The 113,059-nt window shown below is 65.1% G+C and carries 117 protein-coding genes (2 of these 117 cut by a window edge); 51 read left to right on the top strand and 66 right to left on the bottom strand.

All coding sequences use genetic code 11. The annotated features are described in order from the left end of the window. Positions 1-292: the 5' portion of a VanZ family protein gene (locus IWX81_RS00860; protein ID WP_334592533.1), read on the bottom strand. The gene continues 116 nt to the left of window position 1, outside the view; the window shows 292 of its 408 coding nt (coding positions 1-292); its start codon is at positions 290-292; its stop codon lies off the left edge, out of view. A 134-nt stretch (positions 293-426) separates the two neighbouring features. Here IWX81_RS00860 and IWX81_RS00855 point away from each other — a divergent pair, with 134 nt between their 5' ends. Then, the gene (locus IWX81_RS00855) at positions 427-984 is read left to right on the top strand and encodes a TIGR03086 family metal-binding protein (RefSeq protein ID WP_199279403.1); all 558 of its coding nucleotides are present in this window, start codon (positions 427-429) and stop codon (positions 982-984) included. Between the two features lie 58 nt (positions 985-1,042). Here IWX81_RS00855 and IWX81_RS00850 read toward each other — a convergent pair whose 3' ends face one another. Further along, on the bottom strand, positions 1,043-2,518 hold the full coding sequence (locus IWX81_RS00850) for a DUF7059 domain-containing protein (RefSeq protein ID WP_334592531.1): 1,476 nt from the start codon (positions 2,516-2,518) through the stop codon (positions 1,043-1,045). Positions 2,519-2,557: 39 nt separating this feature from the next. Next, the gene (locus IWX81_RS00845) at positions 2,558-2,938 is read right to left on the bottom strand and encodes a VOC family protein (protein WP_199279401.1); all 381 of its coding nucleotides are present in this window, start codon (positions 2,936-2,938) and stop codon (positions 2,558-2,560) included. 33 nt (positions 2,939-2,971) lie between these two features. Between IWX81_RS00845 and IWX81_RS00840 the strand changes: the two genes are divergently transcribed. The 3 genes from IWX81_RS00840 (at position 2,972) to IWX81_RS00830 (ending at position 4,750) form a co-directional block, all read left to right on the top strand. Further along, positions 2,972-3,670, top strand: coding sequence for a TetR/AcrR family transcriptional regulator (locus tag IWX81_RS00840; RefSeq protein ID WP_334592530.1), 699 nt, complete (start codon positions 2,972-2,974; stop codon positions 3,668-3,670). A 30-nt stretch (positions 3,671-3,700) separates the two neighbouring features. Further along, complete coding sequence (locus IWX81_RS00835) at positions 3,701-4,195, top strand: FBP domain-containing protein (protein WP_199279400.1); 495 nt, start codon at positions 3,701-3,703, stop codon at positions 4,193-4,195. 75 nt (positions 4,196-4,270) lie between these two features. Continuing rightward, positions 4,271-4,750, top strand: coding sequence for a pyridoxamine 5'-phosphate oxidase family protein (locus IWX81_RS00830; RefSeq protein WP_199279399.1), 480 nt, complete (start codon positions 4,271-4,273; stop codon positions 4,748-4,750). A gap of 23 nt (positions 4,751-4,773) precedes the next feature. Here IWX81_RS00830 and IWX81_RS00825 read toward each other — a convergent pair whose 3' ends face one another. Next, complete coding sequence (locus IWX81_RS00825; RefSeq protein ID WP_199279398.1) at positions 4,774-5,262, bottom strand: SRPBCC family protein; 489 nt, start codon at positions 5,260-5,262, stop codon at positions 4,774-4,776. Between the two features lie 74 nt (positions 5,263-5,336). Continuing rightward, positions 5,337-6,695 carry a glucose-6-phosphate dehydrogenase gene (locus IWX81_RS00820; RefSeq protein WP_334592524.1) on the bottom strand — a complete coding sequence of 453 codons (1,359 nt, stop codon included), beginning with the start codon at positions 6,693-6,695 and terminating at the stop codon, positions 5,337-5,339. 44 nt (positions 6,696-6,739) lie between these two features. On the opposite strand from IWX81_RS00820, the gene IWX81_RS00815 reads away from it, so the two are divergent. From IWX81_RS00815 to IWX81_RS00800, 4 genes are all read left to right on the top strand, one after another. After that, complete coding sequence (locus IWX81_RS00815; protein WP_334592522.1) at positions 6,740-7,498, top strand: alpha/beta hydrolase; 759 nt, start codon at positions 6,740-6,742, stop codon at positions 7,496-7,498. A gap of 64 nt (positions 7,499-7,562) precedes the next feature. Beyond that, the gene (locus tag IWX81_RS00810; protein WP_199279396.1) at positions 7,563-8,003 is read left to right on the top strand and encodes a hypothetical protein; all 441 of its coding nucleotides are present in this window, start codon (positions 7,563-7,565) and stop codon (positions 8,001-8,003) included. Positions 8,004-8,025: 22 nt separating this feature from the next. After that, positions 8,026-9,348, top strand: coding sequence for an acyltransferase family protein (locus IWX81_RS00805; RefSeq protein WP_199279395.1), 1,323 nt, complete (start codon positions 8,026-8,028; stop codon positions 9,346-9,348). Beyond that, complete coding sequence (locus IWX81_RS00800) at positions 9,318-9,833, top strand: DUF427 domain-containing protein (protein ID WP_199279394.1); 516 nt, start codon at positions 9,318-9,320, stop codon at positions 9,831-9,833. Before IWX81_RS00805 ends, IWX81_RS00800 begins: the two co-directional genes overlap by 31 nt. A gap of 5 nt (positions 9,834-9,838) precedes the next feature. Here IWX81_RS00800 and IWX81_RS00795 read toward each other — a convergent pair whose 3' ends face one another. Beyond that, on the bottom strand, positions 9,839-10,255 hold the full coding sequence (locus tag IWX81_RS00795) for a DUF1801 domain-containing protein (RefSeq protein ID WP_199279393.1): 417 nt from the start codon (positions 10,253-10,255) through the stop codon (positions 9,839-9,841). Positions 10,256-10,279: 24 nt separating this feature from the next. Then, the gene (locus IWX81_RS00790) at positions 10,280-11,971 is read right to left on the bottom strand and encodes a long-chain-fatty-acid--CoA ligase (protein WP_199279392.1); all 1,692 of its coding nucleotides are present in this window, start codon (positions 11,969-11,971) and stop codon (positions 10,280-10,282) included. A gap of 140 nt (positions 11,972-12,111) precedes the next feature. Between IWX81_RS00790 and IWX81_RS00785 the strand changes: the two genes are divergently transcribed. The 3 genes from IWX81_RS00785 to IWX81_RS00775 all read left to right on the top strand — a co-directional run bounded on the left by IWX81_RS00785 (position 12,112) and on the right by IWX81_RS00775 (position 16,693). Further along, on the top strand, positions 12,112-14,460 hold the full coding sequence (locus tag IWX81_RS00785) for an ATP-binding cassette domain-containing protein (RefSeq protein ID WP_199279391.1): 2,349 nt from the start codon (positions 12,112-12,114) through the stop codon (positions 14,458-14,460). A gap of 274 nt (positions 14,461-14,734) precedes the next feature. After that, complete coding sequence (locus IWX81_RS00780; RefSeq protein ID WP_199279390.1) at positions 14,735-15,550, top strand: alpha/beta fold hydrolase; 816 nt, start codon at positions 14,735-14,737, stop codon at positions 15,548-15,550. A 9-nt stretch (positions 15,551-15,559) separates the two neighbouring features. Then, positions 15,560-16,693, top strand: coding sequence for an AI-2E family transporter (locus IWX81_RS00775; protein WP_334592517.1), 1,134 nt, complete (start codon positions 15,560-15,562; stop codon positions 16,691-16,693). A 719-nt stretch (positions 16,694-17,412) separates the two neighbouring features. On the opposite strand, the gene IWX81_RS00770 is transcribed toward IWX81_RS00775, so the two are convergent. Then, on the bottom strand, positions 17,413-18,216 hold the full coding sequence (locus tag IWX81_RS00770; RefSeq protein ID WP_199279389.1) for a FadR/GntR family transcriptional regulator: 804 nt from the start codon (positions 18,214-18,216) through the stop codon (positions 17,413-17,415). 130 nt (positions 18,217-18,346) lie between these two features. On the opposite strand from IWX81_RS00770, the gene IWX81_RS00765 reads away from it, so the two are divergent. From IWX81_RS00765 to IWX81_RS00745, 5 genes are read left to right on the top strand one after another with little or no spacing between them, the layout of a single operon-like run. Further along, positions 18,347-19,432, top strand: coding sequence for a sugar ABC transporter substrate-binding protein (locus tag IWX81_RS00765; RefSeq protein WP_199279388.1), 1,086 nt, complete (start codon positions 18,347-18,349; stop codon positions 19,430-19,432). A gap of 5 nt (positions 19,433-19,437) precedes the next feature. Continuing rightward, on the top strand, positions 19,438-20,991 hold the full coding sequence (locus IWX81_RS00760; protein WP_199279387.1) for a sugar ABC transporter ATP-binding protein: 1,554 nt from the start codon (positions 19,438-19,440) through the stop codon (positions 20,989-20,991). Beyond that, on the top strand, positions 20,988-21,971 hold the full coding sequence (locus IWX81_RS00755) for an ABC transporter permease (RefSeq protein WP_199279386.1): 984 nt from the start codon (positions 20,988-20,990) through the stop codon (positions 21,969-21,971). The genes IWX81_RS00760 and IWX81_RS00755 overlap by 4 nt, the downstream gene beginning before the upstream one ends. A 10-nt stretch (positions 21,972-21,981) precedes the next feature. Continuing rightward, positions 21,982-23,475, top strand: coding sequence for an amidase (locus tag IWX81_RS00750; RefSeq protein WP_199279385.1), 1,494 nt, complete (start codon positions 21,982-21,984; stop codon positions 23,473-23,475). Between the two features lie 30 nt (positions 23,476-23,505). Further along, positions 23,506-24,252 (top strand): 5-oxoprolinase subunit PxpA, encoded by a 747-nt coding sequence (locus IWX81_RS00745; protein ID WP_199279384.1) that lies wholly within the window; start codon positions 23,506-23,508, stop codon positions 24,250-24,252. 187 nt (positions 24,253-24,439) lie between these two features. Here the strand turns inward: IWX81_RS00745 and IWX81_RS00740 are convergent, their stop codons facing one another. Beyond that, positions 24,440-25,102, bottom strand: a complete 663-nt coding sequence (locus IWX81_RS00740) for an SDR family NAD(P)-dependent oxidoreductase (protein ID WP_199279383.1) — start codon at positions 25,100-25,102, stop codon at positions 24,440-24,442. 102 nt (positions 25,103-25,204) lie between these two features. Between IWX81_RS00740 and IWX81_RS00735 the strand changes: the two genes are divergently transcribed. Beyond that, complete coding sequence (locus IWX81_RS00735) at positions 25,205-26,071, top strand: NYN domain-containing protein (RefSeq protein WP_199279382.1); 867 nt, start codon at positions 25,205-25,207, stop codon at positions 26,069-26,071. Positions 26,072-26,112: 41 nt separating this feature from the next. After that, the gene (locus tag IWX81_RS00730; protein WP_199279381.1) at positions 26,113-26,532 is read left to right on the top strand and encodes a DUF1761 domain-containing protein; all 420 of its coding nucleotides are present in this window, start codon (positions 26,113-26,115) and stop codon (positions 26,530-26,532) included. Here IWX81_RS00730 and IWX81_RS00725 read toward each other — a convergent pair. The 3 genes from IWX81_RS00725 to IWX81_RS00715 all read right to left on the bottom strand — a co-directional run bounded on the left by IWX81_RS00725 (position 26,529) and on the right by IWX81_RS00715 (position 28,000). Continuing rightward, complete coding sequence (locus IWX81_RS00725) at positions 26,529-27,269, bottom strand: YidC/Oxa1 family membrane protein insertase (protein WP_199279380.1); 741 nt, start codon at positions 27,267-27,269, stop codon at positions 26,529-26,531. The genes IWX81_RS00730 and IWX81_RS00725 overlap by 4 nt on opposite strands. Before the next feature lie 81 nt (positions 27,270-27,350). Beyond that, a complete protein-coding gene (locus tag IWX81_RS00720) occupies positions 27,351-27,638 on the bottom strand; it encodes a hypothetical protein (protein WP_199279379.1) in 288 nt (95 codons plus the stop codon). Between the two features lie 29 nt (positions 27,639-27,667). Next, positions 27,668-28,000, bottom strand: a complete 333-nt coding sequence (locus tag IWX81_RS00715; RefSeq protein ID WP_199279378.1) for a hypothetical protein — start codon at positions 27,998-28,000, stop codon at positions 27,668-27,670. Between the two features lie 56 nt (positions 28,001-28,056). On the opposite strand from IWX81_RS00715, the gene IWX81_RS00710 reads away from it, so the two are divergent. The 5 genes from IWX81_RS00710 (at position 28,057) to IWX81_RS00690 (ending at position 30,391) form a co-directional block, all read left to right on the top strand. Continuing rightward, positions 28,057-28,464, top strand: a complete 408-nt coding sequence (locus IWX81_RS00710; protein WP_199279377.1) for a VOC family protein — start codon at positions 28,057-28,059, stop codon at positions 28,462-28,464. A 28-nt stretch (positions 28,465-28,492) separates the two neighbouring features. Continuing rightward, positions 28,493-28,672, top strand: coding sequence for a PspC domain-containing protein (locus IWX81_RS00705; protein WP_199279376.1), 180 nt, complete (start codon positions 28,493-28,495; stop codon positions 28,670-28,672). A 117-nt stretch (positions 28,673-28,789) separates the two neighbouring features. Continuing rightward, positions 28,790-29,713 (top strand): SDR family oxidoreductase, encoded by a 924-nt coding sequence (locus IWX81_RS00700; protein WP_199279375.1) that lies wholly within the window; start codon positions 28,790-28,792, stop codon positions 29,711-29,713. 71 nt (positions 29,714-29,784) lie between these two features. Beyond that, complete coding sequence (locus tag IWX81_RS00695; protein ID WP_199279374.1) at positions 29,785-29,997, top strand: DUF2945 domain-containing protein; 213 nt, start codon at positions 29,785-29,787, stop codon at positions 29,995-29,997. Between the two features lie 70 nt (positions 29,998-30,067). Then, positions 30,068-30,391 carry a hypothetical protein gene (locus tag IWX81_RS00690; RefSeq protein ID WP_199279373.1) on the top strand — a complete coding sequence of 108 codons (324 nt, stop codon included), beginning with the start codon at positions 30,068-30,070 and terminating at the stop codon, positions 30,389-30,391. 51 nt (positions 30,392-30,442) lie between these two features. Here IWX81_RS00690 and IWX81_RS00685 read toward each other — a convergent pair whose 3' ends face one another. Continuing rightward, the gene (locus IWX81_RS00685; protein ID WP_334592499.1) at positions 30,443-30,751 is read right to left on the bottom strand and encodes a DUF1905 domain-containing protein; all 309 of its coding nucleotides are present in this window, start codon (positions 30,749-30,751) and stop codon (positions 30,443-30,445) included. A 65-nt stretch (positions 30,752-30,816) separates the two neighbouring features. Between IWX81_RS00685 and IWX81_RS00680 the strand changes: the two genes are divergently transcribed. Further along, positions 30,817-32,220 (top strand): pyridoxal phosphate-dependent decarboxylase family protein, encoded by a 1,404-nt coding sequence (locus tag IWX81_RS00680; protein ID WP_199279372.1) that lies wholly within the window; start codon positions 30,817-30,819, stop codon positions 32,218-32,220. On the opposite strand, the gene IWX81_RS00675 is transcribed toward IWX81_RS00680, so the two are convergent. From IWX81_RS00675 to IWX81_RS00665, 3 genes are all read right to left on the bottom strand, one after another. After that, complete coding sequence (locus IWX81_RS00675; protein WP_199279371.1) at positions 32,217-32,999, bottom strand: hypothetical protein; 783 nt, start codon at positions 32,997-32,999, stop codon at positions 32,217-32,219. The two genes, IWX81_RS00680 and IWX81_RS00675, sit on opposite strands and share 4 nt — an antisense overlap. A 1-nt stretch (position 33,000) precedes the next feature. Beyond that, positions 33,001-33,600, bottom strand: coding sequence for an RNA polymerase sigma factor (locus IWX81_RS00670; RefSeq protein WP_199279370.1), 600 nt, complete (start codon positions 33,598-33,600; stop codon positions 33,001-33,003). A gap of 81 nt (positions 33,601-33,681) precedes the next feature. Beyond that, positions 33,682-34,656 (bottom strand): NAD(P)-dependent alcohol dehydrogenase, encoded by a 975-nt coding sequence (locus tag IWX81_RS00665; RefSeq protein ID WP_199279369.1) that lies wholly within the window; start codon positions 34,654-34,656, stop codon positions 33,682-33,684. A 79-nt stretch (positions 34,657-34,735) separates the two neighbouring features. Here IWX81_RS00665 and IWX81_RS00660 point away from each other — a divergent pair, with 79 nt between their 5' ends. The 5 genes from IWX81_RS00660 (at position 34,736) to IWX81_RS00640 (ending at position 39,495) form a co-directional block, all read left to right on the top strand. Then, the gene (locus IWX81_RS00660; RefSeq protein WP_334592494.1) at positions 34,736-35,815 is read left to right on the top strand and encodes a DNA glycosylase AlkZ-like family protein; all 1,080 of its coding nucleotides are present in this window, start codon (positions 34,736-34,738) and stop codon (positions 35,813-35,815) included. Positions 35,816-35,859: 44 nt separating this feature from the next. After that, the gene (locus IWX81_RS00655; RefSeq protein ID WP_199279368.1) at positions 35,860-36,657 is read left to right on the top strand and encodes a nucleotidyltransferase domain-containing protein; all 798 of its coding nucleotides are present in this window, start codon (positions 35,860-35,862) and stop codon (positions 36,655-36,657) included. 108 nt (positions 36,658-36,765) lie between these two features. Then, complete coding sequence (locus IWX81_RS00650) at positions 36,766-37,383, top strand: DUF1294 domain-containing protein (protein WP_199279367.1); 618 nt, start codon at positions 36,766-36,768, stop codon at positions 37,381-37,383. A gap of 52 nt (positions 37,384-37,435) precedes the next feature. Next, complete coding sequence (locus IWX81_RS00645; RefSeq protein WP_199279366.1) at positions 37,436-38,380, top strand: ABC transporter ATP-binding protein; 945 nt, start codon at positions 37,436-37,438, stop codon at positions 38,378-38,380. Continuing rightward, on the top strand, positions 38,377-39,495 hold the full coding sequence (locus tag IWX81_RS00640; protein WP_334592490.1) for an ABC transporter permease: 1,119 nt from the start codon (positions 38,377-38,379) through the stop codon (positions 39,493-39,495). The genes IWX81_RS00645 and IWX81_RS00640 overlap by 4 nt, the downstream gene beginning before the upstream one ends. Before the next feature lie 16 nt (positions 39,496-39,511). On the opposite strand, the gene IWX81_RS00635 is transcribed toward IWX81_RS00640, so the two are convergent. Further along, positions 39,512-39,721: a hypothetical protein gene (locus IWX81_RS00635; protein ID WP_199279365.1), complete on the bottom strand. Its 210-nt coding sequence runs from the start codon at positions 39,719-39,721 to the stop codon at positions 39,512-39,514. 89 nt (positions 39,722-39,810) lie between these two features. Here IWX81_RS00635 and IWX81_RS00630 point away from each other — a divergent pair, with 89 nt between their 5' ends. Beyond that, positions 39,811-41,280, top strand: coding sequence for an HNH endonuclease signature motif containing protein (locus IWX81_RS00630; RefSeq protein ID WP_199279364.1), 1,470 nt, complete (start codon positions 39,811-39,813; stop codon positions 41,278-41,280). A gap of 163 nt (positions 41,281-41,443) precedes the next feature. Next, the gene (locus IWX81_RS00625; RefSeq protein WP_199279363.1) at positions 41,444-42,322 is read left to right on the top strand and encodes a CAP domain-containing protein; all 879 of its coding nucleotides are present in this window, start codon (positions 41,444-41,446) and stop codon (positions 42,320-42,322) included. Between the two features lie 7 nt (positions 42,323-42,329). On the opposite strand, the gene gatB is transcribed toward IWX81_RS00625, so the two are convergent. Together gatB and IWX81_RS00615 are read right to left on the bottom strand one after the other, a co-directional pair. Further along, entirely contained in the window at positions 42,330-43,844 is a 1,515-nt protein-coding gene (gene gatB / locus IWX81_RS00620; RefSeq protein ID WP_199279362.1) for an Asp-tRNA(Asn)/Glu-tRNA(Gln) amidotransferase subunit GatB, read from the bottom strand. A gap of 9 nt (positions 43,845-43,853) precedes the next feature. After that, positions 43,854-44,798, bottom strand: a complete 945-nt coding sequence (locus tag IWX81_RS00615; RefSeq protein ID WP_199279361.1) for an EamA family transporter — start codon at positions 44,796-44,798, stop codon at positions 43,854-43,856. A 68-nt stretch (positions 44,799-44,866) separates the two neighbouring features. Here IWX81_RS00615 and IWX81_RS00610 point away from each other — a divergent pair, with 68 nt between their 5' ends. Further along, on the top strand, positions 44,867-45,409 hold the full coding sequence (locus IWX81_RS00610; protein ID WP_199279360.1) for a CGNR zinc finger domain-containing protein: 543 nt from the start codon (positions 44,867-44,869) through the stop codon (positions 45,407-45,409). 35 nt (positions 45,410-45,444) lie between these two features. Here the strand turns inward: IWX81_RS00610 and gatA are convergent, their stop codons facing one another. The 6 genes from gatA to IWX81_RS00580 form a co-directional block, all read right to left on the bottom strand. After that, a complete protein-coding gene (gatA, locus tag IWX81_RS00605) occupies positions 45,445-46,941 on the bottom strand; it encodes an Asp-tRNA(Asn)/Glu-tRNA(Gln) amidotransferase subunit GatA (protein WP_199279359.1) in 1,497 nt (498 codons plus the stop codon). Then, complete coding sequence (gatC, locus tag IWX81_RS00600) at positions 46,938-47,264, bottom strand: Asp-tRNA(Asn)/Glu-tRNA(Gln) amidotransferase subunit GatC (RefSeq protein ID WP_199279358.1); 327 nt, start codon at positions 47,262-47,264, stop codon at positions 46,938-46,940. The genes gatA and gatC overlap by 4 nt, the downstream gene beginning before the upstream one ends. 49 nt (positions 47,265-47,313) lie before the next feature. After that, positions 47,314-48,921 carry an alpha/beta hydrolase gene (locus IWX81_RS00595; RefSeq protein WP_334592483.1) on the bottom strand — a complete coding sequence of 536 codons (1,608 nt, stop codon included), beginning with the start codon at positions 48,919-48,921 and terminating at the stop codon, positions 47,314-47,316. Between the two features lie 318 nt (positions 48,922-49,239). Beyond that, the gene (gene ligA, locus IWX81_RS00590; RefSeq protein ID WP_442977616.1) at positions 49,240-51,594 is read right to left on the bottom strand and encodes an NAD-dependent DNA ligase LigA; all 2,355 of its coding nucleotides are present in this window, start codon (positions 51,592-51,594) and stop codon (positions 49,240-49,242) included. A 142-nt stretch (positions 51,595-51,736) separates the two neighbouring features. Further along, the gene (gene mnmA, locus IWX81_RS00585; protein ID WP_199279357.1) at positions 51,737-52,876 is read right to left on the bottom strand and encodes a tRNA 2-thiouridine(34) synthase MnmA; all 1,140 of its coding nucleotides are present in this window, start codon (positions 52,874-52,876) and stop codon (positions 51,737-51,739) included. Between the two features lie 156 nt (positions 52,877-53,032). Beyond that, positions 53,033-54,190, bottom strand: coding sequence for a cysteine desulfurase family protein (locus IWX81_RS00580; RefSeq protein ID WP_199279356.1), 1,158 nt, complete (start codon positions 54,188-54,190; stop codon positions 53,033-53,035). A gap of 57 nt (positions 54,191-54,247) precedes the next feature. On the opposite strand from IWX81_RS00580, the gene glgX reads away from it, so the two are divergent. Continuing rightward, a complete protein-coding gene (gene glgX, locus IWX81_RS00575; RefSeq protein WP_199279355.1) occupies positions 54,248-56,296 on the top strand; it encodes a glycogen debranching protein GlgX in 2,049 nt (682 codons plus the stop codon). A 3-nt stretch (positions 56,297-56,299) separates the two neighbouring features. Next, positions 56,300-56,773: a Cys-tRNA(Pro) deacylase gene (ybaK, locus tag IWX81_RS00570; RefSeq protein WP_199279354.1), complete on the top strand. Its 474-nt coding sequence runs from the start codon at positions 56,300-56,302 to the stop codon at positions 56,771-56,773. Between the two features lie 41 nt (positions 56,774-56,814). Here ybaK and glgP read toward each other — a convergent pair whose 3' ends face one another. The 7 genes from glgP to IWX81_RS00535 form a co-directional block, all read right to left on the bottom strand. Continuing rightward, positions 56,815-59,370, bottom strand: a complete 2,556-nt coding sequence (gene glgP / locus IWX81_RS00565) for an alpha-glucan family phosphorylase (protein ID WP_199279353.1) — start codon at positions 59,368-59,370, stop codon at positions 56,815-56,817. Between the two features lie 75 nt (positions 59,371-59,445). Continuing rightward, the gene (locus IWX81_RS00560) at positions 59,446-60,186 is read right to left on the bottom strand and encodes a signal peptidase I (RefSeq protein ID WP_199279352.1); all 741 of its coding nucleotides are present in this window, start codon (positions 60,184-60,186) and stop codon (positions 59,446-59,448) included. A gap of 90 nt (positions 60,187-60,276) precedes the next feature. Further along, the gene (locus tag IWX81_RS00555; RefSeq protein ID WP_199279351.1) at positions 60,277-61,380 is read right to left on the bottom strand and encodes an RICIN domain-containing protein; all 1,104 of its coding nucleotides are present in this window, start codon (positions 61,378-61,380) and stop codon (positions 60,277-60,279) included. After that, positions 61,377-62,114: a hypothetical protein gene (locus tag IWX81_RS00550; RefSeq protein WP_199279350.1), complete on the bottom strand. Its 738-nt coding sequence runs from the start codon at positions 62,112-62,114 to the stop codon at positions 61,377-61,379. Before IWX81_RS00550 ends, IWX81_RS00555 begins: the two co-directional genes overlap by 4 nt. After that, positions 62,111-63,055 (bottom strand): hypothetical protein, encoded by a 945-nt coding sequence (locus tag IWX81_RS00545; protein ID WP_199279349.1) that lies wholly within the window; start codon positions 63,053-63,055, stop codon positions 62,111-62,113. The genes IWX81_RS00550 and IWX81_RS00545 overlap by 4 nt, the downstream gene beginning before the upstream one ends. Continuing rightward, positions 63,052-63,639 carry a hypothetical protein gene (locus IWX81_RS00540; RefSeq protein WP_199279348.1) on the bottom strand — a complete coding sequence of 196 codons (588 nt, stop codon included), beginning with the start codon at positions 63,637-63,639 and terminating at the stop codon, positions 63,052-63,054. Before IWX81_RS00540 ends, IWX81_RS00545 begins: the two co-directional genes overlap by 4 nt. Positions 63,640-63,773: 134 nt before the next feature. Further along, positions 63,774-64,376 carry an alternate-type signal peptide domain-containing protein gene (locus IWX81_RS00535; protein WP_199279347.1) on the bottom strand — a complete coding sequence of 201 codons (603 nt, stop codon included), beginning with the start codon at positions 64,374-64,376 and terminating at the stop codon, positions 63,774-63,776. 350 nt (positions 64,377-64,726) lie between these two features. On the opposite strand from IWX81_RS00535, the gene IWX81_RS00530 reads away from it, so the two are divergent. Both IWX81_RS00530 and glgB read left to right on the top strand, forming a co-directional pair. Then, a complete protein-coding gene (locus IWX81_RS00530; protein ID WP_442977615.1) occupies positions 64,727-66,751 on the top strand; it encodes an alpha-1,4-glucan--maltose-1-phosphate maltosyltransferase in 2,025 nt (674 codons plus the stop codon). Next, positions 66,751-68,928 carry a 1,4-alpha-glucan branching protein GlgB gene (gene glgB, locus IWX81_RS00525; protein ID WP_199279346.1) on the top strand — a complete coding sequence of 726 codons (2,178 nt, stop codon included), beginning with the start codon at positions 66,751-66,753 and terminating at the stop codon, positions 68,926-68,928. The genes IWX81_RS00530 and glgB overlap by 1 nt, the downstream gene beginning before the upstream one ends. On the opposite strand, the gene IWX81_RS00520 is transcribed toward glgB, so the two are convergent. The 3 genes from IWX81_RS00520 to IWX81_RS00510 are packed head-to-tail and all read right to left on the bottom strand — an operon-like array spanning position 68,925 to position 72,029. After that, the gene (locus tag IWX81_RS00520) at positions 68,925-69,353 is read right to left on the bottom strand and encodes a hypothetical protein (protein WP_199279345.1); all 429 of its coding nucleotides are present in this window, start codon (positions 69,351-69,353) and stop codon (positions 68,925-68,927) included. The genes glgB and IWX81_RS00520 overlap by 4 nt on opposite strands. Before the next feature lie 4 nt (positions 69,354-69,357). After that, a complete protein-coding gene (locus IWX81_RS00515; protein ID WP_199279344.1) occupies positions 69,358-70,275 on the bottom strand; it encodes a co-chaperone YbbN in 918 nt (305 codons plus the stop codon). Beyond that, a complete protein-coding gene (locus tag IWX81_RS00510) occupies positions 70,272-72,029 on the bottom strand; it encodes a hypothetical protein (RefSeq protein ID WP_199279343.1) in 1,758 nt (585 codons plus the stop codon). The genes IWX81_RS00515 and IWX81_RS00510 overlap by 4 nt, the downstream gene beginning before the upstream one ends. 301 nt (positions 72,030-72,330) lie before the next feature. Between IWX81_RS00510 and IWX81_RS00505 the strand changes: the two genes are divergently transcribed. After that, positions 72,331-74,247, top strand: coding sequence for a DivIVA domain-containing protein (locus tag IWX81_RS00505; protein ID WP_199279342.1), 1,917 nt, complete (start codon positions 72,331-72,333; stop codon positions 74,245-74,247). 47 nt (positions 74,248-74,294) lie between these two features. Beyond that, positions 74,295-75,356, top strand: coding sequence for an AI-2E family transporter (locus IWX81_RS00500; RefSeq protein ID WP_199279341.1), 1,062 nt, complete (start codon positions 74,295-74,297; stop codon positions 75,354-75,356). A 7-nt stretch (positions 75,357-75,363) separates the two neighbouring features. On the opposite strand, the gene IWX81_RS00495 is transcribed toward IWX81_RS00500, so the two are convergent. The 9 genes from IWX81_RS00495 to rpsB all read right to left on the bottom strand — a co-directional run bounded on the left by IWX81_RS00495 (position 75,364) and on the right by rpsB (position 82,142). Beyond that, a complete protein-coding gene (locus tag IWX81_RS00495; RefSeq protein WP_334592474.1) occupies positions 75,364-76,098 on the bottom strand; it encodes an alpha/beta hydrolase in 735 nt (244 codons plus the stop codon). Beyond that, positions 76,095-76,397 (bottom strand): hypothetical protein, encoded by a 303-nt coding sequence (locus IWX81_RS00490; RefSeq protein ID WP_199279340.1) that lies wholly within the window; start codon positions 76,395-76,397, stop codon positions 76,095-76,097. Before IWX81_RS00490 ends, IWX81_RS00495 begins: the two co-directional genes overlap by 4 nt. 78 nt (positions 76,398-76,475) lie before the next feature. Further along, positions 76,476-77,171 (bottom strand): lytic transglycosylase domain-containing protein, encoded by a 696-nt coding sequence (locus IWX81_RS00485; protein WP_334592471.1) that lies wholly within the window; start codon positions 77,169-77,171, stop codon positions 76,476-76,478. Between the two features lie 46 nt (positions 77,172-77,217). Next, entirely contained in the window at positions 77,218-77,769 is a 552-nt protein-coding gene (locus tag IWX81_RS00480) for a DivIVA domain-containing protein (RefSeq protein WP_199279339.1), read from the bottom strand. A gap of 45 nt (positions 77,770-77,814) precedes the next feature. After that, positions 77,815-78,690 carry a phosphatidate cytidylyltransferase gene (locus IWX81_RS00475; protein WP_199279338.1) on the bottom strand — a complete coding sequence of 292 codons (876 nt, stop codon included), beginning with the start codon at positions 78,688-78,690 and terminating at the stop codon, positions 77,815-77,817. Continuing rightward, entirely contained in the window at positions 78,690-79,241 is a 552-nt protein-coding gene (gene frr, locus IWX81_RS00470; RefSeq protein ID WP_199279337.1) for a ribosome recycling factor, read from the bottom strand. Before frr ends, IWX81_RS00475 begins: the two co-directional genes overlap by 1 nt. An 81-nt stretch (positions 79,242-79,322) precedes the next feature. Beyond that, complete coding sequence (gene pyrH / locus IWX81_RS00465; RefSeq protein WP_199279336.1) at positions 79,323-80,036, bottom strand: UMP kinase; 714 nt, start codon at positions 80,034-80,036, stop codon at positions 79,323-79,325. A gap of 148 nt (positions 80,037-80,184) precedes the next feature. Next, the gene (tsf, locus tag IWX81_RS00460; RefSeq protein WP_199279335.1) at positions 80,185-81,012 is read right to left on the bottom strand and encodes a translation elongation factor Ts; all 828 of its coding nucleotides are present in this window, start codon (positions 81,010-81,012) and stop codon (positions 80,185-80,187) included. Positions 81,013-81,077: 65 nt separating this feature from the next. Further along, entirely contained in the window at positions 81,078-82,142 is a 1,065-nt protein-coding gene (gene rpsB / locus IWX81_RS00455) for a 30S ribosomal protein S2 (protein ID WP_199279334.1), read from the bottom strand. Positions 82,143-82,352: 210 nt separating this feature from the next. Between rpsB and IWX81_RS00450 the strand changes: the two genes are divergently transcribed. Continuing rightward, positions 82,353-82,928, top strand: coding sequence for a M23 family metallopeptidase (locus IWX81_RS00450; protein ID WP_334592465.1), 576 nt, complete (start codon positions 82,353-82,355; stop codon positions 82,926-82,928). On the opposite strand, the gene IWX81_RS00445 is transcribed toward IWX81_RS00450, so the two are convergent. After that, positions 82,880-84,946 carry an MMPL family transporter gene (locus IWX81_RS00445; protein ID WP_334592463.1) on the bottom strand — a complete coding sequence of 689 codons (2,067 nt, stop codon included), beginning with the start codon at positions 84,944-84,946 and terminating at the stop codon, positions 82,880-82,882. The genes IWX81_RS00450 and IWX81_RS00445 overlap by 49 nt on opposite strands. A 114-nt stretch (positions 84,947-85,060) precedes the next feature. Here IWX81_RS00445 and IWX81_RS00440 point away from each other — a divergent pair, with 114 nt between their 5' ends. Beyond that, on the top strand, positions 85,061-85,534 hold the full coding sequence (locus tag IWX81_RS00440; protein WP_334592461.1) for a MarR family winged helix-turn-helix transcriptional regulator: 474 nt from the start codon (positions 85,061-85,063) through the stop codon (positions 85,532-85,534). Positions 85,535-85,545: 11 nt separating this feature from the next. On the opposite strand, the gene IWX81_RS00435 is transcribed toward IWX81_RS00440, so the two are convergent. The 11 genes from IWX81_RS00435 to rplS all read right to left on the bottom strand — a co-directional run bounded on the left by IWX81_RS00435 (position 85,546) and on the right by rplS (position 94,521). Beyond that, positions 85,546-86,478, bottom strand: coding sequence for a tyrosine recombinase XerC (locus tag IWX81_RS00435; RefSeq protein ID WP_199279332.1), 933 nt, complete (start codon positions 86,476-86,478; stop codon positions 85,546-85,548). After that, positions 86,475-87,410: a phosphodiesterase gene (locus tag IWX81_RS00430; RefSeq protein WP_199279331.1), complete on the bottom strand. Its 936-nt coding sequence runs from the start codon at positions 87,408-87,410 to the stop codon at positions 86,475-86,477. Before IWX81_RS00430 ends, IWX81_RS00435 begins: the two co-directional genes overlap by 4 nt. 53 nt (positions 87,411-87,463) lie before the next feature. Continuing rightward, a complete protein-coding gene (dprA, locus tag IWX81_RS00425; RefSeq protein WP_199280353.1) occupies positions 87,464-88,720 on the bottom strand; it encodes a DNA-processing protein DprA in 1,257 nt (418 codons plus the stop codon). 2 nt (positions 88,721-88,722) lie between these two features. After that, positions 88,723-90,258 (bottom strand): YifB family Mg chelatase-like AAA ATPase, encoded by a 1,536-nt coding sequence (locus IWX81_RS00420; protein ID WP_199279330.1) that lies wholly within the window; start codon positions 90,256-90,258, stop codon positions 88,723-88,725. Next, entirely contained in the window at positions 90,258-90,614 is a 357-nt protein-coding gene (locus IWX81_RS00415) for a YraN family protein (protein WP_199279329.1), read from the bottom strand. The genes IWX81_RS00420 and IWX81_RS00415 overlap by 1 nt, the downstream gene beginning before the upstream one ends. Positions 90,615-90,699: 85 nt before the next feature. After that, complete coding sequence (locus tag IWX81_RS00410) at positions 90,700-91,680, bottom strand: squalene cyclase (RefSeq protein ID WP_199279328.1); 981 nt, start codon at positions 91,678-91,680, stop codon at positions 90,700-90,702. Positions 91,681-91,743: 63 nt separating this feature from the next. Continuing rightward, positions 91,744-92,247 (bottom strand): AAA family ATPase, encoded by a 504-nt coding sequence (locus IWX81_RS00405; RefSeq protein WP_199279327.1) that lies wholly within the window; start codon positions 92,245-92,247, stop codon positions 91,744-91,746. 16 nt (positions 92,248-92,263) lie between these two features. Then, positions 92,264-92,587, bottom strand: coding sequence for a DUF2469 family protein (locus IWX81_RS00400; RefSeq protein ID WP_097061390.1), 324 nt, complete (start codon positions 92,585-92,587; stop codon positions 92,264-92,266). A gap of 44 nt (positions 92,588-92,631) precedes the next feature. Further along, a complete protein-coding gene (locus IWX81_RS00395) occupies positions 92,632-93,327 on the bottom strand; it encodes a ribonuclease HII (RefSeq protein WP_199279326.1) in 696 nt (231 codons plus the stop codon). Next, a complete protein-coding gene (lepB, locus tag IWX81_RS00390) occupies positions 93,327-94,079 on the bottom strand; it encodes a signal peptidase I (RefSeq protein ID WP_199279325.1) in 753 nt (250 codons plus the stop codon). The genes IWX81_RS00395 and lepB overlap by 1 nt, the downstream gene beginning before the upstream one ends. 94 nt (positions 94,080-94,173) lie before the next feature. Then, positions 94,174-94,521 carry a 50S ribosomal protein L19 gene (rplS, locus tag IWX81_RS00385; RefSeq protein ID WP_097061393.1) on the bottom strand — a complete coding sequence of 116 codons (348 nt, stop codon included), beginning with the start codon at positions 94,519-94,521 and terminating at the stop codon, positions 94,174-94,176. 217 nt (positions 94,522-94,738) lie between these two features. On the opposite strand from rplS, the gene map reads away from it, so the two are divergent. Next, the gene (gene map / locus IWX81_RS00380) at positions 94,739-95,506 is read left to right on the top strand and encodes a type I methionyl aminopeptidase (RefSeq protein ID WP_199279324.1); all 768 of its coding nucleotides are present in this window, start codon (positions 94,739-94,741) and stop codon (positions 95,504-95,506) included. A 14-nt stretch (positions 95,507-95,520) separates the two neighbouring features. Here the strand turns inward: map and trmD are convergent, their stop codons facing one another. The 5 genes from trmD to IWX81_RS00355 form a co-directional block, all read right to left on the bottom strand. Beyond that, a complete protein-coding gene (gene trmD, locus IWX81_RS00375; protein WP_199279323.1) occupies positions 95,521-96,198 on the bottom strand; it encodes a tRNA (guanosine(37)-N1)-methyltransferase TrmD in 678 nt (225 codons plus the stop codon). 2 nt (positions 96,199-96,200) lie between these two features. Then, on the bottom strand, positions 96,201-96,752 hold the full coding sequence (gene rimM / locus IWX81_RS00370) for a ribosome maturation factor RimM (RefSeq protein WP_199280352.1): 552 nt from the start codon (positions 96,750-96,752) through the stop codon (positions 96,201-96,203). A 120-nt stretch (positions 96,753-96,872) separates the two neighbouring features. Continuing rightward, positions 96,873-97,109: an RNA-binding protein gene (locus IWX81_RS00365; protein ID WP_199279322.1), complete on the bottom strand. Its 237-nt coding sequence runs from the start codon at positions 97,107-97,109 to the stop codon at positions 96,873-96,875. A 3-nt stretch (positions 97,110-97,112) separates the two neighbouring features. After that, complete coding sequence (gene rpsP, locus IWX81_RS00360; protein ID WP_199279321.1) at positions 97,113-97,568, bottom strand: 30S ribosomal protein S16; 456 nt, start codon at positions 97,566-97,568, stop codon at positions 97,113-97,115. 148 nt (positions 97,569-97,716) lie between these two features. Continuing rightward, entirely contained in the window at positions 97,717-98,658 is a 942-nt protein-coding gene (locus IWX81_RS00355; RefSeq protein ID WP_334592449.1) for a DMT family transporter, read from the bottom strand. 168 nt (positions 98,659-98,826) lie between these two features. Here IWX81_RS00355 and IWX81_RS00350 point away from each other — a divergent pair, with 168 nt between their 5' ends. Next, the gene (locus tag IWX81_RS00350; RefSeq protein WP_199279320.1) at positions 98,827-99,510 is read left to right on the top strand and encodes a peroxiredoxin-like family protein; all 684 of its coding nucleotides are present in this window, start codon (positions 98,827-98,829) and stop codon (positions 99,508-99,510) included. A 25-nt stretch (positions 99,511-99,535) separates the two neighbouring features. Here the strand turns inward: IWX81_RS00350 and IWX81_RS00345 are convergent, their stop codons facing one another. After that, positions 99,536-100,330, bottom strand: a complete 795-nt coding sequence (locus tag IWX81_RS00345; RefSeq protein WP_199279319.1) for an LLM class F420-dependent oxidoreductase — start codon at positions 100,328-100,330, stop codon at positions 99,536-99,538. Positions 100,331-100,365: 35 nt separating this feature from the next. Then, positions 100,366-101,925, bottom strand: a complete 1,560-nt coding sequence (gene ffh, locus IWX81_RS00340) for a signal recognition particle protein (protein WP_199279318.1) — start codon at positions 101,923-101,925, stop codon at positions 100,366-100,368. A gap of 160 nt (positions 101,926-102,085) precedes the next feature. On the opposite strand from ffh, the gene IWX81_RS00335 reads away from it, so the two are divergent. Further along, entirely contained in the window at positions 102,086-102,625 is a 540-nt protein-coding gene (locus IWX81_RS00335; protein WP_199279317.1) for a gamma carbonic anhydrase family protein, read from the top strand. Then, on the top strand, positions 102,622-102,798 hold the full coding sequence (locus IWX81_RS00330) for a hypothetical protein (RefSeq protein ID WP_199279316.1): 177 nt from the start codon (positions 102,622-102,624) through the stop codon (positions 102,796-102,798). Before IWX81_RS00335 ends, IWX81_RS00330 begins: the two co-directional genes overlap by 4 nt. A gap of 8 nt (positions 102,799-102,806) precedes the next feature. On the opposite strand, the gene ftsY is transcribed toward IWX81_RS00330, so the two are convergent. Further along, positions 102,807-103,676, bottom strand: coding sequence for a signal recognition particle-docking protein FtsY (gene ftsY, locus IWX81_RS00325; protein WP_199279315.1), 870 nt, complete (start codon positions 103,674-103,676; stop codon positions 102,807-102,809). A gap of 84 nt (positions 103,677-103,760) precedes the next feature. Between ftsY and IWX81_RS00320 the strand changes: the two genes are divergently transcribed. Beyond that, positions 103,761-104,576, top strand: a complete 816-nt coding sequence (locus IWX81_RS00320) for an META domain-containing protein (protein WP_199279314.1) — start codon at positions 103,761-103,763, stop codon at positions 104,574-104,576. Positions 104,577-104,622: 46 nt separating this feature from the next. Next, positions 104,623-105,195, top strand: a complete 573-nt coding sequence (locus IWX81_RS00315) for a histidine phosphatase family protein (RefSeq protein WP_199279313.1) — start codon at positions 104,623-104,625, stop codon at positions 105,193-105,195. On the opposite strand, the gene smc is transcribed toward IWX81_RS00315, so the two are convergent. Beyond that, positions 105,192-108,761: a chromosome segregation protein SMC gene (smc, locus tag IWX81_RS00310; RefSeq protein WP_199279312.1), complete on the bottom strand. Its 3,570-nt coding sequence runs from the start codon at positions 108,759-108,761 to the stop codon at positions 105,192-105,194. The genes IWX81_RS00315 and smc overlap by 4 nt on opposite strands. Positions 108,762-108,930: 169 nt before the next feature. Between smc and IWX81_RS00305 the strand changes: the two genes are divergently transcribed. From IWX81_RS00305 to IWX81_RS00295, 3 genes are all read left to right on the top strand, one after another. Continuing rightward, positions 108,931-109,608 carry a hypothetical protein gene (locus IWX81_RS00305; RefSeq protein WP_199279311.1) on the top strand — a complete coding sequence of 226 codons (678 nt, stop codon included), beginning with the start codon at positions 108,931-108,933 and terminating at the stop codon, positions 109,606-109,608. 1 nt (position 109,609) lies between these two features. Beyond that, positions 109,610-110,338: a hypothetical protein gene (locus IWX81_RS00300; protein WP_199279310.1), complete on the top strand. Its 729-nt coding sequence runs from the start codon at positions 109,610-109,612 to the stop codon at positions 110,336-110,338. 96 nt (positions 110,339-110,434) lie between these two features. Continuing rightward, positions 110,435-111,505: a GNAT family N-acetyltransferase gene (locus IWX81_RS00295; protein WP_199279309.1), complete on the top strand. Its 1,071-nt coding sequence runs from the start codon at positions 110,435-110,437 to the stop codon at positions 111,503-111,505. On the opposite strand, the gene IWX81_RS00290 is transcribed toward IWX81_RS00295, so the two are convergent. Next, a complete protein-coding gene (locus tag IWX81_RS00290) occupies positions 111,502-112,014 on the bottom strand; it encodes a hypothetical protein (protein WP_199279308.1) in 513 nt (170 codons plus the stop codon). The genes IWX81_RS00295 and IWX81_RS00290 overlap by 4 nt on opposite strands. 136 nt (positions 112,015-112,150) lie before the next feature. Between IWX81_RS00290 and IWX81_RS00285 the strand changes: the two genes are divergently transcribed. Together IWX81_RS00285 and IWX81_RS00280 are read left to right on the top strand one after the other, a co-directional pair. Continuing rightward, complete coding sequence (locus IWX81_RS00285) at positions 112,151-112,825, top strand: response regulator transcription factor (protein ID WP_199279307.1); 675 nt, start codon at positions 112,151-112,153, stop codon at positions 112,823-112,825. Further along, positions 112,822-113,059, top strand: the start of a protein-coding gene (locus IWX81_RS00280; protein WP_199279306.1) for a sensor histidine kinase. The gene runs 1,112 nt beyond the window's last position; the window shows 238 of its 1,350 coding nt (coding positions 1-238); its start codon is at positions 112,822-112,824; the stop codon falls past the right edge of the window. The genes IWX81_RS00285 and IWX81_RS00280 overlap by 4 nt, the downstream gene beginning before the upstream one ends.

The following is a 113,059-nucleotide window of genomic DNA, read 5'->3' as shown; positions in this document are numbered from 1 at the left end:
TGGCGCCAGCCGTCGCCCAGGCGACGTCGCTGAGCCGCGCATAGCCGGCCGGCATCCATGCTGATTGTGCCGTCTCGATCCACACCGCCGCCAGCACGCTGAACGCGAAGGCTGCCCACCATCGGCGCCGCCCGAGCGACAGCAGCAGCAACACTCCCACCGGCACGAAAGCCACCACCGGCCAGTACCACTGGTCGCGAGCAGTCGCGGGGCTCGTCATGAAGGTCGCACAGACGAGCAGGGTGAGATACACGAGAGTGACGCCCAACAGCATCATCCTTCTCGCACTCATTGCTCCAGTATCACCCCGCGTCCTTCGCGAAAGGTGTGAGTACCGTGAACGGCAGGTGGGAGCATCCGTCCGGCAGGGAATCATGGCCGGGCGGTGGCGGTTGCTACTCTCGAATCGACACCGGAAGGCGCACCATGGCACACGACTGGCTTGAACTTCAGAAACAGGCTCACCGCGAGTTCGACCAGCGACTTGCGGCCGTCAGCGACTGGGACGTCTCGACTCCCGCGACCGAATGGACGGTGCGGGATCTCGTCAGCCACGTCATCGAGGAGCAGCAATGGGTCCCCTACCTGCTGGCCGGTTCATCGATCGAGGCGGCCCGCACAGAACTCGAACCGCTGAGGGATGACCTCCGCGCAGAGTGGCAGTTGTACTCATTCGCTGCCACCACGGCCTGGGAGGCGACGTCGCCTGACACCGTGGTGCAGTTGTCGTATGACACGGTCACCATGGAGGAGTTCCTGCGCGAGCAGGTCGCCGATGTGACGATCCACACCTGGGACCTGTCACGGGCCATCGGCGCAGTCGAGACTCTCGACCCGAGCCTGGTCGAGGCGGTCTGGACCGTCTTCGAACCCCAGAAAGAAACCCTTGCAGCGAGTGGCCTGTTCGCCTCACCCGTGCCGATTCCGGATGATGCGCCGCTGCAGCAGCGCCTGCTCGCCGTTACCGGCCGCGACCCGCGCTGACCCCACTCGCCTTGATCCGCCTCGCGCGATCGGGGCGAATCACCCGGAGGGCTGTGCGCTATCCCCGCAACAGTCCGGTTAGAACCAGTTCGCGCAGCTGGGGCAGCAGTTCGCTCGTCAGCTCGTCGTCGTCCACCTCGAGGAGTTGTGCCACCGCGGCGCAGATCACCCCCACGGGCAGTGTTCCGTCGCAGGCGCCCACGACGGCGGCCAGCGCCGTGCCGAGGGGAACTGTGCGAGAGAAACCCGCGCCCTGCCGGAGGTCCATCACGGTGGGATGCTCGTCGCCCGGCCAGTAGTGCCGCTGCTCTGTGACGTCGGGGGTCACGGTGAACGTGGCGCGAGCGAAGGCCGCGTCATCCATCGAGTGCAGCCAGTCTGCGGCGGAGAAGAACGCCGCGATGCTCGTGCCCAAGGAATCGGCGAGGGGCGCGTCGAGTCTTTCGAAACGGCGGATGACCGGCCCCCCTGTCAGTGGCCGGCGAAGTGTGACGTATCCGAACCCGACCTCGGTGACTCCCCGTGACTCGAAGTCGTCGAGCCACGCGTTATACAGTCGGTCGAATTCAGGCCCTGGGAGCGTTCCGCCATCGCGGATCCAGGTCTCCGCATAGCGTTCGACCGTCTGCCGCTCGCGTTCGATCACCCACGCGTCGAGGCCGGTGAAACGCACCCACTGCTCTACCCGAACGAGCCCGTCCGAGGCGCCGTACTCCCAGTTGCCGAGCAGCTGCGCGATTCCTCCCGGAACGAGCCGCGACTCGACATCCTTGATGACGGAGGCCACGATCCCATCACCGACCATTCCACCGTCACGGTATTCGTAGGCGGGCACCCCATCCTGCCCGCGGGGGGTGATCACGAACGGCGGATTGGAGACGACGTGGCCGAACGACTCCTCGAGCACGGGCTCGAACAGGCTGCCGAGGCGCAACTCGATGTTGATGATGCCGTTGAGCTCGGCGTTGAACGCTGCGAGTTCGAGCGCCCGGGCTGAGATATCCGTCGCGATCACCCTGGTGGCGTGGCGGGCGGCATGGAGCGCCTGGATTCCGCAGCCCGTTCCGAGGTCGAGAGCGAGCTCGACGGGCTCCGAGATCATCAGGCCGCTCAGAGTCGTGGATGCCCCACCGACGCCCAGCACGTGATTCTCGGGAATCGGCGTGCCGAGGGCGAGCTCACCGAGGTCTGACGCGATCCACCAGCTGACCAGGCCACGGTCGTCGGCAAAGGAATAAGGGCGCAGGTCGAGCCGCGGAGCTCCCTGGGCCGTCACGAGACCGAGTTCGACGGCTCCGGCGAGGCCGAGCGTCGGAAGTGCTGCGTCCACATCGGCGGGCTCGGCGGCAAGACCGAGAACGAACACCCGTGCCAGCGTGGAGAGCGGTGTCGTGGTCGTGATCCGCCTGAGCGCGGGCACCCGCTGGCCGCGATGGAGGGCTGCCGAGGCATCCTGCCCCCAAAGTTCGGCGAGGGCATCGACCGTGAAGTTCGCACTCGACAGATCCGCGGCGAGGTCGGCCAGTGCTGTCACGACTCCATTCAACCACCGACAGCCGGAGGGTCAGCCCGGTCAGTCGACGAGCACGGCCAGCACGTTTCCGGCGGGGTCCCTGAACCAGCAGATCGGTGGCCCGAACGTCGGGTCGTTCGGGCGGGAGATCCCTCGTTCGTCGGTGAACCCGTCGTAGATCTTCGTCACAACGCCGCGCGCGTTCAGGGCGTCGACGGCAGCGTCGATGTCGGCGACCGGAAAATTCAGGATAGTGAAGGTCGCCGGCACGTGGTCGGGCTTGGGATAGACCAGAATCACCCCGCCGGTCGGCAGGTGGATGGTGAGGAAGCCCATCGAGTTGTCGCTCACATCCAACTCGAGGATGTCGCGATAGAAGATTCTGGCTGCATCGATGTCGTCGACCGAAAAGCCACTGAAAGCCGCTGAATCTGTGAACACGCTGTTTCTCCCTCTCGTGCGCCCGGTGAAGATGTGTACGCCGTAAACACTGGCATAGGATGGGACGACCGTCTACAGAAGAGGACAACCATCTCCACCGCGATCTATGGCCGACCGAACTATCACCACGGGGACCTCAGGCAGGCGCTGCTCACCGCAGGCATCGAACTGGCGAGCCAGGGTGGACCGGATGCCGTTGTGCTCAGGGAAGCGACCCGCCAGGTCGGCGTTTCGCCCAACGCCGCCTACCGACACTTCGCCGATCGCGATGCCCTGTTGGCGGCCGTCAGCGATGCGGCCCTGGCCATGCTCGCGACGACGATCGATGAGATCTTCGCAGACATTCCGCACGGGGAACCCGACACCGTGGGTCGCGCCCAGCTTCGCGCCGTGGGCACAGGATATGTCAGGTTCGCACTCGACAATCCCGGTCTCTTCCACGCCGCGTTCTTTGTGCCGTCTGACCTCGAATCATCGTCGGCCCCCACCAAGGCCGGACCCAGCGGCCGCTCGCCCCTCGAGTTGTTGACGTCAGCGCTCGACCAATTGGTGGCCTCGGGCGCGATGCCCGCCGAGCGTCGACCACAGGCCGAATTCCTTGCCTGGTCGGCGGTGCACGGATTCGCCCTGTTGCTCATCGATGGACCACTTCGGGCACTCCCCCGCGAGCAGGCCGATGCTGTGACCCAGCGATTGATCGACATGGTAGAGGCCGGCTTCACCTGCCCCTGACGATCGGTGCGGCCTAGGTAGGGTGGAAGGGTGAAGCCGCTCACCCCCGCCGACATCCGCGAGAGTTTCGTCAACGCCACCCGGGGCGAGGCCGAACGGGTTCCGATGCCGGGACTGCACGACGTGATCTGGGCCGACCGCGAGTACCTGGGGTGGCGCGACCAGCAGGCACACCAGCGCGCGTATCTCGTGCATTGGGCTGACGACAGGCCCGTCGGGATCCTGCTGCGGTCATCCGAATTCTCACTCCAGCCCGGCATCTCCGCTATGTGCTCGCTGTGTCGGATCACCCGCCGCTCCGACGAGATCAGCCTGTTTTCCGCGCCACGGTCAGGGCAGGCCGGTCGCGACGGCAACACCATCGGAACGTATCTCTGCAACGACCTGGCGTGTTCGCACCTGATCAGGATGCTGCCGCCAGCGCATCCCATGCAGCCCTCCCCCGAGGAGATACTCGCCACCCGCACCGCCGGGCTTATCTCGCGCGTGCAGGCTTTCACGGCGAGCGTGATGAAGTCGGCCTGACCGACTCCGGGTACCCCTGACCCTCGGGCCGGTCAACCCCTGTTGTCCCTGCGGTCGAGGTCGCAGAGTGGAACCATGACACACGACGACCTGACGACGATCAACGACATCATCAAGAGCACGAGGTTCGCCACGGTGACCACGCGCACCTCGAACGGCGACCTCGTGAGCCGGCCGCTCGCGGTGCTGAGCCACGAGTTCGATGGGACTGTCTGGTTCTTCACGCAGGACCCCAGCCCGAAGACCGCCGATATCTCGTTCGACGAGCACGTCAACGTAACCTACATCGACGGCCAGAACACCGTCTCCCTCGCCGGCACCGCCACGGTGAGCCGCGACCAGGCCCGCATCGACGAGTTCTGGAATCCCTTCGCCGAATCGTGGTTCGAGGGCGGTCGAGAGGACCCCTCGGTCGCACTCCTCCAGGTAGCTGCGACGAGCATCGAGTACTGGGATATCGACAAGCCCGCCATCGCGCGTGCGTTCGAGATCGTGAAAGGGCTCATAACCCGCTCGGCCCCTGACGTCGGAGAGAACCGCACGATCCAGCTGTAAGGCTGGGAACTGCCTGATCAGAGTCAGATAGTGGTGCCTGCCGCTCGTCGCGATACCTCGCGAGCAATGGGCGGCAGGACCTTGTTCATGTATGGAGCCCACAGCACCCTGACGATCAGCGCCACGATCCAGTTCCTGCCGGGTTTGCCGAAAAACGTGTAGGTCCAGCTGATCTGAGTCCCCGTCTCGATACGCTCGAACCGCCACTCGGCCCTCGCGCCGGAGACCAGCAGGCCGAACAGCTTCTGGAAGTCACTGAGTTCGTACGCGAAGTAGGTGGGTGAATCCGTGTCGGTGATGGTCTCGATCACGTGTCCGCCACCCGAGAGGATGAGCCTGCGGGTGCGACCGATCGTGTCCCAGGTTCCGGACTGCTCGCGCACGGCCGTGACCGCGGGAAGCGGGCCCGAGCGCGGATAGAACGTCGCCGGGTCGAGGGGGCCCGAGATCTCGTAGGCCTGCTTCGGTGTGGCGAGCGCCACAGCGACACTCGTTGCGCTCGTCCCCGACATGTGAACCCTTCCGTCTGACTGCTCTTCGGAGCGCCCCACAAATCGGATAGGCACGGGGTCCGTCAGGGAGAAGACTAGCGCCAGTCGGCCGGACCGCTCGATCCCGCGGGATACTCGTCGAGGGGCACCGTGTTCTTTCGCCAGGCCGCGAGGGCGGGCGCGACGATCCTCCAGCACTCCTCAGCCACGTCCCCGCGCACCGACAGGGTCGGGTCGCTTTCCAGCAGCCCCGCGAGAACTTCGCCGTACGCACTCAGCTCTCCGGCTCCGAGGTCGGAGTGCAGGATGCTCGGCTCCAGGGTGAACGGGTCTCCTTCGCCGTTCACCATGAGGTCGAGGTCGAGCGTCGCCGGCTTCATCGACATGGTGAGCCTGGACGGCACCGCCGCCCGGGTCAGCCCGACGGGCAGGTGAGGCACTTCCTTGAAGGTGACGACCACCTCCTGCTTCGCGTCGCCGAGCGCTTTGCCGGAGCGGAGAGTGAATGGCACGCCGGCCCAGCGCCAGTTCGCGATCTCGAGCGTCAACTCAGCGAGAGTCTCGGTTCCGAGCTCCGGATCCACGCCGCCCTCATCTACGTATGCCGGAAGTTCGCGGCCGGCAACGGTGCCAGCGGCATACCGTGCACGACGACTGGATGACCCGTTCTTCGACTTCATGCTCGTCGCCCTCAGAACCTGCGCCATCGCGCCACGCAGATCGTCCGCATCGAGGCTCGCCGGCGGCTCCATCGTCGAGAGTGCGAGCACGAGCAGCAGGTGACTCTGGATCATGTCGACGAGTGCACCGGCTTTGTCGTAGTAGCCGGCGCGGTTCTCGAGCGCGAGAGATTCGTCGAAGACGATCTCCACCTTCTCGACGTTCTCCGCAGAGAAGAGGGGCTCGAATATGCGATTCGCAAATCTCACACCGAGCATATTGAGCACGGTCGATTTGCCGAGGAAATGGTCGACCCTGAAAATCTGCTCCTCCGGGAGCATCTTCTGCAGCAAACGGTTGAGAGCCTTCGCCGTCCGCAGGTCGGTGCCGAAGGGCTTCTCGAGCGCGAAAACGATTCCGGCTGGCAGCGACATGTCCGCCAGGGCCGTGCACGCTGCGATGGTGATCGCCGGCGGCAGCGCGAAGTAGAGGGCGACCCGACCGGGGGCAGCCGCCAGCACGGCGGCGAGGTCATCCTCACTCGTCACGTCTGCCCTGATGTAACGGGTCGAGCCGGCGACCGTCGTCGCGAGCGTCGACGGAGCCGTGGCAAAAGCCTCAGACACCGCGGCGCGCCAGTCGGACTCAGAAACTTCACCCCGGTCGACGCCGATCAGGGTCAACGGCGTGCCCCTGGACGATTCCAGAAGGGATGCCAGCCCCGGAAGCAGCAGCCGCGAGGTGAGGTCACCACGGGCGCCGAGGATGACGAGGGTATCGATGCGTTCAGTCACCCTTCCGACGATACCGGGTGGGACTGAACGGGGAGAATGATGATGTGAACCCCATCCTGCGCCGAGTGCGCCGTGTCTCTGTCGTGATCGTCGTCGTGCTTTTGCTGCTGGTGCTGGCATTCCTGTTCTATTCGAGCATGGTGATGATGGGCGACAGGACGGCGGCCATCAAGGCATGGTCGAACCCGGCGGTCTCCATCACCTCCACGGAACACTCCATCGTGCTCGAGCCCTCTGGCGAGGCATCCGGCAGCGGACTGGTCTTCATTCCCGGAGCCAAGGTCGATCCATACGCCTACATGTTCAAGCTCTCCGGCATCGTCGAGTTGAGCGGCGTGACGGTGGTGATCACGAAACCCACCCTCAATCTCGCCTTCTTCGACCAGCGACCGCTCTCCCTCTTCGAGGACGATGCGCCGGAGGTCACCCGCTGGTTCGTCGGCGGGCATTCGCTCGGAGGGGTGCGCGCCTGCCAGCTCGCCGAGTCTCCCGGCGATGGCGCCGAGGTCGCCGGACTCGTGCTGTTCGGAAGCTATTGCGCGAACGACCTCTCCGATTCGACCCTCGACGTGCTGTCGATCGGCGGAAGCAACGATGGCCTGAGCACGCCGGCGAAGATCGATGACGCCTCGAACCTGCTGCCGGCAGAGGCGGATCTCGTGCAGGTCGACGGCCTCAATCACGCGGGATTCGGCGACTACGGCAGGCAGCCCGGCGATGGCACGGCGACCCTCAGCGCCGACCAGGAGCGCGACGCGATCACCGGGTTGCTGCAGTCGGTCCTCGGCACGAACGTGCGGTGACCCCCGCTGATGGCACCCGTAGTGGCGGCAGCGATCGGCCCGGTGGTGTGGATATGGTGTGCTCATGCCATCGCCGCGAGTCGTTCTGAGCGCCAGTGCGCAGTCAGATGTCGACCGCATCCTCGATGCCGCCATCAGGGCCGCTCAACAGCACCTAGCCGAGTCCAGTGAATTCGATCCGTTCGCACTGGTTGCGGGCCTCGACGGTCGCCTTCTGGCTGCTGACGTCGATAACTCGGGCCTCGGCCGGCATCCTGAATCCGACCTCATCGCGGATGCGACGACCATCCAGCTCCGTGCCATTGCGAGCACGATCCGCTGTGCGGCGCTCACCGTCAACACCAGGCTGAGCGAGTTGAAGACCGATGCCGTGGAGGTTCGGATCGACCATCGCGAGGGTGCAGGCCTGCTCGTGTTCCTGCCGTATAAACGACCGCGATTCGGCGGAGCGGTCGAATACGGCGACCTGCGGGCGTATCCGACCGTGCCGACCATTTGGAGATGACGATCTCTCGTAGAGTGTCGCCATGACCAACGTGGCTCCCCGAGCCGTCCAGACCAAATCACCGTCCACGGTCCGATCGCGGAATTCGTCGATCGACCTCTCCCAGCGAGACCTGACCCTCGATATCGCACGAGTGTTCTGTGTGTTGTTGGTGGTGGCGATCCACCTCATGATGGTGGGGGTCGGATTCGACGCCGACGGGCAGCTCGTGGCCCAGAGCCCGAGCGAGAGTCCGCTGGGAACCCAACCGTGGTTCGCCGGTGTCACGTGGGCCGGCCAGATCATGCCGCTGTTCTTCGTCGTCGGAGGATTCGCGTCGATCACCGCCTGGCGCAGCACAGTGCGCCGCGGAGGCACCGCCGCCGACTACGTGCGGAACCGGGTCCTGAGGCTCGCGCAGCCCGCGCTTCCGCTCTACATCTTCTACGCGGTCGTCATCGGCGCCGCGACCATCGCCGCGATAGCGCCGGAACTCCTCAACCTCGCCGTACAGGGCGCGGCATCACCGCTCTGGTTCCTCGCCGCGTATACCCTCTGCCAGTCGATGGTTCCGACCATGGTGAGGCTGCACACCCGGGCTCCGCGACTCATCCTCGCGGCGCTCCTGCTCGGAGCCGTGATCGTGGATTACATCAGGCACGCCACAGCGATCGACGAGATCGGGCTCGTCAACCTGTTCTTCGTGTGGCTCTTCGCCCAGCAACTCGGATTCTGGTACGCGGACGGCTGGTTCGCCGCTCGCCGATGGTGGCAGCTCGTGCTCATCGCCGCGGTCGCCTATGCGACCCTGCTTCCGCTGACCTTCGGCGGGCTGTATCCCTTCGACATGCTCACCAACCTCAACCCGCCCACTGTGCCGCTGATAGCGCTCGCCGTCGCGCAGGCCTGCGTGCTCCGACTGCTGCGCCCCGCACTCGCCCGACTGATGAACACCCATGCCGCCAGGGCAGTGGTCTTCATCGTCGGTTCCCGGCTGATGACCGTGTACCTGTGGCACCTGCCCATCATCCTGATCATCACGGGAGCGTCGCTGCTCATCCCCGGGGCAGCGCCCATACCCGGAAGCGCCGCCTGGTGGTGGTCGCGGCCCGTGCTCTACATCGTCGTGCTGCTGGCCGTCTTCGCCCTGTCATTCCTCGTCGGCCGGTGGGAAGCTCCCCGCGAGGTCACGGCGACTCCCCCGACCGGCATCGTCGCGCTTGCCGCCGTGCTGTCGTTCATCCCGTCATTCCTCGTGCTCGAGTTCTTCATGAACCTCACCCTCGCCGTCGCCGGAAGCGTGCTTCTCACAGTGTCGGTGCTTATGCTCGGACGATGGAGAACTCGCGCAACCGCCCTGGCCTGAGCCGCATCGAACCTGGCCCCGGGCAGGAGTCTGTCTGGGATTATCCTCGGCCGCCCCGCGTCGAACCCAGCTCTGAGCGCATCGTCGTCACCCTCGGCGGCCGGGTGATCGCCGACACGACGGAGTCGGTGCGCGTGCTCGAGACGAGTCATCCACCCGTCTACTACCTGCCCCGCTCGGCGTTCGCCGAGGGCAGCCTCGTCCCCGCTGCCGGCAGCAGTTTCTGCGAGTTCAAGGGCACAGCGAAGTACCTCTCGGTCGTGTCCCCGGATGCCACGGCCGAGCGATCGGCCTGGTACTACCCGACCCCGACCCGGGGTTTCGAAGCTCTCGTCGATAAGGTCGCCGTCTACCCCTCGGCCATGGACTCCTGCGTTGTCGCCGGAGAAACAGTCCAGGCGCAGGCGGGCGACTTCTACGGCGGCTGGATCACCAGCAGGGTGGTCGGACCGTTCAAGGGGGGAGCGGGTACCGCGGGGTGGTAGTGGGGTCAGGCCTCGCGGTGCTCGGCCACTGCCTGCTGGACCATCGTTTCGAGAACTCCGAGTTCTATGTCTGAGAGCCGCTTCACGTACAGGCAACCCTTGCCGGTCGTATGGGTACCGAGCTTGCCCACGAGCGGATATTTCTCCGGCTCGTACTCGCTCCAGATCCCGTAAAGGACGAGCGCTGGCTTTCGCGGCGAAAAACCCACAACGAAGGTGTCGCCCTCCCTGCCGCTGGCGTACCGGTAGTGATGGGTGCCGAAGCCGACCATAGTCGGGCCCCACATCGTCGCTGGTTCCCCGCTGACGCGCTCCATGAGTTCTCGCAGAATCACGGCCTCATCGCGCCGTCGCGCGTCGGGAACCGCGGCGATGAACTCGTCGACACTGACCGGCGTCGCCGTCGTCTTATTCGTGCTCATGACTCCATCGTGGCACCGGTTGCTCTAGCCGTCGAGGAGATTTGTGCGCACGACCCGCCTCAGCACCTTTCCGACAATGTTGCGTGGCAGTTCGTCGACGACCTCGACGCGCCGCGGCACCTTGTACGAGGCGAGATGGGACTTCGTCCACGTCCGGAAGTCATTGACATCGAGGGTAGTCCCGGGCGCAAGCACCACCACGGCAACGACATCCTCGCCTCCCGACGAGCTCGGCAGGCCGACGACAGCAGCATCCGCGACCGAGGGATGCGACAACAGCACTGATTCGACCTCGCTCGGTGCCACGTTGAATCCACCGGTGATGATCAACTCCTTGATGCGATCGACGATCGTGACGAATCCATCGGCAGAGACCCTCACGATATCTCCGGTGCGCAGCCAGCCTCCGTCGAGAAGGGTCGCCGCGGTGTCGCTGGGTCGATTCCAGTAGCCGCTGAACACCTGCGGGCCGCGAATGAGCAGCTCGCCCTCCTCGTCGATCCCCCTGTCGACGGTGGGATCTTCGGGGTCCACGACCCTGATGTCAGTGCTCGGGAACGGCACACCGACCGTGCCGGGCCGACGTGACGGCCCGATCGGATTGCCGAGTGCGACCGGCGACGTCTCGGTCATTCCGTATCCTTCGACGAGCAGGCCCCCCGTCGTCGACTCCCACCGGGTCACGGTGTCGATGGGCAGGTTCATGGCACCGGAGATGGCGAACCGGATGCCTCGGAGGCTGACGCCCCTCGCCGTCGCGGCGGTCACGAGGCGGTCGTAGATCGGCGGAACCGCGGGCAGGAACGTGGCGGGCGACGTGCGCATGGCGTCGAGCACGAGCTTTTCGTCGAACTTGGGGAACAACACGAGTCTCGCACCCATGCTCATCGCGAAAGTCAGGCACAGGGTAAGTCCATACGCGTGGAACATCGGCAGCACCCCGTAGAACACTTCCTTCCCTGGGCGGAGTCCGGGAACCCACGCCTCGCCCTGTGAGGCGTTTGCGCGCAGGTTCGAGTGGGTCAGGATGGCGCCCTTCGGCGACCCCGTTGTTCCGCTCGTGTACTGCAGCACGGCGATGTCGTCGAGTTCGGGACCGGCGATCCTGCGGTTGATGCGCGAGGCGTCGGTGAGGCTGCTCCACGCGACGGCACCAGCGACGGCGCGACCGACCGTGAGGGCGGTGCGGGAATCCCGTGCCTTCTTGACCGGCAGCCTGAGGGCGATTCTCGTCCGGAGCGGCATGGCGCGGGTGACGTCGACGGAGACGACAGTGGCGACGCCGACATCCTGCGGGAATCCCAGCACAGTCCCTGCCACTTTGTCCCAGACGATCGCGACCTTCGCACCGTGATCCTCGAACTGGTGGCGCAACTCGCGCTCGGTGTACAGCGGGTTATGTTCGATGGCGATCGCACCGATGCGCAGGATGGCGTAGAACGCCACGACGTGTTGAGGGCAGTTCGGCATCACGAGCGCGACCCGGTCACCACGACGCACGCCGAGCTTGCGCAGGGCATTGGCCACTCGCGCGACCTGGTCGCCCAGCTCCCCGTACGTCGTCTCTGCCCCGAAGAACTCGAGAGCCACCCGTCGACGGTGGCGGCGCACAGTCACGTCGAGCATGTCGACCAGCGTCTGCGTCGGCGGGTCGATAGTGGCGGGGACCCCTTCGGCGTACGAGGCGAGCCAGGGCTGGGAAGAGAAATCAGTCATCATTCGCATTCTGCCCCATGATCGGGTCTCTGTTGATCGGGTCTCTGTTGATCGGGTCTGGGTACCACCGTGGTTCGGAGCCGTCAGCCACTTCGCCTGCCGCCGTGGCGGATGTCGGCGCCGTGTGTCACAGTTTTGCCATGAACACTGAGCTTTCGGCGGCCGACTCCCATGATCTCATCCGCGTGCGCGGTGCCCGCGAGAACAACCTCAGGAACGTGTCGCTCGACATCCCCAAACGCAGGCTGACGGTCTTCACCGGGGTCTCGGGCTCCGGCAAGTCCTCCCTCGTGTTCGGCACCATCGCGGCCGAGTCACAGCGGCTCATCAACGAAACCTACAGCTCGTTCGTTCAGGGGTTCATGCCGAGCATGGGCAGGCCCGAGGTCGACCTGCTGAGTGGGCTCACGACGGCCATCATCGTCGACCAGGAGCGGATGGGGTCCAACTCACGCTCGACGGTCGGCACAGCGACCGATGCCAACGCGATGTTGCGCATCCTGTTCAGCAGGCTGGGCGAACCGCACATCGGCTCGCCCCAGGCCTTCTCGTTCAACGTCGCATCCGCCCACGGTGCGGGCGCCATCACCGTGGAACGGGCATCCAGCCCCGGCACCGCGGCCCGACGGGATTTCTCGATTACCGGCGGAATGTGTCCCCGATGCGAAGGGCTCGGGCACGTGACGGACATCGACCTCGACGAACTCTTCGACGACAGCAAGTCGCTGGGCGACGGTGCGCTCACCATCCCCGGCTACAGCGCGGACGGATGGATGGTGCGCGTTTTCACTGAGTCGGGAATGGTGCCTGGCGATGTCCCCATCCGGGATTTCACCGCCCAGCAGCGCCAGGACTTTCTGTATAAAGAGCCGGTGAAGGTTGCTATCAACAACATGAACCTAACGTTCGAAGGGCTCGTCCCCAAGGTGCAGAAGAGCATCCTGTCCAAAGACAAAGACTCGGTGCAGCCTCACGTGCGCGCGTTCATCGACCGCGCCGTCACGTTCAGCGCCTGCCCGGACTGCGGAGGCACCCGGCTGAACGAGGGCGCGAGGTCGTCCCGCATCCGCGGCATCAGCATCGCGGACGCCTGCTCCCTGCAGATCAGCGACCTCGCCGAGTGGGTGCGCGGTCTGGACGAGCCGTCGATGGCGCCACTGCTGACGACGCTGCAGGAAACTCTCGACTCGTTCGTGCACATCGGCCTGGGCTACCTGTCGCTCGAGCGGCCGGCCGGAACACTCTCGGGCGGGGAGGCGCAGCGCACCAAGATGATCCGCCACCTCGGCTCCGCACTGACCGACGTGACCTACGTCTTCGACGAGCCGACCATCGGGCTGCACCCGCACGACATCCAGCGGATGAACGAACTGCTGCTGCGCCTGCGAGACAAGGGCAATACGGTGCTCGTGGTCGAGCACAAACCCGAGACGATCGCGATCGCCGACCACGTCGTCGACCTCGGACCACGCGCGGGATCCGACGGCGGCACCATCCAGTTCGAAGGTTCGGTTGCCGAGCTGCGCTCGAGCGACACACTGACGGGCCGCCACTTCGGAGACCGGGCGGCGCTGCGCGCATCAGCACGCACCTCCACCGGTGCGCTCGAGATCAGGGGCGCGACGCGCCACAACCTGAAGAACGTCGATGTCGACATTCCACTGGGGATTCTGACCGTCGTCACGGGAGTGGCAGGCTCAGGCAAGAGCTCACTCATCCATGGGTCGATTCCGAAGGGAAGCAACGTCGTCAGGGTCGACCAGACCGCGATCCGCGGCTCTCGACGCAGCAACCCCGCGACCTACACCGGTCTGCTCGACCCGATCCGCACCGCCTTCGCGAAAGCGAATGGGGTCAAGCCTGCTCTCTTCAGCGCCAACTCGGAGGGAGCCTGCCCCAATTGCAACGGCAACGGGGTCATCTACTCGGATCTCGCCATGATGGCCGGTGTCGCCACGGTGTGCGAGGTCTGTGAGGGCAAGAGGTTCCAGGCCACTGTGCTCGAGTATCGGCTCAACGGCAAGAACATCGCCGAGGTGCTCGCCATGTCGACGCTCGACGCTCGTGACTTCTTCGGTTCGGGTCCGGCGCACGCCATTCTCGAACGGATGGTCGATGTGGGGCTGGGATACATCTCCCTGGGTCAACCACTCACCACCCTGTCCGGTGGCGAGCGACAGCGGCTCAAGCTCGCGATCAGCATGGCCGATAAAGGCGGGATCTATGTGCTGGATGAACCGACCACCGGTCTGCACCTCGCCGATGTCGAGCACATGCTCGCTCTCTTCGACCGCCTCGTCGATTCGGGCAAGACCGTCATCGTGATCGAGCACCACCAGGCTGTCATGGCGCACGCAGACTGGATCGTCGACATCGGGCCGGGAGCTGGGCAGGATGGCGGACGGGTCGTGTTCGAGGGGACGCCCGCCGACCTTGTCGCCCATTCCGACACGCTCACCGCCCAGCACCTCAGGCAGTACGTCTCCTGACACAGCACGTCTCCTGAGGCAATACGTCTCCTGAGGGGCGCCGCTAGCCCTCGCTGGTCGGGCCGATGCCGCCCCGACCGCCGAGTGTTCCGCTTGTGTGACCTCGACGGCCGTCCCACCCGCGAAAGCGGAACACTCGCGCCGAGGCTCACGAGCCGAGCACCCTGCGCACACGCGATGTCAGTTCCGACTGACATCAGTGCGAACTGACATCAGTGCGGCGCGGCGGGCTCGTGCTGAGGACCGCTGGGGTCAGCGCTGCGAGAATGTCGGGATGCACAACTCCGCAGTTCCCGAGCCCCGGCGGGTGATGTCGGCGGATGGCGTGGCCATCGCGACCTACGAATTCGGCGACCCCGATGCATCCACCGTGATGCTCGTGCACGGCTTCGCCTCGAGCGCCCTGGGCAACTGGAACCTCACCGGGTGGGTACGCGACCTGGTGCGGGCCGGCTCCCACGTCATCGCTATCGACCAGCGCGGTCACGGTGCCAGCGACAAACCCCACGATCCCGCCAGCTACACGATGCAGACCCTCGCCGACGACGTGCTGACCGTGCTCGACACGTTCCTGATCGACGACGTGCAGTACGTCGGATACTCTCTGGGAGCCAGGGTCGGTTGGAAGGCCGCCCGCGAGTACCCCGAGCGCATCTCCACGGCCGTACTCGGCGGAATCCCCGACGGCGACCCGTTGACCCGCTTCGACCTCGAGCAGGCTCGACGGTTCATCGACAGCGGTGAGTTGCCGGATGACCGGCTCACGGCAACCTACGTGAGCATGGCGGCCGGCATCCCGAACAACGACCTGTCGGCCCTGATCTCGCTCGTCGAGGGGATGCGCGACGGCGAGCAACCGACAGTCGCGAATGCGCCGAGCCAGCCGCTGCTCTTCGCCACGGGCACCGATGATCGCATCATCGAGAAGTCTCGGGCCCTGTGCGCTGCCTCACCGCACGGCACGTTCTTCGAGATCCCCGGTCGCAACCACTTCAACGCTCCCACCTCGCGCGAATTCCGCGCCGCTGCGATCGAGTTCCTGATGGGCGAATCTGTCAAGCCTCCCGGAGCAGATCCGTCACCTGAATAGAGTGGTGGGGTGTTCACGAAAAAGACTCGAGCCCAGGCCGCGCCAGAGACGCGACCCACCCTCCGCAGCATGATGACCGATCGGCTCGGAGCCGCCAGCCTGCGCAGCGGCCAGATCATCGTCATCCTGATCCTTGCCATTGCCGGTGTGTTCGCACTCGTCCAGCTCAAACTGGTGGTCATCCCGCTGCTGATAGCCCTGATTCTCGCGTCGGCCGCAAGCCCCGTGCTGAAGGCCATGCGGAAGCGAGGCGTGTCCCCCATCCTCGCGACCTGGATCACGCTTGTCGCCGCGATTGCCGTGTTCGGAGGCATCGTCCTTCTCATCGTCACTGCCGTGCAGAACCAGTGGGACACCCTTGCCGAGTCGGCGACCCAGGGCATCGATACCATCCAGAACTTCATCGAAAATGGCCCGATCGCCATCGACCCCGCCCAGATCGACTCGGTGCGCAACAGCATCGTCGACTTCATCACGAGCGCCCAGTTCGGCTCGGGTGCCGTGGCGGGCGTGACAGTAGCGGGTGAACTCATCACCGGGGCCGTCCTCATGGTCGTCATCCTGTTCTTCTTCCTCAAAGACGGCGACGTGATCTGGGAATTCTTCCTGCGACCCTTCCGCGGCCACCAGCTCGAGCGCGGTCGCCGCGTCGGCCGCACCGCCGTCAGGACCCTCGGTGGCTACATCCGGGGCACGGCGATCGTCGCGCTCGTGGATGCCACGGCCATCGGCATCGGGCTCGCCATCCTCCAGGTGCCGCTGGCCCTGCCGCTGGCGGTCATCGTCTTCCTGTTCGCCTTCATCCCCATCGTGGGAGCCACCGTGGCCGGAGCGCTCGCCGCCCTGATTGCGCTGGTTGCCAACGACCCCTTCACCGCCCTGATCGTGATCATCATCGTGGTGGCGGTGAACCAGCTCGAGGGAAACTTCCTCCAGCCGGTCGTGATGGCCCAGTCGCTGAAGCTGCACCCGCTCGTGATCCTGCTCGCCCTGACGGCGGGCACGATCGTCGGCGGAATCATCGGTGCCGTGCTGTCGGTGCCGATCGCGGCAGTGGCCTGGGCGATCATCAAGGTGTGGAACAAGCCCGAGGCCGAGGCCGAATTCTCAGTCCCGGCACGGAAGCTCAGAAAGCAGAGCTAGGCAGGTCTTTCTCGCCATCGACGATCGCCTTTACGATTCGCGCGCAGTTCGATACTGAGGATTCGCCCGATGCGAAAGATCGAGCAGGGCATAAGCCGCGTGGGCGTCCATCACCTCCTTCTCGCAAGAACTGGGCGATATGAGCAGCTGCCACGTCACGCACGTCCTCGCTACCAGGGGCGACGGGAAGGATCGCGGGAATCACTCCGAATACCAAGTTCTCAATCGTGGATACAGGCATACCTGCTGTCGTGGATGACAGTGGTCACTCCAAGATCACCCCGAGTTTGTCATGATGTTCTCTGGCCCAGTGCGGTGGTCGGCGCTGAGGTGCCCCGTTTCGCGCTCGTTAGGTAGGCGTTGAGGCCGGTTTCGGTGGGGCGGGCGGTCGTCAGCTCGGAGAGACGACACTCCCGACGATCTCCGACCGGGGCTTCAAAAGGTTGCCCTGTCATTGTGGACTCACGTGGTCAGTTCCCGGAGGGGTGACGCGGACCCCCTCGAGACGCCTGACGTCTGGAGGCCGACGCCCAGGATCATGAGCACCCAGTGCGTCACCATCAGTGCTGCACGGAGGTCAGCGGCGGCATGCTCTTCGTGCTGTGACTGCAGACTAAGCGCTGCCGCCGATGAACCGCACGGCGGCCAAGAGCGCTGGTCTCAGCGCGGTCGCGAGCGCTTCCGACTTGGGTTCGGACTCTTTTTTTGGGGGCATTCGACTAGCGTGCGGGCGACGATCGCGACTGTCCCGAGCGAACGGTCGGCAGCGAGGCGACGACGACGTCTTCGCCCTTCCTGTCGTTGAGGGCTTCGCGGCGCACCTTATCGAGATAGCCGACGTGCGAGTGGAGTGCCGCCATGGCGGCCGCCGGGTCGCTCGCAGCGATCGCAAGGTAGATGGCCTCATGCTGCTTCATCACGACTTCGCGATCGAGAAACTCGACAAAGACCGTGTTCGTTGCCGGTCGGCTCTGGTGCACGGCACTCATTGCGAGCTCAAGGATCTTGTTCTTCGCAGCCCTGGTGACGGCCGAATGGAATTCAAGGTCGAGGTCGAGCCAGTCGGCGATGTCCATATCAAAGTCACTCGCGGCCTCGACGGGTCGACGGATCGCCTCGAGGTCATCGACTGACCGGCGCTGAGCAGCCAAGTCGACGATGTGCGTCTCGAGAACCCAGCGCGCCTCGTCGACATCGGCCACTGAAACATTGCCAACGCGGTACCAAAGCCGAATCGCATCACTGAGCTGCCCAGCGACGTCTTCCGAGTCGGGAACCGTGACGTAGGTACCGCCAGCACCGCCGCGCGTTGAGGTTACAAGCCCGGTGGCAGAAAGCAGCTTGAGGGCTTCACGCGCCGTGGCGCGAGCGACATCGAAGGTCTCGCCAAGCTCCTGCTCGGTGGGCAGGCGCTCGCCGGGCTCCCACACGCCGCTGGAGATGGCGAGCCGTAATTGACGAGCTATTTGGCCGGAGGCGTCCTTGCGCGACAGCTCTTCGGGAACGAATTCGGCCCGATTCATGAGTGCTCCTTACCTGATCCGAAACACAGTCTTTACATACTGCACACGAGAGCGCAATATGTGGAACTAACAATGTTCAATGTACGACATTCAGTGTTAGACAACCATCTACAGTCTAGGAGTACTCACAGTGGACAATCGACGACTGGCCGCAGTCTCGGCGATCGGGGCAGCAGCACTGCTCCTCGCCGGCTGCGCAGCACCCACCGCCCCCTCCGCAGAATCCGCTGCCCCGCAGGACGCCCAGTCCAGCAGCACGGCCATGCAGCAGACGCTCGACATCATCGACGCCGGCATCCCCAAACTCGACGGCGCATCGCTGGCCTACATCGTGGAGTGCGGAACCCAGAATACTTTCTGCCAATCTCGCTGGCAGGGTGCTCAGGATGCCGCTGCCAAAGCGGGCGCAGAGATCACTCTCTTCGACGCCGGGTTCGACCCCGCCGCCCAACTTGCTCAAGTGCAGGACGCAATCCTGCTCGACTTCGACGGTTACGTGTTCGCACCGGTCGCCGACGCCCCAGGCTGCGCGAGCTTCGAATTGCTGCAGGCCACCGGCAAGCCGATCGCAACGATCAACAGCCCGATGTGCGGCGACGCTGACTACACTGACGGCACTGTGGGCTTCGTCGCGATGCAGACCGAGTCGTTTTTCCTTGAGCACATCGAGAACGCTTTCGCCTCCTGCGATGGCGAGTGTGAAGCGATTGCTGTCGGCGGCTTCATCGGCAGCGACCTGTTCACACGTTGGGAAAACGCTATTCAGCGGGCTCTCGTCAAGTATCCGAACGTGACACTGGTCTCTGACCAACCGGGCAATTTTGACCCCGCCGCGGCGCTCTCCGTTGTGCAGGACGCTTTGAGTGCCAACCCGAACGCCTCACTCGTCGTGTCGTCGTGGGACGACATGACGCGTGGCGTCGAAGAGGCTATCCGCGCCGCGGGCATGACCCCCGGCACCGACGTTCGCATCTACAGCGTTGGTGGTACCGAGGCTGGCACCGCGTCGGTGCTGGCGGGCGACTGGAACTCCACGTCGATCCTGCTGCCCTATGAAGAGTCGTTCTACGGAGTCGTGCAACTCGCGCACGCGATCGATACCGGTGAGATTATCGAGGGCTTCACATACCTCGCTGAATCGCCAGTCGTTCTCGACGGGCCGGGTTCGCTCTTCATCACGAGCGACAACGCGGCACTCTTCACCCCCGAGTACTAATAGCCATGTCGACCACCACCCCGTCCGTCGCCTTGCGCGTCGATGGTCTCAGCAAGAACTATCCCGGTGTTGCGGCGCTCCGCGACGTGTCACTGACGGTGCTCGAAGGTGAGGTTCATGGGCTCGTGGGCGAGAACGGGGCGGGGAAGTCGACACTCATGAAGGCGGTCGCTGGAGCGATCGCCTTCGATGGCGGCCGCCTCGAGGTGCGCGGCACAGTCCTGGCGGGGGGAGACCCCCGCCAGGCGGCCAACGCCGGAGTCGCCATGATCTACCAGGAACTCACGATCGTTCCTGAAATGTCGGCCGTCGCGAACGTCATGCTGGGACGTATGCCTACGGTCGGCGGCGTCGTCAATCGCGCAGCACTCCATAGCACCTACAAAACCGTCGCCGCTCGCGTTGCTTGCTCCGTGCCGGCACGGGCTCGGGCCGGCGACCTCTCGACCGCGCAGCAGCAACAGCTAGAGATCATGAGGGCCCTCGTCAGTAATCGCCGGTTGGTCATCATGGACGAGCCCACAGCATCGCTCGGGCCCGAAGACATCGAGCGGCTGCATCGCATCATCACTGATCTCAAGAGCTCCGGCCATTCGATCATCTACGTCTCGCACGACCTGGACGCTGTACTCGACGTCTGCGATCGAGTCACAGTTCTCCGCGAAGGCGCGGTCGTCGTCTCCCGCCCCGCATCTGAGTGGACCACTGGCACGCTCATCGAGGCGATGCTCGGCGGCGTCTCGCTCTCTGGCCACGGCACCCGCGCTGCGCGCGGCGAGAGAGGAGCATCCGCGCTCACCATCGATGAGCTGCACGCCCCCGGCGTTGCCCTCGATCATTTCGATTTGCGACACGGCGAGATCGTCGGCATAGCCGGCCTCGTCGGGTCGGGCCGTTCACGACTGCTGCGCACCGTCATCGGCGACCTACCCCTCAGTTCGGGGAGCATGACCCGTGACGGATATTCGGTGGACTGGCCTCGTTCGCCGCACGCCGCTTGGCGCGCGGGCATCGCGCTGGCCCCGGAGGACCGCAAGCGCCAAGGCCTCGTGCTCGGCCAGCCCTCGGCTTGGAATATTGGTCTCGGCTGGTTTGCTCGTGCGGCCGGTGCCTTTACCGTTCGCCTTCCCCGCCTCACGGCGTGGGCGCGGCCGTCGAGCGATCGTGTGGCGTTCGCGCCAGATCGCCTCTCGGCCCCGGCGGGAACTCTCTCTGGCGGCAACCAACAGAAACTCGTTCTCGCTCGCCTACTCGCGAGGCCCGTCGACGTCATCCTGCTCGATGAGCCGACCCGCGGCATCGACATCGGAGCCAAGGCTCAGATCTTCGAAACTATGCGTGCGCTTGCCGACAACGGGCTCGCGATCCTCTGGTCGAGTAGCGAAATCGACGAGGTCGTCGAGCACAGCGACCGGATTCTCGTTGTTGCTGGCGGACGAGTCGTCACAGAGCTTCCGGCCGGTTCCTCTACCCGTGACGTATTGACGTGGTCGTTCTCAGGGGGCACGGTGACGGCCGAACCGACCCCCGCCACCTCTCACCGGGAAGACGCCTCATGATCCTTTTGTCGCACATCACGGGCACCCTTCGTCAATTCGGGGTTGTCGTTGCCCTCATCGTGCTCGTCGCTGTTATCGGCGTCGCCCAGCCGACGTTTCTGACGCTGCCAAACCAGATGAACATCCTCAGCCAGTGGGCTCCCGTCGCGATCATGGGTATCGGTATGACCTACGTCGTGATCACGGGCGGGTTCGACTTGTCGATTGGAGCCACTTACGCGCTATGCGCTGTTGTCGCCGCCGCTGTGGGACAAGTGCAGTCACCCATCGTGGCTTTCGCATCCGCAATCATTGTCGGGGCGGTAGTCGGTCTTTTCAACGGCGTCATCGTCACAGCACTGCGCGTGAATCCGTTCATTGCCACACTGGGCAGCTCGCTCGTCATCGCCGGCGTCACGCTGATTATCACTGGCAACAAGGCATTCGTCGTCAGTTTCGCGCCGTTCACGACGCTCGGGCGTGATCGGCTGGCAGGCATTCCGTACTCGGGAGTACTCATGATCGTGCTGTTCATCATCGGTGGGCTCGTGCTGGCCTACACGGCATATGGTCAGTCGATATATGCCGTCGGCGGCAACGCGGAAGCGTCACGCTTAGCAGGTATCCGCACCGGACCGGTTGTGGCGAGCACATATGTGATAGCTGGTATATCGGCAGGCATTGCCGGCATCATCACGGCATCGCAGCTCAGTTCGGCGCAGGCCAGCCTGGGGGCGAACCTCGTTTTCGATGTACTCACCGTTGTCATCGTCGGCGGCACTGTGCTCGGCGGCGGCAAGGGTGCCATCTGGCGAACCGCTGTCGGTGTCGGCATTCTCGCTACTCTCCAGAACGGTTTCAACCTGCTCGACATCGACGCTTATTACCAGAACGTCATCAAGGGACTCATCATCATCGCGGCTCTCGCGACCGTCGACTGGCGTTCGATGTTCCCTCGACGCCGCACATCCGAGCCTTCGCCACCCCGCACAACCCACTAAGGAGAAAGTCATGACGCATCACATCCCTATAGAGGAAGCCACGATTGCGAGCATCCAGGAGGGCTACCGCACGGGAGCCTTTACCACTCGAGAGGTCGTCCAGGCTTATCTCGACCGCATCGAGACCGTCGACCGCGCGGGCGCTTCGCTGAACTCGATCATCACGGTGTCCAGCACCGCGCTGGCAGAGGCAGACGCCCTCGACGCCGCGTTTGCCGCAAGTGGGGAACTCAGTGGTTCACTTCATGGTGTGCCAATCGTAGTCAAGGACCAAGTCGAAACCGCTGGCATCATCACGACCTTCGGCAGTGCGGCAACCGGCGACTATCTGCCCGCGAAGGACGCGAGCGCGATCGCCCGCCTCAAGGCATCGGGTGCGATCATCCTCGCCAAAACGACGATGCCTGACTTCGCCACCTCATGGTTCTCAACTTCCTCGAAGAGTGAGGTCACTAAGAACCCCTATGACCTTTCGCGCGATCCGGGTGGTTCGAGCAGTGGATCGGCTGCGGCCGTAGCCGCCAACCTCGGCCTCGTCGGCATCGGCGAAGACACCGGCGGCTCGATCCGCCTTCCCGCCTCGTTCTGCAACCTGGTCGGAGTGCGCGTCACCCCGGGTCTTATCAGCCGCACGGGCATGTCGTCGCTCGTCGTGCCGCAGGACACTTCCGGCCCGATGACCCGGACAGTTATGGACTCAGCCAAGCTTCTCGACGCGCTCGTGGGCTTCGACGCCGACGACGACTACACCTCGGTCGTGGCCATCGCGCGGCACGCGGGCTCATACACGGACGGGCTTGAGAACGCGACACTCGCAGGCAAGCGCATCGGCGTGCTGCGGGAGGCCTTCGCCGACTCATCAGACCCCGAGGGTGCCGCGGTCAACGCCGTCATCGAGGCGGCGCTGTCCCGTTTCGTGGCCGCAGGTGCAACGCTCGTTGAGGTCACAATTCCTCGCCTCATGGAGATGGTGGGCTTCACGTCGCTGTACTTTTCTCGCTCGTTGCAAGATATGAATGCCTTCATCGCGGCGCGTCCTGAGCTTGGCGTGACCAGCATTGATGCCCTCTACGAGGCAGGCAAGTTCCACCCGAAGCTTGACCTTTTCGAAGGCATTGCTACCGGACCCAAGTCGATGAAGGACGACCCGGATTACCTCGACCGCACGCTTGCGCAGGGCGAGTTCCAACGTTCGGTGCTCGCGATAGTGGCCGAGCACGAACTCGACGCGATCGTCTTCCCCGACACCAAGTTGCCAGCCCCAACGCACGAAGACGTCTACTCCGACCGGTGGACGTGCCTGACATACCCGACCAATACGGTCATCGCTTCGCAGCTCTACTTCCCAGCGATTACGGTGCCGGCGGGATTCACCGATAGTGGCCTGCCCGTCGGAATCGAGCTCATGTCGGTGCCGTACGACGAGGGCCGACTGCTGAAAGTGGCTCGCGGAGTCGAGGTTGCCACGGCGGCCCGCCGCGCCCCCTCGCTACCCACCACGTAACGACCGTCCGTCCAAGAGAAGCAGGCACTAATGCGTTCGATCACCATCAATTCCGACATGGGTGAATCCATCGGGATCCATTCCTTCGGGAACGACGACGCCCTACTTCCTCTTGTAGACACGGTCAATATTGCGTGCGGCATGCACGCCGGTGACCCCTCTGCGATTGCAGCCATTATCGGCAAAGCAGTTGCGGCTGGGGTCACTGTCGGCGCCCATCCAGGGTTGCCCGATCTCGTCGGATTCGGGAGGCGGGAGATGGTGCTGGAAGCGCGGGAGGTTCGCGATCTTGTCCGGTACCAGGTGGGTGCACTTACAGGGTTCCTCGACAACGAGGGTGCTGTCCTTGACCACATCAAACCGCACGGTGCGCTGTTCGGGATGATGGCACGGGATCCTGCCCTTATGCACGCGCTATGCGACGTCGCTGTGCAGTACGGCGTGCCGGTCTACGGCCTATCGGGGACTGAGCATGAACGGGTCGCGCGATCACGCGATGTGCCGTTCGTTCCCGAGTACTACGTGGATCTTGACTACACCGATGCGGGCCTTGTCGTGGTCAACAAGTCGGGATCCTTGCGCGATCTGGATGATGTGGAGAAGCGAGCCCTGATGTCTCTTCGAGAGGGCCGTACCGTGACGCAGTCGGGTGCAGCCATTCCCGTACATGTCGAGTCGTTCTGCATCCACTCCGATCTGCCAAACGCTCCCGCCGTCGCTGAGCGCGTCCGGTCGGTGCTGGAGGCGTGGAGCGCGGAGCGCCTTTACAGCGATTGACGTGCTCGACGAGGGCTCATCGGGGTGGGGACGGAGAGCTGCTCGTGACCTTTCTTGGCCGTCTCAGAACCTGCTCAAAACCACGCTGCGCAGCCGTCGATTTGGCTTCCGGCGCCGTTGCGCCGGAACCGGTCGCGATCGCCCGAGGCTGAGGCTGAGGCTGAATTCTCAGTCCCGGCACGGAAGCTCAGAAAGCAGAGCTAGGCAGGTCTTTCTCGCCATCGACGATCGCCTTTACGATTCGCGCGGCTACAGCGTCCGGAGCGTGTCCCTGGGGAAACGCCGGGGCGGTGCCCTGCAGAGGGTGTGTCGACAGTGCGGTTTCGACGTGCCCGGGCCTGGCATCGATGAGCCGGATGGATGCGCGCCGCAGCTCGCGGGATGACGCCTGCATGAACGCGGCAAGGGCCGACTTCGATGCCGAATAGGCCGCGAGGCCGGCGGTAGGAGTCTCGGACACGATTCCGCTCAACGTGACCACGAAGGGCTCACCGCCCGACTGGGCCGCGGCCGAGAGGTGCGGTGCCGCGGCGCGCACGAGGCGCACCGGGGCCATGGCATTGGTGTCGAACAGCTCACGCAGTGTGGCATCCGACACCTCGGTGACCGGCCCGAACGCGACGACACCGGCCGCGATGACAAGCCCGTCCAGCCTGCCGTGCACGGCGACCGCCGACTCGATGAGCGACTCTGCGGCACCGTCGGCGCGCAGGTCTGCCGCAAGCGTCGGCGTCGAGCGCCCTGAGCGCAGCACTGTGGAGCCCGCCTGCTCGAGCTGGTCTGAGATGAGCGAGCCGAGCCCGCCCGTCGCGCCGACAACGAGCACGACTGCGCCATGGAGATCTGTCATGGTTCGACTCTAGACGTGGAAGCTGCCTGCCGTGCAGGGAGTTGCGCCGTCGCCGGGAGCACCCACATTGCGGTCCGGCGGCAGGCACGTAAGACTGGCCCGATGGCCGAACCGACAGATTCCCGCGTTGCCGTTTACATCGACTTCGACAACATCGTGATCTCCCGGTACAACCAACTCCATGGGCGCGGAAACCGCGTTCAGAAGGTCAAGGATCTCGACCCGAAAGACCCTGCCACCGCCACGCTGCTCGACGAGGCCAAGGTCGATCTTGGCGCCGTGCTCGACTACGCCTCGTCATTCGGCACTATCGCGGTCAGTCGCGCCTACGCCGACTGGTCAGTGCCGGTCAACTCGGACTACAGCCGGCAGTTGATCGAGCGTGCCGTCGACCTCATCCAGCTGTTCCCCACCGTCGCCTCGGGCAAGAATGGCGCGGATATCAGGCTCGCGCTCGACGTCGCTGAAGACCTGTTCAGGCTGCCGCATCTCACCCACGTCGTGATCGTCGCGGGCGACTCCGACTACATCGCGCTAGCACAGCGCAGCAAGCAGCTGAATCGCTACGTCGTGGGAATCGGTGTGGCCGGATCCACGAGCAAGGCCCTGGCCTACGCGTGCAACGAGTTCAAAGACTACGACGCCCTTCCCGGTGTCACAGCCCCCGAACCCGTCACCACAGCAGAGCCCTCCCAGCCCAAGACCCGCAGGTCGGCGAAGCCTCGGAGCGAGAAGGATGTCGCGGCGGACCTCCTCGTGCGCGCCCTGCAGCTCGGCCAGGAGAAGACCGACGACGAATGGCAGTCGAGTGCCGGAGTGAAGAGCCAGATGCTGCGCCTCGACCCGACATTCCAGGAGCGCGCACTCGGCTTCAAGACGTTCACCGATTTCGCGCAGTCCCTCGAGAAGACGGTCGAGCTCGACAGCGGCACGACGAACCGCAAAATCCGGCTGCGCAACAGGGGCTAGAGACCTCCGCGCTTGCCTTACCTGAGAGTAAGCTGCGAGCCATGATTCCCGACATTAACTACATCGCCGTCGTGCTCGCCACCCTCTCCAGCATGCTGGTCGGGACGATCTGGTACACCCCGAAAGTGTTCGGAAACTACTGGATGAGGCAGGCGAACATCACGCCGACCGGAGACGCGAAGGACGCCATCCGGCCGATCATCATCACCCTGATCGTCTCGTTCATCACGGCCTGGGTGCTTGCGGGAGCCGCGTTCATTTCCTTCGACTTCTACGGTGGAAGTTTCTTCGTCAACTCGCTGGTCACCGGCATCGTGCTCTGGGGCGGGTTCACTGCAGCCCGATTCATCACCCACGACGCTTTCGACGGCCGTCCGAACGGTCTCACCGTGCTCAATGTCACGCACGAATTGGTCACGATCGTCGTGATGGCCATCATCATCGGGGTGTGGCCGGCCTAGGATCCCGCAACCACGCCCCAGTACCTGCGGCGGAGGATCGCTCGCTCCACCAGGGTCCACGTGGTGGTGGTCGCGAGATAGATCGCGGCCGCCAGCGGCACGACCGCAGCCACGATCAGCGTGATGAACGGCAGCCACGACATCGCTGAGTTCAGGCGGGCCATAGCGGGGGCATCCACCGGCTGGATCGCCAGTCGCTGGGAGATCCGACGAGAGACCCAGGCGACGACGCCGATCACGACGATGAGCGCCGCGAACACCAGGATTCCGGGCCAGGTGATTCCGGTCGTGACGAGGGATGCGCCCAGCGGCACCCCACCGATGGTCGACGCGAGCATGGCATTGGCGTGGCCGCCGATGGTGCCGCGGATGAAGAGCGTGTAGACGATCGAGATCACCGGCGCCTGCAACAGCATCGGCAAAAACCCGGCGAAGGGGCTGATGTTCTCGGCCTTGTACAGCGCCATCGTCTTGCGCTGCAGCACCTCGGGGTTCTTTCTGTACTTGCGCTGCAGTGCCTGCAGTTTCGGAGCGATCCGGCGGCGAGACCACTCGGCTTTCACCTGGGAGATGCCCACAGGGATGAGTGCCGTCCGCACCAGAAGGGTGAGCGGGGCGATGGCGAGCCCAGCACTCCAGGGGCCGGCTAAGGGCTCGAGGAATTGGGCGATGCTCTCGATGAGCCAATAGGCGGCATCGAGAATCTGGCTGAGCGGGGCGAGGGAAAACGGGTCCATGCGAGGGGTCCTGACTGACGAAGTGGGTGTGGGGGCCGAACGGCCACGCAGCATCCACCTCGGGGTCTACCCGGTGGTTGGCTACGCGGCGAGCCTCGGCGACGGTGCCCTGGTCAGGGGTAGGCCTGCGGTCGACGGATGCCTCGGCTCGGGCATCCCGTCCATGGCTTCCCTGTGCGCGCGCGCCCGCGAACCGACCGTGACCTCGAGTGACCCGATCACGACGGCGGCACCCAGCACGGCCGACGTGAGCAGCACGGCTGCCACCCCGGCGATGGCGAGGGTCGGAGGTGCACCCTGCGAGACAGCGAGCGCGACGATGACGACAGTGGCCGTCATGGCCAGCCACTCGTACAGCGCCCGCGTCATGCGAGTGATTCTATCCCCGTTGCTCCGGGTCAGCCCAGCTCGACCCTGGTGCCCTCGCCGTAGGTTGCTGCGTCGGAATCGGTCACCATCGCGAACGTGCCGACGGGAACTCCGCTCAACTGGCTGATGTCGTTGGCGACCCTCAGCAGGGCATCCTCCGACGCTCCACTGATGAAGAACAGATAGTGGCCTTCCCACTCCTCGGGGTCGTCGTGCAGCTCCGCGCCCTCGTATTGCGGCGACTCGTCGAGGTTCGCCACGAACTCCGAAACATCGTCGATCCACGGGAAGGCATACTCGCCTTCCTCCAGCTCAGTGGACTTGGTCAGCGGAACATGCACTTCGACGACGAGATCACCCATGCCTCTACTGTATGGCCGGACTTCCCCCGGACGCACTCTATGTGTACGGTGTTCACATGACTACCACACTCAACCCCTACCTGGGATTCCGGGCCAATGCTCGCGAAGCCATGGCGTTTTACCAGACCGTGTTCGGCGGTGACCTGACCAGCACCACGTTCGGCGACATGAACGCTACCGACGATCCGGCGGAAAACGACAAGATCATGCACGCGCAGCTGACGACCCCGAATGGCATGACGATCATGGCTTCGGACACCCCGAACTCGATGGAATTCAACCCCGGAGGCACCATCTCCGTCAGCATCTCCGGGGAGGATGAAGCGGAATTGCGGGGGTACTGGGACGGGTTGTCTGACCGCGGAATCATTCGGATGCCGCTCGAGCGCGCCCCCTGGGACGACATCTTCGGCATGTGCACCGACCGGTTCGGGATCGACTGGATGATCAGCATCACCCGTTGACCGACCTGAGGTGTGCCACGCTGGGGGCATGTTAAGCAGACCGAGAAATGACAGGGTCATCGCTGGCGTCTGCGCCGGGGTGGCACGACGATTCGGGATCGCCCCATCCACGGTGCGCATCATCACCGTGCTGGCGGTGCTGTTCGGCGGGCTGAGCGTCGCCGTCTATGTGGTGCTGTGGATCGTCATGCCGTCAGACGATTACTGATAGGGCGCCTACCGATCCACAGTCCATTGGCAGCGTGCACGACAAGCGCGCGATCGGCCGAGTGCTTGGATGGGATCGGTACTTCCATTCACGTGCCATTCCACGATCGGAGCCAGCATGGCAGCAGCATCCTTCGCCGATAGGGTCCCCGACCTGACGGGCAGACTCGCCATCATCACGGGTGCCAACAGCGGCCTGGGCTTCGGACTGACCGGCAGGCTCGCGCGCGCAGGAGCCGACGTGATCCTCGCGGTCCGCTCGCTAGAGAAGGGAACGGCGGCAGCCGAGCGGGTGCGCAGAGAGCTGCCGGGCGCGAAGCTCGAGGTCCGAGTGCTCGACCTGGCCTCGCTCGAGAGCGTTGCGGAATTCGCTGCGGGTGTCGCATCGGACGGTCGACCGCTCGACATCCTGATCAATAACGCGGGAGTCATGGCACCACCGAAGCGCATGACGACCGCCGATGGTTTCGAGCTGCAGTTCGGTAGCAACCACCTCGGCCCGTTCGCGCTCACCGGGCAGCTCCTGCCCGCCCTGCGTTCGGCTGAGAGCCCCAGGGTCACGAGCACTAGCAGCCTCGCAGCCCGTGCTGGCCGGATCAACTGGGATGACCTGCAATCCCTCAAGCGCTATGTACCGTTCGGGGCATACGGTCTCTCGAAGCTCGCCGACCTCATGTTCGCGCGTGAGCTGCAGTCGCGCAGCGACGCCTCGGGCTGGAGAATCACGAGCACCGCAGCGCACCCGGGCGGAACCGCCACGAACCTGCAGGTGGCGGGACCCCGGCAGGGTCGGGCGCTCACCGGATTCAGCGCGTGGGCCAACGGCCGTTTTCTGCAGCCGCTCGCGCAGGGAATCCTGCCCTCCCTGTACGCGGCCACGAGCCCCGATGTCACGCCAGGCGGATACTACGGCCCGAACGGCTTTCTCGAGATCCGTGGCCTCGCGACCACCGCGCATGTTCCCCGGCGGGCGCGGGACGTGGCGGATTCGGCCAGGCTGTGGACGGTGTCGGAACAGCTGACCGGCGTCACCTTCGGCTAGCACGCAGCACTGCCGCCGCATGGCGGTGTCAAGCCCTCGACCGCTCGCGGCCGCTTTCGTATCGTGAAGATATGCCAGAGCTATCAGTAGGAGACCGCGTCAGCTGGGCCACGTCACAGGGTCGAACTCACGGCAGGATCGTCGAGCGGAAGGTGAAGGACTTCGAGTTCGCCGACCAGAAGTTCACCGCATCATCCACCGAGCCCGCGTTCATCGTCCAGTCCGAGAAGACTGAGGCGAAAGCCGCCCATAAGGCGAGCGCGTTGCGCAAACTGAAGGACTAGCGAGAACAGCGCCCCGAACTGGGGCGACGATTCCTCACACATCACGTTCGAGAACAATTAGCGTTCGAGAATGACCGAAATCTCCAATGCATACTCGACAGCGTCGTCGCCTGAAATCGCTGGTGAACCCGCACGCGCAACTCACAACCCACTAGGTTGGGGTTCGATCGCCGCCGGCGTTGTTGCTCTCGCCATCTCTCTCGGCGCTCCATTCTCCGTATTTCACATCATTGCTATTGCGGCTACATTCGGTCTCGCAATCGCGGGTCTCATGGCCAAGAACCGACCGCGGGCGACGGCACGGATTGGGCTCGTACTCGGCATTCTCGCAGTGCTAATCGGAGCCGCTTACACAATATTTGTCATTGCCGCCCTCTCCGGTTACCTGAGCTGAGTCCCGCAAACCCCATAGACATCAGGACGTTGAATCCCGGAACCTGGTTCGTCAGAGCAGTTCGACCCGAACATCGACCACGTCGCCGAGTTCAATGTCCTCTGCTCGACGCACGCTCTTCTTGACGGGGAGCGAGTACCCCTTCGACCTTTCGGCGGGGAAGATGGATGTCTCCCACGAGGTATCCCCGATGGTCGCCCTCACGCGAACCGAACGGAAGCCCCGCGACTCCCGCGGTGCGTCACGGATCGGTTCGGCGAACTCGGCGGGCAGCGTCACGAAGAACCAGTCATCCCGCCGGGCCTGCCATCGCCAGACCTCCGACGAGAAGTGGACGGGATCCCCGGTGCGCGCCATCATGCCGTGAGGGTACTCCCCCGGTTCCCGTCATTGCCACCCGCCACGTCGCGGGTCTACCGTGGGGCATGCCGTTCGACCCAGCGGAGTATCGCGACGCTCTGGACCACGCACACCGGCACGCCCTCGACTGGCTCGACTCGGTGCCCGAGCGGCCGGTGCGCCCCGCCTCGACCGTGGACGAGCTGGATTTCGCCGGCCCCTTGCCTGAAGGTCCCACCGACGCTGCTGAGGTCGTCGACGAACTGGCCAGAAAAGCCGAGATGGGGCTAATGGCTATCCCCTCCGGCAAGTTCTTCGGCTGGGTGATGGGCGGCACGCTGCCGGCTGCCCTCGCCGCCGACTGGCTCGTCGGCGCCTGGGACCAGAACGCGGGGTTGCGGTACGCCACACCCGCCGCTGCTGCGATCGAGGAGGCCGCGGGATCCTGGCTGCTCGAAGCTCTGCACCTGCCCACCAGGGCTGCCGTCGGGTTCACGACCGGCGGCACGACCGCGAACATGGTGGGACTCGCTGCGGGCCGGGGCGATGCGCTGCACAGGGTCGGCTGGGATCTCAATGCCCACGGACTCCAGGGTGCGCCGAAGGTGACCGTACTCGCTGGCGCCGAGGTGCATGCCTCCGTGGAACTCGCTCTTCGCTACCTGGGGCTCGGGATGCCTCAACTGGTGGAATCCGATGCCCAGGGTCGACTGCGACCGGATTCGCTTGCGCTTGCTCTGGCGGAGACCGATGGCCCGGTGATCGTGGCACTCCAGGCGGGAAATCTGCATTCCGGAGCGTTCGATCCGATGCGGGATTGCATCGAGATAGCCCACGAGAACAGCGCCTGGGTGCACGTCGATGGCGCGTTCGGACTCTGGGCGGCCGCGAGCCCCCGCTGGGCGGCCGAGCTCGACGGTCTCGACGGGGCCGACTCCTGGGCGACGGACGCCCACAAGACCCTCAATGTGCCCTACGACTGCGGAGTCGCGATCGTTGCGGATCCCACCGCGGCGCGCATCGCGTTCGGTACCCATACGAGCTACCTCATCCAGGCAGCGGACGCCCCGGCTGATCCCTTCGAACTCGTCCCCGAGATGTCGCGGCGCGCACGCGGGATCCCGGTCTGGGCCGCGCTGAGGTCGCTGGGTCGCTCCGGTGTGATCGAACTCGTGGAGGGGCTGGCTGGCCACGCGCGGGGGCTGGCCGACGCTCTCGCAGAGCTCGATGGCGTCGAGATCCTGAATGACGTCGTCTTCACCCAGGTCTGCCTGTCGTTTGGCAGCGACGAGCGCACCAGGGCTGTGACCCAGGCACTCATTGCAGATGGTGAGGTGTGGATGTCCGGCTCACGATGGGCCGGCCGCGATGTTCTGCGGATCTCGGTCAGCAACTGGTCGACGGATGCTACGGACGTCGCGAGCTCGGTGAACGCAGTGCAGCGCGCTATGCGGAATGCCGCAAAAACTGAACCGGGCAGGTCGCGCTAGTCGTCCTTCTTGCCCGAATTCCCGCCGCCGTTGCTCTCGCCGGACGGCTTATCGTCGGACTTACCGCTGTCGTCGCTCGAGTCGTCATCACCCTGATCGTCGGAGTCGTTCGAGTCGTCATCACCCTGATCGTCGGAGTCGTCGGAGTTGTCGGACGTCCCGCTGTTCTCACCCGAGTTGCCGAACCCGTTGTCTTCGCCCGAACTGCCGACACCGTTGTTCTGGCCCGAATTGCCGGTGCCGCTCTCGTGACCGGAGTCGTTGCTTCCGTCATCGCTCGATGCACCGGTGACGGGACCGTCACCCGTCGGCGCCGGTGTCGGAGTGACAACGGCAGGTACGCCGGGCGCTTCCCCCTGATCGGTCGTCTCGATGCCCACTACCCCTAGTGGTGCAGTATCGGGAACGACCTGATCGAACACATCCTGTGCTCCTGGGGGAAGCAGCCCGGCTGTTCCCATACTTACTACGGCTGCAGCACCCGATGCTGCACCCAGGATGATCGCCACTGTGACACCGATACCGAACAGCCCCGTGACTGCGCGCCTGGTGGCAACGACGGTGGAAATCCCGTTCGAAGCATCCCGCTGCATGACAAGGGGGGCCGCGGTCAGGTCCACGCGTGCGCTCAGAGCTGCTGACGGTCGCGGTGCGGGCCCGATTGCCGCGGTGCGATACGCCGTCAGAAGTTCCGTCAGCGAATCCCCGTCGGCACCTGCGGGCACGCGACCGAGAGCGAGCTCGAAAGCATCGTTCCCTGGATTCTTTGTGTTTTTCATCTCACACGGGTAATCGTTCCATGGGTCGAAAAGGGTACGGCTTTGTCGAAACTTTTTTTCGCAGTGCGTCGAGTGCCCGTTTTTGCAGCGATTTGACCGCTCCCGGCGACTTGTCGAGCACTTCGGCGATCTGCTCGATGGTGAGATCGGAGACGATCCGCAGCACCATCACGTTGCGCTGGTCGACCGGCAGGATGTCGAAGAGGGCGAGCACAGACTCATCGGATGATCTGAGGTCGGAGACAACCTCGGCGCTGGGTTCTGATCGCAGGTCGTTCTCTGGCTCCCATTGCACAGACTCTCCCCGCCGAGAGCGCTGGCGCAGTTCATCCACGAGGCGGCGGTAGGCAATGGAGAACAGGTATGACCGGAACTCCGATTCGGTTCCGATGAACGTCGACAACGTGCCAAAGACCGTGAGGAATACCTCGCTGGCGAGATCCTCAGGATCCCGGGATCCGCGCCCCCGGGCGAATCCGACCACGCTGGGCGCATACTCACGCCACAGCGTCGCGCTCGCCCACGGAGCATTGGACTGCGCCGCAGCGAGCACAGTCTCGAACGGCACCCCCATGGTGCCCGTATTCCCCAGAAATACCACGATTCGACGATATATCGCTTAGTCGACAATGCACAGGGGTGAGCGTCCCCCCAGAAAGGAGGTCATGGCGGGTGAGTTCGGTCACCCGGCCACGGCGATGACGATCTTGCCGCGGTGCTGGGCAGCGCCGAATCGCTCCATGGCGAGCCCCGTATCAGCGAGCGGCATGACTCTATCGATGTGAGGTTTCAGCACGCCAGCCTCGGCGAGGGTTGCCAGCTCGGAGGTGCTCGCGTTCGGCTTGAGCCACAGCATCCTCAGCCGTGTCCCTGTCATCCGGCCGATAAGGCGACCCCAGAGCGCCAGACCGAGCAGGCTCGACGTGGTTGCGCCAATCGCAACGTAGATTCCGCCGGGGGCCAGCGCGCGCGGCACGCCGAACGGCGATCGTGTCATGCGGGTGTCGATGATCACGTCGAATCGCTCGCCAGAGCGGGTGAAGTCGACCGCGCGGTAGTCGAGTGAGCGAGTGAATCCCACCGCGCGCATAAATTCCTGTTTGGATGCGTCGTCTACGCCGACGATGTCGCGCACGCCGTAGTGACTCGCCAGCTGTGCAATCAGCGGACCGACGCCTCCACCCGCGCCATTCACGAGAAGCCGGTGTTCCGGCCTGAGTTTCGCGACGTCGACGAGCGCCTGGACGGCGAGGTTGCCAGCGTGTGGGAGAGCCGCGGCATCCACAAACGAGAGGTTGTCGGGAATGCGGGTGAACGCGGCCGCGGCAGTGCTCAGGTACTCCGCAAACCCCCCATTGCCCCGCTCTGACAGGTCTCCGAAGACGCGATCACCGAGGCTGAGGTTCGAGACGCCGTCGCCAACCTCGACGACCTCGCCCGCCACATCCAGGCCGAGGATGCGCCCGCGGTGCCCCCGCTTCCCGTTGAAGGCGCGCACGAAGAAGGGCTTGCCCGTCAGAAGCGCCCAGTCCTGGTCGTTGACCCCGGTCGCATGCACGCGAATCAGCACCTCACCGGCGCCCGCGGTCGGGCGGGGTGCGGTGCGCAGTTCGAGCGCCTCGGCCCCTCCATAGGCGGTTTGCACGACGGCTCGCATGGTGAGAAGTGTAGCGAGCGGGCTCCGGGCGCGGCGTGAGAAACCGTAGCGCGTCGTACCCCGCTGCTAGCGTGACATCGTGATCCACAAGCTCACGCGTGACGAGGCCCGGCGGATTGCCGTGCGCGCGCAACTGCTCGATGCCGACCGGCCGGGTGACGTGGTCGAGGTAGCCGAGCAACTCGGGGCCATCAAGATCGATCCGACGGCCACCATCGCGACCGCCGAGCACAGCATCCTCTGGTCCCGCATCGGCATGGGGTACGAGCCGGTGCAACTGTCGAAGAACGTGGAGAAGGATCACCTGCTCTTCGAATTCGACGGGGCATTCCGCCCCATGAGTCTGTTGCCGCTCATGATGCCGGGCATGAGACGGTGGCCGCAGCGCGCGAGCAGCCGCGCCTGGCTCGACGCGAACGACAGCTTCCGCACCGACGTGCTCGCTCGGCTGCGCGCCGAGGGCCCCACGCTGGCTGCCGACATTCCGGACACCGCCAAGGTGGCTCGCGACACGTCAGACGGATGGTACGGCGCGAGCCAGGTCGTGCACATGCTCGACTCCCTCATGCGACAGGGAGAGATCGCGATCGTCGGCCGCACGGGCCGTCATCGCCGGTGGGACATCGCCGAGCGCGTCTACCCGCAGGGGCAGCCCGAGTATGAGCCGAAGGACGCCGAGCGGATGCTAGACGAACGCCGGCTCCAAGCCGCGGGCATCGCGAAACAGAAGTCACCATGGACTCCCGTGGGAGAGGCAGGCGAGCCGGCGGAGGTCGAGGGCAGCTCCTGGACGTTCCGCGTCGACCCCGAGGCGCTCTCGGCGCTCGACGATGATCCGGGAGGTCGGGTCGCGTTTCTGAACCCCTACGACGGCATGCTGTTCGACCGGCCCCGGCTGAAGGGGCTCTTCGAGTTCGAGTATGTGCTCGAGCAGTTCAAGCCGAAAGCGAAACGGAAGTACGGCTTTTTCGCGTATCCGATCCTGATGGGAGACCGGTTCGTCGGGATGCTCGACGCCGAGATGAATCGCGAGCGCGACACGCTCACCGTCAACGCCGTGCACGAGTTCTTCCCGTTCGAGGCTGAAGAAAGCGAAATGGTCAGGGCCGAGATCTCCGAACTCGGCGAATGGCTCGGCGTCACCGTTTCGGCGTGGTGACCGGGGGCAACTCTCGCGAGCATCGGCGCGATAGTCTCGCTCGTATGCGCGCTATCCCCGACAACATGGACGCCGCAATCGTCGCCGCAGTCGAGGAACGCCTGCGCAGGGTAGAGCACGATCACGGCGTGCGCATTTCGTGGGCGATCGAGAGCGGGAGTCGGGCGTGGGGGTTCCCCTCACCCGACAGCGACTACGACTGCCGCTTTTTCTACATTCACACCCGCAACGCCTACCTCACGCCCTGGCCTGCGCGCGACGTCATCGAGACGCCGCTCGACAAAGTCTTCGACGTCAACGGCTGGGATGTGATCAAGGCAGTACGGCTGCTCGTCAAAGGCAACGCGACCGTAACCGAATGGTTGCGGTCGCCGATCGTCTACTTCGGCGATGAAAGCTTTCGAGACAACATGCTGTGGCTGGCGACATCCCTTTACGACCCTGTTCGCGCCGGTCGGCACTATTTACACGTCGGGCAGCAACAGCGGGAAGGTGCGCTCAACGACCTCACGCTCAAGCGCGTCTTCTACGCGCTGCGGCCAGCCGCGACCCTGCTATGGCTGCACACCAATCCGGATGCGGGCGTGCCGCCCATGGACGTCCCTACGCTGCTCGACCAGACGGAGCTGAGCGCCGAACTCAAAGAAAGAATCGCGGAGCTGATTGCTCTCAAGAGCACAACCCGGGAGCTCGGAACTGGCGCAGTGCCCGCAGCGATCACAGACTTCATCACGCGGGAGTTGATGCTTGCCCGCGACCTCTACGAAGATGTCGACCCGACAGTGCATCCAGACGCTATCGCGCTAGCCGAAGAATGGTTTCGCGGTGTCGTGGATGGGTGAACGGGTGTCAACGCATTCATTGATACCCCTTTGTTCGACGGGCTGAGCCACGGCGATCGAAGTGGCGACGACACATTCGTCAATCCCGATCCGGCTATCATCGGGCGAATGACTGGCGCACGACTCGAGGGAACTCTCATCTCGTGGGATGACGATCGCGGCTTCGGATTCATACGACCATCGAACGGATCGCGGAACGTGTTCGTGCACATTCGTGCGTTCGTCGCCGCCGCTCGGCGGCCACAGGTGGGCGACTCGCTCGACTTCCGGCTCGGCCGGGGCCCGAACGGTCGCACTCAGGCGCAGGATGTCCGTGGGGCCGGCCTGGCGTATCCCCCGCGATCCAGACACGCTGGTCGAGGTGCCGTGTTCGGCATCATCGTGATCGCGCTGTTCGTCGGTGCGATCATCCTGTCGAACTCCGTAGCCCCACTGAATGTCGGCGTGATCGCCGTCTACGCGACCATGAGCGCCCTGACCTTCATCGCCTACGGGGTGGACAAGTTGCGGGCCCGGTCCGGACGATGGCGCGTCTCCGAGGCCACCCTGCTCGTGATGGGGTTCGTCGGGGGCTGGCCAGGGGCGATCACCGCCCAGCAGCTCTTCCGTCACAAGACCAGGAAGTCGAGCTTCCAACAGGCCTTCTGGGGATCGGTGGCCCTGAATCTGCTGATCTTCGCCGTCATCGCTACTCCCGGCATCCGGGAGTTCATCAGTCGGGTGTGACGGGCGGCGCGGAACTGCCGCAACCCATGGTTCCTGCGCTATGCTCGGCCGCATGACGGTTGCCCAACTAGCGGCTGGCGGCATCGTCGTCGACCACGTCAGCAGGTCCTTCGGCACTGTTCACGCTGTCAGGGACGCGAGTTTCACCGCCGTACCCGGCACCGTGACCGGCCTCATCGGCCCCAACGGCTCGGGCAAGACCACGCTCATGCTCATGCTGGCGTCACTGCTGCAGCCGGAGGGTGGCAGCATCCGGATCGCAGGATTCGATCCCGTGGATGCCACGGCAGAGGTGCGCTCGCGCATGGGGTGGATGCCCGATGTGCTCGGCTCATGGGCGAACCTGAGCGTTCGAAGCACCCTCGAGTACACCGCGAGGATGTACGGAATGGATCTGGCCGCGGCCTCGGCGCGTGCCTCCGAACTCGTCAGTCTCGTCGACCTCTCCGAGCTCGCTGCGAGCCCCACACGGGTGCTGTCCCGCGGACAGAAGCAGCGACTCAGCCTCGCGCGCGCACTCGTGCACGACCCGGACGTGCTGCTGCTCGATGAGCCGGCATCCGGACTGGATCCCGGAGCGCGCACCCACCTGCGCGTGCTCGTGCGCCGGCTCGCCGCCGAGGGCAAGACGATCCTGGTCTCGAGCCACGTGCTCGCCGAACTCGACGAGATGGCTGACGGGGTCGTCTACATCGACGGAGGCGTGACGGCATCCGCTGAGGTCGTCGCGCGAAGTCGTGCGAGCGCGCGCCCCTGGCGCATCCGGTCGTCGAATGTCGAGGCCCTGCGCTCAGGCCTCGTCACGGCCGGAATCCCCGAGGCCGACATCACGGCGGATCGCAGAGACCTGCTCGTGCCTCTTGACGGTGAGGATGCCGCGGCAACCCTGCTGGCGTCACTCATCGGATCCGGGGTCGCGATCAGCGCCTTCGCACCGGCCGTCGGCGACCTCGAGCACACCTTCCTCGACCTCAGCAGCGGCGGAGACCCCACATGAGCGCGTTCGTGACGGGAGTCTCGGTCATCCTGACTCTCGAACTCCGGCAGCGGGTGCGCACTATCAGCTGGTACGTGCTCATCGGCGTCTTCATCGGCCTGATCGCGATCGTCACGGTCGTGCTCTCCGTTGCGCTGAGAGGCTTCGGAGCGGACGATTCGGGCGGGGCCGGGATCTACTCCACCATCATCTACTTCGTCCTGCTGCTGGGAACCCTGGTAGCACCCGCCCTCAGCGGCAACGCCATCAACGGCGATCGGGATGCGGGGACGCTCGCCACCACACAGGTCACCCTGATCACAACGTGGCAACTGATCATCGGCAAGTTCCTCGCCGCCTGGATCACCGCGCTGGCCTTCCTCGCCGCTTCGGTGCCGTTCCTGATCTACGCGTCGATCGTCGGTCGGCTGAGCGCTGGAGCGATCGCCGTGTCGATTCTCATCCTCGCGATCGAGCTGGGGGTGGTGGCGGCTATCGGCGTCGGACTCTCCGGGCTCGTCTCGCGACCACTGTTTTCGGTGGTGCTCAGCTACCTCGCAGTCGCAGCTCTCAGCATCGGCACGCTCATCGCCTTCACACTCGGCGGCCTGGCAGTTCAGAGCCAGGTCACGAATACCTCGAGCTACGGCGTGACGTACAGCGACTCTGGTCAGGCGATCTCGTGCTCTCCGGTCGAGACCTACACATACTCCACCCCGCGATTCGACAGGTTCTGGGGTGTGCTGGCGGCCAACCCCTATGTCGTGCTCGCCGACGCTGTTCCGTCGACCTTCGACCGCAACGGCTACCCGACCGATCTCTTCGGGCAGATAAAGTTCGGCGTGCGGTCGGCGCAGATCACGCCAGAGACCGAGATCGGCTACGACGAGTGCGCGGACGGGCCGCCTGAGTCGTCGCCCACAGCGCAGGAGGTCATCGACTCCACCACGCCCGGCTGGTTCGTGGGGCTGATGATCCATCTCATCCTGGCCGGCCGGTGCGCTCACCGGGGCGTGGGCACGCACGAGAACCCCCGCAGCGCGACTCGGTCGGGGCAGCCGCATCGCCTGAGGTCGCACTACCCTTCCCAGGCCGCGTCGGAGAAGTGCTCCACCACTTCGCGCACTGCCGGCTGATCCCGTGATCATCGAATCAGTACCCACGCACCAGCTGCAGGTCCGTGTCGGGCCGGCCCAGTTCTCGGGACAGGACCATGGAGCGGAAACCGGGTGTGATGGCGAATATCCTCTGTGCCGTGGCGAATGCCGCTTCGACGTCGACCTCGAGGCCGGGTGTGATGGAGAGGACGGCCTGCTCGAGGATCCCGTGGCTGGGCGTTCGGTCAGGCTTCCCCGTCGCCATCCCCTCCTCCACAGTCGGTTCGAATGCGACTTGTCCACCAATATTCGAGCACTATTCATATTTATGTTCTAGTCTGCCACAATTGATCCATGGCTGGATTAGAAGACCTGTTCACCGAGTCGCTCATGGCGATTCGGTCGGCCACGTCTGCGCTGGCCAGCGTCGGCTCGCTGAAGGCTCTCCCCGACGAACGGCTCGTGGAGGCACAGCGCACCGTAGCCGACGCTCGCCGCGCCCTGGATTCATCGGCGTCCATGATCGCGGGCGAGATCCAGCACAGGTCGCGACCCGAGCTCGGGTATAGCGGGCTCGCCCAGCGACAAGGCTTCCGCACTCCCGAGAAGCTCGTCCAGTTTGCGACGGGCTCGACGGCACGGGATGCCGCTGCGCTCGTGACCGTCGGGGCGCTCATCCACGACGCCGAAGCTGCCGCGTCCCCCGACGGCAGGGGCGACGCCACTGAGGTCCGCGAACCGTGGCTTCTTGCCGTCGGCCGAGCCGTGGCATCCGGCGCACTCGGTGTGGACGCAGCGCAGGCGATCCGCACCGGACTCGGTCGACCCGGTGCCGACGGCGGGGTCACCGTCGCGCAACTCGACGGTGCTGCGCTCACACTGCTGCGCGAGGCCTCAACCCTGAATGCCGATGCGCTCCTGCAGCGCGCCCGGCAGCTGCGCGACGACCTCGACGTCGCCGGCGTGGCCGAGCGGGAGCAGCAACTGCGGGACGAGCGCAGCATCCGTCGATACCGTCGGCCGAACGGCCTTAGCCGGTATGTCATCGACCCGGATATCGAGACCGCTGCATTCCTCGACGATCTTTACGATCACACCACCTCGCCGAGGCGCAGCACTGTGGCATTCCACTCTGACGACGATCGCGCCTGGGCCGATTCGGTCAGTCGCGACACCCGCACCACCAACCAATTCGTGCACGACACGTTCATCGACCTTCTCCGGCTGGCCGTCGGCAGCGACTCCCCCGCCACCCGACGACTCATCGGATCTCGTCAACCCTCGGTGCGGGTTCTGGTCAGTGCCGTCGCTCTCGATTCAGGCCACGGAGTCGGGCGCATTGAAGGAATCACTACCCCGGTGTCATTGGCCACTGTCGAGCGCATGGCCTGTGCTCATGGAACAGTCCAGGTGGCATTCGACACCGGCGGCAACCCGCTCGACCTGGGTCGCGAACAGCGGCTGTTCACCCCACGACAACGCATAGCGCTTGCTGCCCGGGATGGTGGCTGTCTCTTCCCGGGTTGCGACAGGCCACCCAGCTGGACCGAAGCCCACCACATCGATCACTGGCAGAGGGATCACGGCCGAACGGACATCGACCGTGGTGTGCTGCTGTGCCGACATCACCACATGCTTGTGCATAACAACGGTTGGGAGATCAGGAATGACGGCGACGGATTCCAGCTCATTCCACCGATCGCCATCGACCCCAGCCAGACTCCGCGCGTCATGCCGACCAAGAGCGCCGCACTGCGGGACCTGCTGGGCGCGGACTCTGCGGACATCGATAATCGTCGCCAGAAAACTCTGCAGCCCGCCTGAACGCTGCGCCTGGGGTCGCAGTTGATCCGTTTGTCTGGCGATGAAGGTCTGTATCGACGTGCGTCTGTGGTGAGGCTCCCGTATCGTGTCCTCGAGCAGAAAGCCGAAGCGAAAAGATCGCGCGGTACCTGGACGCGGGTGTAGGGCCGGCGGAGATGGGGTGATGATGGTTCGCAGAGCAGTCCGGATACGCGGGGCCGTGGCAGCCTTCCTCCTCGCGGTCGTCGTGGCCCTCGGCCTGGTGGCAGCGCAGCCCTCGGTGGTGCATGCTGGCGAGACTGAGACCATCTACTCGCTCGTGAATGAAGCCCGGTGGAGCCAGGGCAGCCAGGGATTAGCGCGGAACTCCGCCATGGATGCAGTCGCCGCCAACTGGGCCGCCACCCTTGCCCAGGCCGGAACCCTATCCCACAACCCGAACTACTCCGGTCAGATTCCGGGCGGCTGGGTATCGGCCGGAGAGAACGTGGCGCAAGGCTATTACGGCGCCGCCGCCATGCATGACGGGTGGATGAACTCAGCAGGCCACCGCGCCAACATCCTCGGGGACTTCACCGATATCGGCATCGCCTACCTCGAAGCGGGAGGCACCACGTGGGGCGTCCAGGTCTTCGCGAAGTATCCGGGCACTGTTACTCCCGCCGCTCCCGCACCGGCGCCCGCCCCAGCAGCCCCGATCGAACCGGCACCGGCTGCGGAAGAATCAGCACCCGCTGAGGCGGCTCCGGCACCTGTTCCTGCGGTGACCCCGACACCCGACGCAGCCACCCCCACGCCGGCAAGCGCCGACAACCTCAGGGATGCTCGGGCGGGCGTGGAGCTCTCGGCACGAAGCTCCGGCGACAGCACTCAGAACGGTTCGGGGATCAACGGTTCGGGGATCAGCGGTTCGGCGATCGGCGCTGCAGGTGCCCTGCCCACAACTCCGCTATGGGCCGGGATTCTCGGTGCCCTCGTCGTCGCCGCTGCAGCGTTTGCCAGTTACCGCCTGCGTTCCCGCCGGGTTGAGCGGGTGAAGAACACAGCCACGCAGGATGGATAGCGCGCTGCTACTGCTGGGCACGCTCCAGCACCAGTTCGCGAACTCGAGCCGCGTCCGCGGTCCCCTTCATCGCTTTCATAACGGCGCCGATCACAGCACCAGCAGCCTGCACCTTGCCCTCGCGAATTTTCTCCAGCACATCAGGCTGCGCGGCGAGAGCGTCGTCGATCGCGGCGATGAGGGCGCCGTCGTCCGAGACGACCTTCAGTCCACGAGACTCCACCACCTGAGCGGGAGAACCTTCACCCGCGATGACTCCTTCGAGCACCTGGCGGGCCAGTCGGTCGGTCAGCTCACCGGCATCGACGAGAGCGACGAGAGCGGCGACATCCGCCGGAGACACCAGCGACGCGGCATCCACCGACGACACGTTCGCGAGCCTCGCGATCTCGCCGGTCCACCATTTGCGGGCCTGGGCCGGAGCGGCCCCTGCGGTGACGGTCTCGTCGATCTCGACGAGAAGGCCGGAATTCACCACATCCTGGAACTCAAGATCAGTGAAGCCCCACTCTCCCTGCAGCCGCTTCTTGCGCAGCGAGGGCGCTTCGGGAAGGGCCGCGCGCAACTCTTCGATGAGTTCCAGCGACGGCTCGACCGGGAGGAGATCGGGCTCGGGAAAGTAGCGGTAGTCGTCAGCGTCACTCTTGGGGCGCCCCGCTGAGGTGACACCGGTGTCTTCGTGCCAGTGACGGGTTTCCTGGATGATGGTGCCGCCGCCGTCCAGGATTGCGGCCTGGCGCTGGATCTCGTAGCGGATCGCCCGCTCCACCGAACGCAGGCTGTTGACGTTCTTCGTCTCGGTGCGCGTGCCGAGCTTGCCCGACCCGCGCGGGGACAGCGAGATGTTGGCGTCGCAGCGAAGGTTGCCGCGTTCCATCTTCGCCTCGGAGATTCCGAGCGACACCACGATGTCGCGGATCGCCGACACGTAGGCCTTGGCGAGCTCAGGAGCGTCGGCCTCGGCGCCGGTGATCATGCGGGTGACGATCTCAACCAGCGGAACGCCCGCACGGTTGTAGTCGACAAGCGAATACTCGGCGCCCTGGATGCGGCCGGTGGAACCGCCGACGTGGGTGAGCTTGCCGGCATCCTCTTCCATGTGGGCACGTTCGATATCGATCGTGAACTTCTTGCCGCTTGCCAACTCCACCTCAACCTGGCCATCGAACGCGATCGGCTCGTCGAACTGGCTGATCTGGTAGTTCTTCGCGAGGTCGGGGTAGAAGTAGTTCTTGCGGGCGAAGCGGCTCGATGGCGCGATCTCGCAGCCCAGCGCAAGGCCAAGGCTGATCGAGTACTTGATGGCCTGCTCGTTGACCACGGGCAGCGACCCCGGCAGGCCGAGGTCCACAGGAGTGATGCTGGTGTTCGGCTCGTGAGGCACGTTGCCGAGCGCGGCAGGGTTCGGCGCATCCGAGAACATCTTCGACTGGGTGTTCAGCTCGACATGCACCTCGAAACCCAGCACGGGCTCGAAAAGTTCGAGGGCACGGTCGTAGTCCATCAGTTCAGCTTTAGCCACCAGATGATTCTAACCGGGGGTGGATGCCGCGGACTCCCGGTCGGTGACGATCGTCACTACCTCGACGGGCGCGGGCCGCTCCGCGTGCACGAACGCGATGCCGGCGAGGATGAGCAGCCCACCCAGCAACTGCACGACGCCGAGACTCTCGCCCAGCAGCACCCACGCGAACATGGCGGCAAAGACCACTTCCAGAAGCCCCACGAACGACATGATGCGGGAACCGAGCATCCCGGTGGCGATGATGCTGGTCGCGTACGCGATGGCCGTGCCGACGACGGCGACAATGCCGAGTAGTACCCACCACGGGGCCGTTCCGCCGAGGAACGGCATGTCGGTGAACGCGGCAGTGAACGGCAGAACGCCGATGACACCGAGCACGGAGAGCACCAGGGAGCCGAGAAGCAGCCCAGAGGCGGCCAGCGCTACCGGCGGCAGCCCCTCGGAGGGTCGCGCCGCGATGAGGTAGTACGTGGCGGCACCGATCGCGGCCAGGAACGCGGCCGACACCCCGATCAGGTCCCCGGCGATGCTCCCCGGCCCGACGACGAGCACGAGACCGACGATCGCGACGGCAGAACCGAGCAGCACGACCTTCTTCGGGATGACGCGGGTCGTCGCCCACGCGAACAACACCAGCAGGATCGGTGCAAGATACTCGATGAGAATCGCGGTGCCGACAGGAATGCGCTGCACGGCGACGAAGTAGGCGAGTTGCGTGCCAGCGACCCCCACGAGGGCCATCGCGACGATGCGACCGCGGGCGCGCCAGACGCTGCCCCAGTTGCGGTGCAGGGAATGGATCGCGAACGGCAGCAGCACGAGGCCGGCGACGAGGGTGCGCATGGCGACGGCCACCGTGGGGCTCCATCCATTCTCCAGAAGCGGCTTGATGAAGGCTCCAGACACACCGAAGGCAAGCGACGCGGTGAGGCCGATGATGAGCGCTTTCATGATGCCTGTCCCTGGGGTTTCGGAGGTGTTGGAGTTGACGGTACTCTGGCCAAGAATAAGGAGTCAAATTGCATTTTGCCCCTGACACAGAAGAGACTCTCCTCTTCACCGTCGCGCTCGCCAACACCGACCCCGGAGCCTCCAAAAGCGGGCTCGATGAGATCGCCACCGTGGCCGAACTGACCGCCCTTCTGCAGGCGCACAGCTACTCAGGACACTTCGACCGGGACGAGGCCGAGCGCGAGTCCGTCGCACAGACACGCGACCTGTTGCGCCGGGTCTGGAGCATGCCCCGCGATGACGCGGTGGCCGAGGTCAATCGGATGCTGCGAGAAGCCGGCGCCCTGCCCTTCCTCGTGCGCCACGAGCCATTCGACTGGCACCTTCATGCCACGGAGCCGAACGCTCCACTCGCCGAGCGGATCAGGGTGGAGGTGTCTCTCGCGATAGTCGATGTGATCAGGTCGGGTGAGACCGGGCGCCTGCGAGTGTGCGAAGCTCCGGATTGCACCGGACTGCTGCTCGACCTGTCCCGCAACGGATCCAAGCGGTTCTGCAGCGTGCGCTGCGGGAACAGGATGAACCAGGTGGCGTTCCGCGAGCGGGCCTGAGCCCGTCCGCAGTCGCGAGCCAGCCAGCCAGCCAGCTAGAGCTTCGGCGCCTGGCTCAGCAGCGTGTGACCCCAGCCGTCTTCGAGAAGCCGCTCGAGGGTTGCTCCGAGCTTGTAGAGCCGGGCATCCTCTCGCGCCGGAGCCATGATCTGGAATCCGACGGGCAGTCCATCTTCCGGTGCGAGCCCGATGGGCAGGCCCATTCCGGGCACGCCGGCGAGGTTCGCGGGAATCGTGGTCACGTCGTTGAGGTACATCGCCAGCGGGTCGTCGATCTTCTCGCCGAACGCGAACGCCGTCGTCGGTGACGACGGGGAGACGAGCACATCCGCTTTTTCGAACGCCGACGCGAAATCACGCTGGATGAGAGTGCGCACCTTCTGCGCGCTTCCGTAATAGGCGTCGTAGTACCCGGCAGACAGCGCGTAGGTGCCGAGAATGACGCGCCTCTTCACCTCTGGGCCGAAGCCGGCCTCGCGGGTCGCCGCCATGACATCCTCGACGGTGCCGCTGACCTTCGAGCGCATGCCGAATCGCACCGAATCGAACTTGGCCAGGTTGCTGGATGCCTCGGCCGGGAGGATCACGTAGTACGCAGCGACCGCGTACTCGAAGTGGGGTGCAGACACCTCGACGATCTCGGCGCCGGCCGACGTCAGCAACTCCAGCGCCTCGTGGAATCGCTGCGACACACCGGGCTGGAAGCCGGGGCTGTCCAATTCCTTCACCACGCCCACACGCAGGCCCTTGAGGCTCTCGGCGCGTGCACCATCGCGGGCAGCATCGGCAAACGACGGCCAGACATCGGTCAGCGAAGTGCTGTCGCGCGGGTCGTGCCCTCCGATCACGTCGTGCAGGAGAGCGGCATCCAGCACCGTGCGGGCCACGGGACCGACCTGGTCGAGCGAGGACGCGAGGGCGATCGCGCCGTAGCGTGAGACTCCGCCGTAGGTGGGCTTGACTCCCACGGAACCGGTTACTGCCGCGGGCTGGCGGATGGAGCCACCCGTATCAGAGCCGAGAGCAAGAGGTGCCTCGAAGGCCGCGACAGCCGCGGCCGAACCGCCTCCGGAACCGCCGGGGATACGGGAGAAGTCCCAGGGGTTCTTCGTGGGACCGTACGCCGAGTGCTCGGTCGACGAACCCATGGCGAACTCGTCCATGTTGGTCTTGCCGAGAGCGATGAGGCCCGCGGACTTCAGCTTCGCCACCGGGGTGGCGTCGTATGGCGGAATCCAGCCCTCGAGGATCTTCGAGCCTGCCGTCGATGGCATACCGATCGTGCAGAGCACATCCTTGATCGCCACGGGAACCCCGGCGAGGGGGCCGAGTTTCTCACCGGCGGCGCGACGGCTGTCGATATCTGTCGCAGCGGCAATGGCCTCGGCGTTGACGTGGAGGAATGCGTGGACATCTCCGTCAACTGCGGCAATGCGGTCGAGGTGAGCCTGGGTGGCTTCGACCGAACTGACCTCGCCGGTCGACAGCTTCTCGGCGAGAGCAGAAGCTGAGAGGTGGATCAACGAGCTCACTGCTCCTCCCCCAGGATGGCGCTGACCTTGAAGCGGCTGCCGTCGTGCTCTGGCGCACCAGCAAGGGCCTCGGCGGTCGTGAGCGTGACACCGGGAACATCAGGCCTGAACACGTTGACCAGGGGAATCGGGTGACTGGTGGCCGGGACATCCGGAGTCGCCACCTCGCTGACCTTCGCCACGGAGTCGACGATCGCGCCGAGCTCTCCGGTGAGGGTGACGATCTCGTCGGGGGTCAGCGCGATTCGTGCGAGGTTCGCGAGGTGCGACACCACGTCGGTCGTAATCGCGGCGCCGTTAGCGCCGAGGGTGGTTTCAGACATGCGGCTCCGTAAACAGTTTTCGGGGATCGCCCCGGTCTATTTACCCAGTCTATTTGGAGGTTCCGGATGCCTTTGCCAGCACGACGGCACCGTCTCCGGTCACGAACTGCCCTTTGCCGATTGAGATCAGGGCAAAATTACGCATCGATTCCGTGCCGGGGCTGAAGTATTCGTTGTGACCGTTCGATGCCAGGAGCGGCTCCCCCGTCAGGGAATCCTTACCGCCTGCAACGCTCATGTGCCTCGCGCCGTAGCTCGCTGCGCCGGGATCGCTGCCGAAGTAGGAGCTGTTGGGGATCGGATCCCACGCCCCCTCGCCCACATAGACGTTGCCGCCGCGCACGTGCAGGTCATCGACGGACTTGGCCGGGCTGCCCGGAGAACCTACGAGAGCGAGCGCATCCACCTCGAAGTCGTATTCGGTGAGAGCCATGAGCGCGGCGGTCGACCCGTAAGAGTGCGCGATCACGGTGATGTACGGCTCGTCGGCGGCGCGCAGGGACTGCAATCCCTTGATCGCAGAGGCAAGCGCGTCCCTGCCCTCATCGGCATTCTGGATGCCGCCCACGTTCGTGAGGTTGGGCGTGTGGTACCCGATCCACGCCACCGTGGCCACTGACGTGTGCTCCGAGCCGGGCTGGGCTGAACTCGACTGGCCTGAGCTGAACTCAGACCTGGAATCGAAGTAGCTGAGCCACTCGAGCTGCTGCTCGTAGAGTTCATCGGCGGCCTCGGCCCAGGCGCCCATCTGGTTCTCGATGGTGAAGAACATGCCAGGCACCAGATAGGTGACGTAGTCGGCGGTCTCGAGGTTACCGAGCACGATCGCGGCGCGACCCTGGCCGGCCACATCGAGAGTGAGCAGTGTGCGGCTCGCTTCGTCGGCGTGGCTGACAGTGTTGCCGACAGGGTCAGACGCCAAGGTCCCGGCTGACCTGGCAGTCGCCGACACGGAAATATCTGACGGGGAGACGTCTGACGGATCGCCGGTCGCGACGCCATCCAGCGCGTCGGAGATCGACTGGAGCATTTTCAATTGCTGCCTGGCGTTCTCGATGACCGACCGGCCGGCATCGCTCGAGACGAGTCGATCCAGGGAATTGATGGTCGAGCTGAGCACGGTGCGGTTGGCCCCATCCCGCACCTGCACCGGAATGCCTTCGAGGTTGCCGATCAGTTGCGGGGTCGCACTCCCGAGCGTCGACCTCGCACCCGGGTCAAGAGAAGCCCACCACAGCGTGACGTCGCGTGGAGGGGGCGGGCTGGCGAGGAGCGAACCGATGGCGTCGGGATGGGCCGCCACGTACTTCGAGATATCGGGACCGCTGAGTAGCGCGAGTTCCTTCAGAGCGCGGATGCTCGACACCTGCTCGACGGGCTGCGAGCCCCTTTGCGTGTCAGTCTGCGTGACGGGCTGCGGCCCGATGACGGGACCGGGCTGCTCGGTGGGAACGCGCGCGAAAGTCGATGCATCCATGGGAAAGGAGACCAGGGACACGACAGCCCGACCGGAGCCTGCCCGTTCGGTGGGAAGGATGTCGTGGCTGGCCATCGTGGCGACCTGCACCGTCGAGTGTCGGGAGATTTCGTGCACCACAAAAGCCTCGGCGACAGGTCCCAGTGCCGCCGAGGTCAGCACCGCCACGTCTATCAGCACGGTCGGGTTCCCCCTCAGCTCGCATGTGTTGCGCAACTCCCCCGAGAAGCACTGCCATGCACCCCCAATATTAGGGGATAGACCACCCTGTATGAAGGATCACCGTTTTCCTTCGTGAATTCGGCTCACCACCGAGCTTTTACTGCCTGTTCCATCAGATCGCGCAGGAAATCGTCGTTCAAGGGCCAATGTGCTGCGGAATTGCGTCGCGGAAGCACTAATCGGTCGTGAGTTGCAATTTTTCGTCGGCAGACCACGTAGCTTATCCGCGTCCACCGACCGGGTTCGGAGGGCTCCGGGGCGCGGGGTGGGGTGGCCTCAGTCGAGCGCGCTCGGCCCGCCCGACAGCAGCAGCGCGAACTGCGCAGCGTCGATGATGCGCACGCCAAGCTCTTCCGCCTTGCCCAGTTTCGATCCCGCTCCTGGGCCGGCTGCCACAAAGTCGGTCTTCTTTGAGACACTGGATGCCGCTTTCCCGCCGGCCGCGATGATCGCCTCCAGCGCACCCTCCCGCGTGAAGCCATCCAGGCTGCCCGTTGCGACGACCGTCAGTCCGGCGAGCGGACCGTCGTTGGCTCCCGCCGAACCCGGACCGGCGTGACCGGGGATGGCGAATCGCATGCCTGCCGCCGTCCAGCTCTCGATGATCTCGCGATGCCAGTCCATCTCGAACCACGCGATCACGGCATCGGCGATAATTCCGCCAACCCCATCGACCGCAGCGAGCGCGTCACGGTCGGCCGCCCTGATCCCATCGAGCGAGCCGAAATAATTGGCAAGAGCCCGAGCGGCCACCGGCCCGACGTGCCGGATGCTGAGCGATACGAGGATGCGCCAGAGGTCTTTGCTCTTGGCCAGTTCGAGCTCGCTGAGCAGCTTGAGCGCAGCGCTCGACGGCACATAGTCGGCGTTGCCCATGAACTCGGCGGACTCCGGGTCGAACTCGCCGTCCTTCTTGGCGCGCTTGCGCCTGTAGGGAGTTTCGGTGCGCTCGGTCCCGTTCTCGTCGAGCTTGACCAGCCCGGTCTCCGAGTCGCGCACCCGCACCCTGATGTCGAAGATCTGGGGAAGGGTGAGTGCGAACAGACCCGCTTCTGTGACGAGCGGTGGAACGCCCGGGTAATCGGGCTGGGTGAGGGCTGCGGCGCCCACCTCACCGAGGCCCTCGATGTCGAGAGCCCCGCGACTGCCGACGTGCTCGACGCGGCCACGCACCTGCGCCGGGCAACTGCGGGCGTTCGGACAACGGAGATCCACGTCGCCCTGCTTGGCCGGCGCGAGATCGGTGCCGCACTCCGGGCACTGCGTCGGCATGACGAATTCGCGCTCCGTGCCGTCGCGCAATTCCACGACCGGGCCAAGCACCTCGGGGATGACGTCACCGGCCTTACGCAACACGACCATATCCCCGATAAGCACGCCCTTGGCTTTCACGACATCCTGGTTGTGCAGGGTGGCCTGTCGCACGACAGACCCGGCGACCCGCGCCGGCTCCATCACGGCGAACGGAGTGGCGCGGCCAGTGCGCCCGACCGAGACGACGATGTCGAGCAATCGGGTGTTGACCTGCTCTGGCGGATACTTGTATGCGATGGCCCAGCGCGGTGCGCGGGACGTCGCTCCGAGCTCTTCGTGCAGGTAGAGCTCGTCCACCTTGATGACGACGCCGTCGATCTCGTGCTCAACGCTGTGACGGTGTTGCCCGTAATAACGGATGAAGTCCGCGGCTCCCGCAGAGTCAGGTCGCACCGACGAATAAGGGCTCTTCGGCAGGCCCCAGGCCTCAAGCAGCTCATAGATCTCGGACTGGGTGGCGACGGGCGGATCGGCCCACGCACCGATGCCGTGCACGTAGAGGGACAGTGACTCAATACGGGCAAGGCCCGCCTCACGTTCGAGCCCGGTCTTCTTGTCGACCTGCTGACGGAGGCCTCCGCTGGCCGCGTTGCGCGGGTTGGCGAGGGCGGGGAACCGGCGGGCGGCCGTCGCCTTCGCCTTGTCGTCGTCGATCCCTTTGGCGATGGCCTCGTGTTCCACCCGCTCCCGGAAGCCGGCAAGCCCGTCATTGAGGCGTTCGAACGCGACGACGGTCAGGAAGATCTCGCCACGAACTTCGACCAGCGGCGGGTGACCCTCCCCCGCCAATTCGGTCGGGATACCCGGCACCCTGAGGATATTGGCCGTCACGTCTTCACCGATGACTCCGTCGCCCCTTGTCGCCGCACTGACCAACCGTCCATCCTCGTACCGCAGGTTGATGGCGAGGCCGTCGATCTTGAGTTCGCAGAGAAAGTCGACGCGTCGCCCCGAATCCCGTTCGACCTTGGCGCTCCACTCGAGAAACTCTTCTTCGCAGAAGACGTTGTCGAGACTGAGCATCCGGTCGGCGTGGGTCACCGGCGCAAACAGCGCCGAGATGCCACCGCCGACGGTTTGGGTCGGACTGTCCTGGCCCTGCAGCTCCGGAAAGAGTCGTTCAAGCTCGGCCAAGCGACGCACGAGCACGTCGTATTCCTCGTCGCTGGCGATCGCGGCGTTGCGCTGGTAGTAGGCATCACGCAACTCGAGGATGCGCGTGGTGACCGAATCAGCTTCTGCACGTGCTGCAGCGAGGTCCGGTGGGGTTCTCACAACGATCGCGTCGTCGGCGTTGTTGTCGTTTCTCTCAGCCACGACCCCAGCTTATGATCGCCCGGCGACACTCGTGAAGGCTTGACCGCGAAGGGTGAGGGCCCTCACACTGGACGGCCGCGGGTTAGACGGTCGTGAACTGGACGGTCGCGGACTGGACGGTCGCGGGTTAGACGGTCGCGGTCTAGACCGTCGCCGGGACGGCGCTCACGGTGCGAGCGATCGTGCACTGGCCGAGAACGCGCGTGCCGACGTAGAGCACAGCTGTCTGGCCCGGCGACACCCCGATAATCGGATCCACCGGGTTGATCACGAGTTCGGTGACGCCGGCCGCATCCGGAACCAGTCGTGCCGTTGCCGGCACCGGTTCGGAGTGGGCCCGGACCTGCACGTGGCAGTCGAAGAAATCGCTGGCTCCGGCGATGAATCCGGATGCCACGGGGTCGAGCCCCGCCCAGCTGAACTTCGAGCCCGCCAGCTCGCCGAGTGCGAGCGCCTCACGTGGACCCACCACGACCTCGTTGGATTTGGGCCGGATCTCGAGCACGAAGCGCGGCTTGCCGTCATCCGTCGGATAACCGACGTTGAGCCCTTTGCGCTGGCCGATGGTGAACGCGAGGGCTCCCTCGTGCTTACCGATGACACTCCCCGAGCGATCCAGGATCTCGCCCTGCTCTGCGCCGACCCTATCGGCGAGCCAACCGCGGGTGTCGCCGTCGGGGATGAAGCAGATGTCGTGGGAATCGGGCTTGGAGGCGACGCTGAACCCGCGGGCTGCAGCCTCGGCGCGGACCTCGGCCTTCGACGGTGTGGTACCGAGAGGGAACATGCTGTGGGCGAGCTGCTCAGTAGTGAGAACCCCGAGCACGTACGACTGGTCTTTCGCCGCGTCGCTGGCCCTGTGCAGCTCACGATTGCCCGCGGCATCCGTGACGATGTTCGCGTAGTGCCCGGTGGCGACGGCATCGAAACCGAGCGCGACGGCCTTCTCGAGCAGGGCGGCGAACTTGATGCGCTCATTGCAGCGCATGCAGGGGTTGGGGGTGCGGCCTGCGGCGTACTCCGCGATGAAGTCGTCGACGACGTCGAGCTTGAACCGCTCAGAGAAGTCCCAGACATAGTAGGGAATACCGATGATGTTGGCCGCGCGCTGGGCATCCATCGAATCTTCGATGGTGCAGCAGCCGCGGGCGCCGGTGCGCAGGGTTCCGGGTTGGCGGCTGAGAGCGAGGTGAACACCCACCACCTCGTGGCCGGCGTCGACTGCCCTGGCCGCGGCAACGGCAGAGTCGACCCCACCACTCATCGCCGCCAGAACCTTCATGGGGTCCAGTTTACCTTTCATAATTCAGGAGGTTGTGTGGCGGGTGAGAGCCGAGGGGGCATCGGGACCACTCCAGCCACTGCAGCCCCGTGAGCCCCACAACCTCCTGAATGATGAAAGTGTGCGGCGGGGGCGGCGGCGGGGCGGCAGGGGCGGTCAGCGCCCCAGGTGCGTCTCACGGTCGGCGTAACCCGCGGAGCGGGCACGGGAGACGGCGGCCGGCAGCGCGTCCACGAACGCGTCCACCTCGGCGGCAGTGGTCTCCGCGCCGAGCGTGATGCGCAGGGCTCCGCGGGCCGTCGGCTCGTCGAGACCCATCGCGAGCAGCACATGGGATGCCTCGGGAACCCCGGCCTGGCAGGCTGAGCCGGTCGAGACGCTGAAGCCGGCGACATCCAGCAGGAAGAGCAGGGAGTCGCCTTCGCAGCCCGGGAAAGTGAAGTGCGCATTGCCGGGCAGCCTGTCGTGGGCGTCGCCGCGCAGGATTGCCTCGGGCACAGCAGCCCGAACACCGTCGACGAGCCGGTCACGCATGACGCGCACAGTGTCGAGCGTGATGAGCTCAGCCGCAACGCCGAATGCCACGGCTCCCGCCGAATCCATCGTGCCGGAGCGAGCGCGCTGCTGGTTTCCTCCGTGGATGAGCGGAGTGACGGTCGCCGAGCGCGCGATGACGAGCGCACCGATGCCCACCGGGCCGCCGATCTTATGTGCCGAGATGCTCAGGGCCGCGAGCCCCGAGGCGTGGGAATCGAGAGGGAGATAGCCGTACGCAGACACCGCGTCAGAATGCACGGGAACGCCTCGGGCTGCCGCGAGCGCCACGATCGAGTCGATCGGCTGGATCGTTCCCACTTCGTTATTCGCCCACAGCGTGGTGACGAGCGCGACATCATCGGCGAGCGCGGCCTCCAGATAATCGAGGTCGATGCGGCCCGTCTCGGAGACGGGAATCCAGTCGATCACCGCGCCCTCGTGCTGCTCGAGCCACTCGAGGGCGTCGATGGTGGCATGGTGTTCGGCCCTGGTCGACAGGATGCGGGGTCGCGGAGTGTCGCCCTGTCGCGCCCAGTAGAGCCCCTTGATCGCGAGATTCACGGCCTCGGTGCCGCCGGAGGTGAACGTCACCTCCACCGAATCGGCGCCAACGGAGGCTGCGACGCTCTCGCGGGCCTCCTCCAGCACCCGTTTCGCGTTCTGGCCCTGGGAGTGGATCGAGGACGGGTTGCCGACCAGTCCGAGCGCGCTTGTGTACGCCTCGATGACGGCGGGGGGCATGGGCATCGTGGCAGCGTGATCAAGATAGATGGCCATGGTTCGCTCCCTTCGCGTGTAACACAGTCGACTCACTCGTTCATTACTCTAGAACGCATGCCCGAAGCCGATTCCCTTGCCGACCTCGGCATCACCCTCACAGCTGACGGCGGGGAGCTGCGAGTCTGGTCCGCCAGCGCCACCGCCATGGAGCTGTGTCTCTTCGACGATCGCGACGCCAACTGGATCGCGAAGCGACTGCCGATGCGCCGCGGTGACGCCGATGTGTGGACCGTAGCATCCGCCGATCTGGTTCCGGGTATGCGGTATTCGGTGCGTGCCACCGGGCCCACCACAGCCGGCCACGCTTTCAGCCCTGACCTGCACCTGATCGATCCGTACGCTCGCGGGCTCGACCGCACCACGAGCGGCGACTGGCGCGGATACGTGCAGGAGCCCGACACGTTCGACTGGGGTCAGTCCACCAAGCCCAGGATCGGCATGGACCATACGGTCATGTACGAGGCTCACGCCAAGGGGATCTCGAAGCTGAATCCGGACGTCCCCGAGCACCTGCGCGGAACCTACGCCGGTCTTGCCCACGATTCCACAATCGCATACCTGAAGGATCTCGGCGTCACCACCATCGAGTTGCTGCCCGTGCAGCAGTTCGTGAGCGAACAGCGCCTCATCAAGCAGGGGCTCACGAATTACTGGGGCTACAACACCCTCAACTTCTTCACGCCCCACGCGGCGTACGCGAGCCGTGAGGCCCAGCACGGAGGCACCGGCGCCGTGCTGCGGGAATTCAAGGGCATGGTCAAACTGCTGCACGAGGCCGGCCTCGAGGTGGTGCTCGACGTGGTCTACAACCACACGGCCGAAGAGGGCCGCACGGGGCCGACCACGAGCCTTCGCGGCCTCGACAACAGGAACTACTACCGGCAGACAGCGGACGGCACCTATGTGGATGTCACGGGCTGCGGCAATTCGGTCAACACCGCGACACCTGCCGCCCAGCGTCTCATCCTCGATTCGCTGCGCTACTGGGCCAACGACGTGCAGATCGATGGATTCCGCTTCGACCTCGCCGCCACCCTCGGCCGCGACGAGGAAAACGTATTCGACCCGGCGCATCCACTGCTGCTCGCCATCAGGGACGACCCGCAACTGGCCGGGGTGAAGATCATCTCAGAGCCGTGGGATGTCGGCATGGGCGGCTGGCAGGTCGGAAACTTTCCTGCCGGCTGGAGCGAGTGGAACGACGGCTACCGCGACCGCATGCGTGACTTCTGGCTGACCGACATCGGAGCGGCGCGGGCCACGGGCTCTGCCCCGAACGGCATCGGCTCGCTCGCACGCCGGCTCGCTGGCTCTGCTCATGTGTTCGCGCTCGACCGAGGGCCGATGGCGTCGGTCAACTTCATCACCGCTCACGACGGCTTCACCATGGCCGACCTCACCGCCTATAACGAGAAGCACAATCTCGGCAACGGCGAGAAGAACCGCGACGGCACGGATAACAACCACTCGTTCAATTACGGTGCTGAAGGTTCCACCGACGACGACGAGATCCGGGATGCCCGCTGCAAAGCCATGCGCAACCTGCTCGGGACCCTGCTGCTGTCTGCCGGCATTCCCATGCTCACGGCGGGCGATGAATTCGGCCGCACGCAGCGCGGAAACAACAACGCGTACAACCAGGACAGTGAGCTGACGTGGTTGCCCTGGGAACGTGAGGACTGGCAGGACGAACTGCTCGAAGTTGCACGGCAGCTCATCGAGTTCCGGCGCGACAATCCGGCGCTGCGGCCGGTGCGCTACGGAATCGCGGGTGAAACGATTCCGTCGGCCACCCAGATGGACTGGTACAACAAAGAGGGCAGGTCGATGTCTGAGACGGACTGGGACTCCCCCGAGCAACGTACGCTCCAGTACCTCGCCGCATCGACGCCGGAGTTCGAAGAGTTCAACCGCATCCTGCTCATCGTCCACGGGCTCGAAGATGACGTGACAGTCACGCTGCCCGAGCATGCCGGGGTCAGCGGGTACACGCTGTTGTGGGACTCGGCCGTGGAAGACGCGACGGAATGGATGACCGATCACGCTCCCGGTGACGACCTGGTCGTCGGCGGCGCGTCGATGCAGTTGTTCAGGGCGCACTGAGCGATGAGCGGGACGCCGGCGACCGTTGCACTCACGGCGGCGGGCCTCCCCTTCGTTGAGCATGAATACGCCCACGATCCTGGCAACACCGGTTTCGGCCTCGAAGCCGCGACAGTGCTCGGGCTCGATCCGGGCCAGGTGTTCAAGACGCTGATGGCGGAGGTGGACGGCCACCTGGTGGTGGCGATAGTCCCGGTCTCGGGCAAGCTCGACCTCAAAGCGCTCGCCATCGCGGTCGGCGGAAGGAAAGCCGCCATGGCGGATCCGAAGCTCGCCGAACGCCGCACCGGATATGTGGTCGGCGGGATCAGCCCCATCGGCCAGAAGACCAGGAATCCCACCGTGCTCGACGAGACCGCCGAACTCTACGACACAGTTTTCGTTTCAGGAGGGCGGCGCGGCTTCGATATCGAACTCACGCCGCGCGACCTGCTGGCTGCCACCGGTGCGGTGGTGGCAGCCATCGGTCGATCCTGAATCTCAGCCTGAATCTCAGCCTGAATCTCAGCCCGCGATCTTTATTCCGCGATCGCGATCAGCCCGAGTTCGGAGGGTGACGCGAGCAGCGGATGCCGCGGCACGACGCGTACGGTGTAGCCGAAGCTTCCGGCGCGCGACAGCGGGACCGTGCCGCCGAACACCTTCGGCTGGCCGGGCGATGACGGCATCAGTTCGAGCGGCGCGTGCTTGACGTTCTCCAGCATGTCTCCGTCGCGAGCGCGGCCGTAGACGATCTCGACGCTGAGGTCACTGGCATCCAGTCCATCGATGTCGACTGTCGCGCGCAGGTGCAGTTCGTCTCCGACCTGGGGAACCGTGTCGACTCCCCCGGATTCGACATGCGTGACATGCACCTTTGGCCATGCCTCGGTCACCCTCGACTTCCAGGCCGCGAGCTCGCGCGCCGGCTGGTAGGCGTTCGCACTGATGACCCTGGCCGCCTCCGCAGCCGGAACATAGAGTCGCTCGACGTACTCCCGCACCATGCGGTCGGCAGACAGCGATGGCGACAGGGTGGCGAGGGTGTGGCGGATGCCGTCGACCCAGCGGGACGGCACGCCGTCCGCTCCCCTGTCGTAGAACCTCGGGGCGATCTGGTGCTCGATGAGGTCGTACATGCTGTTCGCCTCGACCTCGTCACGCTCGGCACCGTCGCCCGCGGAGTCGGCTGACGGAATCGCCCAGCCGTTCTCCTCGTCGTAGAACTCGGCCCACCAGCCATCGAGAATCGACAGGTTGAGAGATCCGTTCAGGGCTGCCTTCATGCCGGATGTTCCGCACGCCTCCAGGGGGCGCAACGGGTTGTTCAACCAGATGTCGGTTCCCGGGTACAGCAGTTTCGCCATCGCGATGTCGTAGTTCGGAAGGAACACGATGCGCTCACGCACCTCGGGATCTTGGCTGAACTCGACCAGCTTCTGGATGAGTCGCTTTCCCTCGTCGTCTGCGGGATGCGACTTGCCGGCGATCACGAGCTGCACGGGTCGCTCGGGGTGCAGCAGCAGCGCGCGCAGGCGCTCGGGGTCATGCAGCATCAGCGTGAGGCGCTTGTAGGTCGGAACACGCCGCGCAAATCCGATTGTCAGCACCGTCGGATCGAGCAGTCCCGAGAACCACGCAGGGGCACCCACTCCGGGGTTCTGCTCCTGCCAGGCCTCTGCTGTGCGTTGGCGGGCATCCGCGACGAGCTGCTCGCGCATCCGGCCACGCACCTCCCAGAGGTCGCTGTCGGTGACGGTCGGTGACGACCAGTCGACGGCGGTGGTGTCGACGGTGCCGAACCTCTTCTGGGCGAGATCGAGCATCTGCGGATCGGTCCACGTCGGCGCATGCACGCCATTGGTGACGGAGGTGATCGGCACGTCGGCGTTGTCGAATCCGGGCCACAGGGCCCCGAACATCCCGCGCGACACCTCGCCATGAAGCTTCGATACACCGTTGGCGCGTTGCGCGAGCCTCAGGCCCATCACCGCCATGTTGAACATCCCGGTGTCACCGCCGACGAAGCTCTCGGTGCCGAGAGCGAGCACATCCGCGGTGGCCACGCCGGGAAGCAGGTCGGTGGAGAAGTACCGGTCGATCATGTCGACGGGGAAACGGTCGATACCGGCGGGGACCGGCGTGTGGGTGGTGAAGACGGTTCCGGCGCGGACGGCCTGCAGGGCATCCGCGAACCCGAGCCCCTCGCCGATGAGGTCGCTGATGCGCTCGAGGGCCTGGAATCCCGCATGACCCTCGTTCGTGTGGAACACCTCGGGCTGCGGCGTGTCAGTGAGTTCGCAATAGAGCCCGATGGCACGAACACCGCCGACTCCGAGCAGCAACTCCTGCATCAGGCGATGCTCACCGCCGCCGCCGTAGAGGCGATCGGTGACGGAACGCAGGTCGTCGCTGTTCTCCGCGATGTCAGTGTCCAGGAGCAGCAGCGGGATCCGACCGACCTGTGCGACCCAGACGATCGCCGACAGGCCCTGGCCATCGGGAAGCGCGAGGGTCACCCTCGCCGGCTGGCCGTCCGGCTGTCGGAGGACCCTGAGCGGAAGACCGTCGGGATCGAGCACGGGATAGCTCTCCTGCTGCCATCCCTCGCGCGAGATGCCCTGGCGGAAGTAGCCCGCACGATAGAACAGACCGACGCCGATGATCGGCACGCCCAGGTCTGAGGCGCTCTTCAGGTGGTCACCGGCAAGAATTCCCAGCCCGCCGGAATATTGCGGCAACGCTGCGGCAATTCCATACTCGGGGGAGAAATAGGCGATGGATGCCGGCGCACCCTCGAGTTGCTGGTACCACCGCGGCTCGCGCAGGTACTGGTGCAGCCCGTCGAGGAGGAACGTCGCTGTCCCCACGAACTCCTGGTCGGCCGCGAGTTCGTCGAGCCTGGCGGGCTCGACGGCACCGAGCATCCCAATGGGATCGTGACCTGTCTCGTCCCACAGCACAGGGTCGATGGCCCTGAAGAACTGGCGGGTCGGCTCATGCCACGACCAGCGCAGATTGGACGCGAGCTCCTCCAGGCCAGCAAGCGCTTGCGGGAGAACCGTGCGAACCGTAAACCGTCTGATTGCCTTCACTCGGCAAGCCTATGGCAGGACGACCGCAGCGAGTCCGCCGACACCACCAGCGACCGCGGAGTCGAGCAGCTCAGGTCACCGGGACAGGTCCGGGTCCGGCTGGTCCGCAGCGTCGCGGGCATCCGTGTCGTCGGTGTCATCGCGGTCATCGCGGGCATCCGTGTCGTCGCGGTCATCCGTGTCGTCGCGGTCGTCTGCATCCGCGGCCGCCGCCTGCGCCAGCTTCTTCCGGCGGCCCAGGATGCTCGAGATCACCGTGTACACCGCATAGGCAAACAGAAGGCCGGCAATGATCGGCGTGACGAGCGGCCGGGTCTCGCCGTTGACGGCGTTGTTGACATAGCCGAGATAGGGAATCGCGTACCAGAGGGTGCCCTTGACCTGCACTTCCTGGATCGGTTTGGGATCGGCCAGGTCGTTGTTGTCGCCCTTGGTGGTGAACGTCGTCTCCCCCTCGAGGTTGACACTGCGGGTGACAACACGGTGCGAGATGACGGCGGGGTCGCCCGATTTAATCTGGTACGTCAGCACGTCCCCGACCCTGATGTCGGCGATCGGTGTCGGCTTGATGATGATGAGCGTGCCCGGCGGGAACTTCGGGGCCATTGAGTTGGTGAGCACCGTCAGAGCGGCTCCGCCCACGACAGCGGGCAGCGCGATGACGAGCACAGCTACGGCCAGCACCATGACGAGGAACGCCCCGCTCAGCGCGAGCCCGATGTAGTGCAGTAGCCCCTTTTCCTTTGGAGTTGCGTTTCCCTCTGGAGCCGCCTCGGCGGGCTTCGCCGCTGCTGCCCTGACCTTACGCACTGCCATGAGACTCCCCCGGATCATCCATTCCGATTGAAGGATATTGCACGATCTTCACAGTGCGGCTTTCGGCCGGTTCGGGGATTTTCAGCCCGGTCAGGGGATCTCGACAAAGCTGTAGTGCTGTGAACGGTAGGTGGCGTCCGTGGTGCTCGTGCTCGTCGTGCAGGCCGTGATGAGGAACACGGTGAGGTCGTTCGACGAGTTCATCGTCAAACAGCGACTGTTCTGCAGGTTGACCAGCTGGAAGTCCCCCGCAGCACCGTGCGGGACGACGCTCCACAGCTGGCGGTTCAGCAGCGCACCCGCCGTGGTCGTCTTCGCGACAAGCTGCACCTGGGCGTTAGTGGTGTCGAGGGTCGGTGCAATCACCGGCCCATTGCCTGAGCCGTTGCCGATGTAGATGCGGAACTGGTTGCCGACCGGCTCGAACCTGAACGACTGGTTGTCGGTCTTGTCCGGCGCTTTGCACGGGTAGAGGATCATCGTCGTGCCCACGGCGGTGGAGGCGCCATTGGCGTCGAAACATTTTCCGCTGAAATTGTGCTTCACCCTGAACCAGTTGTAGGTGGCCGTCTGAGTGAACGCCGTTCCGCTTCCCGCACTCCAGTTGTCGCCGACCCTGCCGGTGAAGGTCATAGTGGGGGTGATGGTCAATCCTGCCGCATCGGCGAAGTTTCCCGTCAGCGTCGTCCGCGCGCACAGCAGGATGCTCGTGCCTGCGGTCGCCGACACTGCATCCGCAGGCATCGCCGGGGGTGCCGAGAGGGTTCCGGTGGTCGCACCAGCCGCGGGAGCCGTGGTGGCGTCGCAGGTGGAGCCGCGCTTCCAGAGTTGCAGCGTCACGGCCGCATTTCCACCGGACACCGACACCGAAAAGTTCAGCGGGGTCGAGCCCGTGTTGTTGATCGTGATCGGCACGGTGTCTGCGAGCAACGGCGCGGAAACCACGGAACCGTTGGGAACGAAGCCTTGTTTGTACGTGACGGCCAGGCCGTTAGTGCCGGAGGACGTGGTGGCCGGCGTCGCTGCTGTTGCCGTGGCCGACCTGGAGGTGACAGCTGACCAATACGCGTTTCCGGCGAGGGTTCCGGTGGCGATGAGAAAGATGGCAAGACCGATCGCTGCCGCGGGGCGCCAGCCGGGAAGCCGCGACTGGCGACGAGAGCCTGCAGGCCTCAGCATCCCTCCTCGCATCATTCGCTCTCTCTCCGTCGACCCAACACCACGAACAACCATCCGATGCCGAGTGCGACCAGAGCGGTGATGATTGCAGGATATGCCAGAGTCGCTCCGGTGTAGGCAAGGCCCGCTGATTCTGTGCGCGTGGTGTCCGACACAGAGCCAAAGCCCGCGATGACTATCGGATCAACCGCACAGCCGTTGGGAGCGATCGTAGGCCCGGGGTCGGACATGGCGACGGCCAGGTCGAAGTAACCGACGGAATCCTGCGCCTGACGGCCGGTGAGCGTCGGAGAGATTCGCAGCGTGAGAGAAACCGACACGATTTGGCCGCGGGTGAGCACGCGGTCGGGTACGACAGGCTGGCAGGTCGTCAGCGCGTCGAACGTCATCGGCGCGAGCCCCGCGCCCGTCGCATCCGCCCCCTCGATCGTCAGGGCCGGTTCGAGAAGAGAGTCCGCCGTCGTCGCGTTCGCGAGCGACACCTGCGTGAGTGTCGGGTCGCTCCGCAACGATCTGATCAGCACGTTCTGGGTCACGACATCGCCGGGGACGAAACGCAGAGTCGAGGGGAACAGGAACGACGGTGGAGTCGACGACCAGGTCACACCGCCATCCCGGCTGTACTCGACAGCCGGAGTCGCAGCGGTTGCCGCGGCAGAAAGCCCTCCACCGAGCATGATGCCAGCGGCGACCGCAATCGCGACCAAAAGTCGGGCCGGTCGCGCCATCAGTGTCCTCCGAGCGATCATGGCGCACACAACGTCGACGCGGGGATCAACCCGAAGAACGTGGATGGGTCGAAGTTGACGGGGATCGCCGCTGCCTGGCTGGTGCCGTACAGGCTGTCGGTGGACATGATCCGGATGCTCGAATCGGCGGAGATGTTCGCGTCACCACCCGCTACCCTGACTGTCGCTGCGAGAGTCGCTGCCGTCAGTGTTCTGACGGGAGTGGCGGACAGCGGGGAGCCCGGGGTGTCGACAAAGACCTGGTAACCGGTTGCACCCGCGACGGATGGCCACGACAGGGTCACATATCCTTCGCGCAGGAATCCCTGAGTTGCCGTCTGCCGGCACACCGGCACAGGAGCCGCGATGCGGAATACGGTCTGGGTGGTCGTTCCTGTGGCGTTGGCGATCCAGCTGCTGGAGCCGACCCGGCCCGTGACGGTGAACGTCGCCGACACGGACTGTCCCTGAGATGTGGCGACGGTTCCCGCGAGCTGGGTTGCGGCACACAGCGTGAGGGTCGAGTTCGCTGCTCCGGCCGAGGCACCCGACGGCATGACCGGCGGAGCCGCCAGCGTGCCCGGCGTGTTGAGCGGAGTCGCACCGCAGTTCGAGGAACCGGTGGTCCACAACCAGAGGCGCACAGCGGGAGCGAGAGTCGGGTTGGTGTTCGCGACCGCGAGGCTGAACGTCAGCGGGGCAGATCCGGTGTTGGACACGGAGATCGGCTTGATCACGATGGGGCTGGTTTCGGCAACCTTGTACATGTACGTCGTGTTCAGGGCAGCGAAGTCGCCGGCGGTCATCCCGAAGCTCGCGGCACGCGCTGCGCCGCTCACCGCGGTGGTGGCCGACCAGTATGCGTTGGCTGCGACCGCGCCGCCGCTCGCCATGAAGACGAGAAGGAAAGCGGCGATGCCGGATTTCAGCCCGGGGATCGCGGCGAGACGCTGGCGCATCATGGCTGGTCTCCGGTCAGGTTCACCACGATGGAGGTGGTCGTTCCTGCGGCACTGGCTGGGGCACTGGCAAGCATGCTGACCACGAGACAGAGCGGCACGGTGGACGCGGGAGTCGTCGTGGCGTCGTAGGTCACCGCAGCGACGGCTTTCACCCCGAGTGATCCGGCGGCGATGGCTGTCCCTGGTGCTGCGCACGTGCCCGGTGCGACCTTGACGTCGAGACCGTTGGCGCCCTGGCCCGTAATGGACGTCACGCTCAGGACCAGGTCGGCGGAACCCGATGCCGAGACGCTGAAGTCAGCGGACTGCGTGACCCCGGGATAGAAACCGGTAAAGGAGATGGTGTTCGTACTGGCAACGAGACCGGTCGTTCCGCTGTTGATCGTCGCGGACGTACCACCGGAGGCACCAACGCCCACGGGCCGGCTCGAGTTGAGGTAGGCGTACGTGCCGCCTGCGGCGAGAACCGACAGGGAGATGGCGACAGTCACGGTGACCATCGACTTGACGATGTTCGAGAAACTGACAAGAGACCGTCGAGGCGTCGAGGCAGCGACGCTGGGCGTCTGTGCGATTCGAGGCATGGCGGTCTCTGCTTTCGTTAGCCGGTGGTCAGAAGGCTGGGAGCGGCCCTGTGAGCCGGATCATGACGAGAGTTCGTGCTGGGGTAAGCGTGGGCGTGCCGAGATTCGGGTTCGGCACGCCCACACAACTGTGGTTACTGCTGGTCGAGCGTGACGGTCAGTCCCGAGAGGGTCACGGAGCCGAGCTTCGTGTTGTTCTCGGTGCCAGCAGCAGCATCCTTCGGGAAGGTGATCACGACGGAAACGGCGACGGTGCGGGCGGTCACGCCGGTCGTGCCGGGGGTGATCGTGTACGTGCCGGCAACGGTTCCAGCTGTGACGCCGGCTCCGGTCGCCGTGATGGAGGCGGTCTTGGTCAGGTAGGCGGCGAGCGCGGTGCCTGCTGCGGTCGGGGTCGCGCCAGCGGCAGCGATCGAGCCGGAGCCGAGGGCGAGGGTCGCGGTCAGGTTGTCGCCGGTTGCGGTGATCGTGACGTTCTTCGTGTAGGTGAACTTGTCACCGGGTGACGCGGTGAAGGTCGCGATGTTCGAGACGGTCGTCGCGGTTCCGGTGCCGTTCTTCTGGACGGTCCAGACGCCGTTCGAGGGGGTCGCGTCGGTGACGACGAGGTTGCCTGCGGTGATCGTTCCACCGGTGATGCCGACCGAGTCGTTCCAGTACGCGAAGGTACCGGCGCCTCCCATGAGAAGTGCAACACCAGCGGCCGTTGCTACTGCACCCTTGACGAGCTTGTTCATTGTGTTTCCTTTCGAGGGCGCCACAAATGGCACCAGGTATTGGTGTGAGATGGCGCACCAGGTTCCTGGTACGCGTCGGGTTGGTTAAGTCCGTTGAAATACTTAGCCGGTGAAATGCCTGCTCTGAGTCAGGCCGAGAATGTTGCCCCATGTCGCTGAGCGCTCTTCCCCCCACAAGAAATATATCGTGTGGGTACTAGGGGGGACAAGCTTTGTACCCCACCCAGAACGGGGGACAAACCGTGTCCCCCCTAAGCCCCACAAGACCGAGGAACTGTCGCATTGTCGCGTACTTGGCCGTATTTGTCAGGGACTGCTGAGTATTCGACCGTGTGCGCTAACTTCGAAAGGTGGCAAAACCAAAAACTGACAGGGTGGTCTCGCCGGCCACAGACGTCCGCACGCCGGCGATCGGCCGCATCCCGATTCGCAATCTCTCCCCCCAACAACCCGAGAACCGCTGGGCCGCCAAGAGCTTCGTCGGTGAAGTCGTCCCCTTCACGGCGACGGTGTTCCGCGAGGGTCACGACCTGATCGGCGTACAGCTGTTACTGACGGATCCGGCCGGCATCGAGCAGGTGCACCGCATGACGCCCCTCGGCGCTGGCACCGACGGCTGGACAGTGGATGCCCAGCTCACGATCCCCGGAACGTGGACGTGGCGCATCAGGGCATTCACCGACGACTGGCACACCTGGCAGCACAACGCCGAACTGAAGATTCCCGCGGGGGTGGACGTGGACCTCATGTTCACCATGGCCGACGAGCTGCTGGTCCGCGCAGGGTCGCGCAAGATCTTCGTCAACGCCCGCCAGGCGCTGAAAGACAGCACCCTCTCCCCCGAGGGCAGGCTCGCCGCCGTCACCGATCCCGCTATCGTGGCGGCCATCGATGCGAAGCCGCTGACGAGCCTCGACACCCTGAGCGAGTCCCTGCCCCTGCGGGTGGAGCGGTCGAGGGCCGCGGTCGGTAGCTGGTACGAGTTCTTCCCCCGCAGCGAGGGTGCGAAAAAGGCGAAGGATGGATCCTGGGTCTCAGGCACGTTCCGTACCGCTGCGAAGCGACTGCCGGGGGTCGCGGCCATGGGCTTCGACGTGCTCTACCTGCCGCCCATCCATCCCATCGGTGTCACCAACCGCAAGGGCCCGAACAACACGCTCGACGCGAAGCCAGAAGACCCGGGCTCGCCCTGGGCGATCGGCGCTGCATCCGGAGGCCATGACGCCATCCACCCCGACCTCGGCACAGTGAAGGACTTCACCTTCTTCCTGGGGGCCGCACAGAAGGCCGGACTCGAGGTGGGGATCGACCTCGCCCTCCAGTGCTCCCCCGACCACCCGTGGGTCGCTGAGCACCCCGAATGGTTCACGACGCTTCCCGACGGCACCATAGCCTTCGCCGAGAACCCGCCCAAGAAGTACCAGGACATCTATCCCGTCAACTTCGATAACGACCCTGAGGGCATTCGAACCGAGGTGCTGCGCATCGTGGAGTACTGGATCTCGCTCGGCGTCAAGATCTTCCGGGTGGACAATCCGCACACCAAACCGCTCGCGTTCTGGGAGTGGCTGCTCGGTGTCATCTACGACCGTCATCCCGAGGTCGTCTTCCTCGCCGAGGCGTTCACGCGGCCGGCGATGATGCAGGGACTCGCCGGGGCGGGGTTCCAGCAGTCGTACACCTACTTCACCTGGCGCAATACAAAGCTGGAGCTCGAGGCGTACTTCGAGGAGGTGTCGAAGGAGTCAGCCGACTACTTCCGCCCCAATTTCTTCGTCAACACTCCCGACATCCTCACCGAGTACCTCCAGTTCGGCGGCCGGGGCGCCTACAAGGTCCGTGCGGCCCTCGCAGCAACCGCCTCACCCTCCTGGGGTGTCTACGCCGGCTACGAACTCGTCGAGAACGTGGCGAGGCCCGGCAGCGAAGAGAACATCGACAACGAGAAATACGAATACAAACAGCGCGACTGGGCTGCGGCCGACGCGGCAGGCACGACGCTGGCGCCGTATCTCACCCGGCTCAATCTCATCAGGGCTGCGCATCCGTCACTCAGGCAACTCCGCAACCTCGACGTGCAGTGGACCGACGACGAGTCGATCATCGCCTACTCGAAGTTCCTGCCGGCGAAGTTCACCGGCACCGGCTCCCCTGATGGCCTCATCATCGTGGCGAACCTCGATTCCCATGCCGTGCGGGAAACCGAGGTGCATCTGGACCTCACCCGGCTCGGCCTCGAGGCCGATGATCGCATCGAGGTCATCGACCTCATTACCGGTGACACCTTCACCTGGGGCCGCGACAACTACGTGCGCCTCGATCCATTCACCCAGCCTGTGCACATCCTGCGCGTCGTGTACCCGAAAGGAAACTAATGGCTGACACCACCAGTTCCGCTCTTCCCGAGCTCCACCCCGGCCTGATCGCCTCCATCGTCAGCGGCAGCCACCCCCAGCCGCACGACACCCTCGGCCAGCATGCCGTCGGGGATGGATTCGTGATCCGCGCCCTTCGCCCCCTTGCCGCCACCGTCACCGCTGTGCGTCGCGATGGCTCGCGCGTCGAGCTCGACCACGTCGCCGACGGGCTGTGGCAGGGATACGCCGCCGGCGCCGGCCAGGCCTATGAACTCGAAGCCACCTTCGACGGCGCACCCGACTGGTTGGCCGATGACCCGTACCGGTTCGTTCCCTCGGTCGGTGAAATGGACCTCTACCTCTGGGCTGAAGGCCGACACGAACAGTTGTGGCACGTTCTGGGCGCCCACTTCCGGCCGCACGAAGACGTCGTAGGCACGAGTTTCTCGGTGTGGGCTCCCCACGCCAAGGCAGTGCGGGTCGTCGGCGACTTCAACTCGTGGAATGGCGTCGGCCATTCGATGCGTCGACTCGACGACAACGGGGTGTGGGAGATCTTCGTCCCGGCCCTCCAGCCCGGCAATACCTATAAATTCGAACTCCTCACCCAGCACGGCGAGTGGGTCACCCGGGCAGACCCGATGGCCCGCTACACCGAGGTGTCGCCGGCGACAGGCTCGAAGGTCGGCCAGAGCCAGTTCGACTGGGCGGACGGAGAATGGATGGCGCGGCGCGAGTCCACCGACACGCCGAACGCTCCCATGAGTGTGTACGAACTCCACGTGGGATCGTGGCGCCCCGGGCTCGACTATCGGAGCCTCGCCATCGAGCTCATCGACTATGTGACCCAGCTCGGATTCACGCACGTCGAGTTCATGCCGCTCGCCGAGCATCCGTTCGGCGGATCCTGGGGCTACCAGGTGACCGGCTACTACGCGCCGACCAGCAGGTTCGGGCATCCTGACGACCTGAAGTACCTCATCGACTGCCTGCACCAGGCCGGCATCGGCGTGATCATGGACTGGGTGCCAGGGCACTTCCCGAAAGACGAGTGGGCCCTCGCCAGGTTCGACGGCGCACCCCTGTACGAGCACAGCGATCCCCGTCGTGGCGAGCAGATGGACTGGGGCACGCTGATCTTCAACTTCGGCGACTCGCAGGTTCGCAACTTCCTCGTCGCCAACGCGCTGTACTGGCTCGAGGAGTTCCACATCGACGGCCTGCGGGTCGACGCCGTGGCATCCATGCTCTATCTCGACTACTCCCGCGAGGAGGGCCAGTGGCTGCCGAACCAGTACGGCGGTCGCGAGAACCTCGAGGCGATTGGCTTCCTGCAGGAGGTGAACGCGACGGCCTATAAGCGCAACCCCGGCATCATCATGATCGCCGAGGAGTCGACGTCGTGGCCGGGTGTCACCAAGCCGACGAGCTCATCCGGTCTCGGCTATGGCATGAAATGGAACATGGGGTGGATGAACGACACCCTGAGCTACATGCAGGAAGACCCGATCAACCGCTCGTACCACCACAACCTGCTGACCTTCGGGCTCGTATACGCGTTCAGCGAGAGCTTCCTGCTGCCGATCAGTCACGACGAGGTCGTGCACGGCAAGGGATCGCTGCTGCACAAGATGCCGGGCGATCACTGGCAGAAACTCGCCAACCTGCGGGTCTACCTCGCCTTCATGTGGGCACACCCCGGAAAGCAGCTGTTGTTCATGGGCAGCGAGTTCGGGCAGCCCTCAGAGTGGAGCGAGGAACGCGGTCTCGACTGGTGGATCCTCGACCAGCCGATGCACCAGGGACTGCAGAAGCTCGTCACCGGCCTGAACCACACGTACACCGCGAGCCCGGCACTGTGGGAGCAGGACAACGACGCCGCCGGTTTCGAGTGGCTCGACGGCGGCAACTCGCTGCAGAATGTGCTCGCCTTCGTGAGATGGTCGCGCTCCGGCGAGCCGCTCGTCGGGATCTTCAACTTCGGCGGCAACCCGGTGGGCCCGTACCGCATCGGCCTGCCGTTCTCGGGAACGTGGGACGAGGTCATCAACACCGATGCCGAGGAGTTCGGTGGATCCGGCGTCGGCAACTTCGGTTCGGTACAGGCGCTCGATGAGCCTTTCCAGGGCCGCCCGGCTTCGGTCGAGCTGACTATTCCGCCGCTCGGCGGGCTGTGGCTGAAACCGCGCCGCTAGGGTCGACCATCAGGTTCGGTACGGCCGGCCTCATCTGCAAGCCTTCGGGCCAGGGGTGAGCCGGCCGTGACTGTCAGCATCCCGCTGACGAGGGAGCGACGGATGCCCCCACCCGGCGGCACGTCCCGTTCCCTGATCACCTCGCCGGTGCGGTAGTCGCGCAACTCGACCCCCTCGAAGTCGTACAGGGTCGAGTATCCGCCGGCTTTCTCGGCGGCGACGGAAGCGGTCTGGTACCGACCCACGCGCCAGAGCACGGCCGTCGCGATGATCACGATGACGACAGTGACCACCCCGAGCAGCTGTCCGGACAGCACCCTGGTGGCACCCAGTACCAGCACGAGGATCAGCACCACGAGCGCGACGAGCAGCACGAACCGACGCCGCAGCTCCCAGCGACCCGCAGAGACGACAGTGCCCGTCACGGGATCAGTAGAGCAGCAGGGTCAGTCGCCGGCGCGCAGCGCCGACGCGCTCGTCGTCGTGACCGGCGATCTCGAAGTAGTCGAGGATCCGGGTGCGCACGAGGTTCTTGCCCGCGGCGTCGAGGCTCGGGAAGAGGTCGAGCAGTCGTCCGAACGCGTCATCCAGGTGTCCCCCCGAGACATCGAGGTCGGCCACGGCCAGTTGCGCATCCACACTCTCCGGGGCGGCCGCCGCGGCCGCGCGGACGTCGTCTGCCGTGACGCCATCCAGTCGCGCCAGCAGCGACACCTGCGCCAGCCCGGCGACCGCGAGACTGTCGCGAGGATTCTGCGCGATGGCCGTCTCGTATTCCCTGATCGCCGTCGCGAAGTCACCGGTGGAGATCGCGTCGTACGCCTCCTGGTGGTGAGGCGGCAATGGTTCCTCGACAGGCTCGGCATCGGCGGCGGCCTCGGCATCCACCTGCACCGAACCCGTGACGTTGTTCTGGGCCGCGAGCTGGAGCACCTGGTCCATCACATCGCGCAACTCCGGGTCCGCGAGGGTGCCCGTGAACAGCTGCACCGGGCGTCCGCCGACGACGGCCGCGACGGTGGGGACCTGCTGCACCTGGAACGCCTGCACGAGCTGGGGGTTGGTCGTGGCATCCACGGTCACCAGCACGAGGCGGCCGCCGTACTGCGGCACGAACGTGGTGAGGGCGGCTTCGACACCCTGACCGTAAAACTCCACGATCACGGGAACCGTCGACGAGAGATCGAGCACCTGGGTGAATGTCGCATCGGTCGATGACCTGACCACTGCGCTGCTGGCGGGAGCCGATGGTCCGGCTGTTCCCGCGGCGGGCACAGCCGGCCTGACGAGCGACGAGAGGTCTACGGCGCCCCGAAGGTTGGCTCCGCCTATAGGTGCGTTGGTCATCCGATCTCCCCAGCCTTGACGAGCCCCACAGTGTAGCCGAGCAGCACGATCTTTCCGCCGCTGCCGGTGGCAGGAACGTAGAACAGCAACTGGTCACCATAGGTGGCGACCACTCCCTTGGAACTGACGGCGAGACCCGAGAGCGCCTTGACCTGGCCTGACGTGTTGACCGCTGCGCCCTCTTCGACCGGAGCGACCGTGGTGGTCTCATTGAGATTCACGGCGATCAGGGCACCGGCATCATTGGTCGCGAGCGAGATCGCCTCGGCCGGACCGATACCGCTTCCGAACGTCACGCTCGCTGTCGTGGGCAGGGCAGCGCGCTCTGACGCTTTATATCCAGCGCCCACCGCTGTGCGCAGGCTGTCTCCCTCGGCCTCGAAGTCGAGGTAGGACTCGCTCTCGACATCCTTGTCCAAGATGTCGGCATACGCGAGGGCGATCTCGGTGGGGGTGAGCCTGAGCACGGGGCTGTCGGGGAGCAGGCGCGCTGCGCCCACGTCCGCTTGGGCGACATCCGGGATCTTCTGTGATGGCTCGAGGGTCACGGCGTACTTGACCTTGTATGGGTCGCGCGCGCCATCCTGCTCGAGGAAGAGGGCGATCGACGGCACTGTCTCGTCGGTGTCGTCCTGGATCACGGCGAAGACCGTGCGTGGCCAGGTATCGGTCTGCTGAGGCAGGGTCAGCTTGACCGGCCCGGCGGGGATGGCAGGCAGTGCGGCGAGCGTCGGGTCGGCAGTCGTGATCGCGTAGTTCGCCGTGCGGATCTCGAGTGCTGCACCGGCGAACCGGGTTGCAAGCAGCGCCGGGTCCTTTGCTGCGTCGGCTGCGGCCGCGACGTTCGATACGTCTTCGATGATGCGCTCGGCCTGCGACACCGTGATGGCCGGCGGGTCGGCGACCGCCGCCTCGGCTCCGCCCGTTGTCGCCGAAGCGCTCGGAGTGGGTTTGGTGGTGGCCACGCCGGCGGAGAACGGGCCAGAGGTGCATCCGCTCAGCACGAGCGCACCGACCAGCATCACGGGCGCCGCAATCATGCCACGGCCGACGGCCCGGCGACCCACTGCCGGTTTGGCGATGGATGTGCGGGGAAGCTTGTAGCGCGGTTTGCGGGGAACCTTCGGCATCTTCAACTGCTTGCGTCGCGGACCACGCAGCTTACGCATGTGGGTGATCGCCCAGAGCAGGAAAGCGAGACCGAGCAGCAGCGCGACAGCGCCACCGACGATCAGCGGCCCGGAGAACGGAGTCGCGTTGTCGAGCGGCCACGCGACGCTGACGGTACCGGCGGCGGGTTCGACTCCATCCGACACGACGACGAACGAGAAATCGGAGGGGACACTGACACGAAGAGCGATCTCATCCTCGCTCGAGTATTCGTTCAGCCACAGGTCGGAGCCCGTGGGATCGGGCACCTCAGACTCGGCACCTCGAACGAGCGTGTCCGTCAGCTCCATCGATTCAGGGTCGAGGCCGATCTCGTTATGGGTGGTGTCTCCGACCCACGCCACGATATCGGTGGTTCGGCCGTACGCCGCGAAGATCGTATCCGCCCCGGAAATGCTCAGGGTCTGGTTGCCCTCGTACGCATTGAGCGCCGTTCCGTCCACGATCGTGACGGCGGAGTCCGTTGCGACGGAGGTCGACAGCACAGCCTCGTCAGGCTCGGCGAAGATGGTGCGTTGTGCAATACCTGCGCCGATCATGACGGCAGCTAGCACAAAACTGATGATGGCGAGTACAAATCGCAAGAATTGCTCCTTTCGCGCTACTCAGCCAGACAAGAGTCGTGACACCCTCCGCCACGGGAAGCGGATGCTCGCACTCGGGACGAGAGGAGGGGCTCCCCGGTTTCGGGGAGTCGTAGCAACAAAGACGTTCAAGAATAGCGGATGGGCCCGGGTGGTCCTAACGGATCGACTGGGAATTCCCTGCGCGTTTGCTGCGCGACCGGACGGGAACGCCCCACATCCCGTTGACGGTCACCGTCGATTCGCCGGCTGACCGGCACGCTAAACTCGCAGCGTTCCCCCCACCTTCCAAGGAGATGTCATGGCTGCTGACGACACGACTTTCGGCACCGAAATGCGCGGATACAAGAAGGAAGAGGTCGACAGGGCTCTCCAACAGCTTCGCGCCGAACTCATCAAGGCGAACACGGGTCGAAACGACTCGGCCAAAGAGGTGAAGCGACTGCTCGCGGTCAATGAAGACCTTCAGGCCGAGCTCGACGAGAGCGGGAGCCCGACGTATGCCGGACTCGGCACCAAACTCGAGAACACGCTGAGGGTGGCCGAGGAGCAGTCGACTCGACTCATCAGCCAGGCCGACATCGACGCAGAGAAGCTGCGCACCACCACCGCCGCCGAGGTGGCCAAGCTCAAGGCCGACGCGCAGGTCGAGAGCACGAAGTCGACCGAAACGGCAACAGCGGCAGCGCAGACACTGCTCGACGAGGCGCGGGCAGAGGCCGACGCCATGCTCTCCAGCGCCAGGGTCGACGCCGATGCTATGACGCAGGACGCGATGCGCGAAGCCGGCGCCATCCGCGGCGCTGTCGCCACCGAAGCTGCCGAGCTGCGAACCACCTCGAAGCGTGAAGCTGCCGCGCTGCGCGCGGAGGCCGAGCACGAGGCGGCCGAACTCAAGGCGACGGCGAGCAGGGATGCCGCAGAAGCGCGAGAGATCGCTGACCAACTCACTCGTGATTCCGAGCTGGGACGCGCGACTTTCGAGAACGAGAACGCCACCCTTCGCTCGGATCTTTCTCGAGACATCGAGCATGGACGCACGGATCTCGCGCGTGAACTCGAGACCGGCCGTGCCGAACTCGCAGCCGAGATCGCCAACGCTCGAGAAGCCTTCGAGAACGAATCGACGGCAGAACGTGAGAAGCTCGCGAACGACACCGCCAGGGCCCAGGATCAGTTGCGCATCGATACCGAGGCAGCGCGAGCCGACCTCGACGCCGAAACGGACGCTGCCACGGCGGCTCTCGCCGCGGAAACTGAGTCTGCGCGAGCAGCTCTCGCGGCGGAGACCGATGCCGCCCGAGTCGCGCTCGATACCGACACCGCCAATACCCGCGCCACTCTGGAAGCAGAGACGGCGACGGCTCGCGCCGCGCTGGAGACCGAGACATCCACTGCCTGGGCCGCTCTGGAAGCCGATACTGCTTCGGCCCGCCTCGCTCTCGAGGCCGACACCGCAGCGGCACGAGTGAGTTTCGAGGCGGAGACCGCCGCCGCGCAAAACACGCTGGCGAAAGAGAGGGCAGCAGCCCGTGCGACCCTCGAGGCCGACACCGCCGAGAAGCTGGCGAGCCTGACCGCCGAGATCGCCGAACAACGCTCGGCGCTCGAGGCCGAGATCTCCGGAGCACGAACGGCGCTCGCACACGACATCGAGAAGCAGCGTGCAGATGTTGCGCGTGATATCGAACGCCAGCGCGCCGAGCTCGCGAGCGAGGCCGAATCGACACGGGCCGCTCTCGCGCACGACACGGACGAGGCCAGGTCGACACTGGCCAGGGAGACCGAGCAGGCCCGCATCGACCACGAGCTCGACATGACCGCACGTCGCGACCTTGCCGAGAAGGAGTTCCTGGAGAAGCACCAGGAAGCCAGCAGCCAGACCCAGAAGTATCTCGACGAAGCCCAGGCCCAGCTCGCCGACCTCATCAGGCAGACCGATACGAAGCGCCAGCAGGCCAGCACCCTCGACTCCACGTCGAAGGCCACTGCCAAGAAGACCCGCGATGCCGCCGCTGCCAGCGCGAAAGAGGTGCTCGAGAACGCCGAGGCACGCGCGGCAGCCATGATGGATGACGCTGAAAAGCGTAGTTCGCAACTCGTGTCTGAAGCGGAAGAGCGACTCGCGAAGATTATGCTCGAACGAGACACCGTCGCCGGTTACCTCGAGAACCTGCGCGGTGTTCTGCAGCAGGCAGAGAAGATGTCTGCTGGCTGAATCTCCACCCACGACTGCAGACGCGTCGCCGACAACTGAGGACCGCCGTGAAGATCCATAACCCGTTCCTTTTCGGCTTACTCGGTGGACTCGGTGTTCTCGTCGCGATCGCTATCGGAGCGACCATCGGTTCGCTGGCGACGATCCTCACCTACATCGGAGCAGCGCTCTTCCTCGCCCTGGGGCTCGATCCGCTCGTCACGTGGCTAGAGAAGAAGAAGTTCCCGCGACCGATCGCCATCGCCACGGTTCTCGTGGCCGTGCTCGGCGTCTTTACCGGGCTTGTCTTCGCGATCGTCCCTGTGGTCACCGAACAGGTCCAGACTGCGATCAAGGCCACCCCCGGTCTTGTGAATGCCTTCATCGATGGCACACTCCGCGACAACATCGAGAAGGCCGTGCCGTGGTTCGACGTGCAGGGGGCACTCGACGGCCTTCAGGGCTGGGTGAGGACTCTCGATTTCACGTCCATCGGCGGCGGCGTACTGAGCGTCGGAATCGGTATCGCGACCGGGCTCACCGGCACGGTCATCGTGTTGATCCTCACGATCTACTTCGTGTCATCACTGACGAACCTCAAGCGCGGCCTCTACCAGCTGGTACCGGCGTCGAAGCGGCCCGGATTCATCTCCCTCGCTGAGCAGGTTTCCGCTGCCGTCGGCCGGTTCGTCATCGGGCAGGGTTCACTCGCCCTCGTGAACGGCGTGCTCTCCTTTGTCGTGCTCACCCTGATTCTCCCGGCGTTCGGGCTGCCGGTGAAGTATTCAGCGCTGCTGGCCTTCATCGCGTTCCTCGGGTCGCTCATTCCGCTGGTCGGCACCATCTCCGGCTCGGTGGTCATCACGCTCCTGGTGCTGCTGTTCAACGGACCCCCGAGCGTCTTCGTGGTCGGCATCTATTACGTCGTCTACATGCAGGTGGAGGCATACGTGCTGAATCCGCGAATAATGGCCCAGGCTGTCAAGATCCCTGGCGCGATCGTCGTGATTGCCGCCCTCGCCGGCGGCACGCTGCTCGGCATCCTCGGCGCTCTGATCGCTATCCCCGTCGCCGCGGCGATCATGCTCGTGATCAACCAGGTATTCGTACCGAGGCAAAACGACCTCTGACCGCTGGCTACGAACTCCAGGTCGTCGGAAGCGGGAGAACTCCGGGGTTGAGTCTCGCGACGATCTCGGTCAGCACGCGATACGTCTGATCTTCCCCGACCCACAGGTGCTTTCCCCCGTCGACGTTGACGAGTTCCAGTTCGGGGATGGCAGCAAACGCCTGTGCGGCCTCTGCTGGTCGCAGAAAGTCGTCGAACTCCGGAATCAGCGCGACGATGGTCGACTCAGTGCCCGCCCATGCGGCGAGTTCCGCGGCTGTGGTGGTGCGCAGCGGGGGCGACAGCAGGATGACTCCATCCACGGGATAATCGCGCCCATGGGTCAACACGACATCCGTGCCGAATGACCATCCGAGCAGCCACGGGTTCGGCAGCCCACGCTCGGTGACGAAGGCCATGGCCGCTTCGAGGTCGAGCCGTTCATCCACTCCGTGGCCGAATTCTCCTTCTGAGGTTCCCCGTGGCGATGTGACCCCACGGAAGTTGAACCTGAGCACGGCGATATCGGCGAGTGCCGGTAGCCTCGCTGCGGCCTTGCGCAGGATGTGCGAGTCCATGAATCCGCCGGCGGTGGGCAGTGGATGCAGCGTCACGAGCGTGGCGATGGGCTCCGCGTGAAGCGGCAGGGCCAGCTCGCCCACCAGAGTCAGACCGTCGCTCGTGTGGAGCTCCACATCCTCGCGGCGCGCGGGCAACTCGATACCACCGCGGATCTCGACCACACCAGGATGTCCGCTGGTCACGACTTCACCTTCCAGCAGTGCAGGTGCCAGTGGCGCCGCGCGGCGAGATCGTTCGATTCGCCCATGATCCCGTCGGCCCGCCAGGTGACCGTATGGGCGATGCCGACACCGATCTCGAGCCCGCAGCCGGGGCACACGTACGTTTTCGTCGCCCCGACAGCAGCCAGGGGCTGTACGTTCCACGCTCCATCACGCTTGTCTTCGATGCGCCGCGTCCCGGTCAGGGCTCGCGAGAGGTCAGGCTCGTCGTCGCTGTCGCCGCCGACGCGGCGACCTCGAGGGCGATTGGAACGTGGCATCCCTCCACTGTATGCCAGCGGGTTCCGAGCGGCGTGCGGTTCAGTCGTGCCCGTCGATGCGGGCGAGCTGGCCGGGGCTTAGTACCAGCCGTTGATCTCTGAGTGCTCCCACGCGCCACACGGAGTCGCGTAGCGGCTCGTGATGTAGCTGAGGCCCCAGGAGATCTGGGTTGCGGGATTCGTAGCCCAGTCGGCACCTGCCGAGGCCATCTTGTCGCCGGGCAGCGACTGCGGAATCCCGTAGGCACCACTCGACTCGTTGAAGGCGTACACGTTCCAGCCGGATTCACGATTCCAGAGCGCCACGAGGCAGCTGTACTGGTCGTCTCCCATGCCCATCGATGCGAGGATGCCCTGCGCGATGGCCTGAGCACTGCCCGGATCCGGCGTACCAGCCGCGGGAGCAGCGGAGGCCGATGCCTCTTCGACGACCACGACGGGAGGCGGCACGACGACGGGGTCGGTGATCGAGAACGCGTCTCGACCCGCCACAGACACAGCAGCGCCGGCCACTGTCACAGACTGCGCCACCCGGGGCTGGGCCGCGCGCACGTCGGCGAAAGCCGGAGCCTCGATCGAGCCGAATTCGACTCCTGATGCGGCGGCCGCTGACGACACCGAGGGTGGGGCGAGGATGACCGCGACGAAAGCAAAACTCGCCACCGTCGCGAAGACAGGAAGCGACCAGGCCGTGCGCTTATGCCGTCCCGAAACGTCTCCGCCAGCGCTCTTCATCTGCGCACGGAGTTCGTCAACTCGAGAATGTCTACCCACGATTATGAGATTTTAGCCCAGAAAGCTGGGAAAGTCGCACCCGGGGTCATTTGACCGCCAGCATCACGTCGATGACAGAGTCCAGCAGAAGGTCGACCTGCTGCTCGTTGTAACCCCTTTTCACCGTTCGAAAGACGACGGTGCGGACATGGTCGACGCTGAGAGTCTTGCCGTGCTGGAAGTAGCCGACCATCCGTTCGGCGAACGCATCCACGTCAGCGGGGTGGTATCCCGTGGTGAACGGACCGACCCTCGAGAACTTGTGTCCTTCGTCCCGAGCGAGCCTGTCGAGAATCGTTTGGGCCGAGCTCCGCGCCCTGGCGTACCAGGCGGCGTCGCCGTCACTGGCGACGACACGCTCCCTCTCCCGTGACGCGAACGCATCCTCCAGTCGCTCGAGGGCCGCATCGACATGGCTGGTCGAATATCCGCCCTTCTGCATGGCGAATGCCATGGTGCGGATGTTGTCGGCATCGAGCACATTGGGCTGGTCGGCCGCGGCGGTATACGCGCGCCGGGCCTCCTCGAGGAAGTCCTCGACCTGGTCGATGTTGTACCCGAGTCTGGACTTGCGGCTTCGCGGAAATGTTGTGCTCACCCCTACATTGTGCCGGAGAAGCTTCCGCGATACCTGACGACAGACCTACGTGAACATCAGGAAGAGCGCATACGCCGCCGCACCGGACAACAGCGAGGAGTCGACACGGTCGAGAAAACCCCCGTGTCCAGGCAGCCAGGTGCTGATGTCCTTGATACCGAGATCACGCTTGATGAGCGATTCTGCGAGGTCTCCCCCCGTCGCCGTCAGCACGAGTACCGCTCCGAGGATGAGACCGACCCACCACGGCTGCCCGAGCATGAAGATGGCCGTCAGGATGCCCGCTATGACGGCGGCAGCGACGGACCCCGCGAAGCCTTCCCAGGTCTTCTTCGGGCTGATCGTGGGCGCCATGGGATGCTTCCCGAAAGTCAGTCCCGTCGCATACGCCCCGACATCGACTGACACGACGACGATGAGGAAGGCGAGAGTCCAGAACTGGCCGCCCTCCTGGGCCGTGAGCAGCACGGTGAATCCCGCCATGAAGGCGATGTACATCATGATGAACACGCCGGCCCCGAGGTCGAGCATCACCTCTCGAGCCGAGGTGCGCGCCGTCGGCCTCACCAACTCAGCCAGCCGCCAGATGACGACCAGGGCGATTCCCGCCAGCGTCACGAGCCAATGCCCGGCAGCCAGCCAGTAGAAGGCGGCTGGCACGACCGCGAGGGCGGCGATGAGAGCGGGAACCCGAGGCACACGCCGCCCCGCGAAGCGCAGGGCACTCGCCAGCTCCCAGGCCGTGAATCCGACGAGCGCGCCGGCAAAGATCATGAAGAGTTCTTTGACGATCAGCAGGCTCGCCAGCAACGCGAGACCGAGCACCAGGCCAACGACGATCGCGCGGACGAGCGGCCTGCCGGTTCGCGCGTTGATCTTGTCGTTGGTGGCGCGAACCTGCGCCTCGAAGTCACTCGCCATCAGACCTCGAGCAGCTCGGCTTCCTTGCGCTTGAGGGCGTCGTCGATGGCGTCGACATGCTGCTTGGTGGCTGCTTCGAGTTCCTTCTCGGCGCGCGCGATCTCGTCCTCGCCGACCTCCTTGAGGTTGTCGAGGTCATCCTTCGCCTTGCGTCGGATGTTGCGGAGGCTCACTCGCGCCTGCTCGGCCTTGTCGCGCACGATCTTGACGAACTCGCGACGTCGCTCCTCGTTGAGCTCGGGCAGAGTCGCCCTGATGACGTTGCCGTCGTTTCCGACACTGGCACCGAGGTTGGATGCGCCGACGATGGCCTTCTCGATGTCCTTGAGTGCGCTCTTGTCGTACGGGGTGATGAGGAGGGTGCGCGCCTCCTGGTTCACCATGGAGGCGAGTTGCGCGAGCGGGGTCGGCGTGCCGTAGTAGTCGACGAGCACCTTCTGGAACAGGGCCGGATTCGCCCGCCCCGTCCGGACAGTGCCGAAATCGTCTTTCGCGGCCTCAAGAGCCTTTTGCATCTTCTCTTTGGCCTCTGCCAAAACGTCGCTGATCACGGCAACTCCTTTGCGTCTTGCTCAAGTTTAGAGGGAGAGCACCCCTGGGCCCGCCAGCCGGTCGGCTGCGCGGACTATGGACTAATTGGAAACGAGGGTACCGATGCGATCGCCGCGGATCGCCTTCGTCAGGTTGCCCGCGGGCTCCATGCCGAACACGACCATCGGCATCGAGTTATCCATGCAGAGGCTGAATGCGGTCGAATCGACGACCTTGAGCCCCTGCACGAGCGCTTCCTGGTAGGTGATCTCGTCGATTCTCCTGGCCTGCGGATTGCTGCGGGGATCGGAGTCGTACACGCCATCGACTCCGTTCTTCGCGACGAGCACGACCTTCGCACTGATCTCGAGCGCACGCTGGGCTGCAACCGTGTCCGTAGAAAAGTAGGGAAGCCCGGCACCAGCGCCGAAGATGACGACCCTGCCCTTTTCGAGGTGCCGTTCGGCCCTGCGCGGGATGTACGGCTCGGCGACCTGGGTCATCGAGATGGCCGATTGCACACGGGTGGCAGCACCGGCCTGCTCCAGGAAGTCCTGAAGGGCGAGAGCGTTCATGACGGTGCCGAGCATGCCCATGTAGTCGGCGCGGCCGCGATCCATTCCCCGCTGGCTGAGCTCAGCGCCCCTGAAGAAATTGCCACCACCCACGACAATCGCGATCTCGACATCGGACGATGCCGCTGCGATCTCTTTGGCGAGGGAGGACACCACGTCGGGGTTGACCCCCAGGGAGCCACCGCCGAAGGCCTCACCGGATAGCTTGAGAAGTACTCGGCGCTTGCGACCGTCGGTCATGGTTCTCCTTCGTGGGGGGTTCGATGGGGCGGCGATCACGCGCAGGTCTCGCTACAGGTTATCCCGACCGACCTGCGCCCGGACAGACCTCGAGCCTGCCCCGACGATCGCCGGTGGGCGATGCGGGACAGGCTCGGGAGGTGGATGGTTAGGCGCCGACCTTGAAGCGGGCGAAGCCTGTCACATCGATCTTCGCGTCTGCGAGAACCTTGCTGATCGTGAGCTTGTTGTCACGGGCGTAGTCCTGCTCGAGCAGTGCGACCTGCTTGAGGTAGGCGTTCACACGGCCTTCGACGATCTTGGGAAGCGCGGCTTCAGGCTTGCCCTCGCCACGGCTGATCTCCTCGACGATGCGACGCTCGTTCTCTACGTCTGCGGCCGGGATGTCTTCGCGGGTCAGGTACTGCGGGTCGGCGAACGAGATGTGCTGCGCAATGCTGCGAGCGGTCTCCGCATCGTCACCGGTGTACGAGAGCACGACACCGACCTGCGGAGGCAGGTCTTTGTTGGTGCGGTGCAGGTATACCGAGAACGTGTCGCCGGGAACCCGGATGACACGACGCAGTTCGACCTTCTCGCCCAGGATCGCGGCTTCGTCGTCGATCACTGCCGCGAGGGTCTTGCCCTCGGACAGGACGGCGAGTGCTGCCTCGAGGGTCTCAGCGCCGGAATCGGCGAGAGCCTGGAGCACGACGTTGCCCAGCGCGACGAACTTGTCGCTCTTGGCGACGAAGTCGGTCTCGCATGCGAGCTCGATCATCGTGGTGGCGGTTGCGCTCTCGACGGCGGCGATGAGGCCCTCGCTCGTGGAACGGTCAGCGCGCTTCGCGTTGCCCTTCGCACCCTTGAGTCGCAGGATCTCGACGGCCTTCTCGAGGTCGCCCTCAGCTTCGACGAGTGCGTTCTTGGTGTCGACCATGCCGGTGCCGAGGCGCTCGCGCAGGGCCTTGATGTCAGCGAGACTAACGTCTGCCATTATTCTTCCTCACTATTGGTCTGGCGCTGCCGATGCCGACAGTGCCGAAAAATGCGGTGCTGAGATTACTTCGCGGCTGTGGGCTTCTTGGGAGCAGCCTTGGCAGGGGCCTTCTCTGCAGCAGGGGTCTTCTCTGCGTCAGTAGCCTCGGCTTCGATCTTCGCTTCGGTCTCCTCGTCGGACTCGACGTGGTGCTCGGGAACGATGGTCTCGTCTGCAGCGGCCTCGTTCTTCGCGGCGACAGCGTCAGCGTCGTTCTCCTCGACGGGAACGGCAGCGGCGACGACCTCGGCGACAGCCTCGGTGTCTGCCGTGGTCGACCCGACGCGACCGTCGACGGCCTCGATCTTCTCGGCCTCGGTGGACGGGGTCTCCGAGGATGCGAGAAGCTCTGCTTCCCATGCGGCCAGCGGCTCGACCTCGGCGCCGTCTTCGGGCTTCTGGTGACGCTGGATGAGACCCTCGGCAGCAGCATCCGCGATGATGCGCGTCAGCAGGCCGACCGAGCGGATGGCGTCGTCGTTACCCGGGATCGGGTACTGCACGTCGTCGGGATCGCAGTTGGTGTCGAGGATCGCGATGACGGGGATGTTGAGCTTGTGCGCCTCGTCGATCGCGAGGTGCTCCTTCTTGGTGTCGACGATCCAGACGGCAGACGGGGTCTTCGTCAGGTTGCGGATTCCACCGAGGCTTTTCTGGAGCTTGATGAGCTCGCGCTTCTGGATGAGCAGTTCCTTCTTCGTGAAACCACGCGTGGTGTCGTCGAAGTCGACCTCTTCGAGCTCCTTCATGCGCGCGAGGCGCTTGGAGACGGTCTGGAAGTTGGTGAGGAGCCCACCGAGCCAGCGCTGGTTGACATAGGGCTGGCCGACACGCTGTGCCTGCTCGGCGATGGAGCCCTGGGCCTGCTTCTTGGTGCCGACGAAGAGGATCGTTCCGCCGTGGGCGACCGTCTCCTTGACGTAGTCGTACGTGGCGTCGATGTGCTTCAGCGACTGCTGGAGGTCGATGATGTGGCTTCCCGAACGCTCGGTCAGGATGAAGCGCTTCATCTTCGGGTTCCACCGACGGGTCTGGTGTCCAAAGTGAACGCCGCTGTCGAGCAGCTGGCGAATGGTGACAACGGCCATGACCGTGCTCCTTCTCGGCACGCTGCTTTTCAGCAGCCTCGTGCCATTTCTCAGTTTTTCCCGCTACCGGTCGGTGCGGAACCTGGTGCCCGGGCACACAACCGCCTGTTTCCAGGACTGAATGGATGTGGTGGCCAAAGGTGTTCTGTTCCGTTTACCGGGCGAACACGGGCACGCGTAGTCACCCGGATTGCTCCGAGTGCTTCGAAAATGATAGCACCGCTCCCCCACTTCGCGCGCTACCGCCATTACTTCACGAGTGCTGCCGTGCTCGGGCGCGCAACGTGGCCGGATCGCGATCATGGGTGGATGCTCCGATCCATCATCGTCGTTTCATTGATGCTGCTCGTGCCGGGCACTGTCGACTCCGCCGCTCCCCGACCGGCATGGGACTGGCCGGTGGACCCGCCCCGGGTACTGATACGCCAGTACCTGGCACCAGCGACCGCGTACTCCAGCGGACACCGCGGAGTCGATCTCCCGGCCGGCAGCGGCACTGTGCACGCGCCAGCCGATGGCGTCGTGCACTTCGCCGGGGTGGTCGTCGACCGCCCCGTGCTGTCGATCAGGCACCCCGGCGGCCTCATCTCGAGCTACGAGCCGGTCGAAACCACGCTCAGTAAAGGGGACGCCGTTGCTCGCGGTGACCCGATCGGCACGGTCATCGTGGGGCATTGCACCGGTGCTTGCCTGCACTTCGGTGTTCGATTCGACGGGCAATACGTCTCTCCGCTGCTCTACCTCGGAGGCATAGAACCGTCAGTGCTGCTTCCCACCAGGCGATGAGCGTGGTGGTGTGCCGGGCGGCCTGGCCACCAGAACTTCTCGCCGGTGATGAAGGCGAGCGATGGCACGATAACGGTCCTCACGAGCAGGGTGTCGAGAAGAACGCCGATGCACACGATGATCCCGATCTGGGTGAGGGTGATCAGCGGCAGCACCCCCAGCACGGCGAAGACAGCGGCCAGCAGGATTCCCGCGCTGGTGATCACGCCACCGGTTGTCGACAGGGCCCGGATCATTCCCACCTTCGTGCCGTGCTCGATGGACTCCTCCTTCGCTCTCGTCACCAGGAAGATGTTGTAGTCGACACCGAGCGCCACGAGGAAGAGGAAGCTGAAGAGCACGACGTTCGTATCCACCGCTGGGAAATCGAACACCGACCTGAATAGCAGCCAGCTTGCTCCGAGGCTGGCGAAGAACGACGCGACGACGGTGGCCAGCAGCAGCAGAGGGGCGACGAGAGACCTCAACAGCACCACGAGCACGAGGAACACGAGGATCAGGATGAGCGGAATCACGAGATTCTGGTCGGCGGTCTGCGCCGCCGTGACGTCCAGGGTCTGCGCATCGAGCCCGCCGACGAGAGCGTCGGCCCCGTCGATCCCGTGCACAGCGTCACGCAGTTCCGTCACCGCGGAGAACGACTCCGGGGTTTCTGCGGCGGCGTCCAGCACGACGTCGACCTGGGTAATGGTGCCGTCCGTGACGCCGGGAGTGGCCGAGACGACTCCGTCGACGGCGGTGGCGGCATCCACGACGTCGTCGACCGTGTCGTTGTTGGAGATGATCACAACGGGAGATCCGCTACCGGCAGAGAACGCGTCAGCGAGGATGTTCTGACCGACGACAGCTTCGGGCACAGCCGTGAAGCGCTCGGTCTGCGCGAGACCGATGCGGATCTGGGGCACGCCCAGTGCGAGCGCACCCAGCACCAGGGCACCGACGATCGCGACGGCGACAGGCTTGCGGGAGACCAGAATCCCGAGCCTGTGCCAGACTCCGCGATCGGCGCTTCCTTGTGAGCCGAATTTCGGGATGTAGGGCCAGAACAGCCCGCGGCCGAAGAGCACGAGCGCTGCGGGCAGGACGAACAGCGCGAAGATCATGGCGATGACGACCCCCACGGCGCAGGCAATGCCGAGGGCACGGTTGCCATCGAGCTGGGCAAAGGCGAGAGTGAGCAACGCCAGCACGACCGTGCTGCCGCTGGCGAGGATGGCGGGCCCGGCACCGCGCAGGGCTTTCGCCATGGCCTGCCGACGATCTTCGACAACTCGCAGTTCGTCGCGATAGCGGGCGATCAGCAGCAGGGCGTAGTTGGTACCGGCACCGAAGACCAGCACCGAGAGGATGCCCGTGATGGAGGCATCCAGGGTGATTCCGAGGAGCGACCCCACCCTCGCCGCCACGATCCCGGCGAGTCCGTCGGCGAGCCCCACGACGACCAGGGGCACGAGCCACAGCCAGGGGCTGCGATACGTCACGAGCAGAAGCACGCCGACCACGATCACGGTGGTGAGCAACAGGGTGACGTCGGCACCTTCGAAGACGGCGGCGACATCCACGGCGAACCCCTCGGGGCCGGTCAGGAGCGCGCCCAGGCCGCTCGGCAGACCGTCGTTGGCGATGCCGCGGAGCTCGGTTGCGCGGTCAGCCTGTTCCCCCACGTCGCTCAACGATTCGAGCGGCACGACGACTAGCGCCGCAGTGCCATCGTCAGAGATCGAGGGCGGTGGAACGAATCCATCGAGCGAGAGGTCAGCGAGTTCGGCAGCCCTGTCGGTAATGGCCGCTACGTCGGAGTCGGTGAGTCGATCACGGGCGGATTCCGCATCCGTCATGTCACCGCCCCTGCTGAACACCAGCAGGGCGGAACTCGCGTCGGTGCCAGGCAGGTTCTCCTGCGCAGCAGCCACCAGCGATGATTCGGCGCTCGAGGGGAGACCGACGCCAGGGGACGACTCTCCATCAGCTCCCGAACCGATCGAAAAGAGCGCGCCTGCTGCGAGAACTGCACCCACGAGAACAATCCACGACGTCCTGCGAGCTGTAATGAAATGCGTGAGCCGATTCATAATTTCTTTCGATAGTCGAACTACTTACCTGTCGAAAAAGATAGCGCTAAACTCGGCAACATGACAACCGCGTATGACACTCCGGATGCCGCGGGTGGCTCCGTCCATCGCGCGACCGTGTTGCTGCGCGAGATGATTTCAGCGAATGACGCATTCGTCGATCACATGAGGCGTGAGTTGTCGGTCAATTCCACAGACCTCGATGCCATGACCCATCTGATCTCGAGCGGACCCCTCGGGCCCACCGATCTCGCAAAACGACTCCACCTGAGCACCGCTGCCGTCACGACGGTGGTCGACAGGCTCGAAGCCGTCGGTCACGTGAGTCGTGCGCAGCATCCGACCGACCGTCGATCAGTCGTTATCGTGCCGAGCCCCCCATCAGTCGCCCAGGCCATGGGGGTGCTCATGCCGATGATCACGGGCATCGACAGCGTCATCGGTTCATTTCCTGCCGACCAGCGCGACGTGATCACCGACTACCTGGAGCGCGTGCTCACCGTCTACCAGGCTCAGGTCCCCTCCGGTTCCTGACCCCGGCACCCTCAGGCGCGGGGATGGGCGATGCGGTAGCTCTCCTTGAGCCGCTCGGTGGAGACGTGGGTGTACAGCTGCGTCGTTCCGAGACTCGCGTGCCCGAGCATCTCCTGAACGGACCTGAGGTCTGCTCCCCCATCGAGAAGATGGGTCGCTGCCGTGTGACGAAGAGTGTGGGGTCCGGCAGGACCCGATCCCGGAACCGACTCGAGCAGTGCCGACACGAGTCCGTACACCGTACGATTCGCGAGGCGCCCTCCGCGAGCGCCGACGAACAGCGGGGCAGATCCACCTGGTGTCATCCCACTCTCGATTGCCCTCTCCACGACCAGCGCGGGCCGGCCGTGTCGCAGGTAGGTGTCGATCGCTGCGCGCGCCGGCACACCGTAGGGCACCACCCTCTCCTTTGAGCCTTTCCCGAGAACGCGGACGGTCAGCCGCCCCTGGTCGACATCGGCAACCCCGAGCCCTGTGAGTTCGCTGACGCGGAGCGCAGAGGCGTACAGCAGTTCGACGATCGCGAGGTCGCGTAGAGCGAGGGGATCACCGGAGCTGGCACGGTGTGCGAGAGTGCCCAGGATCGAATCCATCTGCTCGCGGTTGAGCACCCGAGGCAGGTGGTGCTCGGATTTCGGCGCTTTGAGGCGCGCAGCGGCATCGGTCGGGACGGCATCCGTGCGCGCCAGCCAACTGGTGAGGCTCCGGGCGGATGCGGCTCGCCTCGCCAGAGTGGCACGGGAGAGCCCATCCTGTGACGACCGCCAGAGCCAGTCGCGCAGCAGGTCGAGGTCGAGGTCACCGTCGTCCACGGCACCGCGTTCGGCAGCAAAGGCAGCGAGCTGGAGCAGGTCTGAGCGGTATGACCGCACCGTATGTTCGCTGAACCCGCGCTCCGCGGCCAGATGGTCGATGAACTTCCCTACGGTGACTTCGAGGGTCATGCCTGCCCCGAACTCTCCTCTTCGGCCATGTTGAAGGTCGAGTTCTTGGACGAGAACGCTTCGAGACGCTCCTCGGGTGTCATGGCCTCGAGCTGCGGCAGAGCCGATGCGGGGAAACCCGAGACTTCCGTGGTGGCGCCGACGGGAATGATCGAGTGCACCAGTTGCTCGCCGTAGACATGGACGACATTGACGGACTGGCCGAAATCGACGCCGGAGAGCAACCTGTCTTCGGCGCTGATGTCGAGCGTGTAGCAGGTAGCCGAGGCGACGGAGACCGGGATTCCGGCGAACGTGCTGTGCGTGGAGTAGTGCAGGTGTCCGGCGAGGATGGCTCGAACGTCCGATCCGCGAAGGACCTCAGCCAGCCGGGGCTGGTCGCGCAGCTCGAGCATGCCCATGGCTTCCAGCATGGGGGTGGGGATGGGCGGGTGATGGATGGCGAGAATCGTGCCGTGCTCGGCCGGGCTGGCCAGCACGTCGGCCAGCCAGTCGAGTTGATCGTCGGTGATCTCGCCGTGATGGTATCCGGGCACAGTGGTGTCGAAGGAGATGATTCGGAGGCCATCCACGTTGTAGACGCGGTCCTGGGGGGCTTCGGACTCTTCGCCGAACAGCAGTCGCGAGTACTCGATGCGCTCGTCGTGATTGCCCATCACCCAGATCAGTTGCGCGCCCATGCGCGCCGCGGCGGGCTCGACGATCGCCTTCAGCCGCTCGTAGGCATCAGGCTCCCCGAGGTCCGCCAGATCGCCGGTAAACACGATGGCCTGTGGTGTGGCGCTCGATCGTTCGAGCTGGGCCATCGCCCGTGAGAGGTGCTCGATGGTGTCTACCTGCCCGTACAATGGGCGCCCGCCACCGAGGAGGTGGGTGTCGCTGACGTGCGCAATGACGTGGGATGCGGCGGGATACTGTCCGAGTTGGATCACACTCCCAGACTATTCCGCCCCACTGCCATTGCGCCCCCTTACTGCTCAGGGGCTCATGACTGACCGCGCTTCTCCGACGACTCTGTGCGCCTGGTCCACCCCCGCTCTCCCTCGCGGACCGCGCCGTCCAGAAGCATCCGCCCCAGTTCGGCGCGGACATCCCCGATCGACAACCCCGACCGTGTCGCGATGTCGCTGGCCTGCCGTGGTGATCGGCTGCTGAGCGCATCCACGACCCTGGCTGTGGTGGGGTTTCTGCTGGCGGAGCTGGTATCTCCGCGTGGCGATGCGGGCTCGTCACCGGCTCTGGTTATGTGAGCATCCAGTGGGGCCAGTTCGGCCATCTCTTCCGCGCTCGTGACACACGTGACGAGCGAATCGCGGATCAGCTTGTGACAACCGGCAGAGGCCGCGCTGGTGACGGGTCCCGGCACCGCGCCCACGGGTCTCGACAGGCTGAGAGCGTGATGCGCGGTGTTGAGAGAACCGGAACGCCAGCCCGCTTCGATCACCATCGTCGCGAGACTCGCGGCAGCGATCAGCCGATTTCGCTGCAGGAACCGCCATCGCGTGGGCTGGGATCCGCAGGGCAGTTCCGAGATCACCATTCCGTGCTCAACGATCCGGCCCAGCAGCGCATCGTGACCACTCGGATAGAAGCGGTCAACCCCTCCAGCGAGGAACGCCACCGTCATCCCGTGACTGGCCAGCGCCGCCCGATGGGCCATCCCGTCGATTCCATAGGCCGCCCCGGAGACTATCGCGTATCCGCGGTCCACCAGTCCGGCCGATGCCTCCATCGTGACGTGTTCGCCGTATCCGGTCGCGGCCCGTGCGCCGACCAGCGAAATCGACCGACCGAGCGATGCGAGAGCCTGTTCGGTGCCCCGAGTCCACAGCGCCAGTGGGGCGTATGCACCGAGGTCATCGAGTGGAGCTGGCCATGACTCGTCGCCGGGCACCCGCAGTCTGGCGCCGAAGCGCGCGGCCTGGCGAAGAGCGACGATGGTGCGACCGGGCTCGAGTCGCGGCATCCACCGATCCACGGCCGTCTGGATGTCACCAGCCGAGAGGTTGCTCGACCCGAGCCTCTCGAGGAACGCCCCAGGAGTCCAGCGGTCGATGAGAGCGGTCAGCGCCATCGGCGCTCCGAGCGTGGCGACGAGCTCCCCTGCGACGCTGTCGCCCGGTTCTGAGATTCCACTCCAGGCAGCGCGCGCGAATCGCTCCTCGATGCCGCCGCGGTCGAGATCGGCGCCAGCCACACTCCTCACCAGCTCGGCGACCTCTGCTTCTTTCACACCGAACATACTCAACTCGAGATCGCCCTCCTCAGGAACAGCGCCTGCCCCACGTGCCCGGCCGTGGGGACCACGGCACCGTCCAGATCGCAGATGGTCCACGCCAGCCGCAGGATGCGGTCATAGCCACGCATGGTGATTCCGCCGCGCTCGAGTGCGCGGTCGATGTCGGTTGTCGTCGACAGCCCCAGCCGCGTCGCCCGGCTCCTCAGCCAGGTTCCCGGAACCTCCGAGTTCACCGACCACGGTGTGGAAGCGAGCCGGTCGGCAGCCGCAGCCCTGGCATCCACCACTTTCACCCTGGCCGACGCACTGGACGTGTGCGAGCCCTCGGCGGACACCCTCAATTGCGCGGCCGTGATGCGCTGCACCCTGAACTGGATGTCGATGCGGTCGAGCAGTGGGCCGGACAGCCTGCCGACATACCGTCGGCGGGAGTTCGGCGGGCAGGTGCACTCCGAGTCTTTCGCTCCATACTGGCCGCACGGGCAGGGATTCGCTGCCATCACGAGCTGGAAGCGGCCCGGGAAGTGCGCGACCGCGTTGGCGCGATGGATGCTGATGACGCCGGATTCGAGCGGCTGCCGCAACGCATCCAGCACCGAGGGCGAAAATTCCGGGGCTTCGTCGAGGAAGAGCACGCCGTGGGATGCCCGAGCCGCCGCCCCCGGACGGATCTGCCCGCTGCCCCCGCCCACGAGAGCTGCCGCGGTCGCCGTATGGTGAGGACTCTCGAGTGGAGGTCGCCTGGACAGGGCCCCTCCGACCGGCAGGCCGCACAGGGATCTGATCGAACTCACTTCAAGCGCGGCCTCGGAGTCGAGATCGGGCAGAAGCCCCGGCAGCCGCGAGGCAAGCATCGTCTTCCCCGCCCCGGGAGGACCGAGGAGGAACACGTGGTGGCCTCCAGCAGCGGCGACGATCATGGCCTCGACCGCGTCGGTGTTGCCAGCGACATCCGCCAGGTCACCCGAATCGTCTATCCGCTCGTGAAGAACCGGGCGCAGGATGGCGTCGACCGGCTCGGGCTCGAACGCACCGCCGTGCCAGATCGCGGCATCCCGCAGCGAGGCGACGGGAATGACCCTGACGCCGGGCACGAGTGACGCTTCATCCGCGTTGCCGGTCGCGACCATGACCGAGGTGAAGCCCGCACGAGACGCCGCCAACACGCTGGGGAGGATGCCGTCGATCGGCCGCAGCCTCCCGTCGAGGCCGAGCTCGCCCAGGTGAAGCACGGTGTCGATCGACTCCGGCCTGATCGTGCCAGCCGCCGCGAGCGCAGCGAGAGCGATCGCGAGATCGAAACCCGATCCGTGCTTGGGAAGGGCGGCAGGCGAGAGGTTGACGGTGATCTTGCGGTTGGGCAGCCCGCATCCTGAGTTGGTCGCTGCCGCGCGCACCCGGTCTTTTGCTTCGCCAAGCGCTGCATCGGGCAGGCCGATCAGCACGAAGGCGGGGAGATTGCTCGAGATGTCTGCCTCGATCTCGACCACGGCCCCGCGCAGGCCCAGCAGCGATACCGACCAGGTGCGGCCGATCGCCATCAGAACACCCGCTCGAGATGCTCTACTTCGACCTCACCGACGGCAGGCATGATGATGCCGACGGCATCGATCCTGATGCTGTCGTATCTGCCGGGGTGAGCTTCACACCAGGCAGCAGCCAGCCGACGGAGCCGGGCGAGCTTGGTGGCGGTGATGGCTTCGAGTGGATGCCCGAATGCGACGCTCGACCGGGTTTTCACCTCGACGAACACGAGTTCGCCTCCGTGCTGCGCCACGAGGTCGATCTCGCCCTGGGCGCACCGCCAGTTGCGGTCGATGATGGACAGCCCCGCCAGCTGCAGGTACCTCGCGGCGACTGCTTCACCGCGCACGCCCAGTGCATCTTTTGCTGCCATGCCTCGAGAGTGGCGCACTGGGTCATGTTCGGGACGCTGTCCGCTCGATCAGTGCTCTACTACGACCTCACCACGCTGTGGAGGACTAGTGGCTCGCAGCGTCCCACCATCGGAGAGCGCGCATGGCGTGGAACGTCAGCCACGGCGACGGTTCGCCGGCATCCACATCCACCTCGAACCAGACGCGGCCGGGGTGACGGCGCCCCTGGAGCCAGGTCCCGTCAGGCTGGCGGTCAGCGCGGATCACCTCGACGGCGTCAGCCATCCGGGGGTCGGGAGCCACTCCATCGTGCAGCGATGCCTCCCTGACATAGTCGACAGCGTGAAGCACGCTGTAGAACCAGCGGAACGGATATGCGAACTTATCGACCCAGGGTGCGACCTGCTCGCCCGTCGAGAGCCGGAACATCAACCGACGCTCGAGCAGGTACTCCTGCGCAGCCAGGCGGGCAGCCGTCAGCTCGCGACTGCCACCGGTTGCCTTCTCGAAGGAGAGAATCCCGTCCAGCGCATTGAGTGTGGAATGGAAGGAGGACCGCGTCGAACCGTTCTCCCATTCGCAGTTCCACCCGCCCTCCGACATCTGGTGCTCGACGAACCATTGCGCGATACCGGTCACGTCAGCTCCGAGCCACGCGCCGTTCGCAATGGTGAAGCCGTTGATGCACGCGTCCACCTCCCCCATCCAGTAACTGACGCTGGAGTCGTACTCCCAGTGGCTGTTGGTCGCGAGCTTCTCGGCAGTATTGCCGAGGGCAGCGGCATCCGTTCCCAGGTCACGAAGCAGGTTGAGTGACCAGGTCGTCGCCGTGTACGGCTGGCCAGCACCTTCTGCGGCTTCGGGTCCCTCGAAATCGAAGTCTTTCGGGAAGTAGGCGCCGCCGGCCCACTGACCGTCATCATCCTGAAGAGCGAGCAGGCGCGCCCCGAAGCCTTCGGTCGCCACTCGGCTGCGAGTCGTTTCCCATACTTCAGGGGGCGAACCCACAAGATCACGTTCGACCCGCCACCGGAGGGACGGATCAGAGTCGAGCATCCACCCGATAAGCGCCTCTTCGTCGATCATGGTCACGAGGGTACTCCCAGGCTGTGACACAGCTCGATGACCACATTCGCGGGCGTGTGGTTCTCACCGTGACGAGAGTGCGTCCGCCAGTTCATGGGCCGGTAATGAGGCGTCCACGATGTCAGTTTCGCGACGCAACCACGGGAGAGCCGCAACGTAGTCATCGATACGCTCGAGTCGCCAGTTCACGGATCCAGCTTCGATCTCATCGGATCGGATTCTGCGCTCCAGTTCACCCACAGGGACGTTCAGCGTTATCGCTCTGACCGGGAGGTCGGCCAGGCCCTCGCGTAGTTCGGCCCAATAAGCCTCCACGAACACCGATTGAGGGACGATGAGGGTACCGCCGAGTTCCTCGTGCAGTTCTGTCAGATAGGTAACGACCAGCGCTCGCCACGCTGGCCAATCCTGGAAATTCTGAACGGGCCGAAGGGTGCTGAGTACCGGATTCAGCAGGTACCCGATGCGCTCGGTGTCGATGAAGTGGGCATTGGGCATCCGCTGCACCATCAGGTTTGCGAGCGTGGTCTTGCCTGCCCCGAAAGGCCCGTTGATCCAGAAGATCATGTGGTCCCGCCGATCGCTATTCGTCGAGCGCGAGCTCTTTCGGAAGCTCCAGCTCTTTCGCCGACAGCTCTTCGACGTTGACGTCTTTGAACGTGAGCACCCGCACGGATTTCACGAAACGATCAGAGCGGTAGACGTCCCAGACCCACACATCATTCATCGTGAGTTCGAAGTAGAAGTCGTGCTCGGTGTCCTGGCGCACGAGCTCGACCTCGTTGGCGAGGTAGAACCTCCGCTCGGTCTCCACCACGTAGCGGAACTGGCTCACGACATCGCGGTACTCGCGGTACAGCGCAAGCTCGACCTCGCGGTCGTAGTCTTCGAACTCGTCTTCATCCATGCTGCGTTGAGTCTAATCGGTTGAGACAGCGCAGGCAGGAGCCCTCAGTCGCCGGCTCCTTCGGCGCTGGCGTCGCTGGAGTGCTGCGCGCTCTTCCCCGCTCCAGCGCGCAACCACGTGTGCCGGTGGAGTTCGGTCGCGCCGAGACTCGCAATGGCCGCGAAATGCTCCGCGGATCCGTATCCCTTGTTGCCCTTCCAGCCGTAACCCGGCAGGGATTCGTCAGCCGCGATCATCAGCCGGTCGCGATGCACCTTCGAGATGACGGATGCCGCTGCCACTGAGGCGCAGTCCCTGTCGGCTTTCACCTGCGTTCGCACGCGCAGCGGGGTGGCGAGTGCCGGGCTCAGCCAGTCGAACGATCCGTCGAGCAGCACCACACACTCCATGATGGATGCCCCTGACTCGTGCAGCGCGGTGAGGGCGCGTTTGCCCGCCAACCCCAGCGCGGCCATGATGCCGAACGAGTCGACCTCGGCCGCCGTGGCGAGACCGACCGCGGAGTGCAGCGACCACTCCTGCGCCAGCGGAGCCAGCGCTTCCCGCCGCTTCTCGCTCAGCATCTTCGAATCCCGCATGCCTGCCGGTTGCGTGCCGATTCCAGGGCCGACCACCGACATCCCGACAGCGACGGGCCCCGCGATGGCACCCCGCCCGACCTCGTCGCAGCCGATGACGAACCTCGCACCGTCGCTGTGGAGCTGGCGCTCCAGATCGAGAGTCGGATCAGCGACGGGCATTACTGCCCTGAGGTGCCGCTGCCGACATCACGGAAGGTCACCGGATAGTTGTCGAGCCAGGTCCATCGGTCGACGGGCCAGCTGATGAGCAGGGCACGTCCCACGATGTTGCTGATCGGCACGAAACCGCCGGTCGGGTCGTCGCGGTGATACGCGGAGTCTGCCGAGTTGTAACGGTTGTCCCCCATCACCCAGAGCTTGTCTTCGGGGACCGTCACCTCCCAGTCGTCGCGCGTCGCCTTGGAGACGCCATCAGGCAGAAGAATGTACGGCTCTTCGAGCGGGATTCCGTTGACCGTGATCTGGCCGAAGTCGTTGCAACACCTGACCGTGTCGCCCGGCAGTCCGATGACACGCTTGATGAGGTGGTCGTTGCTGTCGGGCGCACTCAGCCCCACGAAGCCGAGCACGGCATCCACCGCTCCGACGAAGCCATTCACCGGCACGTCGACCTTCGGGGGAAGCCAGTTTCCCGGGTCGCGGAAGACGACGACATCGCCGTGCTCGATGGGGATGAGCCCCGGTTCGAGCTGGTTGACGATGATGCGATCCTGCTGGATGAGGGTGCTGTTCATCGAGTCCGACGGGATGTAGAACGAGCGGATCAGGAAGGTCTTGATCAGGAACGAGATCAGCAGCGCCGCCAGGAATATCAACAGGATGTCGCGGAGAAAGATCTTCCATCCACGACCGTTGCGCGGTCGCCTCGAATCAGCACCGTCGGCGACGGCAGGCTGCACTTCACTTGTCATTAAACCCCTGAGCTCCCAGCAAGCATATGTTGCCGGGAGCTCAGGAAATGCTCATAACGCCTTCGGCAAGGGAGCCGATAGGCGATGCGCTGACTTAGAAGTCGCGCTTCTCTTTGATCTTCGCCTTCTTGCCGCGAAGAGCGCGGAGGTAGTACAGCTTGGCGCGTCGGACGTCACCGCGGGTGACGATCTCGATGTGGTCGATGACCGGGGAGTGAACCGGGAAGGTTCGCTCGACACCGATCTGGAAGCTGACCTTGCGAACACAGAAAGTCTCGCGGACACCCTCACCCGAGCGGCCGATGACGACGCCCTGGAAAACCTGGATTCGTGCGCGCGTGCCTTCGATGATGTTGACGTGCACCTTGACGTTGTCGCCGGCGCGGAAGTCCGGGATGTTGTCTTTCAGTGAGGGTGCATCGACTGCGTCGAGGATATGCATGGAGTTTTCGCTCTCTGCGCCCGCCACAGGCCGAACGCGTGTTCAGTAGAAAAGAATGGAGTGTGTGCCCGATGAATCTCCATGAAGACCAACCGAAACCCCTGTGGCAGAGCCGGATGTGGGCACGAACGATCATTCTCGCACATCCGGCGGGTCCATGGCTACTTGGTTCGCCATCGCGGAGGGTGCTCACCAGCCACGCCGTACTATCGGTCAGGTGATAGAACTACGCACCCCCGCCGAGATCGAGCAGATGCGCGCCGCCGGACGGTTCGTCGCGAGTGTACTCGAGGCCACTGCCGCGGCATCCACAGTCGGCACCAACCTGCTGTCTCTCGACAGGCTGGCCCACGACATGATCCGCAAGGTCGGCGCGGAGAGCTGCTACATCGACTACCACCCGTCGTTCGGCGCCTCGCCCTTCGGCAAGGTCCTGTGCACCTCGGTCAATGACGCGGCACTCCACGGGCTCCCTCACGACTACACCCTGCGTGACGGTGACCTGGTCTCTCTCGATTTCGCGGCCTCGGTCAATGGATGGGTTGCCGACTCGGCCATCAGCTTCGTCGTGGGCACCGCCGCCCCGGAAGACATTGCCCTCATCGACACCACGACCCGCGCGCTCGACGCCGGTATCGCGGCCGCGACGATCGGCAACAGGATCGGCGACATCTCGGCCGCGATCGGCGCCGTCGCCCACGCGGACGGCTACAGCGTCAACGTCGACTTCGGTGGCCACGGCGTGGGTCGCACGATGCACGGCGATCCGCACATCCCCAACGACGGCCGGCCCGGTCGAGGCCTCCCCCTGCGCGCCGGACTGGTGTTCGCCATCGAGCCGTGGCTGATGATCGGCACCGACAGAATCTTCACGGACCCGGATGGCTGGACCCTTCGCAGCGAAGACGGCTCCAGGGCCGCACACGTCGAGCACACCGTGGCGATCACCGAGAACGGTCCCGTCGTCCTGACGGCCCGCCGCTAGCGACAGGCGGGACGCTACGGCAGCAGGTCCGGCCGAACCCGACGGGTTCTCTCGAGCTGCTGTTCCCGTCGCCAGGCGGCAATAGCTCCGTGATTGCCGCTGAGCAGCACCGGCGGCACATCCAGGTCTCGCCACTGCGCGGGCTTCGTGTAGCTCGGGTATTCGAGCAGGCCGCCTTCGTGGCTCTCTTCGTCAAGGCTCGCGGCATTGCCGATGACGCCGGGGACCAGTCGACCGATCGCCTCGATCATCGCCATGACGGCGACCTCGCCACCGTTCAGCACGTAATCGCCGAGGCTGATCTCGCGAACCCGCGCCTTCGACCTCGCGACATCGATGACCCTCTGATCGATGCCCTCGTACCGGCCGCAGCCGAATACCAGCCTGGGTTCCAGGGCGAGCTCCCGTGCCGTCGCCTGCGAAAAGACTTCGCCTGCCGGTGAAGGGAAGATGACGACGGATTCCTCGACCACCACCGAATCGAGCGCTTCGCCCCACGGCTCAGGTCGCATCACCATGCCGGCGCCCCCGCCGTAGGGGGTGTCATCCACCGTGCGGTGCCGGTCGTGGGTGAAGTCCCGCAGGTTGTGGACGTCGACGTCGATGAGGCCAGACTGGCGTGCCTTGCCTAGCAGCGACACATCGAGCACGCCGAAGAACTCCGGGAAGATCGTCACGATGTCGATCTTCACGGCTAGTTCCCGGTAGTGGACTCGGCCTCGTCGGGCACGTCGTCGGCGATCTCCTCGAACAGGCCCAGTGGAGGTGTGACCGTCATGGTGCCGGCCTCGATGTCGACCGCGGCGACGATCGCCTTCACGAACGGGACGAGCACATCCCCGGTTTCAGTGTCGACCGTGATGAGATCCTGCGCGGGAAAATGATCGATCTGTGAGATCGTTCCGACCTTGACGCCGTCGCGCATGACGGACAGCCCGATGAGCTGGTGGTCGAACCAGGCATCTTCTTCATCGGACTTCTCCGCGGGATCGTGTTCGATCCAGAGGATGGCCTTGATGAGGGTCTCGGCCGTGGAGCGGTCGAGGATGCCCTTGAAGAAGGCGACAGGCTGGGCGTTGTAGAACTTGAGCTCGATCAGCTCGAGAGTCTTACCATGCCAGTCCGAACTGCTGGGCACCTGAAGGGAGAACACGGCGCCCGGAACGAAACGTCGTTCCGGGGCATCCGTGTACAGCTCGACCTTGATGGCACCTTTGAGGCCGTGCGCCTTGGTGAGGCGCCCCACCCTCAATTGCGATTTGTTCGGTTTCGAGACCGCCTGACCGGTCGACGAATCCTGAGCCTCGCTGTCTTTCGACTTCGTGGATGTCGCTGGGGCTACCTTGTGCTCTGACACCGTGACTGACTAAGCGTCGGTGTCGACCACGTCGACGCGCACGCGCTGGCCGTCGGCGAGAGCCGAAACCAGGGTGCGGAGCGCCTTCGCGGTGCGGCCTGCGCGCCCGATGACACGGCCGAGGTCTTCTGGGTGCACACGCACCTCGAGGACATCACCGCGCTGCGAGCTTTTTGCGACGACCTGAACCTGGTCGGGGTGATCGACGATCCCCTTGACCAGGTGTTCGAGAGCAGGAGCGAGCATTCGCTACGCCTTGTCGGCGTCTGCTGCGGCTTCCTCAGCGGCGGGCGCCTCGGTGACCTCAGCGTCGTCGGAAGCGACGGGAGCGTCGGCGGGCTTCTCAGCAGGCTTCTCGGCCTTGGGCTTGAGAACCGGCTTCTTCTTCTCGTCGGCCTGGAAAACTTCCTTGGCTTCCTTGGTCTTGACGGTGCTGACGGCGTTCTTGTCGCCCTTGAAGATTCCCCAGTCGCCGGTGAGCTTCAGGATGGCCTCGACCTGCGGGCTCGGCTGTGCGCCGACACCCAACCAGTACTGGGCACGCTCTGAGTCGACCTCGATGAACGACGGCTCTTCGGTGGGGTGGTACTTGCCGATCTCCTCGATCGAGCGACCATCGCGCTTGTTGCGCGAATCGGCGACGACGATGCGGTAGTACGGCGCGCGGATCTTGCCCATGCGCTTGAGACGAATTTTGACGGCCACAATGCTCCTGTTGGTGTGATAACTCGTAGAGAGTTGGTTTTGGTGGCGAACCGCTAGCCGTGAGCGTGGGGGCACACTCGGCACAAAAGCTCTGATGGATTCCTGTCGACGCCGGATTAGAGGGTCGGGGTCGACAAGACTCGACTCGCTATTCTGCCACGGTTTTGCCCGGATCGGTAACGAGGACGGCGGCGGCGGGTGTGCGCGGGCGCCGACGGGACAACGCGACCCCCACGAGACAGACCGCACCACCCACCACGGCGAGTGCCGCTGGCACCTCTCCGAAGACGATGAGGCCGAGCAGGATCACGATGGGCGGCACCAGGTATGTGGTGATTCCGAGCTGGCCCGCGGGGGTGCGGGAGAGTGCGTACGCCCACGTCGTGAACGCGAGCGCGGTCGGCACGGCGCCGAGATAGATCACGCCGGCGATGGCGCTGGCCGGGGCATCCATCGCCTCACGAAGCAGGTCTGCCGAGAACGGAAGGCACGCCACCATGCCGATCACGCACCCCAGCCACGTCACCTGGGTGTGGGGAAGGCGCCTCAGGGCGGGCTTCTGCAGCAGCACTCCGACCGTGTAGGTCAGCGCTGCAGCGATGCACCACAGGACGCCACTGCCGTCCCCCACATCCGACGCGCCTGACGCGATACCGATCAGGATGACACCGAGCAGAGCCACACCGGCTCCGATCGCCAGCCACTTCGGGATTCCCTCACCCAGGAATACGCCGGCTCCGAGCGCCATCAACACGGGCCCGACACCGACGATCATCGCCGTGGTGCCAGCGTCGAGGGTCTGTTCGGCGATGTTGAGGGCGACGTTGTATGCCCCGAACCACAGCACCCCGAAACCGATCACCTGAAGCCATTCGCGTTTCGTCGGCCGCACCCACGCCCCACCCATCAGGGCGATGACGCCGAGCACGATGGCGCCGACCACGAGTCGACCGAGCGCGAGCGCACCACCGGAGATGAACTCGCCGGTTCCCCTGATGACGATGAACGCGCTGGCCCAGGCGAGCACCGTCACGATCATGGCCAGGACCACTCGGCGACCGGGACCCTCGGCGGTTCTGTCGATACTCACCTCGTCAGGCTAGCGACGACGGCCGACCTCGGACGCACCCGGAGACACGATGGCGGGAAGTGGACGAAGTCTGCACATTTTCGACTATGACGCTCCGTTACGGGCTCCCAGCCGGCCTCCCGGTGAAGATGCGTAAGTTCGGTGCACACCACCCCGAGGAGGCACGCCATGAGCAGCACCCAGAGCACCAGCACCAGGAGCACCACGAGCATCCGATCGAGCGTCACCGAATTCACCACCGGCTTCAACGAGGCCGTGGGTCCCGTGCTGGCCGAGGTCTTTGCGCTCGAGCAGAAGGATCTCGTCTCCGCCGGCCTCCCCTCCGCGGTCGTTTCCGCCGGTGACGCCCTTCCCGAGGCAACACTGGTGCGCGCCGACGGAACGACGATCAGACTGCCTGACGAACTCGCCGGCTCCCCCGCTGTGCTCGTCTTCTACCGGGGCGCGTGGTGCCCGTACTGCAATATCACCCTCAAGCATTACAACGAGAACCTCGCTCCTGCCCTCGCCGAGAAAGGTGTTCGCCTCGTCGCGATCAGCCCGCAGACTCCCGAAGGGACAGAAGCCGCGATCCTCAAGGACGACCTCTCGTTCACCGTGCTCTCGGACCCCGGCAACGCCCTCGCGCGCCGACTCGGCATCGTCACGGCGCCCAGCACGGAAGCACAGGATGCTCACGGCCAGCTCGGTTTCGCCGTCGCCGACAACAACGCCGACGCCACCGCGGCCATCCCGTTCCCGACGGTGCTCGTGATCGCGGCCGACGGCGTTGTCACCTTCGCCGACATCCACGTCGACTACACGAGCCGCACCGAGGTGCCGGTCATCCTCGAGGCAGTCGACGCGCTTTAACTACCTTTGTGTTCAGTCGACCGGCTCAGCCGTTCTGGGCATCTCGCCACGCAATCCAGCGCTTCACCTCGGAGAAGTCGTAGTCGGGCCCGGTGATTCCGAGCGTGAACAGGGTCACGCCGTGCGCGAGCAGCGCATCGGCATCGGTCTCGCTGCGGCCGCGGAGTTCGTTCGAGATCTCGATCTGACTCACATCGCGGCCCACAGCAGCGCCGTGCTCTGCCAGGATGCCAAGCTTGCGTTCGAGGTCGTCCGGAGCGGCAAAGCTGTGCCAGATGTCGGCGTGCTGCGCCACGATCCTCAGGGTCTTCTTCTCGCCGCCACCGCCGATCATCACGGGGATCTTGCGGGTCGGGGCCGGGTTGAGCTTCGCCCAGCGCTGCTCGATCCTGGGGAGGGCCTCGGCGAGGGCATCCAGCCGCTGGCCGACAGTGCCGAACTCGTAACCGTATTCGTCGTAGTCGCGCTCGAACCAGCCTGACCCCGTGCCGAAGATGAAACGGCCGGTGCCGGTGTCTCCCGCGCTGATGTGGTCGATGGTACGGGCCATGTCTGCCTGAAGGTCGGGATTGCGGTAGCTGTTGCAGTTGACGAGGCTGCCGAACTCGACACGGCTCGTCAGCTCGGCCCAGGAAGCCAGCTCGGTCCAGGCCTCGAAGTGCAGGCCGTCTGGCTCGCCGCTCAGCGGAAAGAAGTGATCCCAATTGAACAGGATGTCGACCCCGAGCTGCTCGAGCTCCTGGACGGCGGCGCGAATGGTGGGATAGTCGGCGTGCTGCGGCTGGACCTGTACGCCCAGCCTGATCGGTCGTGTCGTCATAACGTCAGACTACGACGAACCCCGGAGCGGGATGATCAGCGGCCGAGAAACTTCTGCAGGCTGGCGAGCTCTTCTTCGGAAGGGCCGCCGGGCGTCGAGCCGAGACCGAAGCCGGATCCACCGGCTGCCGCCGGCTTCGGCGCCGCCAGGGCAGCATTCTCCGCGGCACGCTTGGCGGGGTTACCCGACTTCGAGCCCTTCTTCTTGGGCTGCTGCTTCGACGAACCGAACTTCTGCCCGGGGATCGGGCCCATGCCCGGAATCTGCGGAGTGCCGCCGCGGGCCACGGTCTTCATCATCTTGGCCGCCTGCTCGAAGCGGTTGACGAGGGCGTTGACCTCAGTGACTGTCGTTCCCGATCCGCGGGCGATGCGCACGCGACGCGATCCATTCAGAAGCTTGGGAACCCGGCGCTCCTGCAGCGTCATGGACTGGATGATGGCCTCGGTGCGCGTGATCTCGGATTCATCGAAGTTCTCGAGCTGCTCGCGCATGCCCTTGGCTCCGGGAAGCATGCCGAGCATGTTCTTGATCGAGCCCATGTTCTTGAGCTGCTGCATCTGCGAAAGGAAGTCTTCGAGCGTGAAGGTATCCGTCGCGAACTTCTCGGCGACCTTGCGCGATTCTTCTTCATCGAAGTTCTTCTGCGCCTGCTCGATGAGCGTGAGGATGTCACCGAGGTCGAGGATGCGGCTCGCCATGCGATCCGGGTAGAACGGCTCGAAGTCGTCGAGGGACTCCCCCGTGCTGGCGAACAGGATGGGGCGACCCGTCACACTCGCGACGGAGAGGGCTGCTCCACCCCTCGTGTCGCCGTCGAGCTTCGAGAGCACGACACCCGTGAAGTCGACGCCGTCCTGGAACGCGCGGGCGGTGGTGACGGCATCCTGACCGATCATTGCGTCGATGACGAAGAGCACCTCGTCGGGGTCGACGGCCTTGCGGATGTTGGCTGCCTGCTTCATGAGTTCCGCATCGACACCCAGTCGACCCGCGGTGTCGACGATGACCACGTCGTACTGCTTGCGGTTGGCCTCTTTGAGAGCGTCCTTGGCGACCCTGACCGGGTCTCCCTTGCCGTTGCCGGGCTCCGGAGCGTAGACGGCGACCCCGGCCTGCTTCCCCACAACCTGGAGCTGGGTGACAGCATTGGGTCGCTGGAGGTCGGCCGCGACGAGCATCGGAGTGTGGCCCTCGGACTTGAGCCACTTCGCGAGCTTGCCGGCGAGCGTGGTCTTACCTGCGCCCTGGAGGCCGGCGAGCATGATGACGGTCGGCCCGTTCTTGGCGAACTGGATACGACGAGGCTGGCCCCCGTTGAGTTGGCCACCGAGGATCGCGACGAGCTCGTCATTGACGATCTGCACGACCTGCTGGGCCGGGTTCAGCGACTTAGAGACCTCGTCGCCGAGGGCACGGTCCCGCACGCGCCCGGTGAACTCCTTGACGACCTCGAGGGCCACATCGGCCTCGAGCAGGGCGCGCCGGATCTCGCGAACCGTGCCATCGATGTCTGCGGGGCTGAGCTTGCCCTTGCCGCGCAGGTTTTTGAACGTATCGGCGAGACGATCAGTGAGGTTTCCGAAAAGTGCCATGGTGCTGCCAGTTTAACTGCTCGGGAGCGTGAGGATGTGCGGTGGGGCGTATGCCGGTGGCCGCGAAACTCCAGTTGTTGCGGCCGCGGGCTTCGGATTCGCAGCAACTGGAGTCTCGGCATACTTCTGCGACATCCGGAACGCCCGTTAGCCTGAACGAATGGCTCTCATCGTTGCGTATGCCGGAATGTCGCCGACCGTTGCAGATTCTGCGTGGGTCGCGCCCAATGCCACGCTCGTCGGCCGGGTCTCCCTCGGCGAGCGCGCGAGCGTGTTCTACGGTGCCGTGCTGCGGGCCGATGTCGACTCGATCACGATCGGCGATGACACGAACCTCCAGGACAACGTCACCATGCACTGCGATTCCGGCAGGCCTGCCTCAGTGGGCGCCAGGGTGAGTGTCGGCCACGGCGCGATCCTGCACGGCTGCACCATCGAAGATGACTGTCTCATCGGCATGGGAGCGACAGTGCTCAACGGTGCGGTCATCGGCACCGGATCCCTCGTGGCCGCCGGTGCCGTCGTGCTCGAGGGCACCGTGGTTCCGCCGGGGTCACTCGTGGCAGGGGTGCCGGCGAAGGTGCGGCGCGAGCTGACCGAAGACGAGCGCGCGGGCATCAGGACCAATGCGAGTCACTATCTCGACATCAGCGCCGGGCACCGGCTCTCGTCGACGATTCCCGCTACAGACCGACCATGACGATCGTGGGGATTGTCACGGGCATGGTGAACGTGCCACTCAACGTCGCGCTCGACCGTGACTCCCGTCGCGAAGACTTCGAGCCGAGGTGGGTGCGGTTCACCACGCTGCGCACCATCGCGGCAACACTGGCGTTCGCCTCGGCACTCGTGGGAATGACGATCGCACGCTAACCGAACTCCTAGCCAACCAGCCCCTGCACGAATACGTGAGGGGTGAACCCGGTCAGGTCAGCGATGCCCTCGCCCTGGCCGACGAGCTTGATCGGTATGCCTGTCTTCTCCTGCACAGCGAGCACGAACCCGCCCTTGGCCGAACCGTCGAGCTTGGTCAGCACGAGCCCGGTGACTCCGGCGTGCTGGATGAACGCCTCGGCCTGCGAGAGTCCGTTCTGGCCGGTCGTCGCATCCAGCACGAGCAGCACCTCGGCGATCTCGGTCTGCTTCTCGACGACGCGGCGGATCTTGCCGAGCTCATCCATCAGGCCGCTCTTGGTCTGCAGCCGGCCCGCGGTGTCGATCAGCACGATCTCGATGCCCTCACGCTGGGCTCGCTCGACGGTCTGGAAGGCGACGGATGCCGGATCCTGGCCCTGCTGCTGCGGCTTGACGATCTCGGCTCCCCCACGCTCGGCCCACGTTGCCAGCTGCTCGACGGCGGCCGCCCTGAACGTGTCGGCCGCCCCGACCACGACGGTGCGCCCGTAGTTGGTAAGGAACTTCGCGAACTTACCGATCGTCGTCGTCTTGCCCACACCGTTGACGCCGACGACGAGCACGACCGCGGGGCGGTTGCTCAGGTGCAGGGTCGGGTCGAGCTTCGCGAGTCGTTCCTCGAGGGTCTCGCGCAGCATCCTCTTGAGGTCCGCTGGGTCAGTAGTGCGGTACTTCGCGACACTCGCGCGAAGCTCGTCGACTATCGACTCAGTGATGTCCGGCCCGAAGTCGGCCGAGATCAGGGCGTCTTCGAGGTCATCCCACGTGGTGTCGTCGATGGTGGGGCGCGTGAACATGCCCTTGAGCGCGCTGGACAGAGACCACGGGGATGCCATGCTCCAAGGGTATCTCTGGCCAGACGCACAGTTGCGCCGGAACGTTGGGTGGCGCATCCCGAAGCTCGTCGTCATGCTTGAAACATGTTCAGAAGACTGCTCGCGCCGCTGGTCGTCATCGCGCTGCTCGCGGGGTGCGCGAGCACTCCTCCCGCCGCAGAAGTCGTGGCCGAGGACTCACCGGCCATCGAACTCGTCGACCTCTGGAGGGTGACGGGCGCCGAAGGCGAGTCGGCAGATACCTGGCTCAGGCTGGACGCCGGCGAATTCCAGCTCTGGCGCGACTGCGGCATGATCCAGGGATCGTGGCGAGCCTCGAACGGCCTCATGCTCGCGTCCGTCTTCGGCGCCAGTGGGGGCTGCGGCACCGACACCGCTCCCACTGCGGACTGGCTCGAGTCTGTCGAAGGCTACGTGCAGACCTCCGATGGCTTCCAGCTGGTGGATGCCGCAGGCTCCCCCGTGGCGACACTGACGATCGACGGCGCTCCCGATCCCATCCCGGATGCAGCCGACTTCTACGCCGAAGCCCCCGAGGTGACCGACGAGACCCGGGCGTACTTCGCCCAGGCGAAGCCGCTCCCCGGCTCGCTCACACCTGGCTCGCTCGAGGGCCAGTGGGCGGCAGAGGGAGTCGATGCGTCCCTCGGTGCCGGCGTCGACTTCGCGGCGGACGGAACATGGACCGGCTCCGACGGGTGCAACGGCGGGTCGGGGCGGTGGGCTGCCGACGCGAGTGGCGGATTTCTCGCCACTTCTGGCGTATCCACTCTCATGGCCTGCGAGGGAGCCCTCGTGCCCAGCTGGGTGGCGCAGGCCCAGCTCGCCGGATTCGACGGCGACGTGCTGGTGCTGCTCGACAGCGACGGCGTCGAGCTCGGGCGCCTCGTGACGGGCTGACTCGCAGGAACTGCGAGACTGGTTGTTCACCCCGGGGAGAACATTCGTGACGTACGCCTTCATCCGCCATGGCCAGACCGACTGGAATCGCGATCTGCTGTTCCAGGGCTCCAGCGACATTCCGCTCAACGATCTCGGCCGGCAGCAGGCCGTGGAGGCAGCTGCCGTTCTGGCGGGCGGCGAGTGGACGGCCATCGTGTCGTCCGGTCTTCAGCGCGCCCGCGAGACAGCGCAGATCATCGCCGACGAGCTGGAGATCGAGCTCGGCCCGGCCTATCCCGAACTTTCCGAACGCGACTACGGTTCGCTCGAGGGAACGTCGACGGAAGAGGCGCTGCTGCGCTGGCCCGATCGGCAGTATCCCGGCGCGGAGAGTATCGAGTCAGTCGTCGGGCGCGGCCGCGCCGGACTCGCCCGCATCGCCGCGGACTACCCGGGAGAGAACGTCGTGATCGTGTGCCACGGCACGATCATCCGCTACACCCTCGCGTCCCTCGCGGGGCGCACGCTCGACGGGATCCTGAACGGATCGATCTCGACCTTCAGGGTCGCCGGCGACGGCTGGGACGTGCTCACCGTCAACGGCCAGCCGCTCGAACCGCTCGCCGAGCGCGACTAGCTCGCTGGGGCCGCGACCCGCTGGCCGACGACAGCGCTGATGCCATCCGCGCGCATGCTGACACCGTATAGCGCGTCGGCGATCTCCATGGTGCGCTTCTGGTGCGTGATGACGATGAGTTGGGACGTCTCGCGCAGGTCCTGGAAGATCGTCAGCAGTCTTCCGAGGTTGGCGTCATCGAGCGCGGCTTCGACCTCGTCCATGATGTAGAACGGGCTGGGGCGCGCCTTGAAGATCGCGATGAGCAAGGCGACCGCGGCCAGGGATCGCTCGCCACCACTGAGCAGCGACAACCGCTCGATCTTCTTGCCCGCCGGCTTGACGCTGACCTCGATCCCCGTGGTGAGCAGATTATCCGGATCGGTCAGATGGATGCTGCCGGTACCACCCGGGAACAGCACCGGGAAGACCTCGTTGAAGGCAGCGCGGGTGTCTTCGAAGGCCGCGCCGAAGATGTCCTGCATCTTCTCGTCGATCTCTTCGATGATGGTGAGCAGATCCTTGCGGGTGTTCGTCAGGTCGGTGAGCTGCTCCGTGAGGAACTTATGGCGCTGTTCGAGTGCCTCGAACTCCTCGAGCGCGAGCGGGTTGACCCGACCGAGCTGAGCGAGCTTGCGCTCGGCCGTGGCCAGCCGAGCCTTCTGCTCGCTGCGGACGAAGGGCCGGGTGTTGTCGTCGCCGTTCCGAAATGACGGAGAATCCGCAGAATCGTCGGGAGCGGCATCCTGAATCCCGGGGCGGGCCGTCGACGAGTCCGTCATTTCGGAAGGCACAGGAACCTCGGGGCCGTACTCGGCGACGAGCACGTCTTCGACGAGTCCGAGCTCCTCCCCTGAACGCTCCAGCAGCGTGGAGAGATGGAGCTTCTTCTCGTAGATCTGCATTTCGAGCCCGTGCACGTTCTCGCTGACCGCGAACAGTCGCTGGCGCAGGGCGCCTTCTTCGCGGCGCAACTGGGCTAGCTCTTCGTTCTGGGCCGACCGCTCGGCTTCCCTCGCCGCCAGCTGCACCCTCGCTTCGGACACCGATCGGTCCGCCGCGTCGAGCACGGCGGGCAGCGCGGAGATCACCTCGGTGGCCGCGGCAACCTGCCGCTGCCGGATGACCGTCAGTCGCGCCTGCTCCTCGGCAGCGGCGCGCTCGGCGATGAGCTGGGCTGCGAGAGCTTCGGCCCTGGCACGCTCGGCCCTGACCCTCTCACGAATCGTCTCCAGCTGGATACGCAGCTCCAGCTCCGCGGAACGAGCAGCCTCCACCTCTCCGAGCACGCCCTCGCGTGCGGAGACGTCGAGCATGGGTCGCGGAGTCGAGGCATAGTCGTCGTGGGCCACTGTCGCGCGCTCCACGGCGGATTCGGCATCCTGAACATTCTCGGCGGTGAGCTCGAGACCGTGCGACAGGCGATCCCACTCGGCCTGTGCCGCGTCGAACTGGATGCGGTACCTGGCGAGCTGTTCGGACTGCGCGGCGAGCGCGGCGTCGTACTCACGCAGGGCAGAAAGCGACGTGGATGCCTCGACCTTCGCCGTCTCCAGCGCACCGCGGCGCTCGGCCATGGCGAACTTCGACCGTTCGATCCGGGTGGTGACGACGGCGAGTTTCGTTGCCGCTGCGTCACGCTCGGCGACGAGTTCGAGGCGCGAGCGTTTAGCTCCTGAGCCGCCGCGCAACACGTACCGGGTGAGCACATCGCCGGAACGGGTGACGACTGTCGCGTCGTCGATGTCGGCGAAGGCGGCGCGGGCGGCTTCCAGATCGTCGGCGATGTAGACGCCGGCGAGCAACCCGAGCACACCGTTCGGGGCCGTGACGACATCCACCGCGGCGCGCACCCCCGGCAGGTCCCGCGACGGGGCTGCGGGCGCGGTCGCTGCGAGCACGACCTCGATGCGCCCGAAGTCCTTCGCCGCCGAGACCTCGAGCGCCGAGAAGGCGCTGTCCGCGTCATCCGCCAGCACAGCATCCGCGAGCGAGCCGAGTGCCGCCGCGATGGCAGCCTCGAAGCCCGGCTCGATCTTCACATGCTCGGCGACGAGCCCGCGGATGCCGGGGAGCTTCGCCCCGACGAGAGCACTGGATCCGTCTTTCTGGTCGACCGCCAGCGAGAGCGCCGAATTGCGCGCGGCGAGCGCATCCCGTTCCCTCTCGGCGGCGTGCAGTTCGTCGCGCAGGGTTTCGATCTCACCCTGGAGGGTCGCCACGAGCGCCTCGGCTGCTTCGTAGGCGACATCGAGCGATCCGTCGCCCTCGTCGGAGGTCGCGGCCGTCGCTTCGAGCGCGACGAACTGGGTTCTCGACGCCTCCCTGCGCTGCTCGGCCTGTTCGATCGCGTTTTGCTGGCGCAAGAGTTCGCCCCGAGCGGCGGCAAGAGTGGAGCGCGCCACATCCACGCGGGACGCGAGACCGGCGAGTTCGAGTTCGTGTCGGGAGACGAGCGCGCTCTGGGCCGAGATCTCGTCATCGAGAGAATCCAGTGAAGCCTTGGCTGTGGCGGATGCCGCAGCGGCGATGCCCACGGCCACCTCAGCGTCGGCGACCCCCGCCGCGAGCCGCTTCGCTTCATCCTGCGCCTCGATCACCGAAGCCTGGCTCACGGAGGTGCCGAGTGACGGACCCTCACCCTGCTGCCCCAGAAGAGCGAGGCGCTGGTTCGCGAGCGTGTAGAGGTTACGCAGTCGCTCCTGTGCCGACTCCAGCCCGAACGCGGTTCTCCGGGCGAGGTCGACGGCGTCACCGACCTGGGCGTGTTCCAGTCGGCCCTCGCGCAGCTTCGCCTGGTCGAGCTGCTCCTGCAGCACGATCCGCTCGGTCTTGCGCTCGGATTCGCTGCGGCTGAAGTCGGTGATCGCGGCGCGCAGCTCGACCACTTCATCCGCGAGAAGTCGGGCTCGGGCATCCCGCACGATCGAGGCAATGGATGCCGCCTCCTTTGCGATCTCGGCCTGCTGGCCCAGCGGCTTCAGTTGGCGCCTGATCTCGCCGGCGAGGTCGGAGAGTCGCAGCAGGTTCGCCTGCATCGCATCGAGCTTGCGGATGGTCTTTTCTTTGCGGCGGCGATGCTTCAGGATGCCCGCGGCCTCCTCGATGAACCCGCGACGTTCCTCGGGTGTCGCTCGAAGCACGGCATCGAGCTGGCCCTGCCCGACGATGACGTGCATCTCACGGCCGAGGCCGCTGTCGCTCAGCAGCTCCTGTACGTCGAGCAGCCGGCACTGGTCGCCGTTGATCGCATATTCGCTGCCGCCGTTGCGGAACAGGGTGCGACTGATGGTGACCTCGGAATACTCGATCGGCAGGGCGCCGTCGGCATTGTCGATGGTGAGGATGACCTCTGCCCGCCCGAGTGGGCCCTTGGTCGCCGTCCCCGCGAAGATGACGTCTTCCATCTTGCCGCCGCGGAGGGTCTTGGCACCCTGTTCGCCCATGACCCAGGCCAGGGCATCCACCACATTGGACTTGCCGGAACCGTTTGGACCTACGACACACGTCACGCCCTGCTCGAACGCGAAAGTGGTCGGCTGCGCGAAAGACTTGAACCCCTTCAGGGTCAGGCTCTTCAGGTACAAGTCGCCGCCCTTTCGTTGGTCCCGGATGCTGCATACACGGTACCGGAGAGGTGGCCTCCGGCCGTGCAGGCGGTAACCAGAGGGCACAGTGTCGGCGCGGACCGACCTGTTGCGCGATTGTGATCCATGCGCTCCTTGCGTGCCATGAATGACGCCCTACTCTTCAATCATGAGAGCGATTCGTTTGTCGACCGGCGCCGTGCTTGCGGCGCTACTCCTGTCACTGACGGCGTGCGTGCCCGCCACGAATCCCGTCGTGAGCGCCAGCCCGACCCCGACCCCGACTCTCGAGCCGACCGCCGAGCCGACAGCCGCGGCAGTCACCAGCATCGAGATCACCACGCTCAGCCTCGATGTGTACTCGGATGACACGATGACAGATTCCTGGCTGCATGCCGACCGGAATCCTGCCGAGATCACTGCTCTCACCGAATACTTCGGCACCGAGCCCACAGTGTCGAGTGACACAAGGCCGGGAGAGGGAGCTGACTCGACATACGAGATCCAGTCGTGGCCCGGGTTTGAGATCAGGTACATCGTCTCTGAGTTCGGCCCCAGGGGATTTTTCATCACGGCGACCGCGGCCACAGTCGGTGGAGTCCCCATCAGGGCTGCCGGGGGCGTCCAGGTCGGTGACGACCTTCAGGCCCTTGCCGCATCAGATCCGACAGCCGCCTCGACCGTCCCCACCCCGGATGGCGACCTCTTCAGAGTCAAAGTCGATCAGATCCCGGTTGATTCCGAGGGCTTCGACGGGCCCGCGGCCGACTTCGTGGCCGTCCAGTCACTTGAACCGTTCACCACGGTCACCACTATCCGTGCACCCGTGAGCAACTACGGGCTGTGACGTGACACTGATCACCCGGATCGCCATTCTTCCCGTGCTAGCGATTGCGCTATCGATCGTCGGTTGCGCCGAGGCAGGTCCGGAGGCCATCCCGATCCCGACTCCCAGCGCTGTCGAGACCAAGGCTCCGCAGCCAGAGCCGGAACCGGAACCGGAACCCACGATCGAGAGGGTGACCGTGCTCGCCGACTCGATCACGGTCACGGATTCCGAGGGGAACGTGGTCGATGCCGTGGATTTTTTCACGCCGCCCGATGAGATCATTCGGGTCCTGACTAACGCTTTCGGAGTTTCTCCCGAAACCGTCCGCGAAGGTCCCTGCAATTGCGATCGTAGCTCGGACACCGCGCATAACTGGGACGGCTTCGTGCTCTTTGACGCCACAACATTCGGCAGGTCCGGCGATCAGCCAGGAGTACGTCCCTACGACACTGTAGCGGGGGTCTCGATTACTGCCGCTTCCGTCAACGGAGTCCAGGTCGACACCGTCGATGGGGTGATGGTGGGCGACGACGCGGCGCCACTCGCAGCGAATTACCCGATTATCACGCGGCCCAACTATCTGAATCCCGATCAGCCCGATGAGTCCCAGGTCAGTTTCGGGACGGTCCCGCTGCCCGACGACAGCTACAACACCGGTCTCTCCTTTTCGGTCCACGCTTTCTGGACGTCCGGAGAAGGGGTCATTACGCGGATTACCACACCCATCAATAACAACTTCGGCCTATAGCGTAGCCCGATAACGCTTCAATCACGGTCTGTTGACCCGCGGCACCTCGGATGTAATCTGGTCGGCTGCGCCAGCGGCAGGAAGCGACAGGATGCCATGACCGCGTTCACCATCGACGAGGTGACCATTCCCGCCGACATCGCTGACCCCGGCGCCGCCGATTTCATCGAGGCCATCGAGCTGGGCAACGCCGTCAACGCCATCGGGTACGGCACGACGGACATGAACTATGAGCCAGCGGAAGAGCTGCCCCATTTCCTCAACCCGCACGAGCCGATGACTCTGCTTGTGGCCAGGGTGGATGGCCGCATGGCAGGTCGCGGCATCTACGAGACCCAGTCCGGCGATGACGCGGATTCCGCGTGGCTCGCCGCCCAGGTGCTCCCCGAGTTTCGCGGCATCGGCATCGGCACCGCCCTTGCGGAGGCCGTCGAATCGATGGCGGCATCCGACGGCAAGTCCAAGGCGCTCGTCTACACCCCGATTCCGCCGATGGACGGAGAGCAACTGACTCCGCCCACCGGATTCGGGGCCGTCCCCCGCGACCACCCCGACACCAGATTCTTGTTAGCTCGGGGCTACCGGCTAGAGCAGGTGGAACGAGCGAGCAGGCTCGCTCTCCCCCTCGACGGTCTGGCGGACCGCCTGGCCGATGCCGAGCAGTTCAGTGGCGCGGATTACGCACTCCACTACTGGGATGGGCGCACGCCGGAACGCTGGCTCGAGAGCTTCGCCTTGCTCGCCACTCGGATGAGCACGGATGCCCCGTCAGCCGGCCTCGAGGAGCCCGAGGATGTCTGGACCGTCGATCGCGTGATCGAGTCTGACGACCGCAACGCCCGCCTCAGCCCCCGGCGGCGAGTGGTGGCCGCCGTCGAGCACCTCCCTACGGGCGGCCTGGTCGGATTCACCGTGTTGTCGGTTCCGCGACATGTGGCTCGCGCGGTCGACCAGTACGCGACCCTCGTGCTGCGCGAGCACAGGGGGCACCGGCTCGGCATGGTACTGAAGGTCGCGAACCTGGCCCATCTCGAACGGGTCGCGCCGGGGCATCCCTCGGTCATCACGTTCAATGCCGAGGAGAACCGGCACATGCTCGATGTGAACGAGAGTGTCGGCTTCACCCCGATCGCGAGCGAGAGCGCGTGGCGGAAGGATCTGGTCTAGCGGGCCACACAGTCCTGCCAGGCGTCGCTCGACCTGATGCGTTCGGCCGTCGCCTGCGCCTTCGGGCCGTATCCGCCCGCGAGCGCGTCATCGGCGATCTGCTCGACCAGCTCGAGCCGGTCTGCTGGTTCTGCAGCTTTCACGACTCGAAGGTCTGCACGAAGCTCCGCAGGCAGGTGTGCAAATGCCTTCACCCTCATAGCGCGGACCTTCTGGGCTTTCTCCTGCACCTGGGCGCCATACTCGCCAGTGATCGCGCTGTTGCGAATCTCCCGGGCAGCCGAACGACGCTCACCCTCGGGTGTCGCGCGGAGTGCTTTCAGGTCGCTCTGCAACTCGGCCGGCGCCTGGGCCCACACCTCGACGAGGTGCTCGCCGAACTCGCAGTTGCCAGATTTCGAGGCGGGAGCGCTGGCCGAAGCCGCCGTAGCGCCCAGCCCGAGGATCAGGCTGGAGGCGATGGTGATGCCGCCCAGGTAACGCACGGCAGTGTTGGTGGAGGTTCGCATGGGGTGTCCTTTCGCTGTGCCACCACTCTGGTGACGGGATCGACAATCGCAGCGCCATGTCAGTGGCCGGTCAGGGGAATGTTCGAGGAACGTAAACCGTCCACCGCTGCGTATCCGGATGCACTTGAATGAACGCATGACCGACGGGCGTGGACTGGTGGTGATCGTCGAAGACGAGCCATCCATCGCCGATGTCCAGCGGCTGTACCTCACGCAGGCCGGCTTCGGAGTGCACCTCGAGCGTGACGGGATCGCAGGGCTTGCGGCGATCCGCACCTATAAGCCCGTCGCCGTCGTGCTCGACGTCGGGTTGCCCGGCATGGACGGTATCGAGGTCTGCCGCGCGCTGCGCGCCAGCGGAGACTGGGTCGCCATCATCTTCGTTACCGCGCGCGACGATGAGATCGACAGGCTGCTCGGCCTCGAACTCGGCGCAGACGATTACCTCGTCAAGCCGTTCTCTCCCCGCGAGCTCGTCGCCCGCATAAAGGGCATCCTTCGACGCCAGGGCGGCCCTCCCTCTTCAGGTCCAGTCGAGCTGGGCTCACTGGCACTCGATCCCCTTCGCAGGATCGTGTCGAATAACGGTATGGATGTCGCGCTCACCGCGACCGAATTCGACCTGCTCGCCAAACTCCTGTCGGCTCCCGGGCAGGTGTTTTCACGGGAGCAGCTTCTGTCGAGCGTCTGGGGTCACGTGGACTACGGCGCCGGTCGGACTGTCGACGTGCACGTCGCCCAGGTACGCGCGAAGCTCGGCGAGCCGAACCCGATTCGCACGGTGCGCGGCGTCGGATACTCCGCGTCATGAGGTCGCTTCGCGCCCGGATCACCGCGATCACTGTCATCGTCGCCGTCGTCGCTGTGCTCGTCACCGGGCTGATCTCGCTGCAGCTGGTGCGCTCGACCGCCCTCCAGGAGGCGCGAACCCAGGTGGCCGCCCAGGCCGAGATCCTGGCTCGACTGCCGGGACTCGCGACCGCGGCCGACCTCTCCGAGAGAGCGAGCCTCGCGCTGGGTGGCACGGAAGTTGCCCTGGTGAGTG

It is taken from the genome of Salinibacterium sp. CAN_S4 (assembly GCF_015752305.1).
Classification (GTDB): Bacteria; Actinomycetota; Actinomycetes; order Actinomycetales; family Microbacteriaceae; genus Rhodoglobus.
The sequence above is the reverse complement of the archived record's forward strand: the minus strand, read 5'-3'. Positions and strand labels throughout refer to the sequence as shown.

Bases quoted from the DNA above. Each gene is read 5' to 3' on its own strand.
- IWX81_RS00655 (WP_199279368.1), top strand. From the start codon at position 35,860: ATGCGCGCTATCCCCGACAACATGGACGCCGCAATCGTCGCCGCAGTC.
- IWX81_RS00395 (WP_199279326.1), bottom strand. From the start codon at position 93,327: ATGCCCGTCGCTGATCCGACTCTCGATCTGGAGCGCCAGCTCCACAGC.
- rplS (WP_097061393.1), bottom strand. From the start codon at position 94,521: ATGCATATCCTCGACGCAGTCGATGCACCCTCACTGAAAGACAACATC.
- IWX81_RS00285 (WP_199279307.1), top strand. From the start codon at position 112,151: ATGACCGACGGGCGTGGACTGGTGGTGATCGTCGAAGACGAGCCATCC.
- IWX81_RS00345 (WP_199279319.1), bottom strand. From the start codon at position 100,330: ATGACGACACGACCGATCAGGCTGGGCGTACAGGTCCAGCCGCAGCAC.
- ftsY (WP_199279315.1), bottom strand. From the start codon at position 103,676: ATGGCATCCCCGTGGTCTCTGTCCAGCGCGCTCAAGGGCATGTTCACG.
- IWX81_RS00410 (WP_199279328.1), bottom strand. From the start codon at position 91,680: ATGATCGACGAAGAGGCGCTTATCGGGTGGATGCTCGACTCTGATCCG.
- IWX81_RS00685 (WP_334592499.1), bottom strand. From the start codon at position 30,751: ATGATGGCGCGCACCGGGGATCCCGTCCACTTCTCGTCGGAGGTCTGG.
- IWX81_RS00810 (WP_199279396.1), top strand. From the start codon at position 7,563: ATGCCATCGCCGCGAGTCGTTCTGAGCGCCAGTGCGCAGTCAGATGTC.
- lepB (WP_199279325.1), bottom strand. From the start codon at position 94,079: ATGACAAGTGAAGTGCAGCCTGCCGTCGCCGACGGTGCTGATTCGAGG.
- IWX81_RS00305 (WP_199279311.1), top strand. From the start codon at position 108,931: ATGAGAGCGATTCGTTTGTCGACCGGCGCCGTGCTTGCGGCGCTACTC.
- IWX81_RS00440 (WP_334592461.1), top strand. From the start codon at position 85,061: ATGACAACCGCGTATGACACTCCGGATGCCGCGGGTGGCTCCGTCCAT.
- IWX81_RS00760 (WP_199279387.1), top strand. From the start codon at position 19,438: ATGTCGACCACCACCCCGTCCGTCGCCTTGCGCGTCGATGGTCTCAGC.
- IWX81_RS00675 (WP_199279371.1), bottom strand. From the start codon at position 32,999: ATGAAAAACACAAAGAATCCAGGGAACGATGCTTTCGAGCTCGCTCTC.
- IWX81_RS00560 (WP_199279352.1), bottom strand. From the start codon at position 60,186: ATGGCAGTGCGTAAGGTCAGGGCAGCAGCGGCGAAGCCCGCCGAGGCG.
- pyrH (WP_199279336.1), bottom strand. From the start codon at position 80,036: ATGACCGACGGTCGCAAGCGCCGAGTACTTCTCAAGCTATCCGGTGAG.
- IWX81_RS00635 (WP_199279365.1), bottom strand. From the start codon at position 39,721: ATGGCGACGGGGAAGCCTGACCGAACGCCCAGCCACGGGATCCTCGAG.
- IWX81_RS00415 (WP_199279329.1), bottom strand. From the start codon at position 90,614: ATGGCAGCAAAAGATGCACTGGGCGTGCGCGGTGAAGCAGTCGCCGCG.
- IWX81_RS00730 (WP_199279381.1), top strand. From the start codon at position 26,113: ATGATTCCCGACATTAACTACATCGCCGTCGTGCTCGCCACCCTCTCC.
- dprA (WP_199280353.1), bottom strand. From the start codon at position 88,720: ATGTTCGGTGTGAAAGAAGCAGAGGTCGCCGAGCTGGTGAGGAGTGTG.
- IWX81_RS00540 (WP_199279348.1), bottom strand. From the start codon at position 63,639: ATGCCTCGAATCGCACAGACGCCCAGCGTCGCTGCCTCGACGCCTCGA.
- IWX81_RS00580 (WP_199279356.1), bottom strand. From the start codon at position 54,190: ATGGCCATCTATCTTGATCACGCTGCCACGATGCCCATGCCCCCCGCC.
- IWX81_RS00790 (WP_199279392.1), bottom strand. From the start codon at position 11,971: ATGACTGATTTCTCTTCCCAGCCCTGGCTCGCCTCGTACGCCGAAGGG.
- IWX81_RS00750 (WP_199279385.1), top strand. From the start codon at position 21,982: ATGACGCATCACATCCCTATAGAGGAAGCCACGATTGCGAGCATCCAG.
- rpsB (WP_199279334.1), bottom strand. From the start codon at position 82,142: ATGGCCGTTGTCACCATTCGCCAGCTGCTCGACAGCGGCGTTCACTTT.
- glgX (WP_199279355.1), top strand. From the start codon at position 54,248: ATGCCCGAAGCCGATTCCCTTGCCGACCTCGGCATCACCCTCACAGCT.
- IWX81_RS00290 (WP_199279308.1), bottom strand. From the start codon at position 112,014: ATGCGAACCTCCACCAACACTGCCGTGCGTTACCTGGGCGGCATCACC.
- IWX81_RS00800 (WP_199279394.1), top strand. From the start codon at position 9,318: ATGGAGAACTCGCGCAACCGCCCTGGCCTGAGCCGCATCGAACCTGGC.
- IWX81_RS00625 (WP_199279363.1), top strand. From the start codon at position 41,444: ATGATGGTTCGCAGAGCAGTCCGGATACGCGGGGCCGTGGCAGCCTTC.
- IWX81_RS00745 (WP_199279384.1), top strand. From the start codon at position 23,506: ATGCGTTCGATCACCATCAATTCCGACATGGGTGAATCCATCGGGATC.
- IWX81_RS00735 (WP_199279382.1), top strand. From the start codon at position 25,205: ATGGCCGAACCGACAGATTCCCGCGTTGCCGTTTACATCGACTTCGAC.
- IWX81_RS00650 (WP_199279367.1), top strand. From the start codon at position 36,766: ATGACTGGCGCACGACTCGAGGGAACTCTCATCTCGTGGGATGACGAT.
- IWX81_RS00680 (WP_199279372.1), top strand. From the start codon at position 30,817: ATGCCGTTCGACCCAGCGGAGTATCGCGACGCTCTGGACCACGCACAC.
- IWX81_RS00640 (WP_334592490.1), top strand. From the start codon at position 38,377: ATGAGCGCGTTCGTGACGGGAGTCTCGGTCATCCTGACTCTCGAACTC.
- IWX81_RS00855 (WP_199279403.1), top strand. From the start codon at position 427: ATGGCACACGACTGGCTTGAACTTCAGAAACAGGCTCACCGCGAGTTC.
- ybaK (WP_199279354.1), top strand. From the start codon at position 56,300: ATGAGCGGGACGCCGGCGACCGTTGCACTCACGGCGGCGGGCCTCCCC.
- IWX81_RS00665 (WP_199279369.1), bottom strand. From the start codon at position 34,656: ATGCGAGCCGTCGTGCAAACCGCCTATGGAGGGGCCGAGGCGCTCGAA.
- IWX81_RS00365 (WP_199279322.1), bottom strand. From the start codon at position 97,109: ATGCTCGCTCCTGCTCTCGAACACCTGGTCAAGGGGATCGTCGATCAC.
- IWX81_RS00450 (WP_334592465.1), top strand. From the start codon at position 82,353: ATGATAGCACCGCTCCCCCACTTCGCGCGCTACCGCCATTACTTCACG.
- IWX81_RS00695 (WP_199279374.1), top strand. From the start codon at position 29,785: ATGCCAGAGCTATCAGTAGGAGACCGCGTCAGCTGGGCCACGTCACAG.
- tsf (WP_199279335.1), bottom strand. From the start codon at position 81,012: ATGGCAGACGTTAGTCTCGCTGACATCAAGGCCCTGCGCGAGCGCCTC.
- IWX81_RS00420 (WP_199279330.1), bottom strand. From the start codon at position 90,258: ATGGCGATCGGCCGCACCTGGTCGGTATCGCTGCTGGGCCTGCGCGGG.
- IWX81_RS00720 (WP_199279379.1), bottom strand. From the start codon at position 27,638: ATGACGCGGGCGCTGTACGAGTGGCTGGCCATGACGGCCACTGTCGTC.
- IWX81_RS00725 (WP_199279380.1), bottom strand. From the start codon at position 27,269: ATGGACCCGTTTTCCCTCGCCCCGCTCAGCCAGATTCTCGATGCCGCC.
- glgB (WP_199279346.1), top strand. From the start codon at position 66,751: ATGGCTGACACCACCAGTTCCGCTCTTCCCGAGCTCCACCCCGGCCTG.
- gatC (WP_199279358.1), bottom strand. From the start codon at position 47,264: ATGTCTGAAACCACCCTCGGCGCTAACGGCGCCGCGATTACGACCGAC.
- IWX81_RS00550 (WP_199279350.1), bottom strand. From the start codon at position 62,114: ATGATCGCTCGGAGGACACTGATGGCGCGACCGGCCCGACTTTTGGTC.
- IWX81_RS00490 (WP_199279340.1), bottom strand. From the start codon at position 76,397: ATGCCACGTTCCAATCGCCCTCGAGGTCGCCGCGTCGGCGGCGACAGC.
- IWX81_RS00295 (WP_199279309.1), top strand. From the start codon at position 110,435: ATGACCGCGTTCACCATCGACGAGGTGACCATTCCCGCCGACATCGCT.
- IWX81_RS00825 (WP_199279398.1), bottom strand. From the start codon at position 5,262: ATGTCGGGGACGAGCGCAACGAGTGTCGCTGTGGCGCTCGCCACACCG.
- IWX81_RS00545 (WP_199279349.1), bottom strand. From the start codon at position 63,055: ATGATGCGCCAGCGTCTCGCCGCGATCCCCGGGCTGAAATCCGGCATC.
- IWX81_RS00780 (WP_199279390.1), top strand. From the start codon at position 14,735: ATGCACAACTCCGCAGTTCCCGAGCCCCGGCGGGTGATGTCGGCGGAT.
- IWX81_RS00475 (WP_199279338.1), bottom strand. From the start codon at position 78,690: ATGGCGAGTGACTTCGAGGCGCAGGTTCGCGCCACCAACGACAAGATC.
- IWX81_RS00400 (WP_097061390.1), bottom strand. From the start codon at position 92,587: ATGGATGAAGACGAGTTCGAAGACTACGACCGCGAGGTCGAGCTTGCG.
- IWX81_RS00645 (WP_199279366.1), top strand. From the start codon at position 37,436: ATGACGGTTGCCCAACTAGCGGCTGGCGGCATCGTCGTCGACCACGTC.
- IWX81_RS00785 (WP_199279391.1), top strand. From the start codon at position 12,112: ATGAACACTGAGCTTTCGGCGGCCGACTCCCATGATCTCATCCGCGTG.
- IWX81_RS00700 (WP_199279375.1), top strand. From the start codon at position 28,790: ATGGCAGCAGCATCCTTCGCCGATAGGGTCCCCGACCTGACGGGCAGA.
- IWX81_RS00615 (WP_199279361.1), bottom strand. From the start codon at position 44,798: ATGAAAGCGCTCATCATCGGCCTCACCGCGTCGCTTGCCTTCGGTGTG.
- IWX81_RS00330 (WP_199279316.1), top strand. From the start codon at position 102,622: ATGACGATCGTGGGGATTGTCACGGGCATGGTGAACGTGCCACTCAAC.
- IWX81_RS00715 (WP_199279378.1), bottom strand. From the start codon at position 28,000: ATGGGTGATCTCGTCGTCGAAGTGCATGTTCCGCTGACCAAGTCCACT.
- IWX81_RS00690 (WP_199279373.1), top strand. From the start codon at position 30,068: ATGACCGAAATCTCCAATGCATACTCGACAGCGTCGTCGCCTGAAATC.
- IWX81_RS00320 (WP_199279314.1), top strand. From the start codon at position 103,761: ATGTTCAGAAGACTGCTCGCGCCGCTGGTCGTCATCGCGCTGCTCGCG.
- IWX81_RS00770 (WP_199279389.1), bottom strand. From the start codon at position 18,216: ATGAATCGGGCCGAATTCGTTCCCGAAGAGCTGTCGCGCAAGGACGCC.
- IWX81_RS00740 (WP_199279383.1), bottom strand. From the start codon at position 25,102: ATGACAGATCTCCATGGCGCAGTCGTGCTCGTTGTCGGCGCGACGGGC.
- IWX81_RS00515 (WP_199279344.1), bottom strand. From the start codon at position 70,275: ATGACCAACGCACCTATAGGCGGAGCCAACCTTCGGGGCGCCGTAGAC.
- IWX81_RS00705 (WP_199279376.1), top strand. From the start codon at position 28,493: ATGTTAAGCAGACCGAGAAATGACAGGGTCATCGCTGGCGTCTGCGCC.
- IWX81_RS00710 (WP_199279377.1), top strand. From the start codon at position 28,057: ATGACTACCACACTCAACCCCTACCTGGGATTCCGGGCCAATGCTCGC.
- IWX81_RS00755 (WP_199279386.1), top strand. From the start codon at position 20,988: ATGATCCTTTTGTCGCACATCACGGGCACCCTTCGTCAATTCGGGGTT.
- IWX81_RS00630 (WP_199279364.1), top strand. From the start codon at position 39,811: ATGGCTGGATTAGAAGACCTGTTCACCGAGTCGCTCATGGCGATTCGG.
- IWX81_RS00505 (WP_199279342.1), top strand. From the start codon at position 72,331: ATGGCTGCTGACGACACGACTTTCGGCACCGAAATGCGCGGATACAAG.
- IWX81_RS00795 (WP_199279393.1), bottom strand. From the start codon at position 10,255: ATGAGCACGAATAAGACGACGGCGACGCCGGTCAGTGTCGACGAGTTC.
- IWX81_RS00335 (WP_199279317.1), top strand. From the start codon at position 102,086: ATGGCTCTCATCGTTGCGTATGCCGGAATGTCGCCGACCGTTGCAGAT.
- IWX81_RS00405 (WP_199279327.1), bottom strand. From the start codon at position 92,247: ATGATCTTCTGGATCAACGGGCCTTTCGGGGCAGGCAAGACCACGCTC.
- IWX81_RS00535 (WP_199279347.1), bottom strand. From the start codon at position 64,376: ATGAACAAGCTCGTCAAGGGTGCAGTAGCAACGGCCGCTGGTGTTGCA.
- IWX81_RS00435 (WP_199279332.1), bottom strand. From the start codon at position 86,478: ATGACCCTCGAAGTCACCGTAGGGAAGTTCATCGACCATCTGGCCGCG.
- ffh (WP_199279318.1), bottom strand. From the start codon at position 101,925: ATGGCACTTTTCGGAAACCTCACTGATCGTCTCGCCGATACGTTCAAA.
- mnmA (WP_199279357.1), bottom strand. From the start codon at position 52,876: ATGAAGGTTCTGGCGGCGATGAGTGGTGGGGTCGACTCTGCCGTTGCC.
- IWX81_RS00805 (WP_199279395.1), top strand. From the start codon at position 8,026: ATGACCAACGTGGCTCCCCGAGCCGTCCAGACCAAATCACCGTCCACG.
- IWX81_RS00830 (WP_199279399.1), top strand. From the start codon at position 4,271: ATGACACACGACGACCTGACGACGATCAACGACATCATCAAGAGCACG.
- IWX81_RS00350 (WP_199279320.1), top strand. From the start codon at position 98,827: ATGAGCAGCACCCAGAGCACCAGCACCAGGAGCACCACGAGCATCCGA.
- IWX81_RS00555 (WP_199279351.1), bottom strand. From the start codon at position 61,380: ATGATGCGAGGAGGGATGCTGAGGCCTGCAGGCTCTCGTCGCCAGTCG.